At 69.4% G+C, this 106975-nt stretch carries 107 protein-coding genes, 1 tRNA gene, 1 other RNA gene and 30 pseudogenes (1 of these 139 running past the window's edge); 75 read left to right on the top strand and 64 right to left on the bottom strand.

Features of this window, described 5'->3' with window-relative positions; translation table 11 throughout:
* Positions 1 to 367, bottom strand: a 367-nt coding sequence (locus C7T91_RS12680; protein ID WP_161555877.1) for an NAD-binding protein, incomplete at its 3' end; no start/stop codon positions are given.
* A 57-nt stretch (positions 368 to 424) separates the two neighbouring features.
* On the opposite strand from C7T91_RS12680, the gene C7T91_RS12675 reads away from it, so the two are divergent.
* The gene (locus C7T91_RS12675) at positions 425 to 817 is read left to right on the top strand and encodes a phage major capsid protein (protein ID WP_108259560.1); all 393 of its coding nucleotides are present in this window, start codon (positions 425 to 427) and stop codon (positions 815 to 817) included.
* A gap of 149 nt (positions 818 to 966) precedes the next feature.
* Here C7T91_RS12675 and C7T91_RS12670 read toward each other — a convergent pair whose 3' ends face one another.
* The gene (locus tag C7T91_RS12670; protein ID WP_236638202.1) at positions 967 to 1194 is read right to left on the bottom strand and encodes a hypothetical protein; all 228 of its coding nucleotides are present in this window, start codon (positions 1192 to 1194) and stop codon (positions 967 to 969) included.
* A 155-nt stretch (positions 1195 to 1349) separates the two neighbouring features.
* On the opposite strand from C7T91_RS12670, the gene C7T91_RS12665 reads away from it, so the two are divergent.
* From C7T91_RS12665 to C7T91_RS12640, 6 genes are all read left to right on the top strand, one after another.
* Positions 1350 to 2807 (top strand): MORN repeat-containing protein, encoded by a 1458-nt coding sequence (locus tag C7T91_RS12665; RefSeq protein ID WP_161555876.1) that lies wholly within the window; start codon positions 1350 to 1352, stop codon positions 2805 to 2807.
* A gap of 149 nt (positions 2808 to 2956) precedes the next feature.
* An RNA gene (gene rnpB / locus C7T91_RS12660) (RNase P RNA component class A) lies at positions 2957 to 3320 on the top strand.
* Positions 3321 to 3447: 127 nt separating this feature from the next.
* Positions 3448 to 3831 (top strand): histidine phosphatase family protein, encoded by a 384-nt coding sequence (locus tag C7T91_RS12655; protein ID WP_236638201.1) that lies wholly within the window; start codon positions 3448 to 3450, stop codon positions 3829 to 3831.
* A gap of 58 nt (positions 3832 to 3889) precedes the next feature.
* The gene (locus C7T91_RS12650) at positions 3890 to 4579 is read left to right on the top strand and encodes a glutathione S-transferase (RefSeq protein WP_108259557.1); all 690 of its coding nucleotides are present in this window, start codon (positions 3890 to 3892) and stop codon (positions 4577 to 4579) included.
* Positions 4580 to 4654: 75 nt separating this feature from the next.
* On the top strand, positions 4655 to 5227 hold the full coding sequence (locus C7T91_RS12645) for a YceI family protein (protein ID WP_108259556.1): 573 nt from the start codon (positions 4655 to 4657) through the stop codon (positions 5225 to 5227).
* 64 nt (positions 5228 to 5291) lie between these two features.
* Positions 5292 to 5732 carry an OsmC family protein gene (locus C7T91_RS12640; RefSeq protein WP_108259555.1) on the top strand — a complete coding sequence of 147 codons (441 nt, stop codon included), beginning with the start codon at positions 5292 to 5294 and terminating at the stop codon, positions 5730 to 5732.
* Positions 5733 to 5837: 105 nt separating this feature from the next.
* Here C7T91_RS12640 and C7T91_RS12635 read toward each other — a convergent pair whose 3' ends face one another.
* The gene (locus C7T91_RS12635) at positions 5838 to 6149 is read right to left on the bottom strand and encodes a hypothetical protein (RefSeq protein ID WP_108259554.1); all 312 of its coding nucleotides are present in this window, start codon (positions 6147 to 6149) and stop codon (positions 5838 to 5840) included.
* Positions 6150 to 6340: 191 nt separating this feature from the next.
* Here C7T91_RS12635 and C7T91_RS12630 point away from each other — a divergent pair, with 191 nt between their 5' ends.
* On the top strand, positions 6341 to 6538 hold the full coding sequence (locus C7T91_RS12630; protein WP_108259553.1) for a 4Fe-4S binding protein: 198 nt from the start codon (positions 6341 to 6343) through the stop codon (positions 6536 to 6538).
* 35 nt (positions 6539 to 6573) lie between these two features.
* On the top strand, positions 6574 to 6801 hold the full coding sequence (locus tag C7T91_RS12625) for a hypothetical protein (RefSeq protein ID WP_145962867.1): 228 nt from the start codon (positions 6574 to 6576) through the stop codon (positions 6799 to 6801).
* 3 nt (positions 6802 to 6804) lie between these two features.
* Here the strand turns inward: C7T91_RS12625 and C7T91_RS12620 are convergent, their stop codons facing one another.
* From C7T91_RS12620 to C7T91_RS12605, 4 genes are all read right to left on the bottom strand, one after another.
* Entirely contained in the window at positions 6805 to 7662 is an 858-nt protein-coding gene (locus tag C7T91_RS12620) for a putative nucleotide-diphospho-sugar transferase (RefSeq protein WP_108259551.1), read from the bottom strand.
* 78 nt (positions 7663 to 7740) lie between these two features.
* Positions 7741 to 8577: a putative nucleotide-diphospho-sugar transferase gene (locus C7T91_RS12615; protein WP_108259550.1), complete on the bottom strand. Its 837-nt coding sequence runs from the start codon at positions 8575 to 8577 to the stop codon at positions 7741 to 7743.
* Entirely contained in the window at positions 8570 to 9532 is a 963-nt protein-coding gene (gene mdh / locus C7T91_RS12610) for a malate dehydrogenase (RefSeq protein ID WP_108259549.1), read from the bottom strand. Before mdh ends, C7T91_RS12615 begins: the two co-directional genes overlap by 8 nt.
* A 317-nt stretch (positions 9533 to 9849) precedes the next feature.
* On the bottom strand, positions 9850 to 10161 hold the full coding sequence (locus C7T91_RS12605; RefSeq protein WP_108259548.1) for a hypothetical protein: 312 nt from the start codon (positions 10159 to 10161) through the stop codon (positions 9850 to 9852).
* Between the two features lie 305 nt (positions 10162 to 10466).
* Here C7T91_RS12605 and C7T91_RS12600 point away from each other — a divergent pair, with 305 nt between their 5' ends.
* The 7 genes from C7T91_RS12600 to sdhA all read left to right on the top strand — a co-directional run bounded on the left by C7T91_RS12600 (position 10467) and on the right by sdhA (position 16301).
* Positions 10467 to 11348 (top strand): HpcH/HpaI aldolase/citrate lyase family protein, encoded by an 882-nt coding sequence (locus C7T91_RS12600; protein ID WP_108259547.1) that lies wholly within the window; start codon positions 10467 to 10469, stop codon positions 11346 to 11348.
* On the top strand, positions 11348 to 11896 hold the full coding sequence (locus C7T91_RS12595) for an NnrU family protein (protein WP_108259546.1): 549 nt from the start codon (positions 11348 to 11350) through the stop codon (positions 11894 to 11896). The genes C7T91_RS12600 and C7T91_RS12595 overlap by 1 nt, the downstream gene beginning before the upstream one ends.
* A 3-nt stretch (positions 11897 to 11899) precedes the next feature.
* On the top strand, positions 11900 to 12103 hold the full coding sequence (locus C7T91_RS12590; RefSeq protein WP_108259545.1) for a DUF1737 domain-containing protein: 204 nt from the start codon (positions 11900 to 11902) through the stop codon (positions 12101 to 12103).
* A 19-nt stretch (positions 12104 to 12122) separates the two neighbouring features.
* Positions 12123 to 13160: a MaoC family dehydratase gene (locus C7T91_RS12585; protein ID WP_108259544.1), complete on the top strand. Its 1038-nt coding sequence runs from the start codon at positions 12123 to 12125 to the stop codon at positions 13158 to 13160.
* A 540-nt stretch (positions 13161 to 13700) separates the two neighbouring features.
* Positions 13701 to 14090, top strand: a complete 390-nt coding sequence (sdhC, locus tag C7T91_RS12580; protein WP_108259543.1) for a succinate dehydrogenase, cytochrome b556 subunit — start codon at positions 13701 to 13703, stop codon at positions 14088 to 14090.
* 13 nt (positions 14091 to 14103) lie between these two features.
* Entirely contained in the window at positions 14104 to 14475 is a 372-nt protein-coding gene (gene sdhD, locus C7T91_RS12575) for a succinate dehydrogenase, hydrophobic membrane anchor protein (RefSeq protein WP_108259542.1), read from the top strand.
* 23 nt (positions 14476 to 14498) lie between these two features.
* Positions 14499 to 16301: a succinate dehydrogenase flavoprotein subunit gene (sdhA, locus tag C7T91_RS12570; protein WP_108259541.1), complete on the top strand. Its 1803-nt coding sequence runs from the start codon at positions 14499 to 14501 to the stop codon at positions 16299 to 16301.
* A gap of 211 nt (positions 16302 to 16512) precedes the next feature.
* Here the strand turns inward: sdhA and C7T91_RS12565 are convergent, their stop codons facing one another.
* Entirely contained in the window at positions 16513 to 17235 is a 723-nt protein-coding gene (locus C7T91_RS12565; protein ID WP_108259540.1) for a hydratase, read from the bottom strand.
* A 182-nt stretch (positions 17236 to 17417) separates the two neighbouring features.
* Between C7T91_RS12565 and C7T91_RS12560 the strand changes: the two genes are divergently transcribed.
* From C7T91_RS12560 to C7T91_RS12530, 7 genes and pseudogenes are all read left to right on the top strand, one after another.
* Positions 17418 to 17942, top strand: coding sequence for a flavin reductase (locus C7T91_RS12560; protein ID WP_108259539.1), 525 nt, complete (start codon positions 17418 to 17420; stop codon positions 17940 to 17942).
* 67 nt (positions 17943 to 18009) lie between these two features.
* Positions 18010 to 18795, top strand: a complete 786-nt coding sequence (locus C7T91_RS12555; protein WP_108259538.1) for an IclR family transcriptional regulator — start codon at positions 18010 to 18012, stop codon at positions 18793 to 18795.
* A 69-nt stretch (positions 18796 to 18864) separates the two neighbouring features.
* Positions 18865 to 19095: pseudogene (locus C7T91_RS12550) on the top strand (FAD-binding oxidoreductase); the annotation flags it as partial.
* Between the two features lie 99 nt (positions 19096 to 19194).
* The gene (locus tag C7T91_RS12545; RefSeq protein ID WP_108259537.1) at positions 19195 to 19488 is read left to right on the top strand and encodes a PAAR domain-containing protein; all 294 of its coding nucleotides are present in this window, start codon (positions 19195 to 19197) and stop codon (positions 19486 to 19488) included.
* A 7-nt stretch (positions 19489 to 19495) separates the two neighbouring features.
* Positions 19496 to 20215 (top strand): FHA domain-containing protein, encoded by a 720-nt coding sequence (locus C7T91_RS12540; RefSeq protein ID WP_108259536.1) that lies wholly within the window; start codon positions 19496 to 19498, stop codon positions 20213 to 20215.
* Between the two features lie 236 nt (positions 20216 to 20451).
* The gene (locus C7T91_RS12535; RefSeq protein WP_145962866.1) at positions 20452 to 21339 is read left to right on the top strand and encodes an alpha/beta hydrolase family protein; all 888 of its coding nucleotides are present in this window, start codon (positions 20452 to 20454) and stop codon (positions 21337 to 21339) included.
* Between the two features lie 283 nt (positions 21340 to 21622).
* On the top strand, positions 21623 to 22768 hold the full coding sequence (locus C7T91_RS12530; RefSeq protein WP_108259572.1) for a muconate cycloisomerase family protein: 1146 nt from the start codon (positions 21623 to 21625) through the stop codon (positions 22766 to 22768).
* A 59-nt stretch (positions 22769 to 22827) separates the two neighbouring features.
* Here C7T91_RS12530 and C7T91_RS12525 read toward each other — a convergent pair whose 3' ends face one another.
* Positions 22828 to 23724: a LysR substrate-binding domain-containing protein gene (locus C7T91_RS12525; protein WP_108259571.1), complete on the bottom strand. Its 897-nt coding sequence runs from the start codon at positions 23722 to 23724 to the stop codon at positions 22828 to 22830.
* A 54-nt stretch (positions 23725 to 23778) separates the two neighbouring features.
* Between C7T91_RS12525 and C7T91_RS12520 the strand changes: the two genes are divergently transcribed.
* Together C7T91_RS12520 and C7T91_RS32535 are read left to right on the top strand one after the other, a co-directional pair.
* The gene (locus C7T91_RS12520) at positions 23779 to 24423 is read left to right on the top strand and encodes a 3-deoxy-D-manno-octulosonic acid transferase (RefSeq protein WP_108259534.1); all 645 of its coding nucleotides are present in this window, start codon (positions 23779 to 23781) and stop codon (positions 24421 to 24423) included.
* Between the two features lie 10 nt (positions 24424 to 24433).
* Positions 24434 to 24577 carry a hypothetical protein gene (locus tag C7T91_RS32535; protein ID WP_161555875.1) on the top strand — a complete coding sequence of 48 codons (144 nt, stop codon included), beginning with the start codon at positions 24434 to 24436 and terminating at the stop codon, positions 24575 to 24577.
* A 4-nt stretch (positions 24578 to 24581) separates the two neighbouring features.
* Here the strand turns inward: C7T91_RS32535 and C7T91_RS12515 are convergent, their stop codons facing one another.
* Positions 24582 to 25010, bottom strand: coding sequence for an SRPBCC domain-containing protein (locus tag C7T91_RS12515; RefSeq protein WP_108259533.1), 429 nt, complete (start codon positions 25008 to 25010; stop codon positions 24582 to 24584).
* A 914-nt stretch (positions 25011 to 25924) separates the two neighbouring features.
* On the opposite strand from C7T91_RS12515, the gene C7T91_RS12510 reads away from it, so the two are divergent.
* Complete coding sequence (locus C7T91_RS12510; protein ID WP_108259532.1) at positions 25925 to 27334, top strand: M24 family metallopeptidase; 1410 nt, start codon at positions 25925 to 25927, stop codon at positions 27332 to 27334.
* On the opposite strand, the pseudogene C7T91_RS39455 reads toward C7T91_RS12510, so the two are convergent.
* Positions 27333 to 28541, bottom strand: a pseudogene (locus C7T91_RS39455) (hypothetical protein); the annotation flags it as partial. The gene C7T91_RS12510 and the pseudogene C7T91_RS39455 overlap by 2 nt on opposite strands.
* 222 nt (positions 28542 to 28763) lie before the next feature.
* Here C7T91_RS39455 and C7T91_RS39450 point away from each other — a divergent pair.
* The 4 pseudogenes from C7T91_RS39450 to C7T91_RS35580 form a co-directional block, all read left to right on the top strand.
* Positions 28764 to 29084 (top strand): annotated as a pseudogene (locus C7T91_RS39450) (AraC family ligand binding domain-containing protein); the annotation flags it as partial.
* 16 nt (positions 29085 to 29100) lie between these two features.
* Positions 29101 to 29859, top strand: a pseudogene (locus C7T91_RS12495) (family 4 glycosyl hydrolase); the annotation flags it as partial.
* Positions 29860 to 30039: 180 nt separating this feature from the next.
* A pseudogene (locus tag C7T91_RS12485) lies at positions 30040 to 30621 on the top strand (thiamine phosphate synthase); the annotation flags it as partial.
* Positions 30597 to 30743 (top strand): annotated as a pseudogene (locus C7T91_RS35580) (IS3 family transposase); the annotation flags it as partial. The pseudogenes C7T91_RS12485 and C7T91_RS35580, both read left to right, overlap by 25 nt.
* Positions 30744 to 31667: 924 nt before the next feature.
* On the opposite strand, the gene C7T91_RS12475 reads toward C7T91_RS35580, so the two are convergent.
* Together C7T91_RS12475 and C7T91_RS12470 are read right to left on the bottom strand one after the other, a co-directional pair.
* Positions 31668 to 31919 carry a hypothetical protein gene (locus tag C7T91_RS12475; protein WP_108259529.1) on the bottom strand — a complete coding sequence of 84 codons (252 nt, stop codon included), beginning with the start codon at positions 31917 to 31919 and terminating at the stop codon, positions 31668 to 31670.
* Positions 31920 to 32857: 938 nt separating this feature from the next.
* Positions 32858 to 33145: a universal stress protein gene (locus C7T91_RS12470; RefSeq protein WP_108259528.1), complete on the bottom strand. Its 288-nt coding sequence runs from the start codon at positions 33143 to 33145 to the stop codon at positions 32858 to 32860.
* Positions 33146 to 33173: 28 nt separating this feature from the next.
* Between C7T91_RS12470 and C7T91_RS12465 the strand changes: the two are divergent.
* Both C7T91_RS12465 and C7T91_RS12460 read left to right on the top strand, forming a co-directional pair.
* Positions 33174 to 33407, top strand: a pseudogene (locus C7T91_RS12465) (M23 family metallopeptidase); the annotation flags it as partial.
* Positions 33408 to 33953: 546 nt separating this feature from the next.
* Positions 33954 to 34907: a PQQ-dependent sugar dehydrogenase gene (locus tag C7T91_RS12460; protein WP_108259526.1), complete on the top strand. Its 954-nt coding sequence runs from the start codon at positions 33954 to 33956 to the stop codon at positions 34905 to 34907.
* An 887-nt stretch (positions 34908 to 35794) separates the two neighbouring features.
* Here C7T91_RS12460 and C7T91_RS12450 read toward each other — a convergent pair.
* Together C7T91_RS12450 and tsaE are read right to left on the bottom strand one after the other, a co-directional pair.
* On the bottom strand, positions 35795 to 36361 hold the full coding sequence (locus tag C7T91_RS12450; RefSeq protein ID WP_108259525.1) for a phosphotransferase: 567 nt from the start codon (positions 36359 to 36361) through the stop codon (positions 35795 to 35797).
* Complete coding sequence (gene tsaE, locus C7T91_RS35575) at positions 36351 to 36854, bottom strand: tRNA (adenosine(37)-N6)-threonylcarbamoyltransferase complex ATPase subunit type 1 TsaE (RefSeq protein WP_407943293.1); 504 nt, start codon at positions 36852 to 36854, stop codon at positions 36351 to 36353. The genes C7T91_RS12450 and tsaE overlap by 11 nt, the downstream gene beginning before the upstream one ends.
* Here tsaE and C7T91_RS35570 point away from each other — a divergent pair.
* Positions 36843 to 37790 carry a xanthine dehydrogenase family protein molybdopterin-binding subunit gene (locus tag C7T91_RS35570; protein ID WP_236638199.1) on the top strand — a complete coding sequence of 316 codons (948 nt, stop codon included), beginning with the start codon at positions 36843 to 36845 and terminating at the stop codon, positions 37788 to 37790. The two genes, tsaE and C7T91_RS35570, sit on opposite strands and share 12 nt — an antisense overlap.
* Before the next feature lie 32 nt (positions 37791 to 37822).
* Here the strand turns inward: C7T91_RS35570 and C7T91_RS39445 are convergent.
* Both C7T91_RS39445 and C7T91_RS31575 read right to left on the bottom strand, forming a co-directional pair.
* Positions 37823 to 37996 (bottom strand): annotated as a pseudogene (locus C7T91_RS39445) (DeoR family transcriptional regulator); the annotation flags it as partial.
* The gene (locus C7T91_RS31575) at positions 37993 to 38268 is read right to left on the bottom strand and encodes a hypothetical protein (protein WP_145962864.1); all 276 of its coding nucleotides are present in this window, start codon (positions 38266 to 38268) and stop codon (positions 37993 to 37995) included. The pseudogene C7T91_RS39445 and the gene C7T91_RS31575, both read right to left, overlap by 4 nt.
* Between C7T91_RS31575 and C7T91_RS12430 the strand changes: the two are divergent.
* Positions 38261 to 38599, top strand: a pseudogene (locus C7T91_RS12430) (ATP-binding cassette domain-containing protein); the annotation flags it as partial. The gene C7T91_RS31575 and the pseudogene C7T91_RS12430 overlap by 8 nt on opposite strands.
* A gap of 58 nt (positions 38600 to 38657) precedes the next feature.
* A complete protein-coding gene (locus C7T91_RS12425) occupies positions 38658 to 40223 on the top strand; it encodes a Rieske 2Fe-2S domain-containing protein (protein WP_108259523.1) in 1566 nt (521 codons plus the stop codon).
* Between the two features lie 427 nt (positions 40224 to 40650).
* Here C7T91_RS12425 and C7T91_RS35565 read toward each other — a convergent pair.
* Positions 40651 to 41250 (bottom strand): annotated as a pseudogene (locus C7T91_RS35565) (FAD-binding domain-containing protein); the annotation flags it as partial.
* Positions 41251 to 41402: 152 nt separating this feature from the next.
* Here C7T91_RS35565 and C7T91_RS12415 point away from each other — a divergent pair.
* From C7T91_RS12415 to C7T91_RS35560, 4 genes and pseudogenes are all read left to right on the top strand, one after another.
* Positions 41403 to 42290 (top strand): dihydrolipoyl dehydrogenase family protein, encoded by an 888-nt coding sequence (locus C7T91_RS12415; RefSeq protein WP_236638198.1) that lies wholly within the window; start codon positions 41403 to 41405, stop codon positions 42288 to 42290.
* A gap of 244 nt (positions 42291 to 42534) precedes the next feature.
* Positions 42535 to 43065 (top strand): YHS domain-containing (seleno)protein, encoded by a 531-nt coding sequence (locus C7T91_RS12410; protein ID WP_108259521.1) that lies wholly within the window; start codon positions 42535 to 42537, stop codon positions 43063 to 43065.
* A 196-nt stretch (positions 43066 to 43261) separates the two neighbouring features.
* Positions 43262 to 43825, top strand: a pseudogene (locus tag C7T91_RS12405) (4Fe-4S binding protein); the annotation flags it as partial.
* A 16-nt stretch (positions 43826 to 43841) separates the two neighbouring features.
* Positions 43842 to 44738, top strand: coding sequence for an iron-sulfur cluster assembly protein (locus C7T91_RS35560; protein WP_236638197.1), 897 nt, complete (start codon positions 43842 to 43844; stop codon positions 44736 to 44738).
* Between the two features lie 385 nt (positions 44739 to 45123).
* On the opposite strand, the gene C7T91_RS12395 is transcribed toward C7T91_RS35560, so the two are convergent.
* The 4 genes from C7T91_RS12395 to C7T91_RS35550 all read right to left on the bottom strand — a co-directional run bounded on the left by C7T91_RS12395 (position 45124) and on the right by C7T91_RS35550 (position 47813).
* Complete coding sequence (locus C7T91_RS12395) at positions 45124 to 45543, bottom strand: CYTH domain-containing protein (RefSeq protein ID WP_236638196.1); 420 nt, start codon at positions 45541 to 45543, stop codon at positions 45124 to 45126.
* A complete protein-coding gene (locus C7T91_RS35555) occupies positions 45510 to 46331 on the bottom strand; it encodes an alpha/beta fold hydrolase (RefSeq protein WP_236638195.1) in 822 nt (273 codons plus the stop codon). The genes C7T91_RS12395 and C7T91_RS35555 overlap by 34 nt, the downstream gene beginning before the upstream one ends.
* 352 nt (positions 46332 to 46683) lie before the next feature.
* The gene (locus tag C7T91_RS12380) at positions 46684 to 47412 is read right to left on the bottom strand and encodes an NAD(P)/FAD-dependent oxidoreductase (RefSeq protein ID WP_108259519.1); all 729 of its coding nucleotides are present in this window, start codon (positions 47410 to 47412) and stop codon (positions 46684 to 46686) included.
* Positions 47409 to 47813 carry a (2Fe-2S)-binding protein gene (locus C7T91_RS35550; protein ID WP_330848839.1) on the bottom strand — a complete coding sequence of 135 codons (405 nt, stop codon included), beginning with the start codon at positions 47811 to 47813 and terminating at the stop codon, positions 47409 to 47411. Before C7T91_RS35550 ends, C7T91_RS12380 begins: the two co-directional genes overlap by 4 nt.
* On the opposite strand from C7T91_RS35550, the pseudogene C7T91_RS35545 reads away from it, so the two are divergent.
* Positions 47791 to 48231: pseudogene (locus C7T91_RS35545) on the top strand (VWA domain-containing protein); the annotation flags it as partial. The gene C7T91_RS35550 and the pseudogene C7T91_RS35545 sit on opposite strands and share 23 nt — an antisense overlap.
* Here C7T91_RS35545 and C7T91_RS12370 read toward each other — a convergent pair.
* Positions 48224 to 48607, bottom strand: a complete 384-nt coding sequence (locus tag C7T91_RS12370) for a hypothetical protein (RefSeq protein WP_108259517.1) — start codon at positions 48605 to 48607, stop codon at positions 48224 to 48226. The pseudogene C7T91_RS35545 and the gene C7T91_RS12370 sit on opposite strands and share 8 nt — an antisense overlap.
* Before the next feature lie 134 nt (positions 48608 to 48741).
* Here C7T91_RS12370 and C7T91_RS38480 point away from each other — a divergent pair.
* Positions 48742 to 49443, top strand: a pseudogene (locus tag C7T91_RS38480) (histidine kinase dimerization/phospho-acceptor domain-containing protein); the annotation flags it as partial.
* A gap of 144 nt (positions 49444 to 49587) precedes the next feature.
* Here C7T91_RS38480 and pncA read toward each other — a convergent pair.
* Together pncA and C7T91_RS35535 are read right to left on the bottom strand one after the other, a co-directional pair.
* Complete coding sequence (pncA, locus tag C7T91_RS12360) at positions 49588 to 50193, bottom strand: bifunctional nicotinamidase/pyrazinamidase (RefSeq protein ID WP_108259566.1); 606 nt, start codon at positions 50191 to 50193, stop codon at positions 49588 to 49590.
* Between the two features lie 101 nt (positions 50194 to 50294).
* Complete coding sequence (locus C7T91_RS35535; protein WP_236638194.1) at positions 50295 to 50642, bottom strand: helix-turn-helix domain-containing protein; 348 nt, start codon at positions 50640 to 50642, stop codon at positions 50295 to 50297.
* Positions 50643 to 50707: 65 nt separating this feature from the next.
* Between C7T91_RS35535 and C7T91_RS12350 the strand changes: the two genes are divergently transcribed.
* The 3 genes and pseudogenes from C7T91_RS12350 to C7T91_RS12340 form a co-directional block, all read left to right on the top strand.
* A complete protein-coding gene (locus C7T91_RS12350; protein ID WP_236638193.1) occupies positions 50708 to 51430 on the top strand; it encodes an FAD-binding oxidoreductase in 723 nt (240 codons plus the stop codon).
* A gap of 40 nt (positions 51431 to 51470) precedes the next feature.
* Positions 51471 to 52211, top strand: coding sequence for a DUF599 domain-containing protein (locus C7T91_RS12345; RefSeq protein ID WP_108259516.1), 741 nt, complete (start codon positions 51471 to 51473; stop codon positions 52209 to 52211).
* 2 nt (positions 52212 to 52213) lie between these two features.
* Positions 52214 to 53089: pseudogene (locus C7T91_RS12340) on the top strand (N-methylproline demethylase); the annotation flags it as partial.
* Between the two features lie 740 nt (positions 53090 to 53829).
* Here the strand turns inward: C7T91_RS12340 and C7T91_RS12335 are convergent.
* Together C7T91_RS12335 and C7T91_RS35530 are read right to left on the bottom strand one after the other, a co-directional pair.
* Positions 53830 to 54291, bottom strand: coding sequence for a hypothetical protein (locus tag C7T91_RS12335; protein ID WP_201742087.1), 462 nt, complete (start codon positions 54289 to 54291; stop codon positions 53830 to 53832).
* A gap of 135 nt (positions 54292 to 54426) precedes the next feature.
* A complete protein-coding gene (locus C7T91_RS35530) occupies positions 54427 to 54996 on the bottom strand; it encodes an anti-sigma factor (protein WP_236638206.1) in 570 nt (189 codons plus the stop codon).
* On the opposite strand from C7T91_RS35530, the pseudogene C7T91_RS39440 reads away from it, so the two are divergent.
* Positions 54910 to 55377, top strand: a pseudogene (locus C7T91_RS39440) (MmgE/PrpD family protein); the annotation flags it as partial. The gene C7T91_RS35530 and the pseudogene C7T91_RS39440 sit on opposite strands and share 87 nt — an antisense overlap.
* A gap of 134 nt (positions 55378 to 55511) precedes the next feature.
* On the opposite strand, the gene C7T91_RS35525 reads toward C7T91_RS39440, so the two are convergent.
* Positions 55512 to 56357 (bottom strand): hypothetical protein, encoded by an 846-nt coding sequence (locus C7T91_RS35525; RefSeq protein WP_236638192.1) that lies wholly within the window; start codon positions 56355 to 56357, stop codon positions 55512 to 55514.
* Between the two features lie 256 nt (positions 56358 to 56613).
* Positions 56614 to 57333 (bottom strand): annotated as a pseudogene (locus C7T91_RS12325) (alpha-D-ribose 1-methylphosphonate 5-triphosphate diphosphatase); the annotation flags it as partial.
* A gap of 46 nt (positions 57334 to 57379) precedes the next feature.
* Between C7T91_RS12325 and C7T91_RS12320 the strand changes: the two are divergent.
* Together C7T91_RS12320 and C7T91_RS12315 are read left to right on the top strand one after the other, a co-directional pair.
* Positions 57380 to 58501, top strand: coding sequence for an amidohydrolase family protein (locus C7T91_RS12320; RefSeq protein ID WP_108259513.1), 1122 nt, complete (start codon positions 57380 to 57382; stop codon positions 58499 to 58501).
* Positions 58502 to 58624: 123 nt separating this feature from the next.
* Positions 58625 to 58708 (top strand) — tRNA-Leu (locus C7T91_RS12315).
* Positions 58709 to 58863: 155 nt separating this feature from the next.
* Here the strand turns inward: C7T91_RS12315 and C7T91_RS12310 are convergent.
* A pseudogene (locus C7T91_RS12310) lies at positions 58864 to 59157 on the bottom strand (tyrosine-type recombinase/integrase); the annotation flags it as partial.
* A gap of 11 nt (positions 59158 to 59168) precedes the next feature.
* Here C7T91_RS12310 and C7T91_RS12305 point away from each other — a divergent pair.
* Positions 59169 to 59699, top strand: a complete 531-nt coding sequence (locus C7T91_RS12305) for a periplasmic substrate-binding domain-containing protein (protein ID WP_201742086.1) — start codon at positions 59169 to 59171, stop codon at positions 59697 to 59699.
* Positions 59700 to 60101, top strand: a complete 402-nt coding sequence (locus C7T91_RS12300; RefSeq protein ID WP_108259512.1) for an ABC transporter permease family protein — start codon at positions 59700 to 59702, stop codon at positions 60099 to 60101.
* Here C7T91_RS12300 and C7T91_RS12295 read toward each other — a convergent pair.
* From C7T91_RS12295 to C7T91_RS38475, 8 genes and pseudogenes are all read right to left on the bottom strand, one after another.
* Positions 60080 to 60974, bottom strand: a pseudogene (locus tag C7T91_RS12295) (ATP-binding protein). The gene C7T91_RS12300 and the pseudogene C7T91_RS12295 overlap by 22 nt on opposite strands.
* Before the next feature lie 320 nt (positions 60975 to 61294).
* Positions 61295 to 61528 (bottom strand): annotated as a pseudogene (locus tag C7T91_RS39435) (twin-arginine translocase subunit TatC); the annotation flags it as partial.
* A 106-nt stretch (positions 61529 to 61634) separates the two neighbouring features.
* Positions 61635 to 61781: pseudogene (locus tag C7T91_RS39430) on the bottom strand (hypothetical protein); the annotation flags it as partial.
* A gap of 99 nt (positions 61782 to 61880) precedes the next feature.
* A pseudogene (tatB, locus tag C7T91_RS12285) lies at positions 61881 to 62325 on the bottom strand (Sec-independent protein translocase protein TatB).
* Between the two features lie 39 nt (positions 62326 to 62364).
* Positions 62365 to 62529: a twin-arginine translocase TatA/TatE family subunit gene (locus C7T91_RS12280; protein ID WP_108259511.1), complete on the bottom strand. Its 165-nt coding sequence runs from the start codon at positions 62527 to 62529 to the stop codon at positions 62365 to 62367.
* A gap of 892 nt (positions 62530 to 63421) precedes the next feature.
* Positions 63422 to 63616, bottom strand: a complete 195-nt coding sequence (locus C7T91_RS12275) for a hypothetical protein (RefSeq protein ID WP_108259510.1) — start codon at positions 63614 to 63616, stop codon at positions 63422 to 63424.
* 421 nt (positions 63617 to 64037) lie between these two features.
* The gene (locus C7T91_RS32530; protein WP_236638191.1) at positions 64038 to 64820 is read right to left on the bottom strand and encodes an alpha/beta fold hydrolase; all 783 of its coding nucleotides are present in this window, start codon (positions 64818 to 64820) and stop codon (positions 64038 to 64040) included.
* A gap of 446 nt (positions 64821 to 65266) precedes the next feature.
* Positions 65267 to 65392 (bottom strand): annotated as a pseudogene (locus C7T91_RS38475) (GntR family transcriptional regulator); the annotation flags it as partial.
* Positions 65393 to 65535: 143 nt separating this feature from the next.
* On the opposite strand from C7T91_RS38475, the gene C7T91_RS12265 reads away from it, so the two are divergent.
* From C7T91_RS12265 to C7T91_RS12225, 9 genes and pseudogenes are all read left to right on the top strand, one after another.
* Positions 65536 to 66483 carry a mannitol dehydrogenase family protein gene (locus C7T91_RS12265; protein WP_108259508.1) on the top strand — a complete coding sequence of 316 codons (948 nt, stop codon included), beginning with the start codon at positions 65536 to 65538 and terminating at the stop codon, positions 66481 to 66483.
* Positions 66429 to 67880: pseudogene (gene thiC / locus C7T91_RS12260) on the top strand (phosphomethylpyrimidine synthase ThiC); the annotation flags it as partial. The gene C7T91_RS12265 and the pseudogene thiC, both read left to right, overlap by 55 nt.
* Before the next feature lie 637 nt (positions 67881 to 68517).
* On the top strand, positions 68518 to 69030 hold the full coding sequence (locus tag C7T91_RS12255; protein WP_236638190.1) for a nuclear transport factor 2 family protein: 513 nt from the start codon (positions 68518 to 68520) through the stop codon (positions 69028 to 69030).
* Between the two features lie 74 nt (positions 69031 to 69104).
* Positions 69105 to 70190, top strand: a complete 1086-nt coding sequence (locus C7T91_RS12250) for a sugar ABC transporter substrate-binding protein (protein WP_108259506.1) — start codon at positions 69105 to 69107, stop codon at positions 70188 to 70190.
* An 83-nt stretch (positions 70191 to 70273) separates the two neighbouring features.
* Positions 70274 to 71785, top strand: a complete 1512-nt coding sequence (locus C7T91_RS12245) for a sugar ABC transporter ATP-binding protein (protein ID WP_108259505.1) — start codon at positions 70274 to 70276, stop codon at positions 71783 to 71785.
* Positions 71782 to 72762, top strand: a complete 981-nt coding sequence (locus C7T91_RS12240; protein WP_236638189.1) for an ABC transporter permease — start codon at positions 71782 to 71784, stop codon at positions 72760 to 72762. Before C7T91_RS12245 ends, C7T91_RS12240 begins: the two co-directional genes overlap by 4 nt.
* Positions 72763 to 72767: 5 nt before the next feature.
* Complete coding sequence (locus C7T91_RS12235; protein ID WP_108259503.1) at positions 72768 to 73748, top strand: ABC transporter permease; 981 nt, start codon at positions 72768 to 72770, stop codon at positions 73746 to 73748.
* Positions 73749 to 73788: 40 nt separating this feature from the next.
* A complete protein-coding gene (locus tag C7T91_RS12230) occupies positions 73789 to 74577 on the top strand; it encodes an SDR family NAD(P)-dependent oxidoreductase (RefSeq protein ID WP_236638188.1) in 789 nt (262 codons plus the stop codon).
* A gap of 75 nt (positions 74578 to 74652) precedes the next feature.
* The gene (locus tag C7T91_RS12225; RefSeq protein ID WP_108259502.1) at positions 74653 to 75402 is read left to right on the top strand and encodes an SDR family NAD(P)-dependent oxidoreductase; all 750 of its coding nucleotides are present in this window, start codon (positions 74653 to 74655) and stop codon (positions 75400 to 75402) included.
* A gap of 100 nt (positions 75403 to 75502) precedes the next feature.
* Here the strand turns inward: C7T91_RS12225 and C7T91_RS12220 are convergent, their stop codons facing one another.
* A complete protein-coding gene (locus tag C7T91_RS12220) occupies positions 75503 to 75964 on the bottom strand; it encodes a nuclear transport factor 2 family protein (protein ID WP_108259501.1) in 462 nt (153 codons plus the stop codon).
* A 532-nt stretch (positions 75965 to 76496) separates the two neighbouring features.
* Here C7T91_RS12220 and C7T91_RS12215 point away from each other — a divergent pair.
* Entirely contained in the window at positions 76497 to 77594 is a 1098-nt protein-coding gene (locus C7T91_RS12215; protein ID WP_108259500.1) for an alkene reductase, read from the top strand.
* Between the two features lie 161 nt (positions 77595 to 77755).
* On the opposite strand, the gene C7T91_RS12210 is transcribed toward C7T91_RS12215, so the two are convergent.
* Both C7T91_RS12210 and C7T91_RS12205 read right to left on the bottom strand, forming a co-directional pair.
* Positions 77756 to 78565 carry an IclR family transcriptional regulator gene (locus C7T91_RS12210; protein WP_108259499.1) on the bottom strand — a complete coding sequence of 270 codons (810 nt, stop codon included), beginning with the start codon at positions 78563 to 78565 and terminating at the stop codon, positions 77756 to 77758.
* Between the two features lie 4 nt (positions 78566 to 78569).
* Positions 78570 to 79727: an IclR family transcriptional regulator gene (locus C7T91_RS12205; protein WP_108259498.1), complete on the bottom strand. Its 1158-nt coding sequence runs from the start codon at positions 79725 to 79727 to the stop codon at positions 78570 to 78572.
* Positions 79728 to 80091: 364 nt separating this feature from the next.
* Between C7T91_RS12205 and C7T91_RS12195 the strand changes: the two genes are divergently transcribed.
* The 3 genes and pseudogenes from C7T91_RS12195 to C7T91_RS35515 all read left to right on the top strand — a co-directional run.
* Positions 80092 to 80508: a Zn-ribbon domain-containing OB-fold protein gene (locus C7T91_RS12195; RefSeq protein ID WP_236638187.1), complete on the top strand. Its 417-nt coding sequence runs from the start codon at positions 80092 to 80094 to the stop codon at positions 80506 to 80508.
* An 88-nt stretch (positions 80509 to 80596) separates the two neighbouring features.
* Positions 80597 to 81085: a MaoC/PaaZ C-terminal domain-containing protein gene (locus C7T91_RS12190; RefSeq protein ID WP_108259497.1), complete on the top strand. Its 489-nt coding sequence runs from the start codon at positions 80597 to 80599 to the stop codon at positions 81083 to 81085.
* A gap of 50 nt (positions 81086 to 81135) precedes the next feature.
* Positions 81136 to 82191: pseudogene (locus C7T91_RS35515) on the top strand (MmgE/PrpD family protein); the annotation flags it as partial.
* Here the strand turns inward: C7T91_RS35515 and modA (C7T91_RS12180) are convergent.
* Positions 82134 to 82778, bottom strand: a complete 645-nt coding sequence (gene modA, locus C7T91_RS12180) for a molybdate ABC transporter substrate-binding protein (RefSeq protein WP_108259495.1) — start codon at positions 82776 to 82778, stop codon at positions 82134 to 82136. The pseudogene C7T91_RS35515 and the gene modA (C7T91_RS12180) sit on opposite strands and share 58 nt — an antisense overlap.
* A 281-nt stretch (positions 82779 to 83059) precedes the next feature.
* Between modA (C7T91_RS12180) and C7T91_RS35510 the strand changes: the two are divergent.
* Positions 83060 to 83245: pseudogene (locus C7T91_RS35510) on the top strand (1-phosphofructokinase family hexose kinase); the annotation flags it as partial.
* A gap of 46 nt (positions 83246 to 83291) precedes the next feature.
* On the opposite strand, the gene C7T91_RS12170 reads toward C7T91_RS35510, so the two are convergent.
* The 7 genes from C7T91_RS12170 to C7T91_RS35505 all read right to left on the bottom strand — a co-directional run bounded on the left by C7T91_RS12170 (position 83292) and on the right by C7T91_RS35505 (position 88609).
* The gene (locus tag C7T91_RS12170; protein WP_108259494.1) at positions 83292 to 84218 is read right to left on the bottom strand and encodes a prephenate/arogenate dehydrogenase family protein; all 927 of its coding nucleotides are present in this window, start codon (positions 84216 to 84218) and stop codon (positions 83292 to 83294) included.
* The gene (gene hisC / locus C7T91_RS12165) at positions 84215 to 85306 is read right to left on the bottom strand and encodes a histidinol-phosphate transaminase (RefSeq protein WP_108259493.1); all 1092 of its coding nucleotides are present in this window, start codon (positions 85304 to 85306) and stop codon (positions 84215 to 84217) included. The genes C7T91_RS12170 and hisC overlap by 4 nt, the downstream gene beginning before the upstream one ends.
* Positions 85307 to 85426: 120 nt before the next feature.
* Complete coding sequence (locus tag C7T91_RS12160; protein ID WP_108259492.1) at positions 85427 to 85999, bottom strand: YceI family protein; 573 nt, start codon at positions 85997 to 85999, stop codon at positions 85427 to 85429.
* Positions 86000 to 86129: 130 nt separating this feature from the next.
* Positions 86130 to 86750: a 30S ribosomal protein S4 gene (gene rpsD, locus C7T91_RS12155; RefSeq protein ID WP_108259491.1), complete on the bottom strand. Its 621-nt coding sequence runs from the start codon at positions 86748 to 86750 to the stop codon at positions 86130 to 86132.
* Between the two features lie 357 nt (positions 86751 to 87107).
* Positions 87108 to 87530, bottom strand: a complete 423-nt coding sequence (locus C7T91_RS12150) for a DUF1810 family protein (protein ID WP_108259490.1) — start codon at positions 87528 to 87530, stop codon at positions 87108 to 87110.
* A gap of 94 nt (positions 87531 to 87624) precedes the next feature.
* The gene (locus C7T91_RS12145; RefSeq protein WP_108259489.1) at positions 87625 to 87957 is read right to left on the bottom strand and encodes a hypothetical protein; all 333 of its coding nucleotides are present in this window, start codon (positions 87955 to 87957) and stop codon (positions 87625 to 87627) included.
* A complete protein-coding gene (locus tag C7T91_RS35505) occupies positions 87944 to 88609 on the bottom strand; it encodes an OmpA family protein (RefSeq protein ID WP_236638186.1) in 666 nt (221 codons plus the stop codon). Before C7T91_RS35505 ends, C7T91_RS12145 begins: the two co-directional genes overlap by 14 nt.
* Before the next feature lie 30 nt (positions 88610 to 88639).
* Between C7T91_RS35505 and C7T91_RS35500 the strand changes: the two genes are divergently transcribed.
* The gene (locus C7T91_RS35500; protein WP_236638185.1) at positions 88640 to 88873 is read left to right on the top strand and encodes a substrate-binding domain-containing protein; all 234 of its coding nucleotides are present in this window, start codon (positions 88640 to 88642) and stop codon (positions 88871 to 88873) included.
* A 7-nt stretch (positions 88874 to 88880) separates the two neighbouring features.
* Positions 88881 to 89507, top strand: a pseudogene (modB, locus tag C7T91_RS12135) (molybdate ABC transporter permease subunit); the annotation flags it as partial.
* Here modB and C7T91_RS12130 read toward each other — a convergent pair.
* The gene (locus tag C7T91_RS12130) at positions 89396 to 90124 is read right to left on the bottom strand and encodes a 16S rRNA (uracil(1498)-N(3))-methyltransferase (protein ID WP_108259563.1); all 729 of its coding nucleotides are present in this window, start codon (positions 90122 to 90124) and stop codon (positions 89396 to 89398) included. The pseudogene modB and the gene C7T91_RS12130 overlap by 112 nt on opposite strands.
* An 11-nt stretch (positions 90125 to 90135) precedes the next feature.
* Here C7T91_RS12130 and ubiA point away from each other — a divergent pair, with 11 nt between their 5' ends.
* The gene (ubiA, locus tag C7T91_RS12125) at positions 90136 to 91113 is read left to right on the top strand and encodes a 4-hydroxybenzoate octaprenyltransferase (protein ID WP_108259487.1); all 978 of its coding nucleotides are present in this window, start codon (positions 90136 to 90138) and stop codon (positions 91111 to 91113) included.
* Between the two features lie 374 nt (positions 91114 to 91487).
* Here the strand turns inward: ubiA and modA (C7T91_RS12115) are convergent, their stop codons facing one another.
* From modA (C7T91_RS12115) to C7T91_RS12090, 6 genes are all read right to left on the bottom strand, one after another.
* Positions 91488 to 92408, bottom strand: a complete 921-nt coding sequence (gene modA, locus C7T91_RS12115) for a molybdate ABC transporter substrate-binding protein (RefSeq protein WP_236638205.1) — start codon at positions 92406 to 92408, stop codon at positions 91488 to 91490.
* Positions 92369 to 92701 carry a DUF3168 domain-containing protein gene (locus C7T91_RS35495; protein ID WP_236638184.1) on the bottom strand — a complete coding sequence of 111 codons (333 nt, stop codon included), beginning with the start codon at positions 92699 to 92701 and terminating at the stop codon, positions 92369 to 92371. The genes modA (C7T91_RS12115) and C7T91_RS35495 overlap by 40 nt, the downstream gene beginning before the upstream one ends.
* A complete protein-coding gene (locus C7T91_RS12105) occupies positions 92698 to 93291 on the bottom strand; it encodes a calcium-binding protein (RefSeq protein WP_108259562.1) in 594 nt (197 codons plus the stop codon). Before C7T91_RS12105 ends, C7T91_RS35495 begins: the two co-directional genes overlap by 4 nt.
* Positions 93269 to 93625, bottom strand: a complete 357-nt coding sequence (lpxI, locus tag C7T91_RS12100; RefSeq protein WP_161555870.1) for a UDP-2,3-diacylglucosamine diphosphatase LpxI domain-containing protein — start codon at positions 93623 to 93625, stop codon at positions 93269 to 93271. The genes C7T91_RS12105 and lpxI overlap by 23 nt, the downstream gene beginning before the upstream one ends.
* Before the next feature lie 912 nt (positions 93626 to 94537).
* Positions 94538 to 95290: a CDP-alcohol phosphatidyltransferase family protein gene (locus C7T91_RS12095; protein ID WP_108259483.1), complete on the bottom strand. Its 753-nt coding sequence runs from the start codon at positions 95288 to 95290 to the stop codon at positions 94538 to 94540.
* A 3-nt stretch (positions 95291 to 95293) separates the two neighbouring features.
* Entirely contained in the window at positions 95294 to 95959 is a 666-nt protein-coding gene (locus tag C7T91_RS12090) for a phosphatidylserine decarboxylase (RefSeq protein WP_108259482.1), read from the bottom strand.
* A 359-nt stretch (positions 95960 to 96318) separates the two neighbouring features.
* Here C7T91_RS12090 and C7T91_RS12085 point away from each other — a divergent pair, with 359 nt between their 5' ends.
* Positions 96319 to 96753 (top strand): DUF2125 domain-containing protein, encoded by a 435-nt coding sequence (locus C7T91_RS12085; protein ID WP_407943291.1) that lies wholly within the window; start codon positions 96319 to 96321, stop codon positions 96751 to 96753.
* Between the two features lie 21 nt (positions 96754 to 96774).
* Here the strand turns inward: C7T91_RS12085 and C7T91_RS12080 are convergent, their stop codons facing one another.
* On the bottom strand, positions 96775 to 97230 hold the full coding sequence (locus tag C7T91_RS12080) for an extensin-like domain-containing protein (RefSeq protein WP_236638183.1): 456 nt from the start codon (positions 97228 to 97230) through the stop codon (positions 96775 to 96777).
* On the opposite strand from C7T91_RS12080, the gene C7T91_RS35490 reads away from it, so the two are divergent.
* The 4 genes and pseudogenes from C7T91_RS35490 to C7T91_RS12065 all read left to right on the top strand — a co-directional run bounded on the left by C7T91_RS35490 (position 97129) and on the right by C7T91_RS12065 (position 100541).
* Positions 97129 to 97554 (top strand): class I SAM-dependent methyltransferase, encoded by a 426-nt coding sequence (locus C7T91_RS35490; RefSeq protein WP_236638207.1) that lies wholly within the window; start codon positions 97129 to 97131, stop codon positions 97552 to 97554. The two genes, C7T91_RS12080 and C7T91_RS35490, sit on opposite strands and share 102 nt — an antisense overlap.
* A gap of 3 nt (positions 97555 to 97557) precedes the next feature.
* A pseudogene (locus C7T91_RS39425) lies at positions 97558 to 97977 on the top strand (MOSC domain-containing protein); the annotation flags it as partial.
* A gap of 67 nt (positions 97978 to 98044) precedes the next feature.
* Positions 98045 to 99031: pseudogene (locus C7T91_RS12070) on the top strand (malonyl-CoA decarboxylase); the annotation flags it as partial.
* Positions 99024 to 100541, top strand: a complete 1518-nt coding sequence (locus C7T91_RS12065; protein ID WP_108259478.1) for a malonate--CoA ligase — start codon at positions 99024 to 99026, stop codon at positions 100539 to 100541. The pseudogene C7T91_RS12070 and the gene C7T91_RS12065, both read left to right, overlap by 8 nt.
* 55 nt (positions 100542 to 100596) lie before the next feature.
* Here the strand turns inward: C7T91_RS12065 and C7T91_RS35485 are convergent.
* From C7T91_RS35485 to C7T91_RS12050, 3 genes and pseudogenes are all read right to left on the bottom strand, one after another.
* Positions 100597 to 100803, bottom strand: a pseudogene (locus C7T91_RS35485) (MATE family efflux transporter); the annotation flags it as partial.
* Positions 100796 to 101295: pseudogene (locus C7T91_RS12055) on the bottom strand (PaaI family thioesterase). The pseudogenes C7T91_RS35485 and C7T91_RS12055, both read right to left, overlap by 8 nt.
* Positions 101292 to 101735: a PaaI family thioesterase gene (locus tag C7T91_RS12050; RefSeq protein WP_108259477.1), complete on the bottom strand. Its 444-nt coding sequence runs from the start codon at positions 101733 to 101735 to the stop codon at positions 101292 to 101294. Before C7T91_RS12050 ends, C7T91_RS12055 begins: the two are co-directional and overlap by 4 nt.
* Positions 101736 to 101867: 132 nt before the next feature.
* On the opposite strand from C7T91_RS12050, the gene C7T91_RS12045 reads away from it, so the two are divergent.
* The 3 genes from C7T91_RS12045 (at position 101868) to C7T91_RS12035 (ending at position 104684) form a co-directional block, all read left to right on the top strand.
* Positions 101868 to 102269: a MerR family transcriptional regulator gene (locus tag C7T91_RS12045; protein ID WP_108259476.1), complete on the top strand. Its 402-nt coding sequence runs from the start codon at positions 101868 to 101870 to the stop codon at positions 102267 to 102269.
* Between the two features lie 155 nt (positions 102270 to 102424).
* Positions 102425 to 102826, top strand: a complete 402-nt coding sequence (locus C7T91_RS12040; protein ID WP_108259475.1) for a MerR family transcriptional regulator — start codon at positions 102425 to 102427, stop codon at positions 102824 to 102826.
* 88 nt (positions 102827 to 102914) lie between these two features.
* Entirely contained in the window at positions 102915 to 104684 is a 1770-nt protein-coding gene (locus C7T91_RS12035; protein WP_108259474.1) for an acyl-CoA dehydrogenase C-terminal domain-containing protein, read from the top strand.
* A gap of 49 nt (positions 104685 to 104733) precedes the next feature.
* Here the strand turns inward: C7T91_RS12035 and C7T91_RS12030 are convergent, their stop codons facing one another.
* Both C7T91_RS12030 and C7T91_RS12025 read right to left on the bottom strand, forming a co-directional pair.
* Positions 104734 to 105528 carry an SseB family protein gene (locus C7T91_RS12030; protein WP_108259473.1) on the bottom strand — a complete coding sequence of 265 codons (795 nt, stop codon included), beginning with the start codon at positions 105526 to 105528 and terminating at the stop codon, positions 104734 to 104736.
* A 70-nt stretch (positions 105529 to 105598) separates the two neighbouring features.
* Positions 105599 to 105889 (bottom strand): 4a-hydroxytetrahydrobiopterin dehydratase, encoded by a 291-nt coding sequence (locus C7T91_RS12025; protein ID WP_236638204.1) that lies wholly within the window; start codon positions 105887 to 105889, stop codon positions 105599 to 105601.
* 198 nt (positions 105890 to 106087) lie between these two features.
* On the opposite strand from C7T91_RS12025, the gene C7T91_RS39420 reads away from it, so the two are divergent.
* Positions 106088 to 106387 carry a hypothetical protein gene (locus C7T91_RS39420; RefSeq protein WP_407943290.1) on the top strand — a complete coding sequence of 100 codons (300 nt, stop codon included), beginning with the start codon at positions 106088 to 106090 and terminating at the stop codon, positions 106385 to 106387.
* On the opposite strand, the gene C7T91_RS35480 is transcribed toward C7T91_RS39420, so the two are convergent.
* Both C7T91_RS35480 and C7T91_RS12010 read right to left on the bottom strand, forming a co-directional pair.
* Positions 106375 to 106551, bottom strand: coding sequence for a DUF1150 family protein (locus C7T91_RS35480; protein WP_236638182.1), 177 nt, complete (start codon positions 106549 to 106551; stop codon positions 106375 to 106377). The two genes, C7T91_RS39420 and C7T91_RS35480, sit on opposite strands and share 13 nt — an antisense overlap.
* A gap of 67 nt (positions 106552 to 106618) precedes the next feature.
* Positions 106619 to 106975, bottom strand: the 3' portion of a protein-coding gene (locus C7T91_RS12010) for an Hsp20 family protein (protein ID WP_108259470.1). 57 nt of this gene lie beyond the right edge of the window; only the last 357 of its 414 coding nucleotides appear in the window; the start codon falls outside the window, past its right edge; it ends in the stop codon at positions 106619 to 106621.

Here is a 106975-nt window from a genome sequence, read left to right as displayed (position 1 = left end):
CGAAGGTGCCGCTGTCGCGTCCCTCGGCCATGGCGGGCAGCATCTTCTCGGTCGCGCGGCTGCGCGCGCCGCCGGCATTCAGCACCTCGGCCAGCGTCTCCAGCGCGATGCCGTTCTTGTGGGCCAGCGCGACGCCCTCGATCATCGCCAGCCGGTTGCAGGTGCTGATCGTGTTGTTGACGAGCTTCAGCACCTGGCCCGCGCCGACCGGCCCGCAGAGCGTATGGTTCGGCCCGATCCGGTCGAGCACCGGCTTCGCCCGCGCGTAATCCGCCGGATCGGCGCCGACCATCATCGCGATCGTGCCGTTCGCCGCCCCCGCCGCGCCGCCCGAGACCGGCGCCGGGCCGGTCGCGGCCAATGCCAATGCGGCGGCCCTGGCGCTTGCCGCGGCGGTGGCGCGGGTCGAGATGCCGATGTCTCGATGGTCTCGCCCGGCTGGGTGATGCGCGCCTCGACCAAGGCCTGGATCGCCGAACTGCGCGACGCCAACGGCAACCTCCTGTTCCCGGAGGTGAAGAACGGCACCCTGAAGGGCTTCCCGATCCACACCAGCTCGAACGTGCCGAACAGCCTCGGCACCGGCACCGACGAGACCGAGATCTACTTCGCCGATTTCGACAAGATGATGATCGGCGAGACCGCCTCGATCGTGCTCGACCAGTCGACCGAGGCCTCCTTCACCGCCCAGGGCGGCACCGAGACCCATGCCTTCCAGCAGGACATGACGCTGTTCCGCGCCATCGCCGAGCATGATTTCGCGCCGGAATACGACGTGGCCGTGACCGGCTTCAACGCCGCCGCCTGGTCGCTCTGATCCATTTCCCGCGGCGCGGGCCGCCCGCGCCGCCCATCCCCAAGAGGAGTTTCCCATGACCCGCATTCCGCTCAAGCTCCGCCGCCATCACGGCGCGCTCAATCCCGGCGAGATCGCAGGCTTCGAGCCCGCCGCCGCCGCCGCCCTGGTCAAGTCCGGCGCCGCCGTGCCGCTCGCAGCCGCGAGGCCAGACCCGAGTCGAGCCCCAGATGCGCGCGGATCTCGGCCAGGTCCTCCTGGCCGCGGCCAATGGCATTCAGGACCCGCGCCGCTCCCAGCGGGCGGCCGCGGCCGAGGAAGGACTGGTCGAGCGCGCCGAGTTCGGCGGTGGCGGCACGGGCGAAGCGGCGGAAGCGGGCAACGGGATCGAGGGGCATGATGTCGGACTCTGGTCAGGCATTTATCGCTGACTTAAGTCAGATAGCGCGGCGGTGCAAGCGCCTCCCCGCCGTCCGGGCAATCATCGTTGGACTTGCCGCCGGTGATGCCCGTACAAACGCCTGAGACAGGATATGAACGAAGGTGCCGCAACATGTCTCCGAAGCTCCGGATCGCGCTTCTCGCCGGGATGCTCACCGCCGGGCTGGGCTATGCGGTGACCGCCGAGGAAGGGCCGGTCACCGTCCAGTTCTCCAATGGCGGCGTCTACGAGGGCGCGATGGCCGACGGGCTGCCGGACGGCTTCGGCAGCTACACGCTGCCGTCGGGCTACCGCTACACGGGCGACTGGGCCGCCGGCAAGCAGGAGGGCCAGGGCCGCGCGCAGCTGGTCAACGGCGCGGTCTACGAAGGCGCCTTTTCCGCGGGTCAGCCCGAGGGGCAGGGCCAGCTGACCCTGCCGGACGGCTCGGTGATGATCGGCACCTGGACCGCGGGCAAGATGACCGGCGAAGGCACGCGCACCTATCCCGACGGCTCGGTCTACCAGGGCGGCTTCAAGGACGATCTGGCCCATGGCACCGGCACGCTGCGCATGCCCGACGGCTATGTCTACGATGGCGGCTGGGAGAACGGCCGCCGCTCGGGCGAGGCGCGGGTGACGCTGCCGGACGGCTCGATCTATGTCGGCGGCATGGCGATGGACCAGCGTTCGGGCCAGGGCAAGCTGACGCTGTCGGACGGGTCGAGCTTCGAGGGCCAGTGGGTCGCCGACCAGCTCTCGGGCCAGGGCGTGGTCACCTATGTGAACGGCGATGTCTACCGGGGCAGCCTGGCGATGGGCAAGCGCTCGGGGCCGGGCGTCACCGAATACGCCACCGGCGAGCGCTACGAGGGCACCTACGAGGATGACGTGATCTCGGGCCGCGGCACCTATGCCGGCGCCGACGGCTACCGTTACGAGGGCGACTGGGCCGACGGCCAGTTCGAGGGCGAGGGCGTGCTGACCTATACCGACGGCACGGTGCATCGCGGCCAGTTCCGGGACGGGCTGCCCGAGGGGCCCGGCACGGTGCGCTTCGCCAGCGGCGATGTCTACGAGGGCGAGTTCCGCGCGGGCATCATGGAGGGCCAGGGCAAGAGCACGCTGCGCTCCGGCGCGGTCTACGAGGGCGGCTTCGCCGAGGGGCGCGAGCACGGCACGGGCAAGCTGATGCTGCCGGGCGGCTATACCTACGAGGGCGACTGGGTGAACGGCCTGCGCGAGGGCCGGGGCAAGGCGACCTTCGCCAGCGGCGCGACCTATGAAGGCGGGTTCCGCGACGATGTCTTCGATGGCGAGGGCGTGCTGACCATGCCGGACGAGCTGGTCTACGAGGGCGGCTTCAAGGGAGGCCGCCAGCACGGGCAGGGCAAGGTCGTCTTCGCCAATGGCGACATGTACGAGGGCGGCTTCGAGGAAGGCCGCCGCTCGGGCGAGGGCGTGCTGACCTATGCCGACGGCACGGTGCTGAGCGGCATGTGGAAGAACGACAATCTCGTTTCCGATGTCGCGGTGCCGCAGGACGCAGCGGAGCAGCCGCCCGAAGCGGAAGAGCCCGCGCCGCAATAGCGCCGGCGCCATCCGGCGGCCGGCCCCGTCGGGCGGTCGCCCTCGGTGGCGGCGGGGCGGCTCTGCGAGGAGGACCGCCGGATCATGGCCGAGCTTGCGGCGCGCTTCCCCGTTGACGGCGGGGCGCGGAGGGGCTAGCGGGGGCGCGCGCGGATGGCTGGATGACCGCGGGCTCCGCAAGGGGCGCGAGGAAAGTCCGGACTCCACGAAGCAACGGTGCCGGGTAACGCCCGGCGGGGGCAACCCCAGGGAAAGCGCCACAGAGAACAGACCGCCGCGGTCCGCCGCGGCAAGGGTGAAACGGTAGGGTAAGAGCCTACCGCGGGACTGGCAACAGGACCGGCACGGCAAGCCCCACCGGGAGCAATGCCTAATAGGGGATCCGCATGGGCTGCTTCGGCCCCGAGATCCCGGGTTGGCAGCTTGAGCGCGTCGGCAACGGCGGGCCTAGAGGAATGGTCATCCAGGGGGGCAACCCCCGGACAGAATCCGGCTTACAGGCCATCCGCGCAGCTTCATTCCGTTTGTCCGCGATCCAGCGGAGACGCCCCTGGCGGGGCGTCATTCTCCTTGCCCCCGCGCCGGGCTCCGCCCTCTGCGGGAGGCCGCCGGTTGCGGCGCGGCGCCGGGGATCCGGGCCTTGCGGCGCCGGCAGCCGCATGATCCTGGCCTGCGGGAAATCCATTTCGGGGCCTGGGAAAACCGCAGCTTCGCCGAGATCGATGCCGAGGAGCCCGACGCCATCGCGGCCTTCTGGCAGGCGCCCGGACCGTCCTGCGCGACCGGCGGCGAAAGCTGGGACATGCTGGCGGCACGGGTCTCGGCGGCGGCGGACCGGCTGGCGGCCATGGGCGGCGAGGTCATCGTGGTGGCGCATTTCGGTGCGATCCTGACCCAGCTCCAGCGGGCGCGCGGGATGACGGCAGCGGAGATCTTCGCGCAGAAGATCGACAATCTCTCGGTCACCAGCCTGCGCCGGACCGGCACCGGCTGGGAGGAAGGTTGCGCCAATCACTGTCCGTGATGGCGGTCCGCACAAAATTCAATTTCCGTCATGCCTGCGCCGCCGCTAGGCTTGCCACATGAGCTATGAATTGTACATCGGACACGCGTCCTACTCGAGCTGGTCGCTGCGCGCCTGGCTCCTGCTTCACCGGTTCGGCCTGGATCACAGGCTGGTCCATGTCGACATCTACGAAGGCGGCAAGCTGGCCGACCTCGCCCCGGTGGCGCCCGCCGTGACCGTGCCGGTGCTGGTGCTGCCCGACGGCACGGCCGTCGGCGAGAGCCTCGCCATTGCCGAGACCCTGCACGAGCGCCATCCCGATGCCGGGCTCTGGCCTGCCGATCCGTCGCAGCGGGCCTCCGCGCGCTGGATCGCGGCCGAAATGCATGTGGGCTTCGGCGCGCTGCGCGGCAACTGCCCGATGGTGGTCACGCATCGCCGCCCGGATTTCGTCCCGCCGCCCGAGGTGCTGGCCGATCTGGCGCGGATCGAGACGCTCTGGGCGATGGCGCGGCAGCGGTCTGGCGGGGCGGGGCCGTGGCTGTTCGGCGCCTACAGCATCGCCGATGCCTTCTACGCCCCGGTGGCGATGCGGATCGCGGGCTATGGCCTGCCGGTCGGCGATGCGGCGCGGGCCTATGTAAACGCCCATCTCGCCGATCCGGCGATTGCCGCCTGGCGGCAGATCGGAGCGGACTGGCCGATGGCGGAGGAGCCGCCCTATGTCCAGGGCACCGCGCGGGAGCCCTGGCCCGCGGCGATCTGAGCGGAGCCCGGCCGGGCAGCACATCGTGATCGTGGTTAACCTTCCGTTATGACCGCGCCGTGCTAAGCTCATTCCATGCTCCGGCTGCTGCTCTTCCTGTGGTTCCTGCTTCCGGCCCTCGCGGCAATCGCGGAGCCGGTCCGCTACCGGCTGGATCCGGCCGGGTCCGAGGTGCGTTTCCTCTATTCGGTCGGCGGCGTGCCGGGCGAGGGCACGATGCCAGTGAAATCGGCCCGGATGCAGATCGATTTCGCCCGGCTGGACCGGTCCTCTGCCGAGGTGGTGCTCGACGTGGCGTCGATCCGCGCCTCGACCCGGCTGGCCACCGATGCGCTGCGCAGCCAGAGCATGCTCGATGCCGCGGCTTATCCGGAAATCCGCTTCGTGTCGCGGAGCGTCAGCGGGTCGGTTGCCGCGGGCGCGGCGATCTCGGGCCGGGTCACCATCCGCGGCGTCACCAAGCCCTTGGTGCTGAACGCGAAGCTCTACCGTCCGCCGGGCAGCGCAGCGGGCGATCTCAGCCGCCTGACCGTGATTCTGACCGGGACGATCAACCGGCATGACTTCGGCGCCGACGGCTATGGCGAGCTGGTCTCGGAGCGGGTGGAGCTGCGGATCCGCGCGCAGCTCGCCGCGGCCGGCGGCTGAGCACGGAACAACCTTGCCGCCGCGCCCGTTGACCGGCCGACCGAAGCAAGGAAGGGAGCATCCCATGATACGCAAGCACGGATCCGCCGTCTGGCGCGGCGAGCTCAAGACCGGCACCGGCACCGTCAGCACCCAGAGCGGCGCGCTCGACAGCCAGCCCTATGGCTTCAACACCCGCTTCGAGGACAAGGTCGGCACCAATCCCGAGGAGCTGGTCGGCGCGGCACATGCCTCCTGCTTCTCGATGGCGCTGTCGATGATCCTTGGCCAGGCCGGGTTCGAGGCCGAAGAGATCAAGGCCAGCTCGACGGTGTTCCTGGACAAGGAGGAGGGCGGCTTCGCAGTGCAGAAGCTGCATCTCGAGGTCGAGGCCAAGGTACCGGGGGCTTCGGAAGAGGCGTTTCTGGAGGCCGCGCGGACGGCCAAGGAAAACTGTCCGATCTCGAAGCTCATGGCCGTCGAGATCACGATGGAAGCAGTGCTCAAGGCGTCGCAATCGGCCTGAGCCGATCCGGCTGCGGCCGCCTTCGGGCGGCCGCAGCACTAGCAGGCTGCTGAAATAGTCGGACCTCGACGCCAGCCCGGCCCGGCCGCGGCCGCCCGCCTGAGCTCAGGCCCCGGCGGTCGCAGCCAGCGCTTCGGCCTCGTTATAGGCCAGCTCCATGCCCGCGACCTGCACCGTGTCGATCAGCGCCATCAGCAGGTCGTCGCGGCTGAGCCGCCCTTCGGCATGTTCGGCGATGCAGGCATCGGCGCAATCGATCAGCGCCTCGAGGTTCTGCAGGACTTCGCCGACCATCTGCCGTTCGCGCTTCAGGTGCTCCATCAGCATGGCCGGCCGCGCCGCCGCGCCGAAGCCGCCCAGCGGCGCGGCGGCGTCGAGATCGGAGAGGAGCACCTGGGACAGGGAGTGATGGGTCATGGCGGTCTTCCGCAGCTCTGGCGATGTTTAGCAAAATACTAACCGGATTTTCCCGAACTGCCATGCCTCCGCCGCCGATTTCCTACGAAAAGGTTAACTGTGCCGGACCGCCTGGCACGGGGCGTGCTTGGGCCATGGCAGCACGTCACCGGTCTCCCCGAGGGAGCCAGCCAAAGGAAAGGACCCTGCCCATGGCCATGGAAATCGTCGGCGATCTCTGCACCTCCTGCGGGGATTGCGAGCCCGTCTGCCCGACCGGCGCCATCGTCCCGAAGAAGGGCGTCTTCTTCATCAAGGCCGATATCTGCACCGAATGCGCGCCCGATCACGACATGCCGCAATGCCTCAGCGTCTGCATGGAAGACGGCTGCATCCTCCCGGCGGAATGAGCGGGGACGGCTGCGGACCGGCCAGGCTGCGCCGCGTGCTGGAGGTCGTCTCCGCCGGAAAGGGCCACGCGGTTCTGGCGGCGGACCGGGATCAGGGCTGCGCCTCTTGCGCGGCCCGCGCGGGCTGCGGCGGCTTCGAGCTGCTGCATTGCGCGGCCGCGACGACGGGGTGGAAACGCCCGCTCTGCGGCGCGCCGGACATCCGCCGCGCGCAGGACCCGGAGCTGGCCGCGCTTTTCGTGCGCGGCTTGCCGGAGGCCTGAGGCTCAGCGCTTCTTGCCGCCGAGCTTCGCCGCCAGCCAGTCGCGGGCGCGGAACAGCACGTTGTCGTATTGCGGGGCGGGGACGTTGTCCTTGGCGCCGGGGGTCAGCTGCCGGTCGGCGGCGATCAGGCGCTGCACATGCCGCACGAAGCCGCGCCCGTAGATCTGCTCGGGGCGCACCGGGGTGCGGTCGTCCTTCATCCGCGCGACGAAGCCGGTATGGTGCAGCACGCGCGGCGCCGCGAATTTCGAGCCGCCATACTGCCAGAGCGTGCGGTTGCGGACATTGTATTCGGGCGGCAGGATGTGGAGCCTCAGGTCGCTGTGCCACAGCATCTCGCGGAAGACCGGCTGGTCGCGCGGCATGTCGTGATCGACCATCGCCTGCTGGCAGTCCTTCAGGAATTGCAGGGTCGCGTCGCTGCGGCGGAGCGCGATCATGCCGCCGTTGATCTGCGGAAAGGCGTTCGGCAGCGGCATCCGCCAGGGCTTCCAGGCGAAGCCCTGGTTGCGGTTCGTCGCCTGCACCGCCGCGATGTCGTATTTGCCCAGGACGAAGAACACGTCCGACATGTCGCCCAGCACCACCAGATCGACATCGAGATAGATCGTCCGGTCGAAGCGCGAGCGGATCAGCGCCTCGAATTTCGGGCGGAACCAGCTCTTGTCGAGCTTGTGCACCTGGCCGAAGAGCGACGCGTCGACCTCTTGGTCGGTGAAGATGTCAACTTCGAAATCCGGGTTGGACTGTTTCAGCGTCCGGGCCGCGGCCTCGGCCGCCGTGGCGTATTTGCGTCCGGATGCGGCCAGCACGAAGCCGCAGGTGGCGGGGGCGAGGCTTTCTGGCGTGGCCCAGGGCATGGGGGTCTCCTGACGATGCGGCGGGTGCTTCCGTGAAACCAACTTGCCGCGCGGAGCGCAAGCCCCGCCGCATGCGCGTCAGATCAGGCCGAGCCGCCGCAGGATGTGCTTGAGCGGGCCGGTCGAGACCGTGCGCTTGCGCTTGCCCTCGAGCGAGCGGTCGTCGTCGAGCAGGGCCTGGATGCGCGCGCGGACCACCGGATGCACCAGCCGACGCAGGTTGAAGGCGCGCTGCGCTTCCTCGGCATCGCGCAGGTGGCGCTGCAGCTTGCGCAGGTGCAGCACCCGCGGCGCGCCCTGCGAACGGCGCCAGCTGTTGAGCACCCAGAGCCGCATCATGTTGTATTCGACCGGCAGGATCGCCAGGCGCAGGTCGCTGAGGAACAGGGCCTCGCGCAGCGGCGGCTGGTCCATTCCGCCTTCGTCGAGCAGGATCTTCTGCACGCGTTCGAGCAATTCGGTGGTCGCGGGCGAGCGGCGGATGCCCATCAGCCCGCCATTGATCTGCGGGAAGGCGGCCGGCACGGCGAAGCTGCGGACCTGGTTGGCCAGCTTGCTGGCGCGGGTCTCGAAATGTGCCGCGGCGATGTCATGGCGTTCGAGCACGTCGAAGATATCGGTGATATCCGCGAGGAAGATCATGTCGTTGTCGAGATAGACCGTCAGGTCGAAGCGCGACCGCAGCATGGCCTCGAATTTCGGCCGGTGGGTCTTGTGTTCGAGCGGGTGGATCCTGTCGAACGGATGCGCGCCCGCGGGCGGCGTGTCCGTGAACAGGTCGATCTGCGCCCCGGGGCACATCTCGCGCAGGCTTGCCGCCGCGGCGGCGGCAACGGGCGTGTAGCCCGCGCCGCTGGCCGCGAAGACGAAGCCCCGGCTTGCGCCGGAGCCTCCGGTTGGGCTTGCCTCAGGCAAGCGAGCCGTCGATGCCCTTGCAGGCTTCCATCAGGCCCTTCACGGCGTTGACGGAATTGTCGAACATCGCCTGCTCGTCCTTGTCGAGCTTGATGTCGACGATCTTCTCGATGCCGCCGGCGCCGATCACGGTCGGCACGCCGACATACATGTTGTCGAGGCCGAATTCGCCCGAGCAATGGGCGGCGCAGGGCAGGACGCGCTTCTGGTCCTTGAGATAGGCTTCGGCCATCTCGATCGCCGAGGTCGCCGGCGCGTAGTAGGCGGAGCCGGTCTTCAGCAGGCCGACGATCTCGGCGCCGCCGTCACGGGTGCGCTGGACGATCGCGTCGAGCTTGTCCTGGGTGGTCCAGCCCATGCTCACCAGGTCGGGCAGCGGGATGCCTGCGACGGTGGAGTAGCGTGCCAGCGGAACCATGGTGTCGCCGTGGCCGCCGAGGACGAAGGCGGTGACGTCCTTCATCGAGACGTTGAATTCCAGCGACAGGAAGTGGCGGAAGCGCGCGGAGTCGAGCACGCCGGCCATGCCGCAGACCTTGTTCGCGGGCAGGCCCGAGAATTTCTGCAGAGCCCAGACCATCGCGTCGAGCGGGTTGGTGATGCAGATGACGAAGGCGTTCGGCGCGTGGGCTGCGATGCCTTCGCCGACCGACTTCATGACCTTCAGGTTGATGCCCAGCAGGTCGTCGCGCGACATGCCCGGCTTGCGCGGCACGCCGGCGGTGACGATGCAGACATCGGCACCTGCGATGTCGGCATAGTCGGTGGTGCCGGTCATGGCGGCGTCGAAGCCTTCGGACGGACCGGATTCGGCGATGTCGAGCGCCTTGCCCTGCGGGATGCCGTCGGTGATGTCGAACAGAACGACATCGCCCAGCTCTTTCAGCGCGACGAGATGGGCGAGCGTGCCGCCGATTTGTCCGGCGCCGATCAGGGCGATCTTGGGTCTGGCCATGATGATCCTCTCCAGTCCTTGACGAATGTTGCAGTTTGCCTAGTCGCTAAGTCATTTCCTTGCAAGACGGGTTTGCGCGGCAAGACGAAGCAAAGCCGGAGGCGGCTTCCTCAACGGCAGAATGGCTGCAACATGCTGAAGTCAAAGGGAAAGGCTAGGGGGCGTGGCGCCAGTGGCGCAAATGGAAGGCGTTTTGCCGGGGCCGGGGGCAGCGGCGGTCCGGCCGCGCCGCCGCTGCGGCGGCGGATCATGCGGCCTCCGGCACGGCCGCCGGGGCGTCCCGCTGCCTGTTTTCCCGGCACTCGCCGCAGGCGGCGTCAGGCGTCTTCGCCCGGCTGCAGCAGCTTGTCGTTGATCAGCTTCTCGTAGGACTGGCCGGAGGCGATCAGGCAGGTCATGCCGTCGGGCATGGTCACGGTGATGGTCCAGGTGCCGGTCTTGTCGGAGGCGAAGACCTCGACCAGCGAATTGTTCGCGCCGAGCCCGATGCTCTGCCGGGTCTCGCCGTAATTGCCGGAGAGCCGCTTCAGCACGTTGTCGCGCTCCGCGCAGTTCCGGGGCTGCTCCTCCGCCGCGAGCGCAGTGGTGGCGAAAAGCGCCAGGCAGAGGCTTGTCAGGGTCGTCTTCATCGCTACGTCCTCTCGGGAGGAGCCTTGCCTGCCTGTCCGCGCCTAGGCCGTTGCGGCAGGGGGAGGATCCCCGGTTGCAAGTCGTATTCGGTCGTCATGCCGGGCCCGCCGCCGGACAGCGTCCGGTCCGGGCGGGAGCCTGCGCGCGCAGGGCCGAAGAACGGGTAAACCCGGCGCGCTGCCTCCAGCGTCCCACAGGACAGCCTCGCGGGGGACCCCGACTTTCCGCGATGCGGCAAGTGGCCGCGAGCGCCTTTCCCTCCGCGCAATATAAGTACAAAAGCAGCCCCGTGGAGGAAAGAATCATGGATCAACGCGCGCGCCCCTACCGTTCCGTTCTCTATATCCCCGGCTCCAAGGAGCGGGCGCTGGAGAAGGCCAGGACGCTGGCGGTCGATGCGATCATCTTCGATCTCGAGGATGCGGTCGCGATCGACGAGAAGGTGAATGCCCGCAACCTGCTGGCCGATACGCTGAAGGCCGGGGGCTATGGCGCCCGGGTGAAAATCTGCCGGATCAACGGCTTCGACACCGAATGGGGCGAGGAGGACCTGAAGGCGATGGCCGCGGCCGCGCCCGATGCGATCCTGATCCCGAAGGTCGAAAGCACCGACACGATCGCCAAGGCCGCCGCGGTGCTCGACGCCACGCCGGGCTGCGAGGCGACGGAGATCTGGGCGATGATGGAGACCGCCCGCGGCATCCTGAAGGCCGCCGAGATCGCCGAGGCGCCCAGGATGGGCGGCTTCGTGATGGGCACGAATGACCTCGCCAAGGAATTGATGACCAGATTCCGGGCAGACCGCGAACCGCTGCTGACCTCGCTGCAGCTCTGCCTGCTCGCCGCGCGGGCGGCCGGAATCACCATCGTCGACGGCGTCTACAACGCCTTCAAGGACGAGGAAGGCTTCGCCGTCGAATGCGCCCAAGGCCGCGACATGGGCTTCGACGGCAAGACGCTGATCCACCCCGCGCAGGTCGCCGCCGCCAACGAGGCCTTCGCGCCCTCCTCGGCCGATATCGACCTCGCGCAGCGCCAGATCGCCGCCTATGAGGAGGCCGAGGCCAAGGGGCTGGGCATCGCCATCGTCGACGGCAGGATCGTCGAGAACCTGCATATCGTCACCGCCAAGCAGACGCTGGCCAAGGCCGCGGCGATCGCCAAGCTGGAAGAAGGGGTCGCCTGATGGGCTGGATCGCGCTGCTTGCCGGGATCGCTCTGTGGATCGCGGCGCATCTCTTCAAGCGGGTCTTCCCGGAGAAGCGCGCGGCGATGGGCAAGGCGGGGCAGGGCATCGTGGCGGCCGCGCTGCTTGCCGCGCTCCTGCTGATGATCTTCGGCTTCCGCGCGGTGCCCTATGTCAATGTCTGGACCCCGCCGGCGCTTATGACGCACATCAACAATACGCTGATGCTGCTGGCGGCGTTCCTGCTGATGCTGGGCCCGGCCAAGGGCGGGCTGGCGCGGCGCATCCGCCACCCGATGCTGGCCGCGGTGAAGACCTGGGCGGTCGCGCACCTGCTGGTCAATGGCGACCTCGCCTCGATCCTGCTCTTCGGCGGGATGCTGGGCTGGGCGGTGGCCGAGGTGATCGTCATCAACCGCAGCGAACCCGTCTGGACAAAGCCCGAAGAAGACAGGAAGGGCGATCTGAAGGCGGTTGTCGCCGGGATCGTCTTCTACGCCGCCGCCGTGGCGGTGCATGTCTGGACCGGCCACTACCCGATGGGATGAGACATGAAGATCTACCGTTTCCTCAGCGAGGACGACACTTCGGCTTTCTGCCACAAGGTCAGCGAAGCGCTGTCCAAGGGCTGGGAGCTCTACGGCGATCCGCAATATGCCTTCGACGCCTCGAACGGCGTGATGCGCTGCGGACAGGCGGTCACCAAGGAGATCGACGCGCCCTATTCGCCGGACATGAAACTGGGACAGCAGTGATGCCCACGGGGGAGCAGTGATGGCAGCAAAGACCAATCCGGGACGGTTCTTCGAGGATTATTCCATCGGCCAGGTGATCGGCCACGCGGTGCCGCGCACCGTGTCGGGCGGCGAGCGGGCGATGTACCATGCGCTCTATCCGGCGCGCCATGCGCTCTATTCCTCGGATGAATTCGCCCGCGCCTGCGGCCTCGCCGCTTCCCCGCTGGACGATCTGATCGCCTTCCACGTGGTGTTCGGCAAAACCGTGCCCGACATCTCGCTGAACGCGGTGGCGAACCTGGGCTATGCCGAGGGACGGTTCCTGAAGCCGGTGATGCCGGGCGACACGCTGCGTTCCACCTCCGAGGTGATCGGGCTCAAGCAGAACTCGAACGGCAAGTCCGGCGTGGTCTATGTCCGCTCCAAGGGCCTGAACCAGCGCGACGAGGTCGTGCTCGACTATGTCCGCTGGGTGATGGTGCGAAAGAACGACCTCGACGCGCCCGCGCCCGAGCCGGTGGTGCCGGAGCTCGCCAAGGTGGTCGATCCCGGCTCGCTCGCGGTCCCGGAAGGGCTTCATTTCACCCGCTACGATTTCGGCCTCTCGGGCGAGCCGCACCGGATGTCGGACTATGAGATCGGCGAGATCATCGACCATGTCGACGGCGTCACGCTGGAAGAGGCCGAGCACATGATGGCCACGCGGCTGTGGCAGAACACGGCCAAGGTCCATTTCGACGCCACCTTCCGTCCCGACGGCCAGAGGCTGATCTATGGCGGCCACATCATCAGCCTGGCGCGCGCGCTCAGCTTCAACGGCCTGGCGAACGCGCAGATGATCGTCGGGCTGAACGGCGGGGCCCATGCCAACCCGGCCTTCTCGGGGCTGACCGTCAAGGCCTGGTCCGAGGTGCTCGACAAGGTCGAGACCGCTGCGCCGGGCGTCGGCGCGATCCGGCTGCGGCTCGTGGCGGTCAAGGCCGGGGCCGAGGCGGGCAAGCTGAAGGGCGAGGACGGCAAGTACCTGCCCGAGGTGCTGCTCGATCTCGACTACTGGGCGCTGATGCCGCTCTGACGCGCTGCGCCGCCCGGACTGGGCGGCGTCTGTCTTTCCCGGCCTGCCATGCCTGCGGCCGGGCCGGTGCGGCGCGTTCCGCCATCCCCCTTTTTTCCGGTCGGGGTCCGCTGCCTGCGCGGAGCGGCGCCAATTCCGGCGCGGCTGCGCAGTCCTGCGGCATCCGATGCCGCCCCTGTCCGCGCAACCCCCGGTTTTGCCCGAGCCCGTTGACTGTTCCAAGAGGAAAGCGGCTCTCTGGGCTGCGGGGCAGGGTCCGTCCCGGCGCGCGGCGGCAGCTTGCGCGCAAGCGGTTTCCGGCAGGTGAGTCGGGCGGTTCCGCGACTCATTCCGCGCTGCGGCGCCGGTCGGCAATCCTTACGGTTTTGCTCATATTCCGTTTGTGATCACACTCTTGGATCGTGTGATCACAAACCGCGCCCGTTAGCGCCAATTGCGCCAAAAGATCGCGCTTTTGCGATTGCCGGGCGGATGACAACACCGCAAAAGGTGCTAAGACCGAAGTCAACGACCAAAGGCGAAACTCCGAGAGGGCAACCCATGGCTGATGTGAACCGGGGCAACCGGCCGCTTTCCCCATTCATGCTTGGACAGTACTACCGGCCGCAGATCGGCTCGGTGACCTCCATCCTGAACCGCGCTGCGGGCGTCGGGCTGATCGTGGGCGCTCTGCTCTGCGTCTGGTGGCTGCTCGCCGCCGCGTCCGGACCCGAATATTTCGGCGTCGTCGACTGGATCGTGACCAGCTATCTGGGCGATCTCGTCATGTTCCTCTCGGTCTGGGCGCTGTGGTACCACGCGCTGGCCGGCGTGCGCCACCTGATCTGGGACGCGGGCAAGTGCCTCGACCTGAAAGAGGCGCAGCTGCTCGGCAAGATCGTCATCGGCGGCTCGGTCGTGCTGACCCTGATCACCGCGATCATCGTGTAAGGAGACGCGCACCATGGCATTCTACACCGACCGCAAGCGCGCCGTTGGCATGGGCTCCGCCAAGACCGGAACCGAGAATTTCTGGCGCATGACGGTCAGCTCCTACGGGCTGCTGATCCTGACGCCGCTGTTCCTCTTCACCTTCGGCCCCCAGCTGGGCAAGCCCTATGAAGAGGTCATCGCCTATTTCGCGAAGCCGTTCCCGGCAGTGATCGCAGGCCTGATGATCACCGTCGGCTTCCTGCACTTCATCCGCGGCATGCGCATGGTTCTGGAAGACTACACGCACGGCATGGTCCGCGAGTGGCTGGTCATCGCCGTCACCTGCGTCTCCTATTTCGCGATCGGCTGCGGGCTGTTCGCGCTCGCGCGCCTGGCCCTCTGAAGAAGACGGAGCATACGAAGACAATGGCTTCCTACGAATACGAATCCCACGATTACGACGTCGTGGTGGTCGGCGCCGGCGGGGCAGGTCTCCGCGCGACCCTGGGCATGGCAGAGCAGGGGCTCAAGACCGCCTGCGTGACCAAGGTATTCCCGACCCGCTCGCACACTGTCGCAGCCCAGGGAGGCATCGCCGCCTCGCTGTCGAACATGGGCCCGGACAACTGGCAGTGGCACATGTACGACACCGTCAAGGGCTCCGACTGGCTCGGCGACACCGACGCGATGGAATACCTGGCCCGCTCCGCGCCCGCCGCGGTCTACGAGCTGGAGCATTACGGCGTGCCGTTCTCCCGGACCGAAGAGGGCAAGATCTACCAGCGTCCGTTCGGCGGCCACACCACCGAATTCGGCGAAGGCCCGCCCGTGCAGCGCACCTGCGCCGCGGCCGACCGTACCGGCCACGCCATCCTGCACACGCTCTACGGCCAGTCGCTGAAGAACAACGCGGAATTCTACATCGAGTACTTCGCCATCGACCTGCTGATGGAGGACGGCGTCTGCAAGGGCGTGCTGTGCTGGAAGCTCGATGACGGCACCTTCCACGTCTTCAACGCTAAGATGGTCGTGCTGGCCACCGGCGGCTACGGTCGCGCCTATTTCTCGGCGACCTCCGCCCATACCTGCACCGGCGACGGCGGCGGCATGGTGGCGCGCGCGGGCCTGGCGCTGCAGGACATGGAATTCGTGCAGTTCCATCCGACCGGCATCTACGGCTCGGGCTGCCTGATCACCGAGGGCGCCCGCGGCGAAGGCGGCTACCTGACGAACTCGGAAGGCGAGCGGTTCATGGAACGCTACGCGCCGACCTACAAGGACCTGGCACCGCGCGACTATGTCAGCCGCTCGATGACCATGGAAATCCGCGAAGGCCGCGGCGTGGGCGAGCACAAGGACCACATCTTCCTGCACCTCAACCACCTGCCGCCGGAAACGCTGGCCGAGCGCCTGCCGGGCATCTCGGAAAGCGCCAAGATTTTCGCGGGCGTCGACCTGAACAAGGAACCGATCCCGGTCCTGCCGACGGTCCACTACAACATGGGCGGCATTCCGACCAACTACTGGGGCGAAGTGCTGAACCCGACCGCCGAGAACCCGACCGCGACCGTTCCGGGCCTGATGGCCGTGGGCGAAGCGGGCTGCGCCTCGGTGCATGGCGCGAACCGCCTCGGCTCCAACTCGCTGATCGACCTCGTGGTCTTCGGCCGCGCCGCCGCGATCCGCGCCGGCGAGGTGATCGACCGCGCGGCCTCGATCCCGAAGGCGCCGGTGTCGGAAATCGACAAGGCGTTCGACCGCTTCGACGGCCTGCGCCACGCCCAGGGCGGCACGCCGACGGCCGATCTGCGCCTCGAGATGCAGCGCACCATGCAGGCCGATGCCGCCGTGTTCCGCGCGTCGGACAGCCTGAAGGAAGGCGTCGAGAAGATGACCGCGATCGCGGCCAAGCTCGGCGACCTGAAGGTCACCGACACCTCGCTGGTCTGGAACTCGGACCTGATGGAGACGCTCGAGCTGACCAACCTGATGCCGAACGCGCTGGCGACGATCGTCGGCGCCGAGGCCCGCCACGAGAGCCGCGGGGCGCATGCCCACGAGGACTATCCGGAGCGGGACGACGAGAACTGGCGGGTCCATTCCGTCATGCGCGTCGACGGCAACAAGGTCGATCTGAGCTTCCGTCCGGTGATCACCGATCCGCTGACCACCGAGGATGCGGGCGGCATCAGCCTGAAGCGCATCGCGCCGAAGGCCCGGACTTTCTGATGCGTGCCGTGCCGGCCTCCTGGTCCCGGCCCCATTCCGGGGCGGCGTTCCGCGCCGCCGCGGAGCATGCGGGGAGCGCGGAGGCATGAGCACGCAGATCACCGGCGGCGCGGAGAACTCCGCGCCGGCCTATGCCGGGCTTGGCCGGGTGGCACATGCCCTGCGCGGCCTCCGGGCGAGCGGACGGGTCGGGGCGGCGCCGGTCACGGGATCAGAGCAGGTCGACCGCGACCTCGCCCAGCCCGTCGATCCGGCCGCGGATCGGGGTCCCGCCGGGGAAATAGGGCAGGCCGCAGAGCGAGCCGGTGATCACGACCTGGCCCGGCTGCAGCCCGCCGCAATGGCCGCCGATGAACTCCGCCAGCAGCGACAGCGTGGTCAGCGCCGAGCCGAACGGCACCTCGGTTCCGCCGTCGAGCACGGTCTCGTCTCCGGCGGTGAGCCGGCCCGTCAGCTTGCCGAAATCGCTGCCGTCCCAGTCGGCAAGCGGTTCGCCCAGCACCAGCCCGGCATTGATCTGCTGGTCGGCCAGCTTGGCCAGCGGGTCGGCAGCCAGCGGGCCCTCCAGGCGGGTATCCACCAGCTCGATCACCGGGCGCGGCCGCACATGCCGGGCCAACTCCGCCGGGGCGGCGCCCAGCGGCAGGGGCGAGAGGATCTCGAAGCCGATCTCCAGCTCGATCCCGAGCTTGTCCGCGACCTTCACCGCGGCCCCCGAGGCCAGAAGCTGATCGGCGCGGATCGGCGCCATGATCGGGTCTGCGCCGGGCTTCTGCGCGGTCTTGAACCCGCCCACCGCGCCGAAATGGCGGCTGACCTCGGCCTGCACGGCATAGGCGGCGGCGGCATCCGCCGGGGCCGCGTCTGGGACGAAACGGCGGCCGCTCTCATGGGCGGCGATCAGGGCGGCGGCGAGGGGGGACAGCGCGGACATGGCGAACTCCGGTCGGACTGGAAAGGGTGTCTGCCCCGGGTCTAGCGTCCCGGCGCGCCGGGCAGAAGGGGCAGCACTGGCGCAGGGGCCCGGATTTTTTTGCGCTTTTGCGGGCCGGCCCCCTGACCATTTCCGGCCGGGGGCGCTAAATGAGGGCAACAGGATTGCCGGGAAGGACCAAGATGACGGAGACCGCAGGACAGCCCGAAGGGCCGGGCGCGCTGGAACTGGTGACGCGCGAGGCGTTCCGCAACGGCATGGCCTGCCTCGCGGGCGCCGTGAACATCGTGACCACCGACGGACCGGGCGGCCGCGCGGGCTTCACCGCGACGGCGGTCTGCTCGGTCACCGACGATCCGCCGACCCTGCTGGTCTGCCTCAACCGCAACAGCTCGGCGATGGCGGCCTTCACCGCCAACGAGGCGGTCTGCGTCAACACCGTCGGCCCGCGCCACCGCGACCTCGCCATGACCTTCGGCGGCAAGGCCCCGATGTCCGAGCGTTTCTCCGAAACCGGCTGGCACCGCGGCAAGAGCGGCGCGCCGGTGCTCGACGATGCGGTCGTCTCCTTCGATTGCCGGATCAGCCACCGCCATCTCTGCGGCACGCATGAGGTGATCTTCTGCGAAGTCGTCGATGTGGCCGCGGACCCGGAGGCGCCGGGCTCCGCCTATTTCGCCCGCAAGTTCCACGACCTGCCGGTCTGAGGCTGGACAGCCGGGGCTGCCCGCTCCAGATTGCGGAACGGGGTTTCGCGATGCGGGAGGAGCAGCGATGGATGGCAAGGGCGGCGGCGTCCAGTCGGTGACGCGGGCGCTGGGGCTGCTTCGGCTGCTGGCGCGGTCGGACGAGGGCCACCGGGTCAGCGATCTGGCGCGCGAGGCGGGGCTGGCGGTCTCGACGGCGCACCGGCTGCTGACCACGCTGGAATCCGAGGGCTTCGCCCAGTTCGATGCCGAAGAGTCGCTCTGGCATGTCGGACGCGAGGCCTATGCCGTCGGCGCCGCCTATGCGCAGCGGCGGAATTTCGTGGCGCCTGCGATGCCCTATCTGCGGCGGCTGCGCGACGAGACCCGCGAGACCGCCAATCTAGGCATCCTCGATGTCGACCATCTGGTGACGCTCAGCCAGGTCGAAAGCCGCGAGATCGTCCGCGCGATCTCGCCGCCCGGCGGCCGCGTGCCGGCCTTCTGCTCGGGCATGGGCAAGGCGATCCTCGCGACCTGGCCCGACGATCAGATTGCCGATTTCGCCGCCCGCACCGGGTTCCACCCGCTGACCTCGCATTCCCACCGCGATCTCGGCACGGCGATGGAGGATATCGCCCGGATCCGCGCGCAGGGCTTTGCCGTCGATGACGAGGAACACGCGCCGGGGCTCCGCTGCATCGCCGCCGTGGTCTGGTCCGAGACCGGAGAGGCGGCCTGCGCGATCTCGATCTCGGCGCTCTCGGCCCGGCTCTCGCCCGAGAAATTCGCCGTTGCGGGCAACAAGGTGGCCCGTGCCGCCGCTGACCTGACGGCCCGGCTCGGCGGCCATGCGCCGCTTTCCATATCGTGAAAATGCCGGCAGCCCTTGTGGCTGGACAGGCGGCCTCCGTGACAGACATCATGCGTCAGGGAGGACACCATGGAACTGCCACGCCCGAATCCGATGGTTCTGGAGCGCCGCGCCGAAATCGTCGCGCGGCTGAAGGAGGTGCTGCCTGCGGATGCCGTCATCGACGACCCGCGCGGGCTCGTTGCCTATGAATGCGACGCCCTGACGGCCTATCGCTGTCCGCCGCTGGCCGTGGTGCTGCCGCGCTCGACCGAAGAGGTCGCCGCCGCGCTGGGGATCTGCCATGGCTCGACCGTCCCGACATCGGGATCGAGGAGGCGGCCGACCGGCTGATCGACCGCGCGCTGGACATCGCCCGCGGCGGCTCCGGCCGTCCGAAGCAGAAGGAGGAGAGCTGACATGCCCCCCCAGGCACGCATGACAGATCCGCATGCCGGCCCCTGCACGATGGGCGCGCCGAGCCCGATCCTGCCGCCCTGCGCGCTGACCGTGCTGGTCTGCTGCCTGCCGGCCGCGCGCGTCACCGACATGTCGATGTCGATCACGCCGCCCGCGCCGCCGGTGCCGCATCCGATCGCCAAGGGCTCGATGACCGTGATGATCCAGAAGCTGCCCGCGGCGCGGATGGGCGATCTCTGCGCGATGGGCGGCACGATCATCATGGGCGCCCCGACGGTGATCACGGGAGGCTGAAGACGCAATGCCGGTGATCGTCAAGTTCCAGTCCACGGGCACGGTGCCCGGAGACGGCCGTCCGGTCGAGATGCGCGGCGCCTCGCTGACCATCGGGCGCAGCGCGGGCAACGACCTCGTGCTGCCCGATCCCGACCGGATCGTGTCGAGCCGCCATTGCGCGATCGAGGACCAGAACGGCAATGTCGTGGTGGTGGATTTCTCCACCAACGGCACCTTCCTCAACTACGGCAAGGTGCGGCTCGGCGAGGCGCCGACGCCCTTGAATGACGGCGACATCCTCAGCATCGGCAGCTACGAGCTGGTGGTCGAGATTTCCTCCGCCGCCGCGCCCGGTCCGGATGCGCTGCCGCCGCTCGAGGAGGCGCCGCTGATGCCGCAGGCCGGGCCCGCGCGGGGCGGTCCGCTGGACGGTCCGCAGCTGCGCCAGGCGGCCGGGCAGGGCGGCGCGGATGATGCCGCCGGCGAATGGGCTGCGCTCGAGCCCTGGTGCCTCGAGGCGGAATCCCAGACCAAGGACCCGCGCCGCGGCGGCCGTCCCAAGGCGCCGAAACCGGCCAAGCCCAAGGAGGACGGCTTCGGCATCCGGCATCTCGACAACGGCGTCACGCTGCGCCGCCATTCGGACGCCAAGGGCTACTACATCCGCTTCGAGGGGCGCCATGTCGATGCCGAGCTTCTGGAGCGCGCGATGGACGAGCTGGCCCGGCTCCTGGGACCGGCATGAGCCTCCCGGGGTTTCGCCGCGAAACCCCGGTGTCCGGGGGGCTGCGGCGCGGTCGTCGTTTACCCCCCAGAAAGATCCTGCTAGCCAGCGCGCACCGAAATCCGACGAGTCGCATGTTTCCCAGATCTTCCCTTGCCCTGCTTGCCGTCCTTTTCCTGCTTCCGCCCGGCTGGGCAGCTGCCGCGGGCTTTGCGATGGAGGAGCTTCCTGCCGCCGGCGGCGCCGAGGATCCGGCGATGCGCATCGGCATCTGGTACCCAGCCGCGACCGCGCCGCCCGCGACCGCGACGCTCTTCGGCCAGCATCTGAGCCTCGACGCCCCGGTTGCCGAAGGCCGCCATCCGCTGGTGGTCATCAGCCACGGCCAGGGCGGCTGGATGGGCGGCCATGCCGATACCGCGCTGGCGCTGGCCGAAGCGGGCTATGTCGTCGCCGTGCCCGAGCATCCCGGAGACAACATGCAGGACGGCGGCGCGCCGCCCGCCCAGTGGATGGTGACGCGCCCGGCCGATCTGCGCGCGGCGATCGACTACATGACCGAGGCCTGGCCCGGCGCCTCGCGGATCGATTCCGGACGGATCGGCGTCTACGGCTTCTCCTCGGGCGGCTACAGCGCGCTGGTGGCGGCCGGGGCGCTGCCGGATGTCGGGCTGGCCAAGTCTTTCTGCGCCGGCAATCCGCGTGAATATGCCTGCCGCGAAGGCTTCCTCGACGGTGCCGAACCGGGGCAGGTGGCGCCGGTCCTCGAACAGGTGGCGGGCGATGGCCGGATCGGGGCCGTCGCGGCTGCCGCGCCGGCGCTCGGCTTCGCCTTCGGCGCGCTCGACCTGGCGGCCATCGACATCCCGGTGCAGATCTGGTCCGGCGGGCTCGACCTGCGGGTGCCGCACAACACCAACGGCGCTCTGGTCGCCGCGGGCCTCGCCGCTTCGCCGGATGTGCATGTGGTCGAGCGGGCCGGGCATTTCGCCTTCCTGGCGCCCTGCAGCCCCTCGATGGAAATGGCCCATCCCGCGCAATGGGCGATGTATTGCGTCGATTCCGAAGGCTTCGACCGGGCCGCGTTCCACAAGGACATGAATGCCGAGCTGGTGCGGTTCTTCGACAAGTCGCTGAAGCGCTAGGGCGACATTACCGGACATGACTGCGCGCGGCACAGCGCGGCGGTATTCTCTGCCATGATGTTCCGAAGCGCCGGGGCAGGGTGCCCGTTTGCAGGACCGCATCGCCGCCGCTGCGGCATATCGGGGCCCGCCGCCTGTCCGTCCCTTTGCTGTCCGGCACCGGATGTCTGTCCCGGAAAGACTCCTGCGGGTATCAGCCGAGACCGCAACGGCAATCGACAGGCTGCGGGCGGAAATGCGATTTTCGGGCCAGACAGACACCTCACAGAACGGCAAGGCCCGCATGATCACCATCGACCGCATCTCCACCGAGATCGTAGACCTTCCGACCATCCGCGGGCATGTCCTGTCGATGGCCACCATGACCGTGCAATCCGTGGTGCTCGTGCGGATGGACTTCTCCGACGGCTCCACCGGCCTCGGCGAGGGCACCTCGATCGGCGGGCTGAGCTACGGCTCGGAAAGCCCCGAAAGCATCAAGTCGGCGATCGACTGCTACCTGGCGCCGGTTCTGGTCGGCACCGATGCCGACAACATCTCGGCGGCCCGCAACCTGATCGCCAAGGCGGTGCGCGGCAATCCGATCGCCCGCTCGGCGGTCGAGATCGCGCTCTGGGACGGCCTCGGCAAGCGGCTCGGCGTGCCGGTGGCGCAGCTCTTCGGCGGTGCGGTGCGCCAGGGCATCGACGTTGCCTGGACGCTGGCCTCGGGCAATTCCGACACCGATATCGCCGAAGCCGAGGAGATGCTGGAGACCCGGCGCCACCGCCAGTTCAAGCTGAAGATCGGCAAGCGCGCGCTGAAGGACGACCTGGCGCATGTCGGGCGGATCAAGGCGGCGCTCGGCGACCGCGCCAGGCTGACGGTCGACGTCAACCAGGCCTGGGACCTGCACACCGCGCGCGACGGGCTGCGCGGGCTCGAGGAGATCGGGGTGGCGATGGCCGAGCAGCCGATCGACCTGCGCCAGCGCGACCAGCTGAAATCGCTGACCGACGGCTCGGCGATCGCGGTGATGGCCGACGAGGCGCTGACCGGGCCGGTCGATGCGATGCGCCATGCCGGCGACCGCGCGGCGGACGCCTTCGCGGTGAAGGTCGCGCAGTCGGGCGGGCTCGCCAATGCGGCCGAGGTGATCGCCATCGCCAAGGCGGCGGGCATCGGCCTCTATGGCGGCACCATGCTGGAATCGGGCGTGGCCACCGCCGCCTCGCTGCAGCTCTTCTGCACGGTCGAGCACTGGGCCTGGGGCTGCGAGCTCTTCGGGCCGCTCCTGTTCACCGACGAGGTGCTGGCCGAGCCGCTGGTCTACCGCGATTTCCAGGTCTGGCTGCCGGAGGGGCCGGGGATCGGCGTCTCGCTCGACGAGGAGCGCGTCCGCCGCTACCGCCGCGGCGGCGCCGAGCCGGTGGCGATCGTCGCCGAATAGCGCCCTTCGGCGCCGCTGCGCCCTGTCCCGCCCCGGCCCTGCGCCGGGGCCTCCGCGTTTCAGACCAGCTTGCGGGCGACGCTCTGGGCGAGCCGGGCGAAGTTGCGCACATGCACGCCCTGCTCGTCGATCCGGTAGTTCAGCGACAGCTCGGTCTGGCCCAGCTCCGGCTCGAAGGCGAGGAAGCGGATGCCGTTGCGCGCCGCCGAGGCGACCGAGGCCGGCACGATGCAGACGCCCTCGCCGATCGCCACCAGGCTCAGCGAAGTCTGCAGGTCCATGGCGAAGACGCGCTTCATCGCGGCAGTGTCGAAGCCCTGTGCGGCGAGCCGCTCCAGCACGAAATCGGCATAGCTCGGGCGCGGGAATTCCGGGTAGAGCACCAGCGTTTCGCCGGCCAGTTCGGCCAGCGAGACGCTGCCGCTGCGGACCGGGGCGAAGGTGTCGGGCGCGGCCAGGACCAGCGGTTCGTCCATCAGCCGGATCTTGGCGAATTCGGCATCGCGCAGGGCGGGGCGGGCGAAGGCGACGTCGATCTCGCGGCGGATCAGGCGGCGGTGCAGCTGGGCGTTGTTCATCGGCAGGAGCGACAGGTCGACCTGGCTGTAATGCGCGCGGAAGGATTTCACGATGTTCGGCAGGATGCCGTAGGTCGAGGAGCCGACGAAGCCGATCCGGAGCCGCCCCTCGGCGCCCTGGCCGAGCCTTGCGATCTCGCGCTCGGTCTCGGCGACGAGATCCTGGATCTGGGCGCCGCGTTCCTTCAGCCGCTCGCCGGCCTGGGTGAGGGTCACGGCGGAGCGGCCGCGGTTGAACAGCAGCGCGCCGATTTCCTCCTCGAACTGCTTGATCTGCCGCGACAGCGGCGGCTGGGCGATGCCGAGCCGTTCGGCGGCGCGGCCGAAATGCAGCTCTTCGGCCACGGCCATGAAATAGGCGATCTGCTTGAGGTTCATGCCGTCCTCCCGGCGCATCGGTCAGGGTCCGAGACTGCCCCGGATCGCGCCCGGATGCCAGAGGCCGCGAGGCGTCGGGCGGCGCGCAGGGTTGTTGCGGATGATGCCGGTGGCGATCGGCCGCTCTGGTGCGCGGCCTCCACCCACGAGGGCGAGGAAGAGATCGCCGCCGAGGCGCACCGCATCGCCCAGAAGGGCACCCACCGCCTGCTGCTGATCCTCGCCCCGCGCCATCCCGAGCGCGGCCCGGCGATCCGCGACATGCTGGCCGCAAAGGGCTTCGCCGTGCGGCTGCGCAGCGAAGCGGGCTGCCCGGACGAGGATTGCGACGTCTATGTCGCCGACACGCTGGGCGAGATGGGGCTGTGGTACCGGCTGGCCCCGGTCAGCTTCGTCGGCGGTTCGCTGGCCCGCATCGGCGGCCACAATCCCTATGAACCGGCCGCGCTCGGCTCGGCGATCCTGCACGGGCCGCATGTCCACAATTTCGCCGACATCTATGCACGGCTCGACGCCGCCGCCGCGGCGCTCAAGGTCGAGGATGCCGCCGGTCTGGGCGAGACCGTCGCCGAGCTGATGCAGCCCTCGCGCAGCGCGCCGATGGCCTTCGCCGCCTGGGAGCTCAGCTCGTCGGGCGCCGATGTCACCGACAAGGCGATCGCGCTGATCCTCGAGCACCTGCCGGACCCGGCCGCCTGATGCAGGCGCCTTGCTTGCCTTCCTGACGGCTGCGCCGGGCCTTGGCGCGCCGCAGCCCGGGCTGGCGGGCCTGCTGGCGGGGCTCAGCCTGGCCTGGGGGCTGGGCCTTGCCGCCTTCCTTTGGGTCCTGGTGCGGCTGCTGCGCTTCTTCTGAGCGTTCAGTCGCTCACGGGTTCGGCCGCGACCTTGGCTTCGACATGGCGGGCGAAATTGTCGAGGATCGCCTGCCAGCCCTGGCGCTGGATCTCGGCGGGGTGCTCGTCCTCGGGGTCGAAGACCTCGCGCACCAGCGTGCCGCCGGGGGCGGTCTGGAACCAGACCTTCAGGTGGCGGCCGCCGAATTCGGACTCGATCATGCTCAGCGGCTCGATCCTCACGAAGCGGCCCTCGAAATCGAAGCCTGCGCTGCCGTCCTTCGCCTCCATCCGCGACAGGAAACGGCCGCCGGGGACCAGGTCAATCTCGGCGCGGGTGGTGTGCCAGTCCTCGGATGCGGCGTTCCAGTCCATGATGTCCTCGGGGGTCGTCCAGCAGGCCCAGACGGTCTCCAAGGGCGCACGGACCAGCGTCTCCACGGTAATCTGCATGGCATCCTCCTCCTCGTGTCATGCGGGACCATGCTACGCGGCGCAGGGCGTCCTGGGAACCGCCGTTCCGGAGGACGGTTGCGCGGGCGGCAAACGGGCGATGATCCGCCCGCTCCGGCACGCTGTGCTGCCGGCCGCGGAAAAGCGGTGACACAGGGCGGCCCATGGCAGGGATGCGGGTCCGGGGACAGGGCTGCTTGCGCCTCCGCTCCGGATCCGGGCTGGTGCGGTCGCGCGGAGTGCCTGCAGGCCCGCAGGCTCTGGCGGGCTGTCGCCGGAGGCAGGGTGCGGGCGATCCGTCTGGCCGGACCGGTGCCGGCATGGCTGGCGAAGCTTGGCTTCCATTCCGGAGGCTCGGCGCCAGTCCGGCTGGCGCAACCCTCGAAACAAACGCCGCGGGAGAGGTCACCGGCCCAGCCGCTTCAGCCGGCGATCATGACGTCGGGAGCACGCAGCTGTCCGGCCGGAAAATGCCCGGAGCCGGCCTGCTGCGCGGACGTCTCCGGCAACGCTGGAGATCATGCGGTCCAGCCCTGCGGCAGGACGACCAGCCTTCTGCATCGCGCAGCGGCCAGTCTCCGCCTCCTCCCGGCGCGTGCCGGACCGTCGAAAGCGCCTTGCGGTCCCGGTGCGGCGCGTTCCCGCTGGTCCGCGTCCGGCACTCCCCCGTGGCGCTGGAACAATTCCGGGCCATTGCGCCGCAGGGCGGCGCCGCCCGCTGCGCGGGTCTGCGCAGGCGCCGAGCCGAACGCCCAAGCTTTCGGCAGGCAGGCGGCTGCGTCATATGGCTTGCCATGGTTAACAGGTTTGCGGTTGACGCTGGGGCGGGCTGCTTCACGATTGCTGCAGGTGCAGCCGGTGCGCACCGCGCGGATCGGCCGCGCCGGCCGGCCCCGGGACGGAACGAATGACGAATGCCGATTGAGAACGCCCTCTTTTCCAAGGACGAATACGACCGGCGCATCCGGCAGACCCGCGAAACCATGGCGGAATTCGGCATCGACGTCCTGGTGGTGACCAATCCCTCCAACCAGCACTGGCTGACGGGCTATGACGGCTGGTCCTTCTATGTCCATCAGGCGGTGATCCTGCCGCTCGAGGGCGCGCCGTATTGGTGGGGCCGCGCGATGGATGCGGAAGGGGCGCGGCGCACCGTCTGGATGGAGGACGCGCATGTCCTGCCCTATCCCGACCGCTACGTGCAGGCCGCCGAGACCCATCCGATGGAGGACCTGGCCTCGCGCCTGCGGATCATGGGCTTCGGCACGAAGCGCATCGGCGTCGAGATGGAGACCTATTTCTTCACCGCCCGCGCCTTCACGACGATTGCCGAATGCCTGCCCGGCGCCGACATAATGGACGCCTCGAGCCTGGTGAACTGGCAGCGGCTGGTGAAATCGGAGGAAGAGCTGGCGCATATGCGGCGCGCCGCGCGGATCTCGGACCTGGTGATCCGCCGCGCGGTCGAGCTGGCCGAGCCGGGCATGAAGAAGCACGAGCTGGCCGGCGAGCTCTACAAGACCGCGGTGACCGGCGAGGCGGACAGCTGGGGCGACTATCCGGCGATCGTGCCGCTGCTGTCGGCGGGCGGCGAGGGCGCGGGGCCGCACCTGACCTGGAACGGCGAGGCGCTGATCTCGCCGGGCTGGTCTTCCGAGAATTCCGCCAGCGCCTCCGGGTCGCTGGCGGCCTCCGCCTCCCTGACGATCCTGCCATGTTCGCCGGGCACGCCGGCCGCCGTCTTCGCGCATGGGACGTCGAGGCCAATGAACAGCTTCATTCCGCATTCCTCCTGCCGGAACAGATGCGGGAGCGTCGCCAGCCGCCCGCCCGGCGGGCAAGCGCAAGATGCGGGCGGCGCGGGACGCAGGCCCCCGTTGCGGCCTCCCAGTTTCGATGCAGGGCTTGGCCCATGGCATCGCAGTCATCTTCGCCTCCGGCTTGCCGACACCCGCCCGGCCATGCCTCTGCCGCTCCGGCATCTTCAGGCGGTTGATCTGTCCCTTGGTCTGGCCATTGGACCATGGTCCGGTCGGGGCTGCGGGCAAAGGCGCCCGGCACGCCGTCCTCGGCCTCACCCTAGCCAAGGCGCCAGCGCGGCTTCCGCGGCGTTTCTGAATGAGCGCGGGCGTGCCGTCGGTCCGCAACCCGTTGTCCGGCAGCGGTTTGCGTGCAGACCACGAGAGGATGGACCGCATCTGCGAGGCCCGCGCCGCGGCACGCCTGGCCGCCATTGCGGTCCTGCGCGACGACCCCGATCTGCGGGTGATCCTTCAGCCAGGCTTCGACAGTTGCCGGTTCGCGATCGGGCAGAAGGTCAATGACCCGGTGCCGTTCGAGGTCGCAGATCAGCGTCCCGTAGCGCTGCCTCTTCCGCCAGGCCCGGTCATCGATGCCGATCATTCGAGGCTCCGCTATGTCCCGGGTGCCATCGGCCGGGAGGCCGCGCAGGAAAGTGTCCTTGCTGACGCGGAGCAGGAGGCGCCGTCCGGGCGCCTGGGCAGGACGGCCGCCGAGGGCCAGGGCGGGATGGCGGACCAGTCCCTGCATCCGCGTGGTCCGCCGCCCCCAGGGCCGCGCGGCCTCCGGGCGGAGGCGTTCCGGGAAAATCGCGAGGGCATCCTCGCCGGGCCGAGCCACGTCCGGCGCTGGCAGCATCTCGCGGCGCAGGGCATCGTGCCGCCGCCTTTCGAACAGACCCGATTCATCGGCGGCGCCGGCCTTCCGGCCTGGAGCCGCAGCCTCTTCGAAGAGGTCGCGCAGGCCTGGCGGCCGGGCGTGCCGGTGGTGCTGATCCTGCCGGATCCGCGCTTCGGCAACGGCGTTCTGGCCGATGGCGGCGCGTCCGGCGACCTGTTTCTCGACGGCCGGACCCATATCGACAAGGCCTTGATCTCCGGGGCGTCCGATGACCGGATGATCGCCCGCCACTCGGCGGCGCTGCGCTACTGGTGGGCAGCCTTCGGCGAGGATCTGCGCCTCCTGCCCTGGACCGGTTTGATGACGGCCCATGTCCACCTGTCGGCCGGGACCCATTGGCAGGAGGGGCGCTACGCCTATCCGGCGATGGCGGCCTGGACTGGCGGCGTCGGAGCGAGACTCGAGGCGGAGGACATCTCGGGCCTGCTCGCGCCCGAGATCGTCGGCGGCTTTGCCGGGTTCTATGCCGACCGGGCGCTGCATCCGACGCTGGCGGGCTATGTCCTGCTGGCCCGTGCTGCGGCGGGGGCGCCGATGGCCCAGGCGATCGCGGCCGGGCACGCGGGCGACCCGCGAGGCCTCGGGATGGAAGACCGACGAGCCGATGCCGATCAGCCCGGCGCCGCAGATCAGCAGCCCGTAGCCCGGCGCCACGGCCAGCAGCAGCAGCCCGGCCAGCGTCGCAGCCATCGCCACCGGCAGCGCCCAGGGGAAGGGATGGCGGTCGGTGACCATGCCGACCATCGGCTGCAGCAGCGAGGCGGTGACCTGGAAGCAGAAGGTCAGAAGTCCGATCTGCCAGAAATCCAGCGCGAATTCGGCCTTCAGCATGGGATAGAGTGCCGCCAGCAGCGACTGCATCATGTCGTTCAGCAGGTGGCAGAAGCTGATCGCGGCGAGGATCGCATAGGTGGTGCGCGCCGGGTCGCGCGGCGGCGCCGCGACTGAGGCATCGGTCATGGGGGGTGTCCTTTTTCCTCTCTCTAGCGGTCTTGCCTGCGGCCGTCTTTCGTGCTTCGGTCAATAACCTTTCCGATCGGGCCAGAGCGTGCCATGCCATCTACCGACGCCACATCGCTGTTCAGCCGCATCGAGGAGATGGAGCAGCGCAGCGCGCCTCTGGTCGGGCTGGCCTCGGACTATCCCGACGGGATGCATGTCCGCCCGCACAGCCATCCGCGCGACCAGCTGCTGCACGCGCTGACCGGCGTCGTCCATGTCCGCACCGCGCAGGGCAGCTGGCTGGTGCCGCCCGATTGCGCGCTGTGGATTCCGGCGGGCTGCGTCCACGAGGTCGAGATGATGGGCCGGGTGCGGATGCGCTCTTCCTATCTCTGGCCGGGGACGGCGGGGCTCGACGCCGACCGGCCGCGGGTGCTGGCGATGAGCGATCTGGCCCGCGCGCTGGTGGTCGAGGCGACGCGGCTCGGCGAGGGCCTGCGCCACGCTGGCAGAGGCGCTTGGCGGCGCCGACGTGGTGGTCGTCTCGATCCTGCCGGGGCGGTTCGCCGACATGGCCCAGGATATCGGCATTCCGGCGCGATACGGCATCGCGCAGGCGGTGGGCGACACGGTGGGTCCGGGCGGCTTCGTGCGCGCGCTGCGCGCCATTCCGATGCTGGCGGAAATCGGCCGCGCCATCGGGGAGCACGCCCCCGGCGCCCATGTGTGCAACCTGACAAACCCGATGAGCGTGCTGACCGGCGCGCTCCATGCCGCCTGTCCGGGGATCCGCGCCTGGGGCGAATGCCACGAGGTGACCAAGCTGAGGAAGCAGGTCGCCTGGATCGCCAACCGCGCGGCGGGGGCGCCGATTTTCACGCACCGCGATGTCGAGGCCAATGTCCTCGGCATCAACCATTTCACCTTCGCCGACCGGATCTCGCTGAAGGGCCGGGACATGCTGCCGGCCTACCGCGCCTTCGCGGCGGAGCATGGCGCCTCCGGCTGGGTCGCCGCGGAACCCGACCCGGCAGACGAGCATGAACGGTATTTCGGCGACCGCTCCAAGGTGAAGTTCGACCTGTTCCGGCGCTTCGGCATTCCGGCAGCGGCAGGCGACCGGCACCTGGCGGAGTTCCTGCCGGCCACTGACTACCTGGGCGATCCCGGGGGCTGGAGCTTCGGCCTGACCCCGGTCGAGTACCGCGAGCGCGAGCAGGCGCAGAAGCGCGCTGCCGCCGAGGCGCTGGCCGCAGGCGGGAGCTTGCCCGCGGCGCTTTTCCGGCGCGGTTGCGGCCGGGCTCGAGGCACATCGCGCCGGCCTGATGCCGCGCCGCGACATGGCCGCCGCCTCCACCCCGGTCTTCGGCATGGCGGAGCTGGCCTGATGCGTCTCGACCCTTTCTACCTGATCACCGGCACCGCGGCGGAACTGGAGCGGCTGGTGCCGCTGGGCGTCAAGCTGGTGCAGCTGCGCGCCAAGGACATGGAAACGCCGGAGCTGCGCCGCCAGATCGCGCGGTCCCGCGATGTCTGCGCCCGCCACGGCGCGCAGCTCGTCGTCAACGACTACTGGGAGCTGGCGCTGGATCTGGACTGCGACGCCGTCCATCTCGGCCAGGAGGACATGGATACGGCTGATTTCGCCGCTTTGCGCCGCGCGGGCATCCGCTTCGGGCTGTCGACCCATGACGAGGCCGAGCTCGACCGCGCGCTGTCGCAGGATCCGGCCTATGTCGCGCTCGGTCCGGTCTATCCGACGCTGCTGAAGAAGATGAAGTGGGGGCCGCAGGGACTGGAGCGGGTCACCCGCTGGAAGGCGATGGCAGGCCGCGTGCCGCTGGTCGGCATCGGCGGGCTGACCATCGAGCGCCTGCCCGGGCTCTTCGCCGCCGGGGCCGACAGCGCCGCGGTGGTCACCGACATCCAGCGCGCCCCCGACCTACGGACCGCCCGCATTCGTCCCTGGCCAGCCAGACGCCGCAGCAAGCGCGCAGGATGCTTGAGCAATTTGAGGGCTCCGCGCCCGGCGCGCTTGCGCAAGACGATGAAGCCGAATGCCCAAATCCAACCTGCAGACTCTCGTTATGAATGAGGGACCGGCAGGGGGCAGGTCAATCTGCTTGCGCAAAGCGATCTCTCCTTCGCGGTCGCACCCAACCAAATGGAAGGTATCCGTGCCGATGTCTCCTCCGACGACGGCGAGTTCGTCCAGATTTCCCGTTATCTTGCCTCTGCTGGATGCTTCTCCTCATGGTTCGGGTGATCCCAGGTCAGGATAACCCGACGGCGGGAAAGCAGCCGGTATATCCCGTTAGGGGAGAACTCGCCCTGCTCGGGGGCGAGCTGTGCCTCCAACACGTCGCGCGGGGTGTCGCTGACCTGGACGCTCATCTTGGCCGCCGCCTTGGAGGTCTCGTCCTGGTCCTTGCAATGGAACCGGCTGCCGGGACTGATTTCCGGCCCTGGGCAGCTCCGCATCGCGGAGACGGCGCGAGGGCCTGCTCCGGCCGTCCGGCTCCGTTCGTGCCTCCCGGGACGGCAGCCATGCCCCGGCACGGCGCCCGCCGTCCCTTTCAGCCGACGGCCCGTCGTCTTTCCACGGCTGACCGGCGTCGCGATGCGGCCGCGCAGGCCGCCCCCGGACGGCCGCAGGGGGACGCATGCAAGTCCAGCCCCAAGGACCACCACAGCCCGTGAGCGGCACCAGGGACTTGCGCCTGGTCTTGACTTGGCCGACCTGTCCGCGGAGCCACAGAGCCATGCGGAACGCAGGCCGGGGCCTGCTTGGATGGCGGCCGGCTGCAGTTGGCGAAGGAATTGACGGCCAGCCGGGGCCGCCGCGCACCAGCGCCGCCGCGGCCGGTCCCTTCACCGCGTCGCAGTCCGCGACGACCGGGCCGCAGAACACCCGGATACGGTCGGCGGTTTCCAGGCCCGCGGCGTGGCGGTGCTGCCTGATCGTCATGGACGCGGTGCAGAATTCGCGCAGCTCGGCGGAGAGGCGGTCGCAGTTCATCTCCAGTTCGCAGGCCAGCGCGCGGGGGATTCCGTAGCCGACACCGCCATCTGCACCGCTATCATTTCGAGGACGGGCGCCGGGTCGGGCGGCTTGGGGGCGGTGTTTCCGGCGGCGCGGATGGCCTCGGCCGGGCCGGAGACCGTGTTCCGCGCGGTCGCGTCGGCGCTGTCCCGGACCGGCAGGGGCAGCAGCGCGAGCTGACCGGGCAGGGTCTCCGGTAACCACGCGGCAAAGGCTTTCAGCATGGCTCCGACCCGCCCATGTCGCGGGTGAAGGCGTCGGTGTGGTATTTTGCCCGCCCAGGGCAGGGCACCGGCGATGCTGCAGAAAGCGGGCGGCGGGGCGGATCGCGGAACCGGCGGTCTGGGCGCCCGGTCGACAAGCCCTGCCGAGACCCCGGCGGCCGAGCCGGAAGAGGAGCCGGCCGGGCGAATGGACCGGGTTCAGCGGGACTGCTCGGCTGGGCCGGATCTGCGGTGGCCATTTCGGTAGCGGCGGTCTTGCCGGTCACCGTCGCTCGGCAGCTTCCAGCGCGGCGACGCGGGGCGCGGTCGCCGCGGGCACCGTGCCTGCGCAGATCGGCCAGCCGTAGTCCGCCGGCAGGCGAACGACATCGAGGATGTCCATGATGCCCATCCGGTTCTGCGGGAAGGTCGCCGACAAGCCGCAGGAGGGCGCTCTGCTCCGTGTCGGCGGCTTCGGGTTCTGCGATGCGGACGGATGCCGTCAGGCCAGCCTGCACCGACGGGTCTGCAGGATGTTTTCTGCGCAGCAGCATTGCTCCGGCGGGACATCGTCATTCATTCCAAGTGCCTTTGAGGCCGCTGCCGGAATTTTTTTACGCCCGGACGCATCTTGCACAGCATCGCGAGATCGAGCGTCGGCGGCGCGGAAAGGACATGTTATTGGGAAATATGGAAAAAGAAAGCGGCGACCCCAGGGAGGAGGAGGGGGCCGCCGCAGATTTTCCGCAGCTCAGGGAGGAGGAGGAGCTGCCGGAAACCGTGAATTCCGCTGGATGCTGCTGCATCCGATGACCTGAACTTAGCAACTGTGCTGCGATGCAGCAAGGGAAAAATGCTGCAAAGCAGCAATGCTTCCGCGTCATGGCTCGGCACCGGTGCAAGGAAAAGCCCGGCCGCCGCAGGGGAGGCCGGGCGTCGGAGGCGCGCTGGCGCGGCGGTCAGCTGCCGCGCAGCACCAGGACGGATTTCCTCGAATGCCGCAGCAGCCGCGAGGCGTTGCTGCCGAGCAGGTATTCCTTCAGCTCGGGACGGTGCGCGCCGACCATGATCAGGTCGACGTCCAGCTCCTCGGCGAGGCGGATCACCTTGTCGTAGACCGTGCCTTCGAGCACGTGGAGCTGTGCCTCGAGCCCGGCCGCCTCAAGCGCGCGGGAAAGCTCGGCCCGGGCGGCTTCGAGCGATTTCGACTCGAACTCCTTGCCGAGCTGCGCGCCGACGATCGCCATGCCGACATCGGGCACGACGGTGACAGGCGGCACGGTCGCGGCGATCACCCGCGACGTCGACCAGGTGCCGATCGTGGTGGTGCGCCATCCCGACAACCTGCTGACCGTCTATGCCAATGTCGATTCCATCGCGGTTGCCAAGGGCGACACGGTGCGGCGCGGCCAGCAGATCGGCGTGGTGCGCCAGTCGAGCCCGGCCTTCCTGCATTTCGAGGTCCGCAACGGCTTCGAGAGCGTCGATCCGGTCGACTACCTGAACTGACGGCCGAGCAGCCCGGCGCTCCGCCGCCGGGCCGCTGCCGCGCATGTCCGCTCCCGCGTGCCGAGAGGCACGGAGTCCTGCGCGACATCCTGCTCTCATGATTGCTGCCACCGCCTTGTTGCAAGGCGGCTCCTCCGGCGGGGCCGGGCGCAGCGTGTTGGAGATGCGCGAGGCTGGAGACGGAAGCGGGACGACAGCCGGGCAAGCCCTCATGCACGGATTGGCGGCCGCCGGGCCATGGTTCCGTCCCCGGGCTGCCTTGCCCGCTGGACGAGCGTCGGCCATGCCGGCTCATGACAGCGCACGCGGATTCCCCACCGCGTTCCGCCCCCGATACTGCGCACCGAAGATCGGAATGCTTTCCCGGGCCGTGCCGGACGTCAGGCAGCGACCGGCACCACGCTCCGGGCGATCGCCTGGACGACGTCAGCCATTTCGCGGGCGATGGCCGGGGTCACGGCCACCTCCGGCGTCCCGGCCGCGGCCGGGCAACGGCAGCGCCAGCACATCCGCGGCTGCCCCTTCCGGGCAATGTGATCCAATGGGATGAACTGCCTTCCCGCCAAACGGCTGGTCTCGGCCGGGGGCACGGTCTCGGCGCCGGTCGCGGGCCTTCCGGAGGTCGATTCCCGCCGCCAGGGCGGGCTGCTCGACGTCGCGGTGAAGGATGACTTCGCCGCCACCCGCCGGGTCTGGTGGAGCTTTTCCGAGCCGCGCGGCGGCGGCGGGAACAGCACCAGCGTCGCCACCGGCACCCTGTCGCCGGACGGCACGCGGATGGAGGATGTCCGGGTGATCTTCCGCCAGGACCCGGCCTGGGCCTCGACCGCGCATTTCGGTTCGCGTCTGGTCTTCGACCGCGCCGGCATGCTGTTCGTCACCACCGGCGACCGCTCTGTCCGCGCGGCCAGCATGCTGGCGCAGGATGTCTCGACCCAGATCGGCAAGGTGATCCGCATCGACCCGGAGGGCGGTCCGGCGGCAGGCAATCCGCAGGTCGCGGGCGGCGCGCCGGGGCTCTGGTCCTGGGGGCACCGCAACCTGCAATCCGCGGCGCTCGGCCCGGACGGGGCGCTCTGGACGGTGGAGCACGGGCCGCGCGGCGGCGACGAGCTGAACCGGCCCGAGGCCGGCAGGAACTACGGCTGGCCGGAGATTTCCTACGGGGTGAACTACAACGGCAGTGCGGTTGGCGGCGGCGAGACCGCCCGCGACGGCATGGAGCAGCCGGTCTATTACTGGGACCCGGTGATCGCGCCTTCGGGCATGGCCTTCTATGACGGCGATGTCTTCCCCGGCTGGCAGGGCGATGCGCTGATCGGGGGGCTGGCAGGGCAGGCGCTGGTCCGGCTTGAGATCGAGGGCGGCCGCGTCACCGGCGAGCAGCGCTACCTGCAGGGGGTCGCGCGGATCCGCGACGTGGCCGTCGCCTCGGACGGGGCGGTGATGGTGCTGACCGATGCCGATGACGGCGCGCTGATCCGGCTCGCGCCGGAATGACCTGCGGGGCGGCGGGTCCGCCGCATCCCGCTCCGGCAACCGGCTTGCAGCCAAGGCCGCAGCCCTTTCGCGCGGCACCGGCTCGACTGCAGCCGCCCCCGGTCCCGGCGAGGCCGGGCGGCCATCCGCGCCGTCATCGATCCTTGCGATGCCCGCCGCACTCCATGCAGGAGCCGAACCGTCGGACGGCCATCCCGCCCCGTGCGGTGTCATTCCGCCCTCATTGAATGACAGCGCCGCTGCTGACCGGCCCCGGCACCGCACTTTCCGGGCATGTCGCCCGGAAACAGTTTCCCGACGCCGATCCGCTCATGCTCCGGGCAATCCTGCGCAGCGCATCCGCGCATTTTCAGCCGTGGCGCCGGCATGCCTTGACGGCGGGCTCGACAAGCGGCCGCCGCCCGAGCGGTCTGGCGTGCAATCCAGCGGCCATGTCGGCGGAGCGGTGCAAGATCGCCGACGTTCGGAGCCGTCCTCCTCCGGTCGAGCGCCGATCGACGTCCATCCTGCGGCCTGGATGCCGTTGCTGCGCGCCACGCTTGGACGGACAAGCGTTCGATCCGATGTTTTGATGGTGCGAGCCATTCGCGGGATTGGAAGGAAGCGCCATGGGGCAAGTCCGTCATGGCGGCGCCATGATCCGCTGCCCTCTCGGCGAATGCGCGCCGTCGCCGGGAGCGGCGCATGCCGTCAGAGCAGCAGGACAGCGATCGCAAGCTTCGACCGCGGCGCCGAGCCGGGAACTCGGGATCAATCCGAAGACGGCTGCCGGACTTCCGAGACGGTCGCGGATCGCAAGACCGGGCCAAAGGAACCCCGCGCCGCCGGGCTCAGCGAATCCGAAGAGGCGTCGGCCACTGCATTTCGGCGGCACATGTTGCTGCCGCTCAATGACTGCCGCTACGCCCTGCAGCCGAAGATTGTGAATCGGCGTGCAATTCTGGCTCTGACTCAATGGACAGGGCGGCGCGGGCCGCGGGATCGGCGGCCCTGTCGCCGCCATGCGCGTACCAGTCGAGCGCCAGCGCCCCCAGATCGGGCATGGTGGTGCTGTCATAGGGCATCAGCCCCGCGGGCGCGTCGTGGCGCGCCAGCACGGCCAGCACCTCGATCGCCGCCAGATAGAGCGGCTCCTCGAGCTCCGGCTGCGCCTTGGCGAGCCGGGCAAAGAGATCGTCGCCCAGATCCTCGATCAGCAGGAGCCCGCGCGCCTCGTCCTCCGCGAGGATCGCCGGCGCCGAGAGGCCGAGCCCCGAGAGATGGCGGGCGATCGCCAGGAAGGGGCGGACATCCTCGCCGCGCTCGGGCGGGGCGTCCATCAGAACGGCGCTGCGCCCATCGGGGGCGGTGACGCGCGCGTAGCGGCGGTTCGAGGCATCCCCGGCCAGCGGACGGGACAGGGCATCGCCCCAGCCGGCAGCGGCCAGGAAATCGCGGAAGGGATCAGTCGGCATGCGTCGCCTCGGAAAGGAAGCTCAGGCGGGAGGTCCAGCCGTCATCGCTCCAGGTCAGGGTCAGGGTGCGGGCCTCGCCTGCGGCCTCGGGCGCGAAATCGAGCGACAGCGCGGCGGCGGGCAGGTCATCGTCCAGCCGGTCGGGCCATTCGACGAGGCAGAGCGCATCGTCGAAGGCGGCGTCGAGACCCAGCTCCAGCACCTCGTCGGCATGGGTCAGCCGGTAGAGGTCGCAATGCCAGATCTCGAAGCCGCGGGTCTCGTAGCTCTGCACCAGCGTGAAGGTCGGCGAGGGCACGTCCTCGTCGCGGCCCTCGGCGGCCAGAAGGTGCTTGATCAGGGCGCGGGCGAAGGTGCTTTTGCCGGCGCCGATCGGCCCGGACAGCGCCAGCACGTCGCCGGGCCCGAGACGCGGCGCCAGGCGGCGGGCAAGGGCGGGCAGGAGGCCGAGGGCGCGCCGCCGATCGAGGGCGCGCGCGTCATGACGGCGGATTTCTCGACGGCGGAGCTGTCGGACCGGCTGGCGGCGATCGACGCGCCCGGCAAGGAGGCGGAGGCCACCGGCGATGCGCGGTCGGTTCTGGCCGGGGCGGAGACGGTCGTCAGCGCGACCTATCGCAGCCAGTACCTGCATCATGCCCAGCTGGAGCCGCCCTCCGCGCTGGCGCGGTTCAACGCCGATGGCAGCCTCGACCTGTGGATGCCGAACCAGTCGCCCGAGATGTTCCGCACCGAGATCGCGGCCGAGCACGGGCTCGACGAGGCGCAGATCCGCATCCACAGCCCGCTGCTCGGCGGCTTCTTCGGGCGGCACTTCCTGTCCAAGGGGGCAGGGGCCTACCATCAGGCGATCTACCTGGCGCGTGCTACCGGCCGTCCGGTCAAGATGATCTGGAGCCGCGAGGAGGAATTCCTGCGCGACGGCATGCGCCCGATCGCGGCGGTGCGGATGCGCGGGGCGCTCGATGCGGAGGGCTTTCCGCTGGCGCTCGAACTGGTGCTGGCGGGCGAGGGGGCGGGCGAGGCAAGGCGCGGCCACGACCCGGGCAAGGTCGATTACCAGGCCGTCGAGGGGCTGACGGATAAGCCCTATGCCATCCCCAACGTGCGGATCGCCCAGAACTACGTCGAGAGCCCGAACATCATCGCGCCCTGGCGCTCGGTCGGGCATTCGGCCAACGATTTTTTCTACGAGGCGGCGCTGGACGAGCTGGCCGAGGCCGGTGGCAAGGACCCTTACGAGCTGCGGCTGCATCTGCTGCGCGGCAACGGCCGGATGACCGCGCTGCTCGAAGCGGCGGGAGAGCTTTCGGGCGGCTGGAAGCGCGGGCCCTTCACCGCGCCGGACGGCTCGCGCCGCGCCAGGGGCGTGAGCGCCGCGGCGATCCGGGCCTTCTCGCCGCGCGCCAGATCCTGGCGCGGCTGGTAGCCGATATTTTCCGCCATCGCATTCAGCGCCGCCACGCCGTGGCGCCGCCGCACGATCCGCGCCTCGTCGAGCGCCCGCAGGTCCGATCGCAGGGTCTGGACCGTCACCGCCATCTCTTCGGCCAGCGCCGAAACGGCCATCTCGCCGTTGCGGCGGAGCAGGGCGACGATCTGGTCGCGGCGGCGGCCGGTCTCGCTGGCAGTCATTTTCGTTCGAAACCTCTGATGCGGAAAAGAATGCCCTTCACATGTGCCCTTTTTCGCCGCCGGAACACCAGAAAAATAAAAAACCAAGGCGTCACCGGGCTGTTACCTGCGGCGGCTACATGCGCAGCGCATTCGCCGAATCCCGCATTCGGCTTTCGAACGAAAATACCGGGGACGTCTTCTGCCTCGCCACCGGCGCGCCGCTGCGGCGCCGCCGGGCGGCGGCCCGCGGCCGGAGAGCCCCTGCCCGGACCGGGAAAGGACATGGACATGCAGTCCCCGCAGACCGGGATGCCTGCGCTCGCGCTGCGCGGCATCCGCAAGAGCTTCGGCGGCACCGAGGTGCTCAAGGGCATCGACCTCGACATCCGCGAGGGCGAATTCCTGTCGCTGGTCGGTAGCTCGGGCTGCGGCAAGTCCACCCTGCTGCGGATCATCGCCGGGCTCGAGACCCAGGACTCGGGCGCGCTGGAGATCGGCGGCCGCGACGTCTCCGAGGTCGACCCGTCGGACCGCAACCTCGCCATGGTGTTCCAGTCCTACGCGCTCTACCCGCACATGACCGTGCGCGAGAACATCGCCACGCCGCTCAGGATGCGCCGCCTGCCGGCGGCCGCGCGGCTGCCGCTGGTCGGGCGGCTGGTGCCGGACCGGACGGGCCTTGTCGGACGGGCGGGTCGTCGGCGGGCAGCTCGAATGCCTCTATCACGGCTGGTGCTTCGAGCCTTCGGGCCGCTGCAGCGCCATCCCGCAGCTGCTGCCCGAGCGCAGCTATCCGCCGCGCGCCGATGTCCGGGCCTTTCCGCTCGAGGTGGTGCAGGGCGTCGTCTGGATCTGGCCCGGCGACCCGGAGCGGGCCGATCCCGCGCTGGTGCCGCGTGCACCGGAACTGGAGGCGGCGGGCATCCACTGCGTCACCTTCCAGATCGACCTGCCCTATGACCAGGGCTACCTGATCGAGAATGCCATCGACATCGCCCATGTCCATGTCGCGCATCACGGGCTGCGCGGCGGCGGCCACCGCTCGATGGCCAAGCCGATCCTCTTCGAGACCGAGGACCACGGCGCGGCGGGCTTCGCCTCCGCCTTCCGCTCGGTCGGGGCCAGCCGCGCAGGCGCCGCGCCGGTGGAGCGCGCCGAGGTCGCCTTCGTTGCGCCGCAGATGCTGAGATACCGCACCCGCTACCGCGACGCCGCCCGGATTTCCGGGCTCGACCTGATCGCGGTGCCGCTGGGGCCCGGGCGCTGCCGCCTGCTCTACCGCAAGTTCTCCAATTTCAACCCGCCGCGGGAACGGCTGAAGCCGCGCTGGATGGAGCACCTGACCCAATGCGCCATCCTCGAACAGGACATGGCGCTGGTGATCGGCCAGCATGCCGAGACCGAGGCCTCCGGCCTGCCGCTGCGCACGCTCTGGATGCCGCTGAACACCTCGGACCCGACAGTGATCGCCTACCGCCGCTGGGCCGGGAGGCATGGCCGCCATATCCCCGGCCTGCGCGGCTATGACGAGGCCGCCGCAGCCCCGGCCCCGGCCGCGCAGGATTGCAGCCGTGCCGCGCTGCACCTGCCCAACTGCCCGAGCTCGGGGCGGGCTGCCGCGTCCGGGGGCAAGTTGCATCGCCCTGTGCCCGGCGGCGGCGGACCGGGGCCGCGGGCGGCACTGCCTGTGCCTGCCTGTCTTGCCGCTGCCTTCCGTCGGCGCAGACCAGCAGGATCAAGGGGGTGTCCGGCCGGGGACGGGACTCTGTCCTGCATCAGCGCCCTGCATCGACCGCCGCTCTTCCTGCCCCGGACAGGCAGGTTGCGTGGCCATGGCTGGACCGCATGCGTCTCCGTCCCGCGGCGGCAACAGCAGCACCCGCCGCCCGGCAGGTTTCCAGTCCCAGGTCTTGCATCGATGATGGCACGGAGGTGGCGGTCGATGGCCATGCAGTTCGTCTCCGGCGTCTGGTTTGCGCGGCGGCTCCCGCCGCGCGGGACACCGCGCACCGGTGCGCCGCGGCAGGTGCAGAGGGCGCCGCGCAGCTTTCGTCCTTCCGCCCCGGAGCCGCAGGAAAACTTTTCCGGGCAGGGCTGCGCGGCGATCCAGCTGCGTCCGATCTTGCCGGGCTGCCGGAGCGCTCCTTGCCATGGCGGGGGCGGGACAGGCCCGGGTGCCGGTTTCCGAGCCGTGACAGGGTCCATTTTTCGGACAGGGCCGTGCGGCGATCCTGCCGGAGTCTGAGAGAGCTGCGCTGGGTCGCGTGCCCATGGCCGGTCCGGACCCCGGCTTGGGGCCGCCCTCGATCCGCGGGGCAGGGGGCGATGGCGGGATATGACGCGGGAGTCCGGCCCCGCGATCTCTGCCTGAAACCGGGCTGGAAAGCCGGGCCGCCCGCATCGTGGTGGCGGAGCGCCCCGGCCTTGCATGGGCGCAGAAGGTCGATGAGCCGGCACGCGGGCCGGGCCGACGTCCAGCCGAAGGTGCCCGTCCGTCCTGGCCTGGAGATGGGATCGTCGGGGCGTGGATCGGGCATCTCCGCTTCGGGCAGCGGGCGGGGCGCCGGGATCGGTCCGTCGCGCAACGGCTCCGGCGCCTCGTTCAGGCCGGCGGGATGGAACCGCCCCTCGGTATAGCGCGCAATGTTCTCCGCGGTGGCGGCATAGGCGCGGCCGTTCGGCTGCAGCCCGGCGACCCAGCGCCAGCCCAGCGTGTTCGAGGCCGGATCGCCGTCGAGCAGGTGGCGCAGGAAGAAATCCGCGCCGAGCTGCCAGGGCAGGCCGAGCGTGAAGATCCAGATCGAGGCAAACCACATGCGGGCATGGTTGTGAAGGTAGCCGGTTTCGGCGAGCTCCCGCGCCCAGTGATCGAAGCAGCCGATGCCGCTCCGCCCGGCGCAGACGTCCTCCCAGAGCCTCCGCAGCCCGGCTTCGCTGCCGATCCGGTCCAGCCCCCGTGCAACGCCTGCCCGGTAGTCCGCCCAGATGGCGGGGCGCAGCTGCAGCCAGCCCTTCGACCAGCTCCGCCACATCACCTCCTGCACGAATTTGCCTGCGGCTTCGGCACCGTGGAAGGCGACTGCCTCGGAAATCACCTCTTTTTCGGTCAGGACGCGATGCCGCAGGTAGGGCGAGAGCCGCGAGACGTCCGGGTGGCCGCGCGCGCCGCGGTCAAAATTCCGGCACCGGGCATAGCAAATTCCGGCGCGCGGCACGAAATCTGACAGCCGGTCCAATGCGGCCTGGCGGAAGGGCGGAAAATCTGCGGTCATCGGCATGGCTCCTGCCGGAGCGAACTGGAGCCCGCAGCGGCGGCGTCAAGCCGGCCGGGCCGCAGTCACTCCGGCCGGGGCGGGGCGGGCGGCACCGGCGCGTCGAAGGTTCTCAGCGCATCGCGCCACAGATCCTCAAGATAGACGCGCAGTTGCGCAAAGCCCTCGGGGCGCACGCGCGGCTCGGCTCCTCGGTCACCCAGATCGAGAGGGCGCCGCGGCTCCTGAGCGGCGAGGACCCGGACGTGTCCGAGCTGGTCACCGCCGCGCTTCGGGCCGATGGCGTCCGGGTGCTGGCCGGGACCGCGGCCACCTGCTGCGGCGCCGATGCAGGGAAGTGGATCGAGGTCGGGTCCGGGGACGGCACCGAGCGCATTGCCTTCGACGAGATCATCGTGGCCGTCGGCCGCAGCGCCCGGCTCGAGGGCTTCGGGCTGGAGGAGCTGGGCATTCCGGCCGGCCGCACCATCGGGACCAATGACTATCTCGAGACCCGTTTTCCCAACATCCTGGCGGCGGGCGACGTCGCCGGTCCCTGGCAGTTCACCCATGCGGCGTCGCACCAGGCGTGGTTCGCCGCGGTCAACGCGCTCTTCGGCGGGCTGAAGCGGTTCAAGGCGGACTACAGGGTGATCCCCCGGGCCACCTTCACCAGTCCCGAGGTCGCGCGGGTCGGCCTGTCGGAGACCGAGGCCGCCGCGGAGGGCATCCCGCACGAGGTCACCCGCTACGATCTGGCGGAGCTGGACCGCGCCGTCACCGACGGCGCCAGGCAGGGCTTCGTCAAGGTGCTGACCGTGCCGGGCCGGGACCGCATCCTCGGGGCGGTGATCGCGGGCGAACATGCCGGCGAGCTGATTGCCGAATTCGCCACGGCAATGAAGCACGGGCTGGGCCTGAACAAGATCCTGGGCACCGTCCACATCTATCCGACCTGGACCGAGGCCAACAAGGCGGCCGCCGGAGCCTGGCGGCGCGGCCATGTCGATCCGCGGATCCTCGCGCTGCTCCGCCGCTTCCACCGCTGGAGGCTCGGATGATCGACGCGCGCCTGCTTCCCCTGCAGCGGGCCGCGCTGCAGCCCGCGGCGCGGTCCGGCCGTCGCCCGCGATCCCTGGCTGGCGCCGCATCTGTGCCTGCGCGGCCAGGGCGGGGACCTCGCCGTCCCCTGAAACATTCCGCGCGGATCGCGCACGCGCAGTCACCGTTCCGCGCCCGCGGCTGCGCGGCCGGTCCGCTTCGGCTATCCTCGGGACAGTTGCAATCCGCAGAGGGAGACCGGAGATGCTCCGTACCAGGCTACGCTCCGCCGCCGTGATCCTTGCCGCGCTGGCGGCTGCCTCCGCCGCAAGCGCCGGGCCGCAATATGTCGACGGGACCGGCTACGCGGTCTCCGGCTACGACGTGGTCGCCTATTTCGATCTCGACCAGGCGCCGCAGGGCCAGTCCCAGCCCGCCCCGGTGAAGGGCCGCGCCGCGATCACGGCGCGCCATAACGGCGCCGTCTTCGCCTTCGCCTCCGAGGCGAACCGCGACCGTTTCCTGGCCGATCCCGAGCGCTACGCGCCGCAATATGACGGCCATTGCGCCTATGGCGTCGCGCAGGGCGGCAAGGTGCCCGGCAATCCCGAGCTCTGGCGCATCGAGGACGGCAAGCTCTATCTCAACATCACCCGCCGCATCGCCCGCAAATGGGAGCGCGACATCCCCGGCTACCTGGCCGAAGCGTCCGAGCGCTGGGAGGGGCTCGACCCGCAGCCGGCCTCCGCCGATCCGATCCCTCGATTTGACTCGACTGCGCCGCTGACGGAATGAACCGGACTGCTATGCTCGGGTCTTGCGGGCGCAGCCGTCCCGCGGCCCGGAGGATCCGCCCGACATGACTGCCCTGCGCCTGATCGCGTCCTGCGCGCTGCTCCTCGGCCTCGCGCTGTCCCTTGCCCCGCCCGCCGCCGCCTGCGGCGCGGACACGCCCTGCCTTACCTCGACGGGGCGCTACCTGGTCCGGTTGCCGCTCGGCACCCGCCGCCAGATCGCCCGCCAGGCGGCGCGGGCGCTCAATCCCGGCGCCGAGAGCCTGGCCCTGCCCGACGGCGCGCCCTATGGCGCGGTGGTGGTCGACACCGGAAGCTGCACGCTCTGCCTGTCCTGCGTCTCGCTATGCCCCTCGGGCGCGCTCGGCGACAATCCCGACCTGCCGCAGCTGCGCTTCCAGGAGGATGCCTGCCTGCAATGCGGGCTCTGCGCCAATCTCTGCCCGGAGGACGCGATCAGCTATGCGCCGCGCATGCTGCTGACGCCCGAGGCGCTGGAACAGCGCGTCCTCAACGAGGAGGAGCCCTTCCCCTGCATCGAATGCGGCAAGCCCTTCGGCGTGAAATCCACCATCGAGCGGATCACCGAAAAGCTCTCCGCGCATTCCATGTTCGGCGGCGACAAGCTGCGCATGATCCAGATGTGCGACGATTGCCGGGTCAACGCGCAGTACCATTCCGACAGCAACCCCTTCGCCATGGGCGGGCCGCGGCGGCCGCGCACCACGGACGATTACCTCAGCAAGCGGCGCGATCACTGAGCGCAGGGAGAGATCCATGCGCGGCAGCGACCAGCGCGCCCCCGGCCGCGACGGCCGGACCAGCGAACAGGAGCAGAGCTTGCCAGCCAGCAGGGAGACGGTCCAGGCCGTCCTGAAGAGCATCGCCGACCCGGTCCAGGGCGGCGACATCATGTCGAGCGGCGTGGTCCGCGCGCTGAACGTCGACGGGCAGGGCGCGGTGCGCTTCGTCATGGAGATCCCGCCCTCGCAGGCGGCGGCCTACGGCGCGGCGAAGGCCGAGGCCGAGGCCGCGTTGAAGGCCGCCGAGGGCGTCTCGGCGGTCTCGATCGTGATGACCGGCCATGCCGACAAGGCGCCGCCGGATCTGCCGGTCCGGACCCGCCGGCGGCGGACGCGAAGACGGGGGAGGACCGGGCAAGGCGCGGCAGGTCAACGCCCGCTTCCCGCGCATGGCCCGCCACGATGTCTCCGGGCCGCCGTCCATCGGGCCCGGACCGATGGCGCGGAGAAGGCTCGACCTTCGACGAGTTCGGATACCTGCCGTTCAGCGCCACCGGCGGCGCCTTGTTGTCCCACCTTCTCGAGCCGAGCTCTGCGGGCGCACCAGCGTCGTCATCACGGCCAACCTCAGCATCAGCGAATGGGCGTTCGCCGACGGGCTCGAACCGTCGCCAGCGCCCGCTCGGACCGCTGGCAACCGCCTTCGCTGGCTCGCTGTCCGGCGATGGAAGGATGGCAACCGCGCTCCTCGGCCGTCTCGCCCGCCGCTGCCAGCGATGCCCGGACCGGTGGCGCATTCGCTGGCAACGCTCCGGACCATTCATGGATGGCTCCCGCGCGTCAGGGGCTTTTCGCGGCCATCTGGCATCCGGCCGGTTGCGGCCATTTGTTCGGCGTCTGTCTGCAGCACGGGGGCTGCGCGCCCCGATGAGCCGGACCGGTCAAGGGGATGGCGGTCGGAGCCCCGCTTGGCTGGCCCGGGAACCAATCATCGGCACGCGCTGGCACGGCGCTGTTCGGGGCATCCCGGCAGCTTGTCCGCGGATGGCCATTCTCCGGCCTTGCACCTCGCCATTTCGTCCGGCGGGCGCCATTGATGCGCCATCGGTCGGGACAGCAATGGCGACGGCCCGGCTACGCTCAAGCGGCGGGCGCCGCGCCGGTATCCGTGGCATTTCCCGGCAAAGCCCGGACGGTTCCCGCCATGCGGCTGGCCAGGGCGATCGCGGCCTGCGTCGCGGTCTTGCACTGCAGGAGGCGCCACAGCCAGCCGTCGCCCGGGGACCAGCTGGCGGCGGGGGCAACCGGCGCGCCGCCTAGCCTGCGGCGTGCATGAGCTGGCGGGCCTGCAGCAGGTTGGCCTGGCGGAATTCGCGCAGCCCGGTCACCTCGCGGCCGATCCAGTCGGGCCGGGCAAAGACGGCGTGCTCGGAGGCAAGCTCGATCTCGGCGAAGACCGTCCCGGCCAGCAGCCCGCGGAATTCGTCGACGAACCAGACATGTCCGGCATGGGCGACATGGTGGCGGGATTTCTCGATCGTGCCGCCGGGGCAGTAGCGCTCCAGCATGGCGGCGGCGTCGGCGGGCGGGATGTCGTATTCGAATTCGTCGCGGCTGATGCCTGTGCGCGGGCCCTTCACTGTCAGGGTCGCCCGCGCGTCGTAGAAGCGGACGCGGATCTTCCGGCCGTCATGGTCGGAGATCAGCCCGTCGCGCAGCGCCACCGTCTGCAGCACGGACCGCCGCCAGCCGTTTCCGGTGACCAGGAACTTGCGCTCGATTTCCGTCGCCATGCACTCACCATGAACCCCGTCCGGACGGCTGCCCGGAGCGCCTGCTGCCTGCAAGAGTTCGGCCCTGTCCGGCGAAATGTCAATGCGGGACGGATTGCCAATTGGTATCGGCAGCCCGCGCCCTTGCCCTCGCGGCGGCGCAGGGGCATCTGGAGGCGTGATAGCGAGTCCGGAGATGCCGCCAAGAAATGCCTGATCGTCCAGCCCGTCCACCAAGCCGGGCATGACCGGCTGCGCGCCGCGGGGATCGAGCCGGTGATCTGCCCCGATCCCTCGATGGACACCGTCGCGCGGATGCTGCCGGGGGTCGAGGCGGCGATCACCCGCGATGCGGGATTCTCCGCGGCGGCCTTCGCGGCGGCCGATGCGCTGCGCGTGGTGGCGGTGGCGGCCAGGAGCGCCGAGATGTTGGCGCCGCGCGAATGGCCCAGGAGGACGCAGCTGTCCCAGCCGAGCCGGTCGAGCAGGCCGGCAAGCTGCGGCAGGTCATCCCAGATATTGTAGGTCGCATGGGGCGAGCGGTGGCCGCTCAGCCCCTGGCCGCTCAGGTCCGGCGCGACGACATGGCAGCCGCCGAGCCGCGGGGCGAGTTCGGCGAAGCTCGCGGCGTGATCCATCCAGCCGTGCAGCGCCAGCACCGGGGTCCCGTCCTGGGGTCCCCAGGCGAGGCCTGCCAGAGGCAGTCCGTCGATTTCCCAGCTGCAATCCCGCGGCGGCGTCGTTGCGTCCATCTCCGGCCGTCCTCGGTCTCAGTGCCGATGCAGCAGGCAATCCCGTCTCGGGCTGCAGGTGTCAAGCGCTTGCCCGCGGGGGGCTTCGGGCGATGCGGCAGAGTCGGCGACCCGGAAGAGCACGCCGGACAAGGCGGCGCCGGTGGACGCCGCGGAAGCCGTGCGGCGCCGCGGCGATGGTGTTTCCGATCCTCCGAAGCGCCTGCCGCCGGGCCTGCGCTGCCGTCCGGCGGCAGGCGCGGACCGGTGGATCATGGCCGCCCCGCTCCGGCAGGACCCAAGTATCCGCACAGCCCCGATCGTTCCGCCCCTGACCTTCGGCGTGACGGTGCGGTCTCGAGCGAAGGCAGCCTCAGCCGCTGCCTTGGTCCTCCGCCTGGCTGTCCGGTTTTTTCGGGGAGGGAGCGGCGCAGAGGCGCCCGCCCTCCGCCTGGGCCCTGAATCCGCTCCCGGGCAAGAGCTCCCTCCGCAGGGTGCCGCTGGCCTGTCCGCCATGGCCGCTCCGGCGCAGCGCCATCGCGCCCGAGTGCAGGCCTCCGCCCGCATGCGCAACCGCCGTGCCTTCGAAGATCCGGGCGCCTTCCGCCTTCGCCTTGCGCGCGATGGCGAAGGTGGTCTGGTAGGGCTGGGCGAAGCCGTCCTCGAGGCAGGCCAGCCCGCCGGTGACATGATCCGCGACCGCGGGCAGATGGGCGCGCAGCGCATCGCGCTCCAGCACCACCTCATGCGCGAAGCCCATGCCGCGCAGCGTGGCGGCCCGCTTGCGCAACCCGTCGAGCTCGGCCTCGGTCTCGGCCACCTTGATCTGCGGCGCCACCTGGAAGCCGCAGTCATCCGCGACCAGGTCGGGCAGGCCGTACCAGATCTGCATCGAATGCTGCGAGATCGGCACCTCGGCCAGGTGCCGCCCGAGCCGCCGCACGCCGCCGGCATTCGAGCCCGAGGCATGGCGGGCGACCGTGTCCTTCTCGATCACGATCACGTCGAGCCCGCGCCGGGCTGCGAACATCGCCGCCGAGCAGCCATGGATGCCGCCGCCGACGATCATGAGGTCGGCGGCGTGCGCCGCGCCATGGGTCATGGCGCGAGGCTTTCCACCGGGGTGAACTCCGCCAGTTCCTCGAGCTTCAGCGGCTTCAGCGGCGGGCGGATGCGGAAATACCCGGTCTCGTCCATCGTGGTGCCGCGCCGTTCGGCGATCAGCGCCGCGACGACCAGCCCGCAGACCCGGCCCTGGCAGGGGCCCATGCCGGCGCGCAGGAAGGATTTCACCTGGTTCGGTCCCGGCGCGCCCAGATCGGCGGCCTTGCGGATCGCGCCCGCGGTGACCTCCTCGCAGCGGCAGACAGTGACAGTGTCGGCCGGGCGGAGGACCTCCTCCGCCGGGGCATAGAGCGCCTCGAGGAAGGGCCGGATCGCGGCATCGGCCTTCAGCGCGGCCTCCAGGCCCGAGGGCAACTGGGGACCGGTCCATGCCTTCACCTTCGGCACGCGGCTGACCAACGTGACCCGGGCGCTCGACCGCAAGGACCCGGATGCGGCGCTGGCCCGCGCAGGCGCCGAGGCGCAGGACTGGCAGGGCGGCACCCGGATCGGCGCGGCGCTGCACCGCTTCAACCGCGACTGGTCGCGCCGGGTGCTGGGGCAGGGGGCGGTGGTCCTGCTGATCACCGACGGGCTGGAGCGCGAGGACCCCGAGGGTCTGGCGGCGGAGGCGGAGCGGCTCAGGAAATCCTGCCGCCGGATCATCTGGCTGAACCCGCTGCTCAGGTTCGACGGGTTCGAGCCGAAGGCGGGCGGCATAAGGGCGCTCTTGCCGCAGGTCGACAGCTTCCACGCCTGCCATAATCTCGACAGCCTTGCCCAGCTCGCCGAGGCCCTGCGCCGCCCGGTCAGGTGAGCTGGCCCGAAATCAGGCCGTGCCAGTGCTCGAACAGCGACAGGTACCAGAGCATCGCCCTGCGCGCGGGCTCCCAGAGGGAGGCGGTGCCGTCGAAGATCGTCACGCCGGGCACCCAGAGCGCGGCATAGAGCATGGCGAGCCAAGAGAGCACCGCGCCGGTGACCAGAAGCGGCGCGCCGACCATCGCCCAGGGGTGATAGGCCGCGCGCCCGACTGCGCCCGGCAGCACTGGCGCGGCGAGGGGCAGCGGCAGAAAGAGCGTGGTCAGCAGGGCATGGACCAGGTGCAGCGCGGTCGGCAGGACGGTGGAGAAGACCATCGCAGGCATCCACCAGTAGCGCGCCGTCTCGCCGCTGCGGAAGGCCAGTGCCATGTCGGGGCCTTGTTGTACAAAGAAGCTTCTGGATTCACTTCGTGAATCCAATGTAGTAGCGGGCTGGCGGGCTGCCGCCCGAGACCGGGCGCAGCCTCGGTTTCGCCGAGGCGCGGCTGGCCGAAGGCGAGCGGATGGCAGCGCCCTTGGAATTCGATCTCGGCGAACGCGCCTGCGAGATCGCGCTGCGCGCCACCGCGGCGGGCGGGCTGGTCCTGGTGCAGACCGACATCACCGAACGCCGCGCCTATGAGGAGAACGAGCGCGCCGCCGACCAGCTGGTGCGCAAGGTCCTGGAATCCTGCCCGGCCAACATCATCATGTCGCGGGTCGGCGACGGCGAGATCATCTACCGCACGCCCGCCGCGACCGGGCTCCTGGGCACCGCGAAACGCACCCATGCGCATTTCGCCTCCCGCGCCGAGCGCGCCGATTTCGTCACCGCGCTGCTGCCCGAGGGCCGGGTCGACGCGATGGGCGTCACCGGCATCCGCGCCGACGGCACGCGGTTTCCCTGCCAGGTCTCGGCGCGGCTGATCCGCTACCGCGGCGAGGACGTGATCGTCTCCACCACCGTCGATGTCTCGCGCGAGGTAGAGCTGCGCCGCAAGCTCGCCGACCAGCGCGAGCAGATCTTCCAGGCCGAGAAGATGTCGGCGCTCGGCGAATTGCTGGCCGGGGTGGCGCATGAGCTGAACAATCCGCTGTCGGTCGTCGTGGGCCATGCGCTGATGCTGCGCGAGGAGGAGATCGGCGACGAGGCACTGCGCCGGGTCGGCAAGATCAGCGAGGCGGCCGAGCGCTGCACGCGGATCGTGAAGAGCTTCCTCGCCATGGCGCGCCAGCAGCCCGCGCAATTCGTGCCGGTAGACCTGGCCGAGACCGCCGAGACCGCGCTCGACGCGCTGGCCGGCAGCGCCGAGGGCATCGGCGCCGAGCTCGAGACCGAGATCGCCGCGCGGCGGCGGCGCGATCGGCCGCTAGACCAGCGCCACGCCGGCCTGGCGCATCGCCGCCAGCGCGGCCTCGACGGAGCCTTCCAGATCGATGCCGCGCGACGCGTCGAGCAGGACTTCGGCCTTGTAGCCCAGCCGCGCGGCATCCACCGCCGAAAAGTTGACGCAGAAATCCAGCGCCAGCCCGCAGAGCGCCACGCGCTCGATCCCGCGGCTCTGCAGGTAGCCGTGCAGCCCGGTCGGCGTCGACTGGTCGTTCTCGAAGAAGGCCGAATAGCTGTCGATGTCGGAGCGGAACCCCTTGCGCACGATCATCTGGGCCGGCGCGTCCAGCAGATCCGGGTGGAAGGCCGCGCCCTCGGTCCCCTGCACGCAATGGTCCGGCCAGAGCACCTGCGGGCCATAGGGCATGTCGACGGTCTCGAAGGGCGTCTTGCCGGGATGGCTGGAGGCGAAGGAGGAATGCCCGGCAGGATGCCAGTCCTGGCTGAAGACCACGGTCCGGTATTCGGCCATCAGCGCGTTGACCGGCGCCACCACCGCATCGCCATCCGGAACCGCGAGCGCGCCGCCCGGGCAGAAATCGTTCTGGACGTCGATCACGATCAGGGCGTCGGTGGCGGGGCGCATGGGCAGGTCTCCTTGAACTGCCCACATGGCTAAGGGGCCGGACAAGCCCCCGTCAATCCAAACCTCGCCGCGCTGCCGCGCTTCTCCGGCGCGGCGCAGAGCTAGGCCAACGGCCGGGGCGATGACTTCCCTGCGGGCGGCCGGACGGAACGCGAGCACTGCCCCGGCTCCCATTGCCGCTGCCGGAGGACGACCCGCTGCGGCCTCCGGGGATCTGCCCGATCCGCTTTCCGGGCGGGCGACACGCTTGCGCCGCTGCGATCCGGGCTGCGGCGGTCGAAGAGCGGCCCGCCGGCCAGCTCTTCGATCTGCCGCACGGTCTCGGACAGGGCCGAAGGCACGACGCCCAGCCGGTCGGCGGCGCGGGCGAAGCTGCCCTCGGTCCAGACCGCATGGACGGCGCGCAGCTGGCGCAGGCTGAAGTTCGTATTTTCCGAATCTGTCTTCATAACTTTCCGTTTCCATGAACTTTCGGAACCGGTCAATATGCGCGCGACCCGAAGGAGTGCCCCACGTGACCGCCGAAGACCCCGCTTTCCGCCAGACCCTGTCCCGCCTGCCTGCCGCCTTGAAGGATGCCGGGTTCCGGGGCGGGATCGAGCGCGACAGCGCGCTGCGCGCGGCCATGTCGACCGACAACTCGGTCTACCGCATCCTGCCCGACCTGATCCTCGCGCCGATGGACGCCGCCGATGTGGTGACGGCGATGTCCGTGCTGGAGACGCCGCCCTTCGACGCGATCCCGCTGACCGCGCGCGGCGGCGGCACCGGCACCAACGGGCAGAGCCTGAACCGCGGCGTGATCCTCGACATGCGGCGCCACATGCACCGGCTGATCGCGGTCGATCCGGAGGGGCAATGGGCCGACGTGGAACCGGGCATCGTGCTCGACGACCTGAACGCGCAGCTCAGGCCCCATGGCGTGTTCTTCGCGCCCGAGACCTCGACCTCGACCCGCTGCGTGGTCGGCGGCATGGTTTCGACCGATGCCTCCGGCAAGGGATCGCGCATCTACGGCAAGACCTCGGACAACCTGCTGGGCGTCGAGATCGCGCGCGGACAGGGGCTGCTCGACAGCCTCGCACCTGCGCCGGACTGGGCGCAGCCGATGCTCGCGGCCGCCGAAACCGCGGCCCGCGCCGGGCGCGATGCCTTCATGCTGGCCGTCTTCGCCGCGATGGCCGCGCTCGGCGGGATCGCGGCGCTCGGGCTCGACGAGGTGCAGTCCGGGCCGTGACCCCTTCCCCGGACCGCCGGGCCTGCGCTATGGGGATCGCATGATGGACATCACGACGCTCTTCCTGCTGCTCTCCTGGCCCGACATCCTCGCCGCCGGCTTCGCCGTGCTCTGCTGGGGGGCGGTCGGCTGGCATGTCGAACATCCGCGCCAGTCGCGCCCCTCGGTCAACCGGCTGATGCGCCAGTACCGCCGCGAATGGATGCTGAACAACATCGACCGCAGCCCGCGGGTGCATGACGCGACGCTCTTGGGCTCGCTCCGGGACGGCACCGCCTTCTTCGCCTCGGCCTGCCTCATCGCCATCGGCGGCGCGCTGGCGCTGATCGGCAATACCGACCGGCTCGACCGGGTCGCCGAAGAGCTGATGATGGGCCCGACCCCGTCGATCCTGTGGGAGGTCAAGATCCTGCTGCCGCTCTTGCTGATCACCAATGCCTTCATGAAGTTCGTCTGGTCGCACCGGGTCTTCGGCTATTGCTCGGTGATGATGGGGGCGATCCCGAACGAGGCCTCGAACCCCGAGGCGCGGCGCCGCGCGCTGATGGCGGCGGAGCTGAACATCGAGGCGGCGCGCAGCTACAACCGCGGCCTGCGCTCGGTCTATTTCGCGCTCGGCGCGCTCGGCTGGCTGATCGGGCCGGTGGCGCTGGTGCTGACCACCGTGGTGACCGGCGGGACGATCTGGTACCGCGAATTCGCCTCGTCCTCGCGGCGGCTTCTGATGGAGGGCAAGCTGCCCGAGGACAGCCTGCGCGAGATCGGCGAAAGCGCCGAGTAAGCCGCCCGGCCCCGGCGGGCCGCCGGCCGGGCATGGAGGCGGCGCGGGTCGCGGCCGAGCGCGGCCATGCGGTGACCGTCTTCGAGGCGGCCGACCAGCCCGGCGGCCAGATCCGGCTGACCGCGCTGCAGGAACGCCGCCGCGAGATGTCCTCGATCATCGCCTGGCGGTTCGACCAGTGCGAGCGCAAGGGCGTGCAGTTCCGCTTCAACACCTTCGCCGAGGCCGCGGACGTGCTGGAGACGCAGCCCGACGAGGTGATCATCGCCACCGGCGGGCTGCCGCATACCGAGGTGCTGAGCGGGGGCAACGAGCTGGTGGTCTCGGCCTGGGACATCGTCTCGGGCGACGTGAAGCCCGGGCAGACCGTGCTGGTCTATGACGATGCGGGCGACCATGCCGGGCTGCAGGCGGCGGACCTGATCTCGGCCGCGGGCGCGAAGGTGGAGATCGTGACGCCGGACCGGGCTTTCGCGCCCGAGGTGATGGCGATGAACCTGGTGCCCTACATGCGGGCGCTGCAGGCGCGCGACACCACCTTCACGGTGACCTGGCGGCTGCAATCGGTGGCGCGCGAGGGCAACCGGCTGAAGGCGGTTCTGGGCTCGGATTACGGCGATGTCACGCGGGAGCGGCTGGTCGACCAGGTGGTGGTGAACCACGGCACGCGGCCTCTGGACGAGCTGTATTTCGAGCTGAAGCCGCAATCGTCGAATCTGGGCCAGGTCGATTACGAGGCGCTGGCGACCGGCGGCACGCAGGCGCTTGCGCCGAACCCGGAGGGCGCGTTCCGCCTCTTCCGGATCGGCGACGCGGTTTCGGCGCGCAACACCCATGCGGCGATCTACGACGCGCTCAGGATCGCCCGCGGGCTCTGAGGCCGCGGCGGCGGCCCGGAGGCGCGATCCCGCTACTACATTGGATTCACAAAGTGAATCCTGCAGCATCTTTGTGAAACAAGGCCCCGCAGATGCGGGGCGGCATGGCCGCGCCGGACGATTTTTCCCCGGTTCCCGGACTGGGGCGGTATTCGCTGTGCGGCTACCATTGGCGCTCGTGTCGATCCCCGCCTGTTCCGGCGTGCCGGTTGCGGAAGATGGCGATGCACTCGAACGCGGCCAGAGCCGGGTGCGGCGGACCGGCCCGGTCTTCGGAAAGCCCAGGAAGATCTCCGTCGGCGCGTTCCGCGCCTTCGAACGCTCGCCCGGGCCAGCTTGGACTCGACGCAATCATCCTTTCCGATCATCGAGGCCGCGGCACGCGGCGGCCCCGGCGCAGCGGACGGATATCCGCCGCAAGTGCCTTTGAACCAATGGCGGAAAATCACGCGTTATTTCATGATCTTGGCCACCGCCTTCCGGGCCGCCCTGAGGCCCTGACCGCGAAGCTCGGCGGGAATGCGCGCGCCATCGCGTCGGCAGCCGACCTCGGAGATCGCACGAATCCGGGAAGACGGCCATCCCCAGCAGCCCGGCGCGCCGCGCTTTCCGGGCCGGCAGCGCGCCAGGCCCGGAACCGGCCCGTGCTCGCCGCAGGCCCCCAGCACAGGTGACGGATGGCCTGCATATGCGGCGGTCCGGCCAAGTTCATCCGCTGAGCGCGTCAGGATCTGATATCGTCAAGGGAGAGAAGCCAAAAACGTGGCAACATCACCCGTCAGGCAGACCTCGGGAGCCGCATGGCGTCGAAGGGGCCGAGCTGGTCGGGCATGCGCCTCGAGCGGCCGTTGAAGGTGCGCTCGCCGATATGCGCCGCGTGCGCCTGGATGCGCGCGAGCCGGCCGGTCGCCGTCGGCGGTGGCGAGATGGCCCAGGGCATGGGCGCGCTCGCCGCTTGCCGAGGCCTGCCAGCCGAAGGCTGTTGCGGCGACGCCGTCGGCCATGCTCTCGCCGCCGACGCTGGTGGATGACTTGCCGTCCGCTGCGGCGTCAGTTCCGATGGCGACGGCATCCTCTCCGGTCGCCATCGCGTTCATGCCGATCGCCACGGTCGTGTCGCTCGCGGACATCGCAGCGGCGGCGCCCGGGAAGGCCGGGGCCATGGTGCCGGTCATCGAAACGGGTTTGAAATCGCTGGACATGGTTCCTCCTTGGTCGGCCGCCATGTGCAGGCCGGGCATCCGGCAAGCTTCGGGCGGCTGTCCAAGGAAACGGACGCAATCCTCCGAACGGATGCAGGGAGGCGGAAAAAAATCGCCTCCCTGCAGTTGCGGGCCTCAGAAGGTCTGCTGGGCCAGGCCGACGCCGACGATCGGACCCGTCGGCAAGCCGGTCGGCGACCCGCCTTCGGGCTCGATCGTGATCTCGAAGAGCTGATCGGCAACCGGGCGCGGCAGGTCCGGTCCCGACAGATGCGACCGGATCGCGCTCTGCAGGATGCCCAGCGACACCGGCGGTCCGTCCGGGTCCGGCTTCGTCCAGACCTGCAGGACCTGCGCCCCGTCCGGCGCGACCGGGGCCAGCGGCGTCACCCGGACGGAGTCGTCGGCGAAGGCCTCGATCACCGCCACCGAGTTGCCCTCGGCATCGAGCAGGATCGCCATGACCGCAGGCTCCGGCGTCAGCACATCGGTGAAGAGCAGCGCGGCACAGCTCACGGCAGCCGCCAGGGCCAGTCCGGCAAGCCCCCGCCAGCGCCGCGCCTCCGGCGGCAGGCGAGCGGACCGGCCGGCCTGATCGGCGGCGGCGCAACAAGCCCGATGATGGCGGCCTTCGCCAATGCGCTGGCCGCCAATGCGCTCGATTTCGACGACGGGTTCGAGCACGAGGGCAAGGGGATGGGCCATCCCGGCGCCACCATCGTGGCCGCGGCGCTGGCGGCCGCGGCGAAGCGGCCTGTCGCGGGGCCGGAATTCCTCGATGCGCTGATCGCGGCGACCGAGGTCAACAACCGGCTGATCCTGTCGATCCAGCCCTCGGCGGAGCGGTTCCGCGAGGTCTACGGCATCGGCCAGCACCAGGCGGTCGGCGCGGCGGTGGCCTATGGGCGGCTCTGCGGTCTCGACGCGGCGGGGATGGAGAATGCCATCGGGCTGGCGGCGACGCTGGTGCCGGTGCCGAGCCTGCACAAATACAACTGGACCGCGCGGCCGATCGCCAGCTTCAAGGATTTCGTCGCCCCTGCCGCACAGGCCGGCGTGCAGGCGGTGGAGCTGTCGCAGGCGGGCTTCGCCGGCGCGGCAGGCGTTCTCGACGGACCCCAGGGCTTCTGGCGGATGGCCGGGTCGGACCAGTTCGATGCCGGGCTGCTGACCGAAGGGCTGGGCGAAAAGTGGTATGCCGGACAGGGTGCGTTCAAGACCTATCCGGCCTGCCGCTGGATCGCGCCCGCGCTGGAAGCGGCCGCAGCCGTGCTGGAGGGCGTGGCACCGGACGAGGTGGAGCGGCTGACCATCCGCTCCTTCGCCGATGTGGCCGCCAAGATGGGGGTCTGCGATCCGGCGAACGCGGTCGACGCGCAGTTCGCCCTGCCGCACCTGATCGCCTGCCTGGCCCATGGGCTGCCCGCGGGACCGGCCTGGATGGACGCGGGGTCGCCAGCCAGGGCGTCCTGCGGAAGATCGGTCTCCGCAAGCGCCGCCGGGCCGGGCCGCGCCGAGCGGAACATGGCGCCGTCGGCCTCGCCGGAGGCCGTTGCTTCGGCGTCATCGGGTCCGGTGTCTGCTGCCAGCTCCATGGCGGCAGCATCCGCTCCGGCGCCGGACAGGGGACCGGCCGGCGTGTCCATGTCCGTTCCGGCGATATCCGCTGTGCCGTCCTCGTCCCGGGGCTCGTCTCCGGCCTTGGCCAGAGCATCGGCTTCGTCGCCTTCCGGCGCCTCGGCGGCTTGCGGCGCGGCCCGGGAGAAGGAAATCGCCCAGGGAGCGTGCTCTCCGATCTCCTCCGGCTCGGCCGCCGCCTCGTCGCCATCCGGCAGTCCGGCTGCCGTGGCGCCATGCAGGGCCGGGTCTTCGCCGTCCACCGGATCGGTTGCGGTCAGTGCTTCCGGCATCTTTTCCGTTTCTTGCGCCGCAGCCGACGTGGACGTGGCGTCCGGATCCGCAGAGCCCTCTTCGGTTCCGCCGAAGGGCAGCGGCGCAGCGTCGCCGGCGGACTGGTCCGCAGAGCCGTCGACATGCAAATCAAGGGACAGCTCCGGTTCCGGCATGTCTTCGGCGACGGCCTCCGGCTCGGCGCTGTCATCAAGGAAGGCAGGCCAGCTATCCGCGGCTTCGGGGGCGGCGGAGACCCCGTCCTCGTCGGGCCCATGCTCGGGGGTGCCGCTGGCGGCGAAGGAGAGCGGCCAGTCGCTTGCGCTGTCGTCCTGCTCCACGCCCTGCGTGTCTGCAGCGGGACCGCCGTCGTCGGGGTCCGGGAACGCGGCGGGCCAAGCGCTGCCTGCGGCGTCAGGGCTGCCGGCGGTCCAGCCGGCGCGCCTCGGCGGCGGCCCCGGCCTCGTGATCGGCGCCGAAGCGGGCCTGCAGCCCGTGGAGATGCGCGACATGCGCCTCGAAGGCCGCGTCGGTGAAGCCGCGCTTGCCCGCCCAATAGGCCTTCAGCTTGGAGAGGTCGCGGAACTGCCGCTGGCCGGGCGTGTGGTCCATCAGGCTGAGGATGCCGATCCGGTCGCCGGGGCCGAATTCGGCCAGCTCCGCGAGCAGCGTCTCGGAGCAGATCTCGGCGCGCAGATGCACGAAATGCGAGACCCGGAAGGCGCCGAGGCGGCGCAGCTCGGCCAGCTCGTCGGCCACGCCGCGGGCATATTTGCCGTAGCCCTGGTCCTGCGAGGTGATCGAGCCGACGCGCAGCGCGTCGAAGACCGTGGTGATCCCGGCCGAGGCCAGCTCGCCGTCATGCGCCAGGAGCGCCGGGCGGTGCGGCCAGGCGACCTCGGGGCGGGGTTCGATATGGCGTTCGAGATTGTCGGTATGCAGTTCGACGAGCCCGGGCATCAGCAGGTCGCTGCCGCAATCGACGGCGCCTGCGGGCAGCCCCGCGCCGAAGCCGATCCCGGCAATCTGCCCGTCCTCGACCGCGATCCAGCCGGGCTCCACCCGGTCGGGCAGCACCAGCCTGGCATTGCCGAGGCAGAAGCTGGCGGAAACCGCAGGATGCGGCAGGGCGGAGGCAACGAGCTGGTCCATGGCAGGGGTCCTTCGGGGGAGGCTGGACGGGAAGGGTCAGGCGGGGATGGCGGCAAGCAGCGCCAGGGCGCGCGCCGCGGTGTCTTCGAGCGGCCCGTCATTTTCGACCGTGACGGCGCCGATGCCGGGCGGCAGCGGGGCAGCGGGGCTCGGCGCGCCGCCGGGCTGCGCGGTGCATGACGCGCGCGGCGCGCTCTGCCTGCCGGGGCTGGTGAACTCGCACAACCATTCGCCGCTGATGGCGGTGCGCGGCATGGTCGAGGACCGCGGCTTTGCCCCGGCGTACATTCCCGGGGTGCCGCAGGGGCACTGGCTGTCGGAAGAGGAGACTCTGGCGCTGGCGCGACTTGGCGTGATGGAGATGCTCTGCGCCGGGGCGACGACCATCGTCGACTACTACCGCTGCCCCGGGGCGCTGGCGCAGGCGGCGGAGGAATTCGGCCTGCGCGCCATGGTCGGCGGCCGTGTGATGGACATGGACAGCGCCGCGCTGGCCGAGGGGCGTTTCGTCGAGGACCGGCGCCTGGGCGAGGCGACGCTGGGCGCGGCGCTCGAAACGGTGGCGCGCTGGGACGGACGGGGCCGGATCTCGGCCATCCTGGCGCCGCATGCGCCCGACAGCTGTTCGCGCCGGATCTTCGCCGAGATGCGCGACCTGGCTGCGGCGACAGGGCGGCAGATCCACACCCATCTGAGCCAGTCGCCGATGGAGGTGGCGCAGCTCCGGGCACGCGAGGGCATGACGCCGACCGAATTCCTCGACGATCTCGGGCTGCTCGGGCCCGGCCTGATCGCGGCGCATTGCATCTTCATGTCCGGCAGCGACATCGCCCGGTTCGGCCGGTCGGGCGCGGTGGTGGCGCATGCGCCGATCGGCAATGCGTCCTTCGGCGCCGCCGCGCCGGTGAAGGCGCTGCAGGAGGCGGGGGCGGCAGTCACGCTGTGCACCGACACCAAATCGGCGGACATGTTCGAGGCGATGCGCATGGCGCTGGCGGCGGCGCGCTCGGGGCAGGGCTGTCCTTCGGCAGCGCGGCCAGCACTGCGAGGGCGAGCACGGCGAGCGCGCCGCCGCCGATCAGGCGGGGCAGGTTGGCAGGGCGGGGCAGGCGGGAGGCTTCTGCGGCATGGGCCATGGGGGTCTCCTTTGTTCTGGCTTGCGCCTTAGATGGAGAGTTCTGCGCCATATTGGAAATGAATGTTTATGGTTCATGGCATCACGAACACTGATGGCGGTGGCCGGCAAAATTCCCTCGCATCCCTGCGGGAGCTTTGCTAAACGATCCGGCACGCGGGTGTGGCGAAATTGGTAGACGCACCAGATTTAGGTTCTGGCGCCTTTGGCGTGGGGGTTCGAGTCCCTTCACCCGCACCATCTTGAAATCGATGATCATTTTCTGAGGTCTCCGTTTTTGGACGCTCCGAAACTGGAACAGTTTCGCAATCTTTTTCGCACTTTCCCGGTTTGTCTTTGTTTCGTTCCCGCTTCTGCTGAGCCCGTTTCGACGCCTTTTTCTGATCCGCGCCCGAGGCATATTTCTGTGCCATCTCAAGGGTTTTGTGCCCCGTGACCGCCTGAATATCGCGGATATCGACTCCCGCATCCGCCAATTCCTTGGCCGCCGTGTAGCGCCATCCGTGCGGCACCAACCGGTCATCCCCATCCTTGACGCCAATCGCTTCGCGCACGTCCTCTACGACCTTCTGCACCTGCCGCTTGCCAAGTGGTTCAGTCGCATTCTTGGCAAGAATGTGGTCCCCGCGTCGAGGAAGCCCCGCGAGATATGCCTGCAACCGTGCCGGGCAATAGACCTCTATTTTCATGTTGGTTTGAGGTGGTCGCCGAAATCCGGACACGCTGCCAAGCGGCCTTCCCGATCAACTACCCGGCCGCCGATGCCACCCGGCAGGCGCTGGCCGAGACCGCGGCGGAGCTGCTGCGGCCGCTCGGCATCGAGGCCACCCCGGTCGGCGGCAGCTGGGACGCGATCCGCCGGGTGATGCATTCGGAACCGGCGGTCTTCGGCTTCGGCAGCCATTCGCCCTACCAGCTCTACGGCATCTACGCCTCCGAACTGGCCGGGCAGGGCTATTCCAACCCGTCCTTCTACGCCAATCCCGAGGTCGACGCGCTGTTTGCCGAGGCCCAGGCGGCGGAAAGCCTCGAGGCCTCCTTCCCCTTCTGGTCGGCAGCGGCCGAGCATTACGGGCTGCATGGCGACAATGCCTGGACCTGGCTCGTCAATCTCGACCATGTCTATTTCGCCGATGCCTGCCTCGATCTCGGCCGGACCCAGATCGAGCCGCATGGCCATGGCTGGCCGGTCACCGCGACCATCGCCGACTGGCGCTGGACCTGCGAGTAAGTGCCTCTCCTGCGCATTCTCGCCCGGCAGGCGGCGCTGCTGGCCTGCGTCGCGCTGGCGGTGTTCCTCCTGATGAAGGCCTCGCCGGTCGATCCGGTGGACGCCTATCTGGGGCCGGCCGTCGCCCGCGTCGGTCCCGAGCAGAAGGCCCGGATCGAGGCCGCCTGGGGGCTGGACCGGCCGGTCCATGCGCAGTTTCTCGGCTGGGCCGGCAACCTGCTGTCGGGCGATCTGGGCTACAGCACCTCCTACAACGCGCCGGTGGCCGAGGTGATGCGCGACCGGATCGGCGCCTCGCTGGCGCTGACCGGCTCGGCCTGGCTGCTTTCCGGCCTGCTCGGCTTTGCGCTCGCCCGATGCCGCGGCCCGCATCAAGGCCCTCAATCCGGTTGCCGTCCATGACGCCCCCGATGCCGCCGCGGCGCTGCCGCTCCTGCGCCAGCTGCTGGCGGAGGCGCGGATGGGCACGCATCTCTACATCGCACGAGATCGGTGAAGAACTGCCAGGCCACCCGGCCCGAGCGCGAGCCCCGCGTCGCCTGCCATTCGATCGCCTCGGCGCGCAGCTCATCGGCGCCGATTTCCAGCCCGTAGGCGTCGCAATAGCCGCGGATCATCGCGAGGTAGTCATCCTGCGAGCAGGGATGGAAGCCGAGCCACAGACCGAACCGGTCCGACAGCGACACCTTTTCCTCGACCGCCTCGGCCGGGTTGATCGCCGAGCTGCGCTCGTTTTCGATCATGTCGCGCGGCATCAGGTGGCGGCGGTTCGACGTTGCATAGAGAATTACGTTGTCGGGACGGCCCTCGATGCCGCCGTCGAGAACCGCCTTGAGCGACTTGTAGTGCTCGTCGTCATGGCTGAAGCTCAGATCGTCGCAGAACAGCACCACCCGCNGTGTCGGTCTCGCGCAGGATGTGCAGGAGCCGTCCGATCGACGGCAGGTCCTCGCGCTGGATTTCCACCAGCTTCACCGCATGGCCCTCGGCCAGGACCGCGCCGTGCACGGCCTTGACCAGCGAGGATTTCCCCATGCCGCGCGCGCCCCAGAGCAGCGCGTTGTTGGCCGGGAATCCCCTGGCGAATTGCAGCGTGTTGGCCAGCAGCGTGTCGCGCGAGCGCTCGATGCCGACCAGAAGCGGCAGCTCCACGCGGTTGACCCTGGCCACCGGCGCCAGCCGGTCCGGCGCGGTCTGCCAGACGAAGGCATCGGCCGCGTCGAAATTCGGAACCGAGCCGGGCGGCGGGCTGATCCGCTCCAGCGCCTCGGCAATCCNTCAGCATCGGGTCGGTCTCAAACGCCGTGTCCATCGGCNTTCCTCGTCCCAGAGTNCCCTCTTCCTTCAGCTTCTTCTCGCGTTCGCGGTCGACGCGGGCGACAAGGAAGATGGAGATTTCGTAGAGCGCATACACGACGGTGAACAGGATCACCTGGGTGATCACGTCCGGCGGCGTCACCAGCGCAGCCAGCGTCAGGATGCCGACGACGGCGTATTTGCGCATGTCCTTCAGGCCGCGCGCCGANGACCATCCCGGCCTTGCCCATCAGGGTCAGCAACACGGGAAGCTGGAAGCACAGGCCGAAGGCGAAGATGAATTTCAGCGACAGGTCGAGGCTTTCGCGCACCGAGCCGAGGAACACCGTCTTCAGCTCTTCCTGCGCGGCGCTGCCCGCGGGCGCCTCGAAATTGCNCTTCGCCCGCGATCAANGTTGGCCAACGCCGGGATCGCGNTCCGAGAAGCCGATGAAGAAGTTCATCGCCATCGGGGTCACGATGTACTGCGCGAAGGCAGCGCCCGCGAGGAACAGGACCGGCGAGGCGAGGATGAAGGGCAGGAAGGCNCTTCTGCTCGGACTTGTAGAGCCCGGGCGCCACGAACCGCCACATCTGGTGGGCGATGACCGGAAAGCTCAGCCCNGAAGCNCCATGATGATCGAGATCCGCACGAGCACGAAGAACTTCTCCTGCGGGGCGGTGAAGATCAGNCCGCGGATCCTCGCCGCGCGCGCGCAGGATTTCCGCGATCGGCTCGACCAGGAAGTTCAGCAGCGGCTCCGCAATGGTGAAGCAGGCCACCATCGCGATCACGAAAGCCAGAACGGAGCGGATCAGCCGCGTCCGGAGCTCCGCCAGATGCTCGATGAGCGGGGCGGAGCTGTCGTCGATNATGATCTTCGGTCATGCGGTCTTGTCCGGCTGGCCGGCGGGCTGCGCGGGCGCCTCTTCAGGCGCGGCGGTCGCAGGCGCCGGATCGGCGTCGGGCTTGGCGGCAAGCGCCGCCTCGGCCTCGGCGCGCGAGGCGGGACCGGACGGCGCGGACTTGGTCTTGCCGTCCTTGGCGCCCATCGGGTCCCATTTCTCGAAGGCGTCGGCCGCCTCCTGCACCTTGCGCATCCCCGCGGCGCGCGGGTTGGAAATGTCGCGCAGGTTCTTCTCGATGTCCTTCACCCCCGCCNTCGTCGGCGGCGGCGTTCATCGCGCTGGTGAATTCCCGCGCCATCGCCCGCGCCTTGCCGGTGAACTGTCCCAGGGTGCGGAACATCACCGGCAGGTCCTTCGGGCCGACGACGATCAGGGCCACCACGCCGATGACCAGGAGCTCGGTCCAGCCGATGTCGAACATTAAGGCTTACACCTTGTCCTTGGCGGTTTCGGACGGGNGTCACGTCCTTGGTCNTCGGCAGGNCTTTTCCAGCTCGTCCTGGCCTTCCTTCATCCCGCGCTTGAACGAGGTGATGCCCTTGCCCACTTCGCCCATCAGGCCTGCGACCTTGCCGCGTCCGAACAGGACCAGCACCACCACGGCGATCACGGGACGCCACGGCATCCGCCTCTGACGGCTGCCTGAATTCGGCCATGAAAGGGCCCGGGGATTGCCCCGGACCGTCCCTCTTGGCGCCATCCGCCGGGGCTGGAACATTCTCGTCGCAAGCAAGCGATCAGGTCCCGGGGCCAAGCCTCAGAGCCCCACGCCGCAAAGCTCCGGGACCTCAAACTTTTCCCCCCAGACATCGCAGGACCTGCAGGAGACGGCGCGCGCCGCCGGTGCCGTGCAGTTTCGCGTGGAAGTGCGCCGCTGCCTCATTTCCGCCGCGAATTGATCCCGCGGTTGCCGCGTCCGCTCCCTCAAGGCGCCACGTGCCTGAGCTAGACCGGTCTCATCGCAAGCAAGCGATCAGGTCCCGGGGCCGAGCCTCACAGCNCCCGCGGTTGCCGCGTCCGCTCCCTCAAGGCGCCACGTGCCTGAGCTAGACCGGTCTCATCGCAAGCAAGCGATCAGGTCCCGGGGCCGAGCCTCACAGCCCCCACGCCGCGGAGCCCCGGGACCTCAAACGCCGCCCGGACATGTCGGGATCATGCCCCCGTGGGCAGCTGCTCCGGTCGATGGCCTTCCTCCTTCAGCACAGGCACCGGGCGCGACGGCATCCGCCGGAAATGCGCGGTGATCCGCGGCCGAGCAGGTGCCGGGCGCATGGCTGTCCGCCGGAGGCTCTGTCTCCAGCGAATCGAACCCGGCCGCGAGGATGCGCCATCTCCCGGCTTTCGCCTCCGGATTGCCGCCGGAGGCCCCGCCGGGAAGACCCGCGCGACAGCCTGGCCGCGGATCACTTCGGCGACATGGGACATGGCCTCCAGCGCGCGGGCCTCTGCGGCGGGGTCCTCCGGCCAGAACCGGCTCGAGGCGCGGCGAAGCCGGACCGCGATCGACGGCAATTCCGTCATCGCCCTGCCGTCGCGGCGGACCGGCACCGGGATCGTGCCCTTGGGGGCAGCGCCGGGAAGCCGGGCTTCGGATGATCGCCGCGCGGCAGGTTGGCGGCATGCGCCTCGAAGGCCTCGCCAATTTCCCCGGGCAGGATCTTGAGCGCGGTCTTGCGGGAACCCGGCGCCATGCAGAGCGCCATCTGACCCATTCGCGGTCCTGTCCTGTGCCTGTGGGGCGCCAACGTCCCGGGCTTTCGCCAGAGGCTTGCCGGGAGCCCCCGCATCAAGTGCGGGGGGGGAGTATCGCCCTGGTGCTGCCGGATTTCCCTGGCCGGCCATGGCTGGCCCCGATCTCTCCGCCGCCCGGGCGGTGCTGCGCCATCACGCGGGAGGCATCCACCGTGAGCCCGGGCCGGGGCTGATGGACGGGGACGGTCAGCCGACGACGGTTCGGCGCGATCCGGGCACGTATCGTCAGCCGCTGGTGGTGTCCTGCGTGCCGCCTGGGCCCATCGGGGCGATGACGCCGGGGCGGATGCTGGCGCTGTTGCTTGGCGTCACCGGCTGGAAGCCCGTGGGCGCAGAGGCCCGGCCGGTCGGCGGACGGGCTCTATCCGGTCGAGGCGCTTGTCACCGCGGGCGGTGTGTCCGGGCGGGCGGGCTGGATCCGGCATTGCGAACCGGAGGCACAGGCGCCAGAGCTCTGGGTCGCGCTGAATTCCGTTGTGGGGCGCGGGCGTGGAAATTGCGGGGCGAGGGCGTTTCGATGCCCCCGGCTCGAGCTCGGCCCTGCGATCGGCGCGTTCGTCCATGGCGCGGCGGCGATGGGCTGGCCGGTGTCGATGCCGGGGCCAGCGGGATCCACGGGTCGTCCTCGCCCCAGACCACTGCGGCCGGACAGCGGCAGGCGGAGAACATCGGCTCGATCTCGGCGGTGAAGGCCTCGTCGGCCTGGGCGAACTGGGCGTAGAAGCTCAGCCGCCCGGCCTCGCCGAGCCAGGGCGCGGCCAGCATCTCCGCATCTTCCCCGGGCAGCGGCCGGGCCAGCGCGCCGCCGACATAGGCGCGCACGATGGCGGCATGGATATGCGGCGGCACGCCCTGGAAGGCCTCCACATGGCGGCCGACATGGTCGAAGAAGGCCGAGCCCCAGGGCCGCATTGCCACGACATTCATCAGCGCCAGCCGCGAGAAGTCCGCGCCGTGCAGCAGATGCGCGCGCAGCGCCACGGCGCCGCCCATGTCATGCGCCCAGACCGCCGGGCGCTCGAGGTCCCAGTTCGCCATCATCGCGGCGAAGACCAAGCCCTGCCGGCCGAGCCCGGTCTCCTGTCCCGGCCGCATCTCGGAGCTGCCGTAGCCCGGCATGTCGTAGAGATGCACGGTGAATTGCCGGGCCAGCACCGGGAGCACCCGGTGCCAGCTCTGCGCCGACCAGGGCCAGCCATGGGCCAGCACCAGGGGCGGCCCGCTTCGGCCAGCGCCGCGACGCGCGCGAGATCCGGCGCGGCTGCCAGCGCGCGGACCGCCTGCATCTCGATCAGCTCGCGCATGTCGAACATCTCGGCGGCGAAGGCCCGGGTGAAGCCCTTGAGCCGCCAGTGCCGGTTCGGCGCCTTCTCGATCAGCCCCATCGGCGCGAAGCGGATCAGGAAATCGCGCACCGCCGAAACCGGCACGCCGAAGCGCCGCGCCAGCTCGCTTTCGTTCAGCGCGGTGCCCGGCGGCACGTCGCCTTCGAGGATCCAGCCGAGGAACTGGCCGGGGAAGCTCTCCGCCGGATCCGGCGAGGCCTCGGGGCGGTCCTGCGGCCCCGGCGCGCGCAGGAGCCGCTTGTCGCGCCCCTCCCAGGCGATCAGCCCGGTCTCTGACAGATGCGCCAGGATCGCCCGGACCGTCGTCCGGCTCAGCCCCAGCTCGGCCGCGAGCTCCTGCTCCGCGCCCAGCCCCCGCCCCGGCTGCATCCGGGCGAGCAGGCCGAGCATCCGGTCGAGGCCGGCAAGGAAGGTCTGGTTGCGCCGCGACATCGCCGTCACCCTTTCCGCGAGACAGGATTTGACCTGTTTGGTACTTTATAAATAAAAGACCGACAAGCGGCACCCGCCGCCCCAGCCCAGCGAGGACCCTCATGCCCGTCACCACCCCCATCGTCCAGTTCGGAACCTCGCGGTTCCTGCAGGCCCATGCCGACCTGTTCTTCTCCGAAGGCACGCCCAAGGGCGCGGTCACCGTGGTGCAGAGCTCGGGCGACCCGTCGCGCGCCGCCCGGCTGGGTGCGCTGGCCGATCCGGCGGGCTACCCGGTGCTGATCCGCGGCATGCAGGACGGCGAGGTGGTGGACGAGGAACGGCAGGTGACTTCGGTCAAGCGCACGCTCTCGACCGCGGCGGACTGGGCCGAGCTCGCGCGGGTGATCACCGAAGAGGCCGAGGCGATCCTGTCGAATACCGGCGACTCGGGCTACGATCCGAAGCCCGCCGACACCGCCGCCGCCCCGGAGCAGGCGATGAGCTATCCCGCGAAGCTCTTCCATCTGCTGAAGGCGCGGCAGGCGGCAGGCAAGGCACCGCTGACGATCTTCCCGATGGAGCTGATTCCCGACAATGGCCATGTGCTGAAGGCCCGCGTGCTGGAGATCGCCGCGCAGCAGGGCGCCGGCGCGGCGCTGACCGGCTGGCTCGACGACTGCCTCTGGGCGAACAGCCTGGTCGACCGCATCGTCTCGGCACCGCTCGACCCGGTGGGCGCGGTGGCGGAACCCTATGCGCTCTGGGCGATCGAGGCGCAGCCGGGGCTCGCCGCGCCGGTCGCGCATCCGGCGGTGCAGGTGGTGGAAAAGCTCGAGACCATCGAGCGGCTGAAGCTGCACATCCTCAATCTCGGCCATACCGCCATGGCGGCCTTCTGGCAGGAGGCCGGGGCCGATCCGGACGCGATCGTGCGCGATCTGCTCGACGGGCCGGTGGGCGCGCGGCTGGCGGCGGTGATGGAGGCCGAGGTGATGCCGGGCTTCGCCGCGCGCGGCATGGAGACGGCGCCGCCGTCACCCAGCTGGCCGCCGCGCGGGCCGGGGTGATCACCCCCGAAATGGAATTCGCCGCGATCCGCGAAAACGAGGGCCGGCTGGCGGCCGCTCCGCGCGGCGGCGAGCCCTTCGGTGCCGCGCTTCCCGATCTGGTGACGCCGGATTTCGTGCGTGCCGAGATCGCCGCAGGCCGCGCCATCCTGCCGGCCAATGTCAACCATCCCGAGCTGGAGCCGATGGTGATCGGCCGCAATTTCAAGGTGAAGATCAACGCCAATATCGGCAACTCCGCCGTCACCTCCTCGATGGAAGAAGAGGTGGAGAAGATGGTCTGGGCAATCCGCTGGGGCGCGGACACGGTGATGGACCTCTCCACCGGGCGCAACATCCACAACATCCGCGAGTGGATCCTCAGGAACGCGCCTGTGCCGATCGGCACCGTGCCGCTCTACCAGGCGCTGGAGAAGGTCGGCGGCGTGGCCGAGGACCTGACCTGGGAGATCTTCCGCGACACGCTGGTCGAACAGGCCGAGCAGGGGGTCGATTATTTCACCATCCATGCCGGGCTGCGGCTGCACATGATCCCGATGACCGCGGGCCGCGTGACCGGCATCGTCAGCCGCGGCGGCTCGATCATGGCGAAATGGTGCCTGCATCATCACCGCGAGAGCTTCCTCTACGAGCATTTCGACGAGATCTGCGACATCTGCCGCCGCTACGATGTCAGCTTCTCGCTGGGCGACGGGCTGCGTCCGGGCTCCATCGCCGATGCCAATGACGAGGCGCAGTTCGCCGAGCTGCACTGCCTCGGCGAGCTGACGCAGATCGCCTGGGCGAAGGACTGCCAGGTGATGATCGAGGGGCCGGGCCATGTGCCGATGCACAAGATCCGCGAGAACATGGAGGAGCAGCTCAGGCACTGCCACGGGGCGCCGTTCTACACGCTCGGGCCGCTCGCCACGGATATCGCGCCGGGCTATGACCACATCACCAGCGCGATCGGCGCGGCGATGATCGGCTGGTTCGGCACGGCGATGCTCTGCTACGTCACGCCGAAGGAGCATCTGGGACTGCCCGACCGCGACGACGTCAAGACCGGGGTGATCACCTACAAGCTCGCTGCCCATGCCGCCGACCTGGCCAAGGGGCATCCGGGGGCGCAGCGCCGCGACGACGCGCTCAGCCGCGCGCGTTTCGGCTTCCGTTGGCAGGACCAGTTCAATCTCGGCCTCGACCCGGACACTGCGCGGGAGATGCATGACGAGACCCTGCCGGCCGAGGCGCACAAGACGGCGCATTTCTGCTCGATGTGCGGGCCGAAATTCTGCTCGATGCGGATCAGCCAGGACATCCGCGCCGAAGCGGAACGCCTCGACGGGATGGCCGGGATGGCGGAGAAGTTCCGCGCGGCGGGCACGCTCTACGTTCCGGCCGGCGCGGCGGAGTGATCGCCCTGCTGCGGACTGGCAGCCGCTCCGCCGTGCACGGCGAAACTGGACGGCGGCATTGATCCGGTCCTGAAGATGCCGATCCGGAGTCGGACCTGCGCGGGAACTTCGGCGAGGCCGCGCGGGAAGACCTGCGGATCGGCAACGAACGATGTTCCGGCTGCGGCAAGGGGGCCGTCTCCGTCAGCATTTTTGGCCGGGCAGCTTGTGCCGCCGGAGCGGGTGGCAGTCTTCCGGGTCACTCTCCGTTACAGGGTCGCGGTCTCCCTGCCGGTGTCCCCGGGGGCATGCGTCGGCCCGTTGCCAGCGCGGCGGCGGCCATGGCGCGCTTGTTGCCCCGGCGCTTCGTCCATGTTCTCGGGCATGAGGCGCGGGCGCGGTGCTGCAGGACGGTTGCCGTCTGGCAGAGTGCGGACAGGCATGCGGCGGCATCGCCAAGGCGGGGAGGCCGGATTGAGTCTGCGTCGCGCCGTGTGCCTGCGCCGAGCTGTCATCAATGGACGGCAAACTGGCCGTATATCAATCATAGCGAAATAATTCGTTATTGACGAATCTTCGACCCGGATGGTTAAGTCTCAGTGTCCAAAGGGGGGAAGCGGCTGCCGCCTTCCGGTCGGGCGCAAGGGAGGACTTCATGATGTATCAAACTGCAAACACCGCTCCGGCGGTGAGCGATATTGCACGACTTGTTGCCATCGAGGACATCAAGCTTCTCAAGGCGAGATATTTCACTGCCGTGGATGCGAAGGACTGGGCGTCCATAGCCGACATCTTCACCTCCGATGCCCGGGTCGATTTCAGCGGCGAAGTCCAGCACCATGTCGGCCATCACGGAGTGACGCAGGCGGATGCCGTGCCCGGCGACTGGGTCGTTGTCGGCGGGCGCGCGACGGCGAAGGTGATCGAGGGCGCGGTGGGCGGCATCATCTCGGTCCACCAGGGCCATGATCCGCAGATCGACATTCACTCGGAGGACCGGGCGACCGGTCGCTGGTCGCTCTATGACCGGCTCGAATACGGGCATGAGGTCATGCACGGCTATGGCCATTACGACGAGGAATACCGCCGCGTCGGCGGACTCTGGCGGATCGCGTCGCTGACGCTGACCCGTCTGCGGGTCGTCTGGGAGGATGCGCGCAAGACGGGATGACGACTGCCGCTCCGGCACCGGGGTTGGGAGGCCCCGGCCGGAGCCGGACCAAAATTCCAAATTGGGAGGAGACCATGGAAAACAATGGAAAAGTGCGGCGCGATGCGTCCGCGCTGATGCTGGCGGCTGCCCTGTCGGCGGCCGGGGGCGCTGCTTTCGCCGATCTGCCCGAGAGCGGGTCGATCGTGATGTTCGGCCAATCGCGCGAGAACCCGTATTTCGGGCAGAACGCCGTCGGCGTCGCCGATGTTGCGCAGGAATTCGGCTGGGAGGTCACGTATGTGGAATCTTCCACGCAGGAACAGCAGGATGCGGCGATCCAGCAGTTGCTGGCCACCGGCGGAAAGCCGATCGGGATTGTCCTGAACCCGGTTTCCGGAGCGGCGGCCGTGGCCTCGGAGATGTCGATCACCCAGGCGGGTATCCCGCTGGTGCTGCTGAACCAGGCGCCGGTGCCGGAGCAGAGCGCGCTGTTCGTCGCCTATGGCGGGGTGAACGACTATCTTTCGGGCGTGAACGCGGCGCAACTGCTGATCGCCGGGGCGGACGCCGCGGGGGTGGAGCTGGGTGACGGGCTGATCGTGAATACCGTGGCCGGACATGCTGCCGCGCAGCAGCGCGTGCAGGGGTTCCGGGACGAGATGGCGCGCAGCTTTCCGGACGGCGCGCATATCCTGGCCGACGTGAATTCCGGCGGCTTTCTCGAGAACGAGGGCTATGCGGTCGGCTCCCAGATCATTCCGGCGAATGCCGGCAAGTTCAACTGGGTCTATGGCGTGAATGACGCGCTTGCCTATGGCGCGATGCGCGCGGCCAGGGAAAACGGGATCGCGCCGGGCGAGGATGTTCTGTTCGTCGGCGGCACCTGCATGAATGCCACGACCAACGAAGCGGTGATGAACGGAGAGCTGGTCGGCACCTCGGTGCAGGCTCCCTATATCGAGGGCGCCGCGGCCATGTGGGCTTTGGCGGCCTATCTCAACACCGGAGAGGTGATCGACGGCGAGCGCGAGCTGTCGCCGGACAGCCCGCCTTCGATCGACGAACCGCCCTACAAGTGGAACTTCATGCCGAACACCATGCTGGACGGGTCGGCGGCCTCCTATGCCGAGACGCGGATCTGGGGACGGACGGCCAGCGAGCTCTGCGACTACAACTGATCTCTTGACGGGATCCCTTTGGGACGGACGGAGCGCGCGGCCCCGCGGGATCGGTGCGCCCGTCTTCCACGGAAACGGACATTATGGACAAGACAGGACAGGTCGTCCTCGAGATGAAGGGCATCACCAAGTCCTTCGGTGCCGTTCGGGCGCTCGGGGGCGTGGATTTCGAATTGCGGCGCGGCGAGGTCATGGCGCTTCTCGGCGAGAACGGCGCGGGAAAGAGCACGCTGGTCAAGGTGCTGGCGGGGCTGCATGCGCCCGACAGCGGCGATATCCGGATCGACGGAAAGCCGTTCGCCCTGGGCAGCACCAAGCTGTCCCATGCGGCCGGCATCGCCGTCGCCGAACAGGAGATCAGCGTGATCGGCACGCTGACGGCCGCCGAGAACATCTTCCTCGGCGGCGTGCCCTTCCGCGGGCCATGGACGCGCAGGCGCCTGGCGGCGCGGGCACGCCCCTATCTCGACGCGGTCGGACTGGGACATCTGGACCCGGCGGTCCCGGTCGAACGGCTGGCAGTGGCTGAACGGCAGCTGATCGAGATCGCCCGGCTTCTGGCCACGGATGCGCGCATCCTGATCCTGGACGAGCCGACCGCGGCGCTGAATGACTCCGACATCGAGAAGGTCAAGGCGATGGTCCGGCGGCTTGCCGATGCCGGACACAGCATCATCTACGTGACCCACCGGCTGGGCGAGGTCTTCGAGATCGCCGACCGGATCACCACGCTGCGCGGCGGCCGCAGCAGTCCGGCCGTGAATGTCAGCGACATGACGCTGGACAAAGTCATCGAGAAGATGATCGGGCGGCCCCTCGAGGAGATGTTTCCGCCCCGGGTGTCGAAGCCGGGCGCGGTGGTGCTGGAGATGCGCGGCGTGACCTCCCGGGCGCTGCCCTTGCCGCAGGACCTCCAGGTCCGCGCGGGCGAGATCGTGGGCATCGCAGGGCAGGTCGGATCGGGGGCCGAAGCGCTGCTCAGGGCGATCGGCGGCGCCGATGTCGTCGAAAGCGGCTTCATCTCGGTGGACGGCACGCGCTTTCCGCCCGCACACAGCCTGGCGGAGGCGAAGCTGCGCGGCGTGGGCTACTGCTCGAGCGACCGCAAGCTGGACGGGATCTTTGCGGAGCTTCCGGTCTCGGCAAATCTGGTGTCCCCGTCGATGGACCGGGTTGCGCCGGGGGGCATTGTCAGCCGCCGCCGGATCCGGTCTCTGACGGCAGAGCTATCCGGACAGATGGCAATCGACCCCGGGCGGGCCGGCTACAAGGTCGGCGCATTGTCAGGGGGCAACCAGCAGAAGGTCGCGCTCGGCAAATGGCTGGGCATCGGGCCGCGCGTCCTGCTGGTCTCCGAGCCCACGCGCGGGGTCGATGTCGGCGCGCGCGCCGAGATCTACGGGCATCTGCGGCGCCTTGCCGAGGAGGGCATGGCGATCGTGTTCAGCTCTTCGGACATCGACGAGGTCCGGGGCCTCGCCGACAGGGTCATCCCGATGTACCGCGGCCGCCAGGTGCGGATCGCCGATCCGGACCGCATCACCAGCCAGGAGCTGGTGCGCGATATCACCCATCCCGAAGACGAGGCAGCATGATGTCAGATACAGCCATTCCGGCCGGTCCTCTCCGGTCGCCCGCCGCCGCGGCGCTGGCCCGCGCCGTCCTTGCCGCCGGTCTCGTCCTGACCCTGGCCGCCCTCGGCGGCTACTTCAACCCGGCCTTCCTGAGCCCGGAGAACGGCCTGGCCATCCTGCGTGCGGCCGCCATGTCCGGCATCGTCGCCATGGGCGCGACCTTCATCACGCTTTCGGGACGGTTCTTCTCGCTGGCGCTCGGGCAGACGGCGATGTTCGCCGGCGTGCTGATGGCGGTGCTGATGGCCTGGGGGCTGCCTTTCGGCCTTGCCCTGGCTGCGATGCTGGCGGTGATCGTTTGTCTCGGCGCGGTCCAGGGAGCGATCATTTCGATGGGGGCGAACCCGATCATCACCACGCTCGGGGCTGGGGCCCTTCTGGCGGGGCTGGCGGGCCTGTTCACCGGCGGACGGAACGTTGCCATCGACAGCGCGGCGCTCGCCTGGATCGGCAATGGCCGCATCCTGGGCGTGCCGACCCAGACCTGGGCCTTCGTGGCCGCCGTGGCCGTCGCCTGGTGGGTGCTCAACAAGACCCGCTTCGGCCGCGAGACCATCTTTCTGGGCGCCAACCGCGCCACGGCCGGGGCCTCGGGCATCGGCGTCACCAAGGTGACCGTCCTCGTCTTCGTCATCGCCAGCCTCGCCGCCGCGATGATGGGCGTATTCGAGGCCGCGCAGTTCAGCAAGGCCCGGGTCGCGGGCTTCGGCGCGGTCGATTTCGACGTGATCGCCGCCGTGCTGATCGGCGGCACGGCGATCCAGGGGGGCAGGGGATCGCCCCTGCGCACGGCCCTGGGGGCGGTCTTCATCGCCACGCTGCAGAACTACATGTTGCTGCTGGCATGGTCCTCGGGCGTGCGGACGCTGGTCACCGGGGTCTTCATCGTGCTGATCGTCGCGGGATTCCACGTCGCCGCGCGCCGGAAAGGAGCCTGAAGGACATGGACATTCTCAAGAAACCTCTGGTTCAGCGCAGTCTCCTGCTGGCCGCCGTCTATGCCGCCATGGCTGTTACGGTCGCGAATTTCGGAACGTCCGGCAATGCCTATGCGATCCTGGAATCCTCCGCGCTCGTCGGGATCGTGGCCGCGGGCCTCGCCGTCAACATGATGGCCGGCGAACTCGACCTGTCGGTCGGGTCGGTGGCCGCCTGCGCCGGGCTTGTCGCGGTCATGATGTCCGGGCACGGGGTGGCGGTTGCGGTTGCCTGCGCGGTCGTCCCGGCGGTGATCTACGGCATCGCGCAAGGCTACGCGATCGCCCGGCTGCAGATTTCCTCGCTGGTCTTCACGCTGGGGACCTTCATCGGGATGCGCGGGCTGGCCTACGTGATTTCCGACGAGCGCACGCTGACCTTGGCGCTGTCGGATCTGGGCATCTCGATGGCGCTGCGCGAGCGGATGCTGCTGATCTTCTCGCCGTCGAGCCTCGTGATGGTTGCGGTGCTGCTGCTCGCAGGCGTCCTCTTGCGCTACACCCGCGCGGGCCGCGAAATCTTCGCGATCGGCGGCGCCCGCAGGGAGTCCCGCGCGGCCGGAGTGCCGCAGACCCGCCCTCTGGTCGTCAGCTTCGCGGTCTCGGCCGGGCTTGCGGCCCTGGCTGGCGCTCTGGCGTCGCTCAAGGGCGGCAGCGCCACGCCCGGCGGCTACGAAACCGTGCTGCTGGCCGCTGTCACCGCGGCGCTGATCGGCGGGGTGAGCCTCTATGGCGGGCGGGGCAGCATGATCGGCGTACTGATCGGCGTGCTCACGCTTCAGGTGCTGCTCTCGGGGCTCCAGCTGACCGGCGCGCCGGGCTGGGCTGCGAACCTGGCCACGGGCCTGATCCTGCTGGCCTTCCTTGGCGTCGATCTCGTCAACGGGGAGTCCCCTGTGGCCGAGGCGCTGCGCCGCCGGTCAATCCGGTCCCGGGCCCGTGCCTGAGGGCCGGGCGGGGACCAAGACATATTTCCGGAGAAACACCATGAACACGAAGACCATGCCCGCATCCGTGCCGGGCCGCCTCGAGGGCAAGACTGCCGTCATCACCGGCGCCGGGTCCGGCATAGGCCGCGCCGCCGCGCTGCGCTTTGCGCGGGAAGGGGCCGCGGTGGCGGCCTGGGACATCGCGCCTGGACGGGTGGAAGAAACGGTTGCGGCGGTGCGCGCCGCAGGCGGCCGGGCCGAAGGGATCGTGGTCGACATCGCCGACGGTGACAGCATTGCGGCGGCGGCCAGCGAGACCGAAGCCCGTCTGGGACCGGTGCAGGTGCTGTTCAACAATGCGGGGATCCTCGACGACTACGCAGACGCGCTGAGCACCGACGAGGCGCTGTGGGACCGGATCATGGGGGTCAACCTGAAGGGGATGTGGCTGGTGTCGCGGGCGCTGCTGCCGGGCATGATTGCGGCTGGCGGCGGTTCCATCGTCAATGTTGCCTCGATCGCGGCCTTCATCGCCGGGGGCGGGGGCATTGCCTATACCACGGCGAAGCACGGTGTCGTCGGCTTCACCCGCCAGCTTGCGCTGGACTATGCGCCGAAGGGCGTGCGGGTGAATGCGGTGGCGCCCGGTGCGGTGGAGACCGGCATGACGGCGGAGATCCTGGCGAACGAGGATCTGCCGGTTGTTCATGCGCTGCGCCAGGCTCCGGCCGGGCGCCACGCGCAGCCCGAGGAACTGGCCAATGTGGCACTGTTCCTTGCAAGCGACGAGGCAAGTTTCGTGCATGGCGCGGTCTATGTCGCGGATGGCGGCTGGACCATCAAGTGACCGGCCGCCCCTCGGGGGGCGGCATCGGCGGGGGCAGGGAGGAGCCCCCGTCGGCGAAAACAGGGAGGATAAGTCATGGATTTGACGGGAAAGGTTGTTCTGATCAGTGGTGCTGCGCGCGGGATGGGCGCGCATGAGGCCCGCCGTTGCGTGGCCGCCGGGGCGCGCGTGATCCTGGGCGATGTGCAGGTGGCCGACGTCGTGGCGCTGGCGGAGGAGCTTGGGCCGGACAAGGCGCTTGCCGTGCAGCTCGATGTCAGCTGCACGGAGGACTGGACCAGAACGGTTTCGGCCGGCCTCGAACGGTTCGGCCGCATCGATGTCCTGGTCAACAATGCCGGGATCCTGCGCTTCACGGACACGGAAAACTGTTCCGACGAAGAGTGGGAGCAAGTTCTCGGCATAAATTTGGGAGGCGGATTCAAGGGCATCCGGGCGGTCATTCCGGCGATGAAGGAGGCTGGCGGCGGTTCCATCGTCAATATTTCTTCTACCGCAGGGCTGAAAGGCTTTGGCGGGGTGCCCGCCTATATCGCGTCGAAATTCGGGATGAGGGGATTGACCAAGGCCGCGGCAATCGAATTGGCACCGTACGGAATTCGCGTCAACTCGGTGCATCCGGGCAATGTCGAAACCGAAATGATAGAGGACTTATATCCGAACCTGAACCATGTTCCGATGAAACGGGTGGGGCAGCCGGACGAAATTGCCAATCTGGTGATTTTCCTGGCCAGCGATGCCAGTTCGTTTTCGACCGGATCGGAATTTGTTGCCGATGGCGGCGAAACCGGTGGAATGCCGGATCTGTTTGCCGACGGCCGCTAGGGCGGTCGGATCACGCAAGACAAGGCGCCGGGCTGGAAACTGCCCGGCGCCGATCATATCGCAGGAACGCAAGCGGCGCCCGGAATCCGGGCGCCGCAGATCACGCGTCCGTGCTGCCCCAGGGCACGTCAAGCCGCGTGTGGGAGATTTTCCAGCTGCCGTTCACGCGCTTGTATTGGTCCACATAGAGGCCCAGCAGAAGGAAGGGATGCTGGTCGGGCTCGCGCCCGGTGACGAAGTCCAGAAGGTAGCACTGGCCTTCCGCGGTGTCGGGACCGGTGATGCGGATGTCGTGATTGGTCACCGCATGCATGAAGGGATGGCTGTCCTTCTTTTTCCAGTTGTAGAGGTCGAACGCGCCGCGGAGCCCTTGCTTGATTGCCTCCAGGCCCGTCATGTCACCCACCGTGACAGACAGAACCGCATCTTGGGTGAAGACGTCGTCGAAGCCATCGACGGCGCCGGTATCGAGCACGTTGCTGTATTTGACGCGCAGGGCGCGGATCGCTTCGGTATCCAGCAGCTTTTGCAGGACGGGGTCCCGGGTCAGGGTGTCAGTCATGGGGTTTCCACTTCTTGCGGCATCGCGGTCGCTGCGTTTCGTGCCCGGATGGCTGGCCAGGCTGCGATGCCTCCTCCTCCCTGCCGCCGGTCCGGGCCCGTTTCGGGGAAGAAATGCCGTCCCTGTGCCGGACTGCTGCCCAACGGAATGCGCCCGGCCCGTTTCCGGGCTTGCGTGCCGGGCGCCGAACAGCGCCCGCGGCCATTGCCGTCTTTCCTCCCTGCGGGCCGGACCCAAGCATTGCCGGGCAGCCCGGAAACAGAACACTACACGGCAAATAATTCGTCAATAGAAAACAGATCATCTAAAAACTAAATTTTCTTTGCGGCGTGATTGCGAAATCAGCGTCCGAATTTCGTCTGAAACATCATGGAGCAGTGCATTTCGAAACGGATACGGTGATCAGATTTGGCAGACATGAATTAGCTTCAAGAAAATAGATTCGGCATTGACTAAGAAAGGTCCATTCATATTATCCCAGGAAGTTCAGGCCCGATGACGGGCCGGACGTGTCATCCTAGGGAGGAGACCCATGTACGAGAAATTGCTGTCGCCCGCGAAATTCGGCCCTTGGGACCTGTCGAGCCACATCGTCATGCCGCCGCTGACCCGCAACCGCGCGGAAGCGGATTACAGCCCGAACGACCGTGCGCCGGAATATTACGGCCAGCGGAATACGGCAGGCCTGGTGATCTGCGAGGCCACGCAGGTCAGCCCCGAGGCGACGGGCTATCCGCGGACGCCGGGCATCTGGACGCAGAAGCAGACCGCCAAATGGACGGAGGTTGTCGACGCGATCCATGCCGGCGGTGCCAAGGCCGTGCTGCAGCTCTGGCATTGCGGGCGGATCGGCCACCCGGACAACCAGCCCGAAGGCTGTTTCCCCATGGGGCCTTCGGCCGTCCGGCCGGGCCTGCCGATCTACACCGACACCGCCCAGGATGTGGTCGAGAACCCGGTGCCCCGCGAGATGGACGAGGACGATATCCTCGGGGTGATCGAATCCTACCGCAAGGCCTGCGAGAACGCGAAGGCCGCCGGGTTCGACGGGGTCGAGCTGCATGCGGCCAACGGCTACCTGGTGGATCAGTTCGCCTCCACCAACACCAACCTGCGGACCGACAAATGGGGCGGCGACCTCGAGGCCCGGCTGCTCTTCATGCGCGAAGTTCTCAAGGCCATGGCCAGCGTCTTCACGGCGGAATGCGTCGGCGTGCGGATGTCGCCCTACGGGACCTTCAACGACATCCAGGATGCCGACCCGAATGCCAAGTACGAGGGCATGCTGAAAGTTTGCGAAGAGTTCGGCGTCGGATATGTCCACATCATCCGTCCGGTGGTCAGCGGCAACATCCAGCTGGAAGCATCGGGCCGTGACGTCGAGGTCATCGACACGGCGCGCCGTCTCTTCTCGGGGCCGCTGATCGCTGCCGCCGGGTACACTCCGGAATCGGCGGAAAAGGAGCTCCGGGAGGGCCGCGCGGATCTGGTCGCCTTCGGCCGGGCCTTCGTCAGCAATCCTGATCTGGTGAACAGGATTGCCGAGGGGATTCCCTTCACGGAGGGCGATCCGGACACGTACTACACCCCCGGACAGACGGGCTATACCGACTACCTGAAGGCGAGCTGACGCATGCCGCCACGCGGCCGGATGCGGGTCCGGCGCGTGCAACCCTCCACTCATATCTCAATGCGTCCGGGGCCGTTGGCCGGATGGCGGAGCGTTTGAAAGCCCAGTGCGGCCGCCGGCAATCCGGCGGCCGCAGTTTTCGCTGCGGCCGCGCCGGTGGATCAGCGCATGGGTCTGCAGCCCAGCTTGACGGAAAGGTCCCGCGTCGCAGCCGCAAGTGCCGGAAGGAATGTCGCCGTGGCGCCCCCTTCAAGATAATGATCCTGACCGATGATCGTGACAGCCATGACCATCTCGCCCGAATGGTCGAAGACCGGGGCCGAATAGGCCGAGATGCCGGGGACCGGCGGCTGTTCGACGGTCGCATAGCCTTGCTCGCGGATTTGGTCGATTTCCCTGCGCGTGATGAAGCGAGCGACGCCGACGCGGCCGCCATGATCCCGCTTCTCCCGGGCGATGGCGTCCTTCACGATCCGTTCCGGCAGGAAGGCGGCGAAGACGCGGCCGCTGGCCGTGCCGGTCATGGAGTACACGGTGCCGGGCCGGGTGTTCATGTTCAGCTGGCTGCCGCTTTCCCTGACCGAGACGACTGTCGGACCGAAGGATCCCCAGACCACCAGTGCCACGTGCAGGGCCGTGCGCCGGGACAGCTCGGACACCGTCTCGTTCGCCAGGTTCATCGGATCGGTCGTGCGCATGCTGGTGATGCCGAGGTCCAGCGCGAACCGGCCCAAGTGGTAGCGCCCGGTTTCGGTGTCCTGCTCCACGAGGCCGGTCTTGCGGTAGCTGACGAGGTAGGCATGTGCCTGGGCCGGGGCGAGGCCCGCGGCCTGCGCGAGATCCTTGAGCATCATCGGTCCGGCTTCCTCGACGAGGGCCAGAAGCAGGCGGGTTCCGGTTTCCACGGACTGGACGCCGCGGCCCTCCGATTTCGTTGCTCCGGCCTTGCCTTTGGTTGCTGGGGTGCTCATCGTCTCATGCCCTGAGGGGCGCGCGTGCGGCCGGCGCGCCGGCCCCAAGGCCCGACAGGCGCGCGGTGATGCCGAGGAGGTCGCGCACCGGCTGCGCCTCCGGCCCGACCGGCAGCTCGTCTTCCGGGCCGATCAGGCCGGCAGTGAATTGCAGCGCGCCGCCGCTGTCGAAGATCGGTGCCGCGACAGCATTGGTGCGCGGGATCGGCACGCCCTCTGCAACCGAGTAGCCGCACGCCCGGGTTGCCTCGATCCGCTTTTCGAAATCCCGGCGTTCGAGCACCGTCCCGATGGAGCTTCGCGGCAGGCTCCTGTCGAAATCCGCGGCGATGCGGTCCCCGATTTCCGGCGCATTCCCGAAGGCGGCGAAGACCCGCCCGGTTGCCGTGCCGGTGACCGAAAAGGTCGTGCCCAGCCGGACATTCAGTGCACCCTGACTGGCACCTGCATTGATGTGGATGATCGTCGGGCCGTCCGGTCCCCAGGCCGCCAGGACCGACATGACTCCCGTGTTGCCGGAGAACCGGCGGAGTTCCTCCAAAGCGGCCGAGGCAAGCGGCGAACATGCGATCCAGCTGATCCCGAGACGCAGGGCGAGGTTGCCGGTGCTGTAGAGGCCGGTGGCCGGATCCTGATGCACGAGCCCGACATGGCGCAGGCTGGTGAGATAGGCGTGGCATTGCGCGGCGGCCAGATCGGCCGCTTGGGCAAGGTCCTTCAGCATCATCGGTTCGCAGGCATCGACGAGCGCCCGGAGGATCCGGCCGCCGACCTCGATTGACTGGATGCCGCGTGCGCCCTGACGCATGAATTCCGCCTCCGGTTCGGTTCTGGCGCCCGTGGCGGCCGCGCGGCTTGCCGACAGTGCCGACGGGTCTGATCCTGATACAATGGAAAGCACGGGGCGCGAAACACTTTTCGGCAGAAGGGGGCCATGGCGGGCAGGGAACGAATTGCGTTCCGGCGCCCTGCCTTCTGAACGACCGCTGCGGAAGGGGGACGGTGCCGCAATCTGCCCTGGGGCGCGAAGCTGGGAATTATCACTGCGATGCAGGAGTTTGGACCAGATTTCGGAGCGACAGATCCGCCGCAGGACGGGCTGTGGCCGATCGGACGCCTCGCAGATTCCGTTACGAAAGGTCCGCCCGCAAATATTTATCATTGACTAACAAATTAGCCAAAGGCAAACGTGTGTGCGGAGGAGGCGCGACCGTTTTGGGCGGGGCGCAGAAGACAGCACGGCCGCTTTCCGGCGGCATGCGGGAGGAATTCATGGCTGACTACATCATCATTGGTGCAGGCTCCGGAGGGGGCGTGCTCATAAACCGCCTCAGCCAGGACGAAACGGCGGAAATCGCCGTGATCGAGGCCGGCGGCTGGGACCGCAGCCCGGCGGCGCGGCCGCCCCCATCCGGCCCCGGTCCCGTCCACCCGGCAGGACCGCATCCACAGCGCAATCCCGCGCGGTCCCCGCAGCCCAGGCCAGGGCGCGCCGGACCGGCGCCAAACACGAAGGAGAACCCCGCATGACCGAGATGCCCCAGGCGACCCAGATGTCTCCGCATGCCAACGGCGATTCCGCCGAATACTGGAAGGCAATCGCCGGAAAGCGGCTGATCTTCCAGAAATGCAGCTGCTGCGGCGCCGTGCAGTTTCCGCCGCGCCACCACTGCGCCCGCTGCTGGGAAGCCGGTCCCGGCTGGATCGAGGCCACCGGCCGCGGCGTGATCGAGAGCTACACCATCGTCCGCCGCGCGCCGCTGCCGCAGTTCCGCGACAAGGTGCCCTATGTCGTCGCTTCGGTGATCACCGAGGAGGGTCCGCGCATGCTGGCCGGCCTGACCGGGGAAAACGCCCTCGGCGTCGCGGTCGGCGACGCCGTCCGCGTGGTCTTCGGCACCGGCGCAGACGGCAGCCCCCTGCCGGAATTCGAGCTGGCCTGAGCTTCCGCGCCCCCGCCGGGGCGCCACCCCGCGCCGCCGTGCCCGCCGGGCCGGCAGGCTTCCCCCGCATGTCCAGAAGGAGAACGACATGAACGCACCCGTCCTGACCAAGCCCGCCGCCGCACCGGTCCGCGGCAAGTACTGGGAAGATTTCGAGATCGGCGAAACGATCTGCACCCCGAAACGGACCGTGACCTCGACCGACATCGTGAATTTCGCCTGCCTGACCGGCGATTTCAACGAGGTCCACACCAACTGGGAATATTGCAGGAAGACCCAGTTCGGCGAACCCATCGCGCATGGCCCTCTGGTCTACTCCATCGTCGGCGGCCTGCAATACGCGGCGGGCATCAATGACGGCACGCTGATTGCGCTCCTGCAGATCGACGGCTGGCGGATGCTGAAGCCGGTCTTCCATGGCGACACGATCCATGCCGAGCTGACCATTGCGGCGAAGACCGAGACCAGCAAGCCGGACAAGGGCGTCGTGCAGATGAAGCGCGCCTTCAAGAACCAGAAGGGCGAGACCGTGCAGGAGATGGAAGTCAAGATGCTCTACAAGCGCCGCCCCTCCTGACCCGACGCCCCCTCCGGAGCCAAGCAGCAGACCGACAAGGACGCCAAGACATGAGCACCCAACCCGACCTCGCCTTCGATCTTGCCCGGCTGGCCGCCGGCACCGGGTCCGGGGCGATCGGCCCGGCGTCCCGCGACCGCGCCAAGCAGAGCATCATGGACACGCTCGGCGTCATGATCGCGGCCAGTTCCCTGGCGCCGTCCGTGCGCCCCGTGGCCGAGCTGGCCTTCGAGATGGGCGGGCGCGCCGAGGCGACGGTGCTTGGCTTCGGAGGCAAGGTGCCCGCGCTGAACGCGGGCTTCGTCAACGGCGCAATGGCCCATTGCCTCGATTTCGACGACCATGCCCCCGAGGGGCACCACCCCAGCAGCTCCATCGTGCCCGCGGCCTTCGCCCTCGCGGAGCGCGCCGGGGGCATCCCCGGCAGCGAAATGATCGCCGCCACCGTGATCGGCCAGGACATCTTCCTGCGCATCCGGCGCAATGTCGCGTGGAAGCACGACTGGCACCTGACCACCATCATCGGCACGATCTCCGCCGCGGCCGCCGCGGCGCGGGTGGCGGGGCTCGACGAGGCGCAGACCGTCAGCGCCATCGGCATCGCGGCGCACCAGGCCTCGGGCACGATGGAGCTGGCCTATGGCACCGGCAGCGACCTGCGCGGCATGTATGCGGGCTTCGTCGCAAAGCAGGCGGTGCTGGCCGTGCTGATGGCGGAACGCGGCGTCGTCGGCCCGTCCAGCATGCTCGAAGGCCCCGCCGGGTTCTTCGCGACCTATCTGGACGGCAATTACGACCGTGCGGCGATGCTGCGGGACATCGGCCGCGACTTCACCGGGCACGAGATCCTTTTCAAGGCCTGGCCGTCCTGCGGGCTGACCCATTCCTACATCCATGCCACGCTCCGCCTGATGGCCGAGGAACGCCTGGCGCCGTCCGACATCGCCGGGATCACCGTCCATGTCGGCGATGTTCAGGAGCGGCTCTGCACCCCGATCGAAACGCGCCGCGCGCCCCGGGTGCCGGTCGATGCCAAGTTCAGCATTCCCTATTGCGTCGCCGTCGCGGCGGTGCGCGGCACGGTCGGGCTGGCGGATTTCACCGAGGCCGCGCTGGCGGACCCCGAGGTCCTCGCCATGGCCGCAAGGATCGAGCCGCGCCCGGATGCCGGCGGCAACTGGTCCGGCTGCCTGCCCGCATTGTCGGACTCGGCCACCTGCGGCGCCACCGCCTCCCACAGCCCCAGATGGGTCAGCGCCGCCTTGCCGTAGATGCCCGCGGGCACCGACCCGGTCATCGCCATGGCGAGCTTGCCCTCGCCGAGGCTTCCGGCCAGCGTGTTGTCCAGCGCGACCGGCGCGGCGCCCGAGGCCCCCACCAGCACCAGCGCATTCGCCACCAGGTCGAAGCGGGTGGCGGCATCGACCAGGCCTTCGCCGGCGAGCTGGTCCATCCAGGACTGGTTGGCCGAGATGAAGACATCGGCCGGGGCGCCCGCCTGGATCTGCCGCGCGAGCGCGGAGGAGCCCGCCAGCGATACGGTCAGGTCATGGCCCGAATCCTCGTGGAAGGCCGGGGCAAGCCGGTCCATCGCGTCCTTGAGGCTTGCTGCGGCGAAGACCGTGACGCTGTCGGCGGCTGCCGGCGTTGCGAGGCACAGGGCGGCAAGGGCGATGCGGAAGGGGGCAGTCATGGAAGTCTCCTGGAATGTTGCGGCAGCAAAGAGATCCGGGCGGCCCAAGGCAAGGGGCAAACGCCGCGCATCCTGCCGCAGGCGGTCACGGCGGCGCGAGAATTCCGCTCCGCGGCAACCGGGCGTTGCCGTCCCGGACCTCGCGGCTGCCGGCGGGCGAGCGCGCTGCACCGGCGGATTTGCGCGCAGCCTTCGGGGGATACCCCACTGGCCAGCGCCGGGCTGACGCGCTAAGCCGCGGGCAGGGCCGTGCCCATCGGACTGAATCGGAGGACCGCGCCTTGGCGCAGAGCGACATCGTCACCGTCACCCTCAATCCGGCACTGGATATCGCGACATCCGCCAGCGACATCCGCCCCGGACCGAAGCTGCGCTGCACCGCGCCGCGGCAGGACCCGGGGGGCGGCGGCATCAATGTCAGCCGCGCGATCCGCACGCTCGGCGGCACCTCCACGCCGCTGGTCGCGGAGCCGCAGGCCGCGAGCGCCAGGCACAGCCCGATCGCCGCGCGCCTCATTCGCCGGGCTGCCGCTTGCCGCGGCCGAAATCCGGCGCGTCCGTGTCCTGCCCCGCTTCGATGATCCCCTTGCGGATCGCGCGGGTGCGCGTGAAATAGTCGAACAGCATGTCCCCGTCCCCTGTGCGGATGGCCCGCTGCAAGGCAAACAGCTCTTCGGTGAAGCGGCCAAGGATCTCCAGCGTCGCATCCTTGTTGTTCAGGAAGACGTCGCGCCACATCGTCGGGTCCGAGGCCGCGATCCGGGTGAAGTCGCGGAAGCCCGCCGCCGAGAACTTGATCACCTCCTGGTCGGTGACGCGGCGCAGGTCGTCCGCCACGCCGACCATCGTGTAGGCGATCAGGTGCGGCGCGTGGGAAATCACCGCGCAGACCAGGTCATGGTGGTCCGGCTCCATTTCCTCGACGGTGGCGCCCATCCCGGTCCAGAGCGCGCGCAGCTTGCCGAGCGCCTCCGGGTCGCAGCCCTCGGGCGGCAGGAGCAGGCACCAGCGCCCGTCGAACAGCTCGGCGAAGCCGGCGCGGGGACCGGAATATTCCGTGCCCGCCATAGGGTGGCCGGGGATGAAGGTGACATCGGGGGGCAGATGCGGCGCGACCGCATCGATCACCGAGCGCTTGACCGAGCCGACATCGGTGACGGTGGCGCCGGGGCGCAGATGCGGGCCGATCTCGGCGGCGACATCGCCCATCGCACCGACCGGGACGCAGAGCGCCACCAGGTCGGCATCCTTCACCGCCTCGGCGGCAGACGCGGCCATGCGGTCGCAGAGCCCGTCCTCTTCCGCCATCCGCCTGTGGCTCTCGCTCAGGTCGTAGCCCGTGATGGTTCCCGCCAGCCCGGCGCGGCGCATCGCATGGATCATCGAGGAGGCGATCAGGCCGAGCCCGATCACCGCCACGCGGTCATAGACTTGGGTCATCCGTCCTGCCGCCCTGCCTTGAAGGCCGCGACCGCCTCGGCCACGAGGCGGCAGGAGCGTTCGTCGCCGATGGTGATGCGCAGGCAGTTCGGCAGGCCGTAGCCCGCCACCTGCCGCACGATCAGCCCGCGGGACTTCAGGAAGGCGTCGCAGGCCACCGCCTCGTCGCGGTCGGCGAAGCGCGCCAGGATGAAGTTCGCGCAGGAGGTATCCGAGGGGATGCCGAGCTCGGCCAGCGCCTGAGCGAGCCAGCTGCGCAGGCGGCTGTTTTCCGACAGGCATTTGGCGGCGAAATCGCGGTCGCGGATCGCGGCCTCGGCGGCGGCGAGCTGGCATTCGCCCAGGTTGAACGGCCCGCGGATGCGGTTCAGGACATCGATGATCTCCTTCTGCGCATAGCCCCAGCCGATCCTGAGCCCGCCGAGACCGTAGAGCTTCGAGAAGGTGCGGGTCATCACCACGTTCGGATGCAGGTCGACCAGCGAGGCACCGCCGTCATAGCCCTCGACGAATTCGGCATAGGCGCCGTCAAGCACCAGGATGACGTGCTCCGGCAGGCCGGCGGCGAGCTTCGCAAGCTCGTTGCCGCCGATCATCGTGCCGGTCGGGTTGTTCGGATTGGCGATGAAGACGAGCTTCGTCCGTCCGGTCACGCCCGCCAGCAGCGCGTCGACATCGGTGACGCGCTCGCGCTCGGGAACCGAGACGCTCGACGCGCCTGCGGCCAGCGCCGAGATGCGGTACATCGAGAAGCCGTGCTCGGTCTGCAGCACCTCGTCGCCCGGCCCGGCATAGGCCTGGCACAGCAGGTTGATGATCTCGTCCGAGCCGACGCCGCAGATGATCCGCGACGGGTCGAGCCCGTGCACCTCGCCGATCGCGGCGCGCAGCTCCGCATGGTCGGTCGAGGGATAGCGGTGCAGGGTCTCCGCCGCCGCCCGGAATGCCTCGACGGCCTTCGGCGACGGGCCATAGGGATTTTCGTTGGAGCTGAGCTTGATGACTTCGGAAACGCCTTCGACCTTGGACTGCCCGCTCTCGTACAGAGCGATCTCCATGATCCCGGGCTGCGGCACGATCTGCGTCATTGGCGGCTCCTTCCGCCGGCCGGGGCGTCCCGGACGGCCTGCTCCATGGGGCCGGCCGCGCGGGCCGGCATCGCGCCGGATGTAGCGACCGGCGCGCGCCAAGGCCAGAGCCAACCGCGCCTAGCGGGCGAAACTCAGCACGAAAGAGACCGGAACCACCGGCTGGATCGAGTCGAGCCCGGCCAGCTCGCGCAGCTTGGCGAGGCCCTCGGGGAAATCCAGCTCCTCGGCATCGACGATCACCGGCGCCAGCGAGGCGACCACGACGCGGTCCTCTCCGGCACGGGTAACCAGGACGGTCGAGGCATAGTCCGAGCCGGTATCGTTGACCGACAGCGTCAGCGGCAGCTCCATCTTGGCGGAGGCGCCCGGCGCGATTTCCGCCAGCGCGTCGAGATCGACCTGCGCCGTCACCGTGGCCTTGGGGAAGACATCGACCTTGAACAGCAGGTCGCGCACCCGCTGGTTGCGGATGTCGATGCCGGTCTCGACCGACGCCAGGTTGATGTCGACCGTGACCGCGCCCGCGTCGGACACGCTGCCCGAGAGGCTGGAGAAGCTGTTGGCCTCGGCGATGCTGCCGTTCTTCATGCTGACATAGCTGACGGCGGAGCCATCGGGATCGAGATCCCAGGCCAGGGCGGCGCAGGGCAGGACAAGCAGGGCGGCAAGCGTTGCGGAAAGGGATTTCATGCTCAGGGCCTTTCGGTGGAGCGCGGAATGATGCGCACGGCCCCGTTCTACCCCATTGCGGGCCCCTGCGGAAACGCAAAGCGCCGCGTCCCGGGGGACGCGGCGCCGAAAGTCATCGCTCGGAACCGGATCAGTTCTGTGCGTAGTATTCGATGACGAGGTTCGGTTCCATGATGACCGGGTACGGCACGTCGGCCAGGCCCGGAGCGCGCACGAAGGTCGCGGTCATCTTGGAGTGGTCGGCCTCGATGTAGTCCGGAACGTCGCGCTCTGCGAGCTGGACGGCTTCCAGCAGGACGGTCATCTGGCGCGATTTCTCGCGGACGGTGATGACGTCGCCTTCCTTGACGCGGTAGGACGGAATGTTCACGCGCTTGCCGTTCACTTCCACGTGGCCGTGGTTCACGAACTGGCGGGCGGCGAAGACGGTCGGCACGAACTTGGCGCGGTAGACGACGGCGTCGAGGCGGCGCTCGAGCAGGCCGATCAGGTTCTCACCGGTGTCGCCCTTGACGCGCTCGGCTTCGGCGTAGATGCGGCGGAACTGCTTCTCGGTCAGGTCGCCGTAGTAGCCTTTCAGCTTCTGCTGGGCGCGCAGCTGCAGACCGAAGTCCGACATCTTGCCCTTGCGGCGCTGGCCGTGCTGGCCTGGGCCGTATTCGCGGCGGTTGACCGGGGACTTCGGACGGCCCCAGATGTTTTCGCCCATGCGGCGGTCGATCTTGTACTTGGCAGACGTGCGTTTCGTCACGGCTGATCTCCTTCTGCGGCTCCCGGAGGAGCGGATTGTCGAAGGGCGTTGTCCTCCTGCCGCGTCTCCCGGGTTTGCAGGGAGACGGGCCGACAGGCATCCCCTTGCGGGGGCCGCCAACACCAAAGACCCGGCACGTGAGCCGGGATGGCGCGCTCTACCCTCGGCTACGGAGGGAGTCAAGCACCGATCCCGCAGCGGAGCATGCCGCTGCCCGCCCCGGCGGAACCGGAGGGGACCGCAGGCCGCGCCGGGGCGGATGGCCCGGCACGGGCAGCGTTCCGGCCAAACTGCCCGCGGGGCGCCCGGGCGCCCGGGCGGCGCCCGGCAGCACCTCGCGGTCCGGCGCCGACCCGGTCAGGAGAACTGGTCGACCGCCTTCACCGTCAGCGGACAGGGCACGCCCTTGAAAAAGGTCTTGAGCACCGCCTTGAACATCGCTTCCTCGGGGCGGGCGAGATGGAAGAGCGTCGCGCAGGAGCGCAGCTTGGCCGCGTCCGACGAGCCGAGGATCTCGGCCGCCGGGCGGTCCCTGTGAAACATCACCGCGTCCATCGCCGCCAGCAGGCGCAGCTCCAGCGTGGGATTGTGCAGGTAGTCCCGCGCCTCCTGCAGGTCCTTGATGCCGTAATACATCGACTTCTCGGAATGGCCGTTGCCGCGAAGCTGCGGGAAGATGTACCAGATCCAGTGGGTTTCCTTGTGCCCCCGCAGGAGCTCCTGCATGGCGTCGGGATAATCCCGTTCCTGGGCCTGCAGAAATCGGTCGAGCTTCGGCATCTGTCCTCCTCCGCCGCAGCCCCGGCGCAAGGCTGCCCAGCCAAGTCATGGCAGAGAAGCGGTTAACAAATCCTCCCCGCTTCCCTGCGGCGCCTCACAGGCTGCGCTGGTTCTGCGCCTCGATATAGGCGCGCAGCTCGTCGGCCTCCTGCCGCGCCTCCATCAGCGCCCGCCGCATCAGCTCCAGATCCGAGCGCAGCTCGCCGGTGCCGGCATGCAGTTCGTGCTCGGCCTTGTGCTGGCGCGAGATCGCGTCGTCGCGCTCCTCCTCGGCGCGGTGCAGCTCCTCGGCCATCGAGTCGAGCTGGCCCAGCTCCGCATCCGAGACATGCGACAGCCGCGTCACCACCCAATGCGTCAGGAAGCCCAGCAGGAAAGCGCCGAACAGCAGCACCATCACGGCGATCATGGTTTCAGTTCGATCCATCGGGTCCGGCCTCTGCTTCGGTTTCTGCCTGCTGCTCCTCGGGCGTGACCAGCCGGAAGGCGATGCGGCGGTTCGCCTCGCGGCCCGCCTCGGTGCCGTTGTCGGCGATCGGCTGGGTCTCGCCATAGCCGCGCGCGGTCAGCTGGCTGGTCAGCACCCGCCGCGCCGACAGCGCCGACAGCACCGCATCCGCCCGCGCCTGGCTGAGCAGCTGGTTCATTTCATCGCGGCCCTGGCTGTCGGTATGGCCGCCGATCTCCATCGGCACGTCCGGACAGCCGCGCAGCACCTCGGCGATCCGGTCGACGGTCTCGCGCCCGCCTTCGCCCAGCTCCACCGAGCCCGGGTCGAAATCGATACGGTCATCGAGCAGGATGCCGTTCACCGCCGCGACGCAGGCCTTCGGCGAGGGTCCGGCCTCTTCCTCGGGGGGCGGCGGCGCATAGGCAACATCGACCGAAAAGGCCGCCTCCTGGCCAAGCGTGCGGCGCAGCTCGGCGGTGATCGCCTGCACGGCATCCTCGCGCGGCGAGCTGCCGGTGACCGTGATCGCTTCGGCGGTCATCTCGACCCGGCCCTCGGACAGCATGGCCAGCGCCTCGGTCGCCGCAAGCGCGCGCAGGTCCCAGTTCTGCGGCAGCCCCTCGCCCATGCTGATCACCCGGGTCAGGCTGCCCGCGCCGTGGTCGCGATCGGCGCCGCGCCGATGGGGATCGTCTATGCGACCGATGCCGCGGCCGAGCCCCGGGTCGACGTGCTGGCGACCTTCCCCGAAGACAGCCACGCGCCGATCGTCTACCCGGCGGCGCTGGTCGCGGGCCATGGCGGCGGCGCGGCCGCCGAATTCCTCGACTTCCTCAAGACCGACGCGGCCGGAGAGGTGCTGACCGGCCTCGGCTTCGTCCTGCCGGACTGATCCGCGGATGGGCTGGCTCGGGCCGGAGGAATGGGCGGCGGTGCTGCTGTCGCTGAAGGTCGCCTTCTGGGCGGTGGCGGCCAGCCTGCCGCTCGGCATCCTCACCGCCTATGCGCTGGCCCGCTGGAGCTTTCCGGGCAAGCAGATCCTCAACGGGCTGGTGCATCTGCCGCTGATCCTGCCGCCCGTGGTCACCGGCTACCTTCTGCTGCTGACGCTCGGGCCGCAAGCGCCCCTGGGCAGCGCGCTGCAATCGCTGGGCATCGTCTTCGCCTTCCGCTGGACCGGCGCGGCGCTCGCCGCCGGGGTGATGGCCTTCCCGCTGATGGTCCGGGCGATCCGGCTGTCGGTCGAGGCGGTCGATCCGCGGCTGGAGGAGGCCTCGGCCACGCTCGGCGCGCGCCCGCTGGCGGTCTTCGCCACGGTCACGCTGCCCTTGNCCAAGGCGATGGGCGAGTTCGGCGCGACCATCACCTTCGTGTCGAACATTCCCGGCCAGACCCGCACCCTGCCCTCGGCGATCTATGCCTTCCTGCAGGTGCCGGGCGGCGAGGCCGCCGCGCTGCGCCTCGTCGCGGTGTCGGTCGCGGTGGCGATGGGCGCGCTGCTGCTGTCGGAACTGCTCGGGCGCCGCGCGCGTTCGGCCTCGGAAAACCCGCCCTCGGGGCCGATCAGCACCGCCCAGGGGCCGCGGCCCGCCTTGGCCAGGACTTCGCGCGCAGGCAAGGTCCCGCCGGTCAGGGCCTCGTCGCAGAACATGATCTGCCGTTCCTCGGGCCAGTCCGCCAGCAGGTCGCCGAGCCGCGCCAGCTCGGCCACCTCGGGCACATGGGTGCCGCCGCATTGCTCGGCCGCCTCGACCGCATGGGCCTGCAGCCGGTCGCGGTTCACCCGGCCGGAATTGGTGAATTCGGTCTGCACCGGCACGATCCGCGCGGCGCCGAGTTCCGCCGCCTTCTCGGTGATGAAATCGGTCCGCTCCTTCTTGATCGGCGCGAAGAGGAGCCACAGGTCGGGCGGCAGCCTGAGCGGCGCGGTCTGCTCGAGGCAGACCAGCGTTCCGGCACGCTTGCCGGCCTCGGCGACCTCGGCCAGCCACTCGCCGTCCTGCCCGTTGAACACCGGCAGCCGGTCGCCCACCGCCAGCCGCATCACTCCGAAAAGGTAGTGCGCCTGCTCTTTCGTCAGCGGCAGGGTTTGCCCCCCGCCCATCGGATGCTCTAGGAAGAGCCTGATCTTTGCCACAGCCATGGGGCCTTCATATGTCCGAGACCGTCCTGAGACCAGAGCCCGCATCGCCCGACGGCACCGTCGCGGATGCCGTGAAGGGAAACTGGGTCGACCGGATCGCGCCGCCTTGGTCGCGGCCCTGGCTGCGCATGTCGCGCGCCGACCGTCCGGCGGGCACGTGGCTGCTGTTCATCCCCTGCCTCTGGGGCGTGTTCCTGTCGGCGGCGGCCGAGGGCAGCCTCGGCTGGATCGGCCTCTGGATCGTGATCGGCTGCGGCGCCGGCGCCTTCCTGATGCGCGGCGCGGGCTGCACATGGAACGACATCACCGACCGCCATATCGACGGCTCGGTGGCGCGCACGAAATCCCGGCCGATCCCCTCGGGGCAGGTCACGGCGAAGGGCGCGGCGGTCTGGATGTGCATCCAGGCGCTGGCCGCTTTCTGCATCCTGCTGACTTTCGACATGAACGCCGTGCTGCTCGGCATCCTGTCGCTGGCGCCGGTCTGCATCTATCCCTTTGCCAAGCGCTTCACCTGGTGGCCGCAGGTCTTCCTCGGCATCGCCTTCAACTGGGGCGCGCTCCTGGCCTGGACCGCGCATCAGGGCATGCTCGGCTGGCCCGCGGTCTGCCTCTATCTCGGCGGCATCGCCTGGACGATCTTCTACGACACCATCTATGCGCACCAGGACCGCGAGGACGATGCGCTGATCGGGGTGAAATCCACCGCGCGGCTCTTCGGCACGCATACCCATGCCTGGCTGGGCGGTTTCGGGGCGGTGACGCTGGTCATGCTGCTGGCAGCGGTCGAGCTGGCGCTCGGCGGCGCGGGGCGTCCGGGGGCTCTCTGGATCGCGCGGGCAGGTGCGCTGGCGATGGGGCTGCACCTTGCCTGGCAGTGGCGCAAGCTCGATATCGACGACAATGACCTCTGCCTCGCGCTCTTCCGTGCGAACAGGGACGCCGGGCTGATTTTTGCCGGTTTCCTGTGCGTCAGCGCAGCCTTCTGATTGCGGCAAGAGCAAAAAAACAGTAAGTCCGCCAAATAGTATTCTCCGTGTCTTGGGAGCAACAGGCGTGACTGGTTTGACTTGGGCGAAGCTCGTGATCCTCGGGGTCGCGGCAGGAGGGGCCTACGGGATGTCCCTCCTGGCTGTCGATTTCGTGGAGTCCCGCAACGGGTCGGAGGTCCGCGCGGCGCTGGCTGCGGAGGGGCTCGACTGGGCGCTGGCCGAGCCCGACGGCATGCAGATCGTGCTGGGCGGCACCGCCCCGGACGAGGCGGCGCGGTTCCGCGCGCTGACCGGTTGGCGCATCGCCGCAAGGCCCGTCCCGCGCGGCGCCCCGGCATGCATCCCCCGCCCTGCCGGTCCGGGCGCTGCCGTCAGGCCGGGCGCAGGGTCAGCACGGTCAGCTCGGCTGGCCGCCCGAGGCGCAGCGCGAAGCCGATCCAGAGCGCGGTGCCGTTGTTCACGTAGAGCTGCGACTCCCCGATCCGGTAATGGCCGGAGACGAAGCCGTCATTGAACCGCGCGACGATCCGGTCGAGGCCGCGCACCATGCCGCCATGGGTATGCCCCGACAGCTGGAGATCGGCCCCCGCGGCGGCATTTGCCCTCGCATTGCCGGGGCGGTGGTCCATGAGGATCACCGGCGCGTGGCCGGGCGCGCCCCGCAGCGCCGCGGCGACATCCGGCCCCTGCCCGATCGCCTGCGCCTCGGGGCCCCTGAGGAAGGCGGCGAAGGCTTCGGCGGCGGCATTGCCGGCCCCGCGGGCCAGCAGCACGGCATCCTGGCGGATCGGCGCGTAGAGCTCTTCCGGCAAGGTCCAGACCGAGCCGTCCTCCTGCCCGGCGAGCTGCGCCAGCGCGACGAAGGCGGCCGCGGCATTGCCGGTCACCGCGAACTGGTAGGTCTGCGAGATGCTCTGGCCCTCGACCAGCTTCGGCGCCAGCGCCTCTGTCATCCCCAGCGCGGCGATCGCCTCGAGCGCCGCGGCGCCATAGGGGGCGGTGACCGGGTTGGCGATCGCGACATGGGCGACCGCCTGCGTGGCCAGGACCCCGGGACCGGCATCGAGCAGGCCGGGCGTCGCGCTCCAGAGCGCCAGCTTGCCGGTCGCATAGGTGAAGCGCGAGCCGGGCACGGCCAGGCCTTCGTCCTCGGCGCGTCCCGGCCGCTGCTGGTCGGCGGCAAGGAACATGTCGAAGGGCGCGCCCTGGCTGATCTGGGTGAAAAGCTGCCCGGTGGAGCCGAAGGCAAAGGTCACCTCGTGGCCGGTGGCGGTCTCGAAGGCGGCGCCGATCTCCTGCGCGGCGGCGGTGAAATTGGCGGCGACCGCGACGGTGGCGGTGCCGGCCCCGAGAGCGCGGCGCGCAGCGCCAGGCGCAGCGCCTCCGCTTCGTCTGGCCCGGCGGCCCAGAGGTCTGCCTGCACCAGATCGTCATGGCGGCCGGTATCGCCGTCGAGGCTGTAGGCCTGCGGACCGGAGATCATGGCCAGGTTGGCATGGGGCAGCTGCACGCCCCAATGGATGCGGCCGCCGAGCGGCGACAGGCCCGGCAGCCCCAGCAGCAAGGCGGTCAGATCGGCCTTCATGCGTCCTGCTCCGTCCGCGTCGCCAGGATCACGAAGCGCCGCGGCACCTGCACATGCGGACCGCAGCCGGTGATCCGCAGCTCCTCGCCGCCGATCCGCACCCGGTCGCCCAGCGCGATGGCGTCGTCGCCCGCGCCCGGCAGCATCGACCGGCGCAGCAGTTCGGCCCAGCTCCATTCGGTGCCGTCGGCGAAGCCCACGGTCTCGATCGCAGTGCCTTCCGGGACCACGATCCGCGTGCCGCCCGCGACGCGCAGCTCCAGCCCGTCCGCGCCCTGCAGGACGCGGACATCGCCCGGCGCCACATCTTCGCCGAAAACGATCCGGTCCGTGCCGCCTTCGTCGGTCAGCGTGTCGATCCCGTCGCCCGCGCCGAAGAGGTAGATGTCGTTCTCCGCACCGCCCTGCAGAAGGTCGTCGCCCTTGCCGCCCGCGAACACGTCGTTCCCGGCGCTTGCCGCATCCGGGCTGCCGCCCGCCAGCGTGTCATTGCCCGGCCCGCCCGAGAGCGTGTCGTCGCCAGCGTCGCCCCCGATCCGGTCATGGCCCGCCTCGCCCGCGATCCGGTCATTGCCGGTGCCGGAGCGCATCGCCCGAAGGCTCGCCCGCCAGCAGGAACAGCCGCGGCGGCCTCGCGTTCAGCTCGCCCATATGCAGATCCCCTTCTCTTCCGCCAGCCGCACCGCCTCGCCCGCATCGAGCACCATCACCCGGCCTGCCTCGAGGCAGATGCCGTCGAGCCCCGGCCACGGTCGCCGGGCCGATCACCGGCATGTCGGCACGCATCTCCTGTCCGGGCTTGGCCACCTTGACGAAGGTGCCGCCGGTGTCCGGGCGGCGCTCGGGGCGGTGGCGCGCCACGTCCGACAGGAGCGCGTCGGTGCCGTAGATCGACTCGATGCCGAGGCAGAGCCCGCGTGCCACCGCGCACTGCGCCGCCCCGGCCCCCACACGGAGACCGCCGCGCATTGGCCGCCTGCCAATTTGCCCGGCCAGTCCTGTCCCGGCGCAGTCCGCAGGACAATGCAGTCGGGCCCAGCCCATCTCAGCTTGCCGCATGGCTTCGGCGCCTCTCCCCGCCCCGCCGGTCCGGAACCGACGCGCGGGCAACAGCCGCCAGTCGGCGCGCCGGCCGGAAATCCTCTGACGCCGGTCCACGCGGCACTGCCTGCTTCACAGCCAAGGACCAGATCAGGGCCCTGCCCCGGCGGGCCATTCCCGGAATGCTCGGCAGCCACATTGCCTTCTTCCCCGCGCTGGCCTGCCAAATGGTGCTCAACGGCATCCGCGCGATCCGGCGGCGGCTCTGCCGATCGCAGCGCGCCACGTCTCGCCGGCGTCTGCCTGCCCGCCGGTCTCCGCCGCACTGTCGAGGGCGTGCAGATCCATGGCGGCGCCGCCGGGGCCGCGCGTATCTGCGAGGCCGCACGCGCCATTGCGGCCGGCCCCCGCGGAAAGATGCAGCCGTCCAAGGCACGGCAGACCGTTTTCCATGCTCTCAAGACCGCGCTGAGGACCTGCCGGAACGGCGGCTCTGCAGCTAGGGCCCTGCCTGCCGGTGCGATTGCGCAAGGAATGGGGCTGCCAGAGGGAGGGAAAGGCGGAGCGGCGGCCGCAACCGGACGGCTTGGCGAAGGCCAGCGCTGACCTTCCAGGCCATGAGGCCGCGGCCATGGGCAAGATCGGGAAAGCCGCTGCAAAACCGCCGCCCCGGCCCGGAACAGAACCGCCAGGCCCGGGCCTTTCCGAAGGGGGGACGACGCCTGGCGGCTGGTGCGCAAGGTTGCCGGAGGCACGGCTCCGGGCGCGGCGACGGCCCGCCCGGAAAGCGGCGCCTCAGCGGCGCGAGCGGCGCGTGCGCGTGATCAGCGCCCAGATCACCATGCCGATATAGGCCAGGCTCAGCACGATCAGCGTGTGCCAGGCATAGGTGGCAAGGGCCGCGCCCGCAGCGGCGACGCCGACCAGGAAGTACTTCACGTTGCCGCGCTGGATCCGCGTCGTCTTGAAGGACCAGGTCGGCAGCGAGCTGATCATCAGCAGGCCCATGACGATCATGTGCAGGCTGATCACCAGCGGCGGCACCACCGGCCCGTCGGCAAAGGCGAAGGACAGGTAGAGCGGCAGCATCACCACCAGCGCCCCGGCGGGGGACGGCACGCCCTCGAAATAGGCGCCGCCGAGGCCGCCGCCGGTCTTGCTGCCGACATTGAACCGCGCCAGCCGGAACACGCAGCACACCGCATAGACCAGCACCGCGATCCAGCCGATGCCGCGGATGTCCTGCAGCGCCCAGAAATACAGCGTCAGCGGCGTCGCCACGCCGAAATTGACGAAATCCGCCAGCGAGTCGAGCTCCGCCCCGATCTTGCTGGCCGATCCCAGCGCGCGCGCCAGCCGCCCGTCCAGCCCGTCGAGGATCCCGGCAACGATGATCAGCTGGACCGCCAGCTCGTAATTGCCGTGGACCCCGGCCCGGATCGCGGTCAGCCCGGCGCAGATCGCCGTGACGGTCAGCATGTTCGGGAGGAGCAGGATCGGCGAGAAGGCCTTCTGCTCGCTGCGGGGGCGTTTGGGCGCGCGCGCCATGGCTCAGCTCCTGTCCAGTTCGGCGATGACGGTCTCGCCCGCCACCATGGTCTGGCCGAGGCTGACCATCGGTTCAACCCCCGGCGGCAGGTAGACGTCGAGCCGCGAGCCGAAGCGGATCAGGCCGAAGCGCTCGCCGGTCGCCAGGCGCGCGCCGGGCTTGACGAAGCAGACGATGCGCCGCGCCACGAGGCCCGCGATCTGCACCACCGCGATCTGGCGGCCGTCGGCCATGCGGATCGCCAGGCTGTTGCGCTCGTTGTCCTTGCTGGCCTTGTCGAGCGAAGCATTGAAGAACTTGCCCGGGCGGTAGGCCACGGCGGCGATCTCGCCCGCCACCGGCATGCGGTTCACATGGCAGTTGAACACGCTCATGAAGACGCTGACCCGGGTCAGCGGCGTGTCGTCCATGCCGAGCTCCGCCGGCGGCACCGCCGGTTCGATCAGCGACACGATCCCGTCGGCGGGGCTGACGACCAGGCCGGGGCGCTGCGGCGTCACCCGCTCGGGGTCGCGGAAGAAGTAGTAGCACCAGACCGTCAGGCCGACGCCGACCCAGCCCAGCGGCTCCCAGAGCAGGAACAGCAGCAGCGTGACGGCAGCGAAGATCGCCACGAAGCGCCGTCCCTCCGGGTGCATCGGCTTGATGAATGTGTCGCGCATCCGCATGGATTGCAGTCCCCTTCCGTGTTTTTCGCGGGACAGTCATAGGGAGATTGGCGGAAGGCACAAGGGCAGCGCCGCCCGGCGCGCGCCAAGGTGACTCGACTCCGTCCCGCGACTCCCGCTAGATGAGAACAGAAACGGAACATCCGTGCTGCCACACCGATGCCTGCCAAACGCGTTCTCTCGCTCTGGTTCCCCCGGATGGGGGCCGAACGGTGCCTGCGCCTCGAAAGGGGGACGCTGATGGCGCCGCTTGCCGTGCTGTGCGACGCAAATGGCGCGCAGGTGATCTCCAGCCTCTGCGCCGGGGCCTCGGCCGCCGGGCTGCGCCCGGGCCAGCCCTTGCGCGACGCGATGGCGATGTGCCCCGCGCTGGTCACGCGGCGCTCGGCACCGCCGAGATCGACGGCACCGTTGCCTTCGATGCGCCCTGGGACCTCGACGCGCTGGAAACCGCGCGGCCGCAGCCCCGCCATATCGAGCTGAGGCGGTCGCGCGCCGGCTGGGGCGAGCTGGAGCTGCAGGCCCGCGGCATGCTCGACATCGATGCCGAAGGCGTGCCAGAGGGCGAGGTGACGGTCCGCGCCACCAACTGGAAGGCGATGCTGCAGGTCGCCGAGCAGAGCGGCGCGCTGAACCCCGATCTGGCGAAGCTGATCGAGGGCGGGCTGAACCTGCTGGCGCGGATGGGCGGCTCGGGCGACGCGATCGACGTGCCGCTGTCGTTCAAGGACGGACGGATGGCGCTCGGCGGGCTGGTGCCCCTCGGCGCGGCGCCGCGGATCGTGCTGCGCTGAGCCCCGGGGCCCAGCGTCCTTTCACCGGCAATAGGGGCCGGAGCGGTAGCTCGCGGTATCCAGGTGGAAATGGTTGGCATGGAACCGGTCCGAGCGGGGCCCCAGCACCGTGCCGAAGATCCCGCAGGCCGCCTCGTGCAGCGCATGCAGCAGCGGCCCCTCGCGGCGGGTGCCCCAGTCGTCGAGCACGGTGATCTCGCTGCCGTCGCGCAGGGTGAAGCCGCCGATGTCGATCGCCCTGCCCCGGCCATGCTCGGACATCTTGTTGCCCGCCACGCCGTTGCGCGGGCGGCAGGAATAGCTGGCCATCACCTTCAGCTCGGCGACGCCGCCGCCGCGCCGCCCGACCGCGCGCTGCTGCCGCGGCTGGCGGGAATGCTGGCGCCGGGCGGCGTGCTGGCGGTGCAGTCGCCGCGCCAGCAGGAGGCGCCGTCGCACCGGCTGCTGCGGGAACTGTCGGAGGCGCTCTATCCGCATCTCTTCGACTGGAGCGGCTGGCAGGACGATGTCCGCGGCCTGGCGGAATACGACCGGATCCTGTCGGCTTTCGGCGAACTGGACCTGTGGGAGACCACCTATGTGCAGCTCCTGGCGCCGGATGCCGAGGCCCATCCGGTGCGCCGCTTCACCGAGGCGACGGCAGGACGGCGGGTGCTCGACCAGCTGGATGCGGGGCAGGCCGAGGCCTTCCTGACCGGCTATGATGCCGAGCTTGAAACGCATTACCCGCGCCGCTCCGACGGCTCGGTTCTGTTTCCGTTCCACCGCAGCTTCCTCGTGCTGCGCGTGCCGGAGGCCTGAGACATGCCCGCGCTCGAACCCACGGACTTCTCGGGCCGCATCGTCTGGCTGGGGCAGGTTGCCGACCGCGGCGCCGCGCTGGCTTCGGTCCCGCTGGGCGCGCTGCGCTTCGGCTTCGACGGGCCGGAGGGAGAGGCCCATGGCGGCGGCATCCGACCCTCCTGCAGCCGGGTGACGAAGCAGCATCCCAAGGGCACGCCGATCCGCAATGTCCGGCAGGTTTCCATCGTCTCGGAGGAAGAGCTGGCGGAAGTTGCGGAGCGGCTGGAGATCGAGCGGCTCGACCCGGCCTGGATCGGCGCGACGCTCTGCCTGTCGGGGCTGCCGGACCTGTCGCTGCTGCCGCCGTCGAGCCGGTTGCAGGGGCCGGACGGCACCACGCTGGTGGTCGACATGGCGAACCAGCCCTGCCATCTGCCCGATCCGGTGATCCGCGCCGCCACCGGGCGGGACACGCTGGCGCGGTCCTTCCGCACGGCGGCGCGCGCGCTCGGGCGAGGCCTACCGCGCCTTCCAGGCCGCTGCCGAGCCGCCCCGCCAGGAGCTGATCCGCCGCCTGAACCAGGTGCCGGGCGCCACCCACCGGCTGGTCGAGATGCGCGCCGACCTGCTTCGCCTGTCGCGCGATGCGCCGGATCTGCGGGCGCTCGACCAGGATTTCCGGCATCTCTTCCGCTCCTGGTTCAACCGCGGCTTCCTGGTGTCGCGCCCCGTCACCTGGGACAGCCCGGCGAGCGTGCTGGAAAAGATCATCGCCTATGAGGCGGTCCATGCGATCCAGAGCTGGGACGACCTGCGGCTGCGGCTTGCCCCCGCCGACCGGCGCTGCTTCGCCTTCTTCCACCCGGCCATGCCGGAGGAACCGCTGATCTTCGTCGAGGTGGCGCTGACCAGCGGCATTCCCGGCTCGATCCAGGGGTTGCTCGACGACGACCGCGCGGCACTGTCCGCCGCCGAGGCCGATACGGCGGTGTTCTACTCGATCTCGAACTGCCAGGCGGGGCTTGCGGGCATCAGCTTCGGCAATTTCCTGATCAAGCAGGTCGCCGCCGACCTCGCCGCCGAGCTGCCCGGGCTGAAGACCTTCGTCACGCTGTCGCCGATCCCCGGGCTGATGCGCTGGATCGGGGCCGAGGGGCTGGCGCATGATCCTGCCGACCATGCCGGGATGCGTGCGCTGGCGGCGCGCTACCTGCTTCATGCGCGGCGCCCCGACGGGACGCCGGCCGATCCGGTTGCGCGGTTCCATCTGGGCAACGGCGCGCAGGTCCATGCCGTCCATGGCGGCGCCGACACCTCGCCGAACGGGCTGGCGCAATCCGGCGGCGCGATGGTCAATTACCTGTATGACCTTGCAAAAGTCACGCCGAACCACGAGGCCTATGCGCAGCGCGGCGAGATCGCCGCCTCGCAGCCCGTCCGGGCGCTCGCCGCCCATAACGAGACCACCAGAGCCAGGGAAAAGACAGATGGCTAATCCGCTCTACGACACGCTTTTCGGCAAACATGCGGGCAGCACCCGTCCCTTCCTCCATCTCGCCGATGGCAGCACGGTGAGCCATGCCGAGTTCCTGCGCCGCGCCGCGCGGATGGCCCATGCGCTGAACGCCTGCGGGCTGGAACCGGGCGACCGGGTGGCCGTGCAGGTGGAGAAATCCCCCGAGGCGCTGGCGCTCTATGCCGCCGCGGCGCAGGCCGGGGTGATTTTCCTGCCGCTCAACACCGCCTATACCGCGGGCGAGCTCGACTATTTCGTGACGAATTCCGGGGCGAAGCTCCTTGTCTGCGACGGCGGCAAGGAGGCGTCGCTGTCCGAGATGGCAACCCGCTGCGGCGCGCGGCTGGAAACGCTGAATGCCGACGGTTCGGGGACGCTGGCGGAGATCGCCCGCGCCATGCCCGCGGATTTCGCGACCGTGGACCGCTCGGGCGGAGATCTGGCCGCCTTCCTCTACACCTCTGGCACCACGGGGCGCTCGAAGGGCGCGATGCTGACCCAGGACAACCTCTTGTCGAATGCGCTGACGCTGGTCGAGCACTGGCGCTTCACCGACCGGGACGTGCTGATCCACGCGCTGCCGATCTTCCACACCCACGGGCTTTTCGTGGCGACCAATGTCATGTTGGCGGCCGGCGGCGCGATGGTCTTCCTGCCGAAATTCGACCTCGACCAGGTTCTGGCGGCAATGCCCGGCGCCACCTCGATGATGGGCGTGCCGACCTTCTACACCCGGCTGCTGTCCGATCCGCGCTTCACCGGCGATCTGGCGAAGGGCATGCGGCTCTTCATCTCGGGCTCGGCGCCGCTTCTGGCCGAAACCCACCGCGAGTTCGAAGCCCGCACCGGCCACCGCATCCTCGAGCGCTACGGCATGACCGAGACCAACATGAACACCTCGAACCCCTATGACGGCGAGCGCCGCGCGGGCACGGTGGGGATGCCGCTGCCGGGGGTGGAGCTGAAGGTGACCGATCCGGAGACCGGCGAGGCGCTGCCGCAGGGCGAGGTCGGCATGATCGAGGTGCGCGGCCCGAACGTGTTCAAGGGCTATTGGCAGATGCCCGAGAAGACCGCGGCCGAGCTGCGCGAGGACGGGTTCTTCATCACCGGCGATCTCGGCATGGTCGATCCGGACGGCTACGTAACAATCGTCGGGCGCGGCAAGGACCTGATCATCTCGGGCGGCTACAACATCTATCCCAAGGAAATCGAGCTGGTGCTCGACGAGCAGCCCGGCGTGCTGGAAAGCGCGGTGATCGGCGTGCCGCATCCCGATTTCGGCGAGACCGTGCTGGCCGTGCTGGTGCCGCAGAAGGGCGCCGGGCCGGACATCGCCGCGATCGAAGCCACGGTTGCCGCCGATCTGGCGCGGTTCAAGCATCCGCGCCGCTACGTGATCCTCGACGAGCTGCCGCGCAACACGATGGGCAAGGTCCAGAAGAACGTGCTGCGCGACGCCTACAAGGACGCCTTCGCCCCGGCCTGACCGCCCGCGCCGGCCTGGCGGCGGGGCGGGGCCCTGCGGCCTCGGGACGATACGGGAAGCCGAAAATCCAGTAGAACGCATTCAGGAGCGCCGCGCCCACCGCCACGGCACCGATCGGCGCAGCCGCGCCGAGCTGGCCGACGACCGCTGTGTCGACCGCGCCGACCAGCGGCACGGTGGCGTTCGAGATCACCATCGGCCCGGCGATCCGCCAGACCCTCGCATGGGTCAGCGGCAGCGCCGCAACGGGAAGCTCACTCATCCTGCGGCATCAGGAAATGCCCGGTGCCCTGGGCGAAGAGACGGCTGCGGTTGTCCTGCCAGGCCTCGACATGGACCGAGGCATAGCGCCGCCCCGAGCGGTTCACCCGCGCCGCGCATAGGCGTCGCGCGGCAGGCCGGGCCGCAGGAAGTCGGTGGTGAAATCGATCGTCTTCGGCATCCGCAGCCGGTGGCCCGGATCGCGCAGCGCCTCGACGGTGACGGCGCCGGTCTCGATCTGCTGCCAGAGCGGCCCCCAGGCCAGCTCGATCAGCGCGGTCACTTCCAGGAAGGCCGCGGTCACCCCGCCATGCAGCGCCGGCAGCTCGGGATTGCCGATCAGATCCGGCGAATAGGTCAGCAGCCCGGTCAGCTCGTCGCCGCGCCGCTCCATCGAGGCGCCGATGAACTTCATGTAGGGGATGCGCGCCTGCAGCGCCTGCAGCGCCGCGTCGCGCCGTTCCTTGATCACCTGCACCGGTTCCGGGGTCATTGCCCTGCCCCCTTGCGGCCGGAGGCGGTGAAGGCGCCGGTCGCGGCGGCGACGGGGCGGTCCTCGTCGCCCCCGGTCCAGGCCTGCGCGCGCACGAAGGCGACCGTGCGGGTGACATGATAGCATTCGGCGCGGGCATAGATCGTCTTGCCGGGCGCCGCCGGGCGCATGTAGTCGATCCGCAGGTCGAGCGTCGCGGTCACCTGCTCGGCCACGTCGGGATGGGTGATCACCGCCCCGCCCGAACAGGTATCCATCAGCGTCGATACCGCGCCGCCATGGATCACGCCGGTTTCGGGATCGCCGACCAGCCGCTCCGACCAGGGCATCGACAGGATCGCCATGCCCGGCTCCACATGCTCCACCTTCAGCCCCAGCGCCCGCGCCTGCGGCAGCAGGTCGGTGAAGGTCTTCATGTCTTTTAAAGCATCAGGGCTCATCACGATTCTCCTGGCCCAGATATTGTGGCATTGAGTCTTCAGGTCCATATCCATGACGCGAGGTTGCTGACGCAGCGTGCCGAATTGCCTCAGTCTCCGCGCCCCGCTAGCATTTGCCGAGGGAGGACCCAAATGACTGCCGACGCCGACGGCACCCCGCGCCTGACCTTCAAGGAGATGTGCGCCAAGTTCGACGTGACGCCGCGCACGCTGCGCTACTACGAATCCATCGAATTGCTGTTTCCCGAACGGGACGGCTCCGCGCGCTTCTACGGGCCGCGCGAGCTGGCGCGGATGACGCTGATCCTGCGCGGCCGCCGCTTCGGCTTCGCGCTCGAGGAAATCCGGCAATGGCTTCTGATCTACGAGGAAGAGGGCACCGAGGCGCAGATGCAGGCCTGGACCGATCTGGCGACGCGGCAGCTCGAAACCCTGGAGGATCAGCACCGGGAGCTCGGCAAGACCATCGAAGAGCTCCGCGCGCTGCGCGACCAGTTGGCGCAGAGCGGCTCCAGCCATGACCTGGACGCATAGCTGCCGTAGCGTAAATTGAGAACAACTTGTTTTGACAAGCCAATTCTTTTCCGTGACGTGACGTTCCGCTTACGTAGGGGTCAAGTGGTGTTGTAACCGCCTTACGCAGAGTACATGTGCCGCCGTGTCTACTGGCGGAAACAAGAGAAAAAGCAATGACGACGCAAGAAGAAACGATGACCATCCGTGCCATGTGCGACGCCTTCGGCGTGACCGCGCGTGCGCTGCGGTTTTACGAGTCGAAGGAACTGCTCGGACCGATCCGCATCGGCCAGAAGAGGCTCTACACGAAGCGCGACCGCGCACGCCTGAAACTGATCCTGCGCGGCAAGCGCTTCGGCTTCAGCCTAGAAGAGATCCGCCAGCTTCTGGACCTGTACGATCCGGCCGACCAGCAGAACACCCAGATGCGCGAGGCCCTGCGCCTCGGCCGGGTGCATCTGGCCGAGATGACCGAACAGCGCGACGCGCTGACCCAGGCGATCAACGACCTGCAGCAACAGCTCGACTGGGGCGAGGAGCAGATCGCGGAACTGGGAAAGACTGAGGCGGCCTGAGCCGCCGCACGGCGCAGCCCCCCGCAAAGAGGGGGCGCGCCGCCTTTCGGAGGCCGGACCCGCCGGGTCCATCGCAGGGAGAGAGACCATGCCGAGCTACGCGGCACCCACCCGTGACATCCAGTTCGTGCTGCAGGATCTGCTGCGCCTGGGCGAAAGCCCGCTGCCGGGCCATGCCGATCTCGATGCCGATTTCACCGCACAGGTCCTCGAAGAGGCCGGACGCCTCGCCACTGAGGTGCTCGCGCCGCTGAACGCGGCCGGCGACCGGCAGGGCTGCCGACTGGAAAACGGCACGGTGCGCACTCCCGACGGCTTCCGCGAGGCCTACCGCGCGGTCTGCGACGGCGGCTGGATCGGGCTTGACTGCGACCCGGATTACGGCGGCCAGGGCATGCCCTACGTGATGAACTGCGCCGTCGGCGAGATGTTCGTCTCGGCCAACATGGCCTTCAACATGTACCAGGGCCTCAGCCACGGCGCGATCTCGGCGATCCACGCCCATGGCTCGGACGCGCAGAAGGCTACCTATCTGCCGAAGATGGTCGCGGGCAGCTGGTCGGGCACGATGAACCTGACCGAACCGCATTGCGGCACCGATCTGGGGCTGATCCGCACCAAGGCGGAACCGCAGGAGGACGGAAGCTACGCCATCACCGGACAGAAGATCTGGATTTCCGCAGGCGAGCACGACCTGACCGAGAACATCATCCATCTGGTGCTTGCGAAGATCCCCGGCGGCCCCGAGGGCGTGAAGGGGATCAGCCTCTTCATCGTGCCGAAATTCCTCGTCGGCGAAGACGGCTCCCTCGGCGACCGCAACGGCGTGACCTGCGGCGGGCTCGAGGAGAAGATGGGGATCCACGGCAACGCCACCTGCGTGATGCATTACGACGGCGCGACGGGCTTCCTGATCGGCGAGATGCACAAGGGCATGCGCGCCATGTTCACCATGATGAACGAGGCGCGGCTCGGCGTCGGCCTGCAGGGGCTGGCGCAGGGGTCGGTCGCCTACCAGAACGCCGCAGCCTTCGCGAAAGACCGGCTGCAGGGCCGCGACGTGACCGGCGCGAAGAACCCCGATGGCCCCGCCGACCCGATCATCGTCCATCCCGACGTGCGCCGCGGGCTGATGATGCAGAAGAGCTTCGTCGAGGGCGGCCGCGCGCTGGCGCTCTGGGGCGCGACGCTGATCGACGCCGCCCATGCCGGAGACGAAGACGCCGAGGCGCTGATCTCGCTGCTGACCCCGGTGATCAAGGGCTTCCTGACCGACAAGGGCTTCGAGACGGCCGTGCTGGCGCAGCAGACGCTGGGCGGGGCAGGCTTCACCCGCGACTGGGGTCTGGAACAGTTCGTCCGCGACGCGCGCATCACCATGGTCTACGAGGGCACCAACGGCGTGCAGTCGCTGGACCTGGTGGCGCGCAAGCTGCCCGCGCAGGGCGGCAAGGCGATGATGGCCTTCTTCGAGATGGTGAAGGCCTTCTGCAGGGAAAACCCGGGCGACGACATGGCCGCCTTCACCGGCCCGCTCAAATCCGCGTCGAAGGACCTGCAGGCGGCGGGGATGTTCTTCCTGCAGTCAGGCACCAAGGACCCGAACGCAGCGCTCTCGGGCAGCTACGACTTCCTGCATCTCTTCGGCCATGCGGCGCTTGGCCTGATGTGGGCGCGGATGGCGAAGGTATCGCTGGAGAAACTCGCCGCCGGCGAGGGCGATCCCGCCTTCTGGCAGGCCAAGCTGGCAACCGGACGCTTCTACATGGCCCGGCAGCTTCCCGCGACCGCGCTCCATCTCGCGCGCATCACCTCGGGCGCCGAGCCCGTCATGGCGCTGGAGGCCGACGCGTTCTGACCGGTCCCGTCCCGGCCGCAGAGCCGGGACCTCCCCCGTTTCCGCAGGCTCAGCGCAGGATCGGCGGCGCGTCCGGGTTCATGCCGGGTGCGGCGCGCTGCAGCGGCTCCTCCGGCTTCGGCAGATCGAAGCGCAAGCCGACCTTCGCCAGCTGCGGCGCGATCCCGTCCGAGGCCGGGAAGAAAGCGACATCGAGCTCGCCCGCCGCCAGCCCCGAAAAGATCAGCGCCTCGTGCACCGCCCGCGCCAGCGCGGGTTCGGCGCCGGGCACGGCATCGATGAAGGCCAGCAGGTGGCCGCGCCGTCCGTCGGCATAGGTCACCGCCACCAGATAGGCCAGATCGGCCAGTCCCGCAGCGGTGGCGAGCTTGCCGTCGATCCCCTCGATCAGCGGTTCCGGCAGCCCGGCCGGCGAGCGCACCTCCGAGGGGCGCGCCTCGCCTTCCTCGGGGCGGTGCTGCAGCTGGGCGTTCAGCCACTCCACCGCCTCGGGCCCGAGCAGCGTCGCCGAGGGCGCCACGTCGAGATTGACCCCCAGCCCGATCCCCTGCCCGGCCAGCATCTCGACCAGCACCCGGCCGGACATGCCGGCATAGGGCGCGATCCCGCCGGCGAATTCCGACAGCCGCGCCTCTCGGTCGAAGACCAGCACCACCGGCCCGGTCTCGAGCTCGAAGACCCGCGGCGTGATGCGGTCGCCTTCGGCCTCGCGGTCGAGCAGCAGGAACAGTTCGGACGCGCCGAGCGCGCCGTAGAAGCCCAGCCGCGCCGAATCCCCGGCAGGGGCGGCCTCCATCCTGGCATGGGCAAGGTCGAGCGGGGTCCGTTCGGCAGCATCGATCATCGGGGACATCCTCCGGAAACTTGCGCGAACCGTACTTTGCTGCTCTGCAGCATGCAAGCCGGCCCGCGGGTCAGGCCGGGCGGACCGCCTCCATTTCCCGGGCCAGCGCGATGTCCTTTTCCGTCAGCCCGCCCGCGTCATGCGTGCTCAGCGTCACCTCCACCCGGTTCCAGACATTGCGCCAGTCGGGATGGTGATTGGCCGCCTCGGCCGCGAAGGCCACCCGCGCCATGAAGGCGAAAGCCTCCGGAAAGCCGCCGAATTTGAAGCTCTTGGCGATGGTGCTGCCGTCGCCGCTGCGGGTCCAGCCCGCCGCTGCGAGATCCGGGGCGATCCCGGACAGGTCCAGCTCGGGCGCGATCAGTTCGGTCATGGGCACTCCCTCCTGTGCTGCCCGGCAACCTAGCACGCCGCCCCGCTCCCGCCAGCCTGCCGGGAAAATCCACGCCCCGGCAATAATGCCGCGGCCGCAGCCCGGTCTGTCACACCCGCGACACAGAGAATCGCTACCCCAGCGGAAAAGAGAGCGAGCGAGGACATGTCAGGTCAGCTACCCCCCATGCGGTTCACGGGCGCGCGCATCCTGCGCGACGGCGCCCTGCAGGAGCGCTCCATCGCGATTGCCGAGGGCCGGATCACCAAGGGGCCGCTGCCGGCGGTCGACATGAGCGGCTACCTGATCCTGCCCGGCGTGATCGACATGATGGCGGCCCGCCCGGCGCGGCGCGGCGGCTGGACCGATGCGGCCGAGATGCTCGGAGCCGCCGGGGCTTGTCCCGGCAATGCCCGCGCCGCTGGTGCCGGACTAGCTGTCCCGGCGCCGCGGCGCCGGGCCGGGGCCGGTCGTCAGTGGACGTAGACCGGCGTCAGGTCGTTCTGGCGTGCCAGGATGAAGGCCAGCTTGCGGTCGCGGACGATCGCCAGCCGGTCGCCGTTCGGTGCATGCACCGAATAAGGCGCGGGAATGTCCGCGGTCGCGTCCTTCAGCTCGTCGGGAAGCGAGGCCTTGTCGACCGCCCGCACATAGACGGTCCGTGCCCCTGGGCGTCCTGCGGTGCTGCGATATGTGCCCTCGGGTCTGCCATGATGTTCACCCCTTGTTGATCTCGATCCGCTGGATGACGTTCTCCAGCTCGGGCCGGGACAGGTCGATATGCAGCAGCCCGTGCTCCATCGACGCGCTGCGGACCTCCACCCCGTCGGCCAGCACGAAGCTGCGCTGGAACTGCCGCCCGGCGATTCCGCGGTGCAGGAAGACCCGCTCGCTCAGATCGTCGCGCAGGCGGCCCCGGACCACGAGCTGGCGGTCTTCCACCGTGATCGACAGGTCGTCCTCGCTGAACCCGGCAACGGCCAAGGTGATGCGGTAGGACCGGTCGGAGGTCTGTTCGATGTTGTAGGGCGGATAGCCTTCGTTTCCGCTCTTGGCCGTCCGTTCGACCAGCCG

Source organism: Mangrovicoccus ximenensis, from assembly GCF_003056725.1.
Lineage (GTDB): Bacteria > Pseudomonadota > Alphaproteobacteria > Rhodobacterales > Rhodobacteraceae > Mangrovicoccus > Mangrovicoccus ximenensis.
This window is presented reverse-complemented; position numbering and strand designations above follow the sequence as displayed.

What these genes read in the sequence shown, in the direction of transcription:
- C7T91_RS12675 (WP_108259560.1), top strand. Translation starts at nt 425, where the DNA reads ATGGTCTCGCCCGGCTGGGTGATGCGCGCCTCGACCAAGGCCTGGATC.
- C7T91_RS12670 (WP_236638202.1), bottom strand. Translation starts at nt 1,194, where the DNA reads ATGCCCCTCGATCCCGTTGCCCGCTTCCGCCGCTTCGCCCGTGCCGCC.
- C7T91_RS12665 (WP_161555876.1), top strand. Translation starts at nt 1,350, where the DNA reads ATGTCTCCGAAGCTCCGGATCGCGCTTCTCGCCGGGATGCTCACCGCC.
- C7T91_RS12650 (WP_108259557.1), top strand. Translation starts at nt 3,890, where the DNA reads ATGAGCTATGAATTGTACATCGGACACGCGTCCTACTCGAGCTGGTCG.
- C7T91_RS12645 (WP_108259556.1), top strand. Translation starts at nt 4,655, where the DNA reads ATGCTCCGGCTGCTGCTCTTCCTGTGGTTCCTGCTTCCGGCCCTCGCG.
- C7T91_RS12640 (WP_108259555.1), top strand. Translation starts at nt 5,292, where the DNA reads ATGATACGCAAGCACGGATCCGCCGTCTGGCGCGGCGAGCTCAAGACC.
- C7T91_RS12635 (WP_108259554.1), bottom strand. Translation starts at nt 6,149, where the DNA reads ATGACCCATCACTCCCTGTCCCAGGTGCTCCTCTCCGATCTCGACGCC.
- C7T91_RS12630 (WP_108259553.1), top strand. Translation starts at nt 6,341, where the DNA reads ATGGCCATGGAAATCGTCGGCGATCTCTGCACCTCCTGCGGGGATTGC.
- C7T91_RS12620 (WP_108259551.1), bottom strand. Translation starts at nt 7,662, where the DNA reads ATGCCCTGGGCCACGCCAGAAAGCCTCGCCCCCGCCACCTGCGGCTTC.
- mdh (WP_108259549.1), bottom strand. Translation starts at nt 9,532, where the DNA reads ATGGCCAGACCCAAGATCGCCCTGATCGGCGCCGGACAAATCGGCGGC.
- C7T91_RS12605 (WP_108259548.1), bottom strand. Translation starts at nt 10,161, where the DNA reads ATGAAGACGACCCTGACAAGCCTCTGCCTGGCGCTTTTCGCCACCACT.
- C7T91_RS12600 (WP_108259547.1), top strand. Translation starts at nt 10,467, where the DNA reads ATGGATCAACGCGCGCGCCCCTACCGTTCCGTTCTCTATATCCCCGGC.
- C7T91_RS12595 (WP_108259546.1), top strand. Translation starts at nt 11,348, where the DNA reads ATGGGCTGGATCGCGCTGCTTGCCGGGATCGCTCTGTGGATCGCGGCG.
- C7T91_RS12590 (WP_108259545.1), top strand. Translation starts at nt 11,900, where the DNA reads ATGAAGATCTACCGTTTCCTCAGCGAGGACGACACTTCGGCTTTCTGC.
- C7T91_RS12585 (WP_108259544.1), top strand. Translation starts at nt 12,123, where the DNA reads ATGGCAGCAAAGACCAATCCGGGACGGTTCTTCGAGGATTATTCCATC.
- sdhC (WP_108259543.1), top strand. Translation starts at nt 13,701, where the DNA reads ATGGCTGATGTGAACCGGGGCAACCGGCCGCTTTCCCCATTCATGCTT.
- sdhD (WP_108259542.1), top strand. Translation starts at nt 14,104, where the DNA reads ATGGCATTCTACACCGACCGCAAGCGCGCCGTTGGCATGGGCTCCGCC.
- sdhA (WP_108259541.1), top strand. Translation starts at nt 14,499, where the DNA reads ATGGCTTCCTACGAATACGAATCCCACGATTACGACGTCGTGGTGGTC.
- C7T91_RS12565 (WP_108259540.1), bottom strand. Translation starts at nt 17,235, where the DNA reads ATGTCCGCGCTGTCCCCCCTCGCCGCCGCCCTGATCGCCGCCCATGAG.
- C7T91_RS12560 (WP_108259539.1), top strand. Translation starts at nt 17,418, where the DNA reads ATGACGGAGACCGCAGGACAGCCCGAAGGGCCGGGCGCGCTGGAACTG.
- C7T91_RS12555 (WP_108259538.1), top strand. Translation starts at nt 18,010, where the DNA reads ATGGATGGCAAGGGCGGCGGCGTCCAGTCGGTGACGCGGGCGCTGGGG.
- C7T91_RS12545 (WP_108259537.1), top strand. Translation starts at nt 19,195, where the DNA reads ATGCCCCCCCAGGCACGCATGACAGATCCGCATGCCGGCCCCTGCACG.
- C7T91_RS12540 (WP_108259536.1), top strand. Translation starts at nt 19,496, where the DNA reads ATGCCGGTGATCGTCAAGTTCCAGTCCACGGGCACGGTGCCCGGAGAC.
- C7T91_RS12535 (WP_145962866.1), top strand. Translation starts at nt 20,452, where the DNA reads ATGCGCATCGGCATCTGGTACCCAGCCGCGACCGCGCCGCCCGCGACC.
- C7T91_RS12530 (WP_108259572.1), top strand. Translation starts at nt 21,623, where the DNA reads ATGATCACCATCGACCGCATCTCCACCGAGATCGTAGACCTTCCGACC.
- C7T91_RS12525 (WP_108259571.1), bottom strand. Translation starts at nt 23,724, where the DNA reads ATGAACCTCAAGCAGATCGCCTATTTCATGGCCGTGGCCGAAGAGCTG.
- C7T91_RS12520 (WP_108259534.1), top strand. Translation starts at nt 23,779, where the DNA reads ATGCCAGAGGCCGCGAGGCGTCGGGCGGCGCGCAGGGTTGTTGCGGAT.
- C7T91_RS12515 (WP_108259533.1), bottom strand. Translation starts at nt 25,010, where the DNA reads ATGCAGATTACCGTGGAGACGCTGGTCCGTGCGCCCTTGGAGACCGTC.
- C7T91_RS12510 (WP_108259532.1), top strand. Translation starts at nt 25,925, where the DNA reads ATGCCGATTGAGAACGCCCTCTTTTCCAAGGACGAATACGACCGGCGC.
- C7T91_RS12475 (WP_108259529.1), bottom strand. Translation starts at nt 31,919, where the DNA reads ATGCTGAAAGCCTTTGCCGCGTGGTTACCGGAGACCCTGCCCGGTCAG.
- C7T91_RS12470 (WP_108259528.1), bottom strand. Translation starts at nt 33,145, where the DNA reads ATGGCGATCGTCGGCGCGCAGCTCGGCAAGGAGTTCGAGTCGAAATCG.
- C7T91_RS12460 (WP_108259526.1), top strand. Translation starts at nt 33,954, where the DNA reads ATGAACTGCCTTCCCGCCAAACGGCTGGTCTCGGCCGGGGGCACGGTC.
- C7T91_RS12450 (WP_108259525.1), bottom strand. Translation starts at nt 36,361, where the DNA reads ATGCCGACTGATCCCTTCCGCGATTTCCTGGCCGCTGCCGGCTGGGGC.
- C7T91_RS35570 (WP_236638199.1), top strand. Translation starts at nt 36,843, where the DNA reads ATGACGGCGGATTTCTCGACGGCGGAGCTGTCGGACCGGCTGGCGGCG.
- C7T91_RS31575 (WP_145962864.1), bottom strand. Translation starts at nt 38,268, where the DNA reads ATGTCCATGTCCTTTCCCGGTCCGGGCAGGGGCTCTCCGGCCGCGGGC.
- C7T91_RS12410 (WP_108259521.1), top strand. Translation starts at nt 42,535, where the DNA reads ATGCTCCGTACCAGGCTACGCTCCGCCGCCGTGATCCTTGCCGCGCTG.
- C7T91_RS35560 (WP_236638197.1), top strand. Translation starts at nt 43,842, where the DNA reads ATGCGCGGCAGCGACCAGCGCGCCCCCGGCCGCGACGGCCGGACCAGC.
- C7T91_RS35555 (WP_236638195.1), bottom strand. Translation starts at nt 46,331, where the DNA reads ATGGACGCAACGACGCCGCCGCGGGATTGCAGCTGGGAAATCGACGGA.
- C7T91_RS12380 (WP_108259519.1), bottom strand. Translation starts at nt 47,412, where the DNA reads ATGACCCATGGCGCGGCGCACGCCGCCGACCTCATGATCGTCGGCGGC.
- C7T91_RS12370 (WP_108259517.1), bottom strand. Translation starts at nt 48,607, where the DNA reads ATGGCACTGGCCTTCCGCAGCGGCGAGACGGCGCGCTACTGGTGGATG.
- pncA (WP_108259566.1), bottom strand. Translation starts at nt 50,193, where the DNA reads ATGCGCCCCGCCACCGACGCCCTGATCGTGATCGACGTCCAGAACGAT.
- C7T91_RS35535 (WP_236638194.1), bottom strand. Translation starts at nt 50,642, where the DNA reads ATGAAGACAGATTCGGAAAATACGAACTTCAGCCTGCGCCAGCTGCGC.
- C7T91_RS12345 (WP_108259516.1), top strand. Translation starts at nt 51,471, where the DNA reads ATGATGGACATCACGACGCTCTTCCTGCTGCTCTCCTGGCCCGACATC.
- C7T91_RS12335 (WP_201742087.1), bottom strand. Translation starts at nt 54,291, where the DNA reads ATGTCCAGCGATTTCAAACCCGTTTCGATGACCGGCACCATGGCCCCG.
- C7T91_RS35530 (WP_236638206.1), bottom strand. Translation starts at nt 54,996, where the DNA reads ATGGCCCATCCCCTTGCCCTCGTGCTCGAACCCGTCGTCGAAATCGAG.
- C7T91_RS35525 (WP_236638192.1), bottom strand. Translation starts at nt 56,357, where the DNA reads ATGCCGGAACCGGAGCTGTCCCTTGATTTGCATGTCGACGGCTCTGCG.
- C7T91_RS12320 (WP_108259513.1), top strand. Translation starts at nt 57,380, where the DNA reads ATGGCGGCAAGCAGCGCCAGGGCGCGCGCCGCGGTGTCTTCGAGCGGC.
- C7T91_RS12275 (WP_108259510.1), bottom strand. Translation starts at nt 63,616, where the DNA reads ATGGGTCAGATGGCGCTCTGCATGGCGCCGGGTTCCCGCAAGACCGCG.
- C7T91_RS12265 (WP_108259508.1), top strand. Translation starts at nt 65,536, where the DNA reads ATGCCCGTCACCACCCCCATCGTCCAGTTCGGAACCTCGCGGTTCCTG.
- C7T91_RS12255 (WP_236638190.1), top strand. Translation starts at nt 68,518, where the DNA reads ATGTATCAAACTGCAAACACCGCTCCGGCGGTGAGCGATATTGCACGA.
- C7T91_RS12250 (WP_108259506.1), top strand. Translation starts at nt 69,105, where the DNA reads ATGGAAAACAATGGAAAAGTGCGGCGCGATGCGTCCGCGCTGATGCTG.
- C7T91_RS12245 (WP_108259505.1), top strand. Translation starts at nt 70,274, where the DNA reads ATGGACAAGACAGGACAGGTCGTCCTCGAGATGAAGGGCATCACCAAG.
- C7T91_RS12240 (WP_236638189.1), top strand. Translation starts at nt 71,782, where the DNA reads ATGATGTCAGATACAGCCATTCCGGCCGGTCCTCTCCGGTCGCCCGCC.
- C7T91_RS12235 (WP_108259503.1), top strand. Translation starts at nt 72,768, where the DNA reads ATGGACATTCTCAAGAAACCTCTGGTTCAGCGCAGTCTCCTGCTGGCC.
- C7T91_RS12230 (WP_236638188.1), top strand. Translation starts at nt 73,789, where the DNA reads ATGAACACGAAGACCATGCCCGCATCCGTGCCGGGCCGCCTCGAGGGC.
- C7T91_RS12225 (WP_108259502.1), top strand. Translation starts at nt 74,653, where the DNA reads ATGGATTTGACGGGAAAGGTTGTTCTGATCAGTGGTGCTGCGCGCGGG.
- C7T91_RS12220 (WP_108259501.1), bottom strand. Translation starts at nt 75,964, where the DNA reads ATGACTGACACCCTGACCCGGGACCCCGTCCTGCAAAAGCTGCTGGAT.
- C7T91_RS12215 (WP_108259500.1), top strand. Translation starts at nt 76,497, where the DNA reads ATGTACGAGAAATTGCTGTCGCCCGCGAAATTCGGCCCTTGGGACCTG.
- C7T91_RS12210 (WP_108259499.1), bottom strand. Translation starts at nt 78,565, where the DNA reads ATGAGCACCCCAGCAACCAAAGGCAAGGCCGGAGCAACGAAATCGGAG.
- C7T91_RS12205 (WP_108259498.1), bottom strand. Translation starts at nt 79,727, where the DNA reads ATGATAAATATTTGCGGGCGGACCTTTCGTAACGGAATCTGCGAGGCG.
- C7T91_RS12195 (WP_236638187.1), top strand. Translation starts at nt 80,092, where the DNA reads ATGACCGAGATGCCCCAGGCGACCCAGATGTCTCCGCATGCCAACGGC.
- C7T91_RS12190 (WP_108259497.1), top strand. Translation starts at nt 80,597, where the DNA reads ATGAACGCACCCGTCCTGACCAAGCCCGCCGCCGCACCGGTCCGCGGC.
- modA (WP_108259495.1), bottom strand. Translation starts at nt 82,778, where the DNA reads ATGACTGCCCCCTTCCGCATCGCCCTTGCCGCCCTGTGCCTCGCAACG.
- C7T91_RS12170 (WP_108259494.1), bottom strand. Translation starts at nt 84,218, where the DNA reads ATGACCCAAGTCTATGACCGCGTGGCGGTGATCGGGCTCGGCCTGATC.
- hisC (WP_108259493.1), bottom strand. Translation starts at nt 85,306, where the DNA reads ATGACGCAGATCGTGCCGCAGCCCGGGATCATGGAGATCGCTCTGTAC.
- C7T91_RS12160 (WP_108259492.1), bottom strand. Translation starts at nt 85,999, where the DNA reads ATGAAATCCCTTTCCGCAACGCTTGCCGCCCTGCTTGTCCTGCCCTGC.
- C7T91_RS12150 (WP_108259490.1), bottom strand. Translation starts at nt 87,530, where the DNA reads ATGCCGAAGCTCGACCGATTTCTGCAGGCCCAGGAACGGGATTATCCC.
- C7T91_RS12145 (WP_108259489.1), bottom strand. Translation starts at nt 87,957, where the DNA reads ATGGATCGAACTGAAACCATGATCGCCGTGATGGTGCTGCTGTTCGGC.
- C7T91_RS35505 (WP_236638186.1), bottom strand. Translation starts at nt 88,609, where the DNA reads ATGGGCGAGGGGCTGCCGCAGAACTGGGACCTGCGCGCGCTTGCGGCG.
- C7T91_RS12130 (WP_108259563.1), bottom strand. Translation starts at nt 90,124, where the DNA reads ATGGCTGTGGCAAAGATCAGGCTCTTCCTAGAGCATCCGATGGGCGGG.
- ubiA (WP_108259487.1), top strand. Translation starts at nt 90,136, where the DNA reads ATGTCCGAGACCGTCCTGAGACCAGAGCCCGCATCGCCCGACGGCACC.
- C7T91_RS35495 (WP_236638184.1), bottom strand. Translation starts at nt 92,701, where the DNA reads ATGAAGGCCGATCTGACCGCCTTGCTGCTGGGGCTGCCGGGCCTGTCG.
- C7T91_RS12105 (WP_108259562.1), bottom strand. Translation starts at nt 93,291, where the DNA reads ATGCGCTCCGGCACCGGCAATGACCGGATCGCGGGCGAGGCGGGCCAT.
- C7T91_RS12095 (WP_108259483.1), bottom strand. Translation starts at nt 95,290, where the DNA reads ATGGCGCGCGCGCCCAAACGCCCCCGCAGCGAGCAGAAGGCCTTCTCG.
- C7T91_RS12090 (WP_108259482.1), bottom strand. Translation starts at nt 95,959, where the DNA reads ATGCGGATGCGCGACACATTCATCAAGCCGATGCACCCGGAGGGACGG.
- C7T91_RS35490 (WP_236638207.1), top strand. Translation starts at nt 97,129, where the DNA reads ATGCTGGCGCCGGGCGGCGTGCTGGCGGTGCAGTCGCCGCGCCAGCAG.
- C7T91_RS12080 (WP_236638183.1), bottom strand. Translation starts at nt 97,230, where the DNA reads ATGCGGATAGAGCGCCTCCGACAGTTCCCGCAGCAGCCGGTGCGACGG.
- C7T91_RS12065 (WP_108259478.1), top strand. Translation starts at nt 99,024, where the DNA reads ATGGCTAATCCGCTCTACGACACGCTTTTCGGCAAACATGCGGGCAGC.
- C7T91_RS12050 (WP_108259477.1), bottom strand. Translation starts at nt 101,735, where the DNA reads ATGAGCCCTGATGCTTTAAAAGACATGAAGACCTTCACCGACCTGCTG.
- C7T91_RS12045 (WP_108259476.1), top strand. Translation starts at nt 101,868, where the DNA reads ATGACTGCCGACGCCGACGGCACCCCGCGCCTGACCTTCAAGGAGATG.
- C7T91_RS12040 (WP_108259475.1), top strand. Translation starts at nt 102,425, where the DNA reads ATGACGACGCAAGAAGAAACGATGACCATCCGTGCCATGTGCGACGCC.
- C7T91_RS12035 (WP_108259474.1), top strand. Translation starts at nt 102,915, where the DNA reads ATGCCGAGCTACGCGGCACCCACCCGTGACATCCAGTTCGTGCTGCAG.
- C7T91_RS12030 (WP_108259473.1), bottom strand. Translation starts at nt 105,528, where the DNA reads ATGATCGATGCTGCCGAACGGACCCCGCTCGACCTTGCCCATGCCAGG.
- C7T91_RS39420 (WP_407943290.1), top strand. Translation starts at nt 106,088, where the DNA reads ATGCGGTTCACGGGCGCGCGCATCCTGCGCGACGGCGCCCTGCAGGAG.